Source organism: Pontibacillus marinus BH030004 = DSM 16465 (assembly GCF_000425225.1).
Lineage (GTDB): Bacteria > Bacillota > Bacilli > Bacillales > BH030062 > Pontibacillus > Pontibacillus marinus.
Genome location: NZ_KE384330.1, coordinates 1 through 101,119 on the forward strand (window position 1 = coordinate 1; position 101,119 = coordinate 101,119).

General features: G+C 37.5%; 80 protein-coding genes and 2 riboswitches. Of the genes, 6 read left to right on the forward strand and 74 right to left on the reverse strand.

Annotation, left to right across the window (positions count from 1 at the left end; genetic code table 11):
• Positions 1-53: 53 nt before the first annotated feature.
• From H514_RS23220 to H514_RS0115525, 40 genes are all read right to left on the reverse strand, one after another.
• Positions 54-1,577: an IS1182 family transposase gene (locus tag H514_RS23220; RefSeq protein ID WP_051254966.1), complete on the reverse strand. Its 1,524-nt coding sequence runs from the start codon at positions 1,575-1,577 to the stop codon at positions 54-56.
• Positions 1,578-1,685: 108 nt separating this feature from the next.
• The gene (locus H514_RS0115335) at positions 1,686-2,225 is read right to left on the reverse strand and encodes a PH domain-containing protein (protein WP_027447748.1); all 540 of its coding nucleotides are present in this window, start codon (positions 2,223-2,225) and stop codon (positions 1,686-1,688) included.
• 172 nt (positions 2,226-2,397) lie between these two features.
• Positions 2,398-3,327, reverse strand: a complete 930-nt coding sequence (locus H514_RS0115340) for a hypothetical protein (protein WP_027447749.1) — start codon at positions 3,325-3,327, stop codon at positions 2,398-2,400.
• Between the two features lie 117 nt (positions 3,328-3,444).
• Complete coding sequence (locus H514_RS0115345) at positions 3,445-4,191, reverse strand: CBS domain-containing protein (protein ID WP_036841783.1); 747 nt, start codon at positions 4,189-4,191, stop codon at positions 3,445-3,447.
• 183 nt (positions 4,192-4,374) lie between these two features.
• Positions 4,375-4,581: a hypothetical protein gene (locus H514_RS0115350; protein WP_027447751.1), complete on the reverse strand. Its 207-nt coding sequence runs from the start codon at positions 4,579-4,581 to the stop codon at positions 4,375-4,377.
• A gap of 89 nt (positions 4,582-4,670) precedes the next feature.
• Complete coding sequence (locus tag H514_RS0115355; RefSeq protein ID WP_036841779.1) at positions 4,671-5,270, reverse strand: YczE/YyaS/YitT family protein; 600 nt, start codon at positions 5,268-5,270, stop codon at positions 4,671-4,673.
• Between the two features lie 60 nt (positions 5,271-5,330).
• Positions 5,331-6,050, reverse strand: a complete 720-nt coding sequence (locus tag H514_RS0115360; protein ID WP_027447753.1) for a hypothetical protein — start codon at positions 6,048-6,050, stop codon at positions 5,331-5,333.
• A complete protein-coding gene (locus tag H514_RS0115365; protein ID WP_027447754.1) occupies positions 6,047-6,823 on the reverse strand; it encodes a class I SAM-dependent methyltransferase in 777 nt (258 codons plus the stop codon). Before H514_RS0115365 ends, H514_RS0115360 begins: the two co-directional genes overlap by 4 nt.
• Before the next feature lie 73 nt (positions 6,824-6,896).
• The gene (gene rpiA, locus H514_RS0115370) at positions 6,897-7,595 is read right to left on the reverse strand and encodes a ribose 5-phosphate isomerase A (RefSeq protein ID WP_027447755.1); all 699 of its coding nucleotides are present in this window, start codon (positions 7,593-7,595) and stop codon (positions 6,897-6,899) included.
• 278 nt (positions 7,596-7,873) lie between these two features.
• Positions 7,874-8,326 (reverse strand): VanZ family protein, encoded by a 453-nt coding sequence (locus H514_RS0115375; RefSeq protein WP_027447756.1) that lies wholly within the window; start codon positions 8,324-8,326, stop codon positions 7,874-7,876.
• Between the two features lie 122 nt (positions 8,327-8,448).
• Positions 8,449-8,958: a hypothetical protein gene (locus tag H514_RS0115380; RefSeq protein ID WP_027447757.1), complete on the reverse strand. Its 510-nt coding sequence runs from the start codon at positions 8,956-8,958 to the stop codon at positions 8,449-8,451.
• A 351-nt stretch (positions 8,959-9,309) separates the two neighbouring features.
• The gene (locus H514_RS25440) at positions 9,310-9,450 is read right to left on the reverse strand and encodes a VanZ family protein (protein WP_169449769.1); all 141 of its coding nucleotides are present in this window, start codon (positions 9,448-9,450) and stop codon (positions 9,310-9,312) included.
• 76 nt (positions 9,451-9,526) lie between these two features.
• Positions 9,527-9,808, reverse strand: coding sequence for a DUF4190 domain-containing protein (locus H514_RS0115385; RefSeq protein WP_051255165.1), 282 nt, complete (start codon positions 9,806-9,808; stop codon positions 9,527-9,529).
• A gap of 492 nt (positions 9,809-10,300) precedes the next feature.
• Positions 10,301-12,031 (reverse strand): phospho-sugar mutase, encoded by a 1,731-nt coding sequence (locus H514_RS0115390; protein ID WP_027447759.1) that lies wholly within the window; start codon positions 12,029-12,031, stop codon positions 10,301-10,303.
• Between the two features lie 71 nt (positions 12,032-12,102).
• The gene (locus H514_RS0115395; protein WP_027447760.1) at positions 12,103-13,491 is read right to left on the reverse strand and encodes a sugar phosphate nucleotidyltransferase; all 1,389 of its coding nucleotides are present in this window, start codon (positions 13,489-13,491) and stop codon (positions 12,103-12,105) included.
• A gap of 61 nt (positions 13,492-13,552) precedes the next feature.
• Positions 13,553-14,626 carry a GDP-mannose 4,6-dehydratase gene (locus H514_RS23225; RefSeq protein ID WP_051255166.1) on the reverse strand — a complete coding sequence of 358 codons (1,074 nt, stop codon included), beginning with the start codon at positions 14,624-14,626 and terminating at the stop codon, positions 13,553-13,555.
• Positions 14,601-15,977, reverse strand: coding sequence for a UDP-glucose dehydrogenase family protein (locus tag H514_RS0115405; RefSeq protein ID WP_027447761.1), 1,377 nt, complete (start codon positions 15,975-15,977; stop codon positions 14,601-14,603). The genes H514_RS23225 and H514_RS0115405 overlap by 26 nt, the downstream gene beginning before the upstream one ends.
• Positions 15,978-16,087: 110 nt before the next feature.
• Positions 16,088-17,413 (reverse strand): O-antigen polymerase, encoded by a 1,326-nt coding sequence (locus tag H514_RS0115410; protein ID WP_211226781.1) that lies wholly within the window; start codon positions 17,411-17,413, stop codon positions 16,088-16,090.
• 47 nt (positions 17,414-17,460) lie between these two features.
• Positions 17,461-18,558 carry a glycosyltransferase family 4 protein gene (locus H514_RS0115415; RefSeq protein ID WP_027447763.1) on the reverse strand — a complete coding sequence of 366 codons (1,098 nt, stop codon included), beginning with the start codon at positions 18,556-18,558 and terminating at the stop codon, positions 17,461-17,463.
• 52 nt (positions 18,559-18,610) lie between these two features.
• Positions 18,611-19,756, reverse strand: coding sequence for a glycosyltransferase (locus H514_RS0115420; RefSeq protein ID WP_027447764.1), 1,146 nt, complete (start codon positions 19,754-19,756; stop codon positions 18,611-18,613).
• A gap of 24 nt (positions 19,757-19,780) precedes the next feature.
• Positions 19,781-21,133, reverse strand: coding sequence for a flippase (locus H514_RS0115425; RefSeq protein WP_051255167.1), 1,353 nt, complete (start codon positions 21,131-21,133; stop codon positions 19,781-19,783).
• Between the two features lie 236 nt (positions 21,134-21,369).
• Positions 21,370-22,314: a GDP-L-fucose synthase gene (fcl, locus tag H514_RS0115430; protein ID WP_027447766.1), complete on the reverse strand. Its 945-nt coding sequence runs from the start codon at positions 22,312-22,314 to the stop codon at positions 21,370-21,372.
• Between the two features lie 11 nt (positions 22,315-22,325).
• Positions 22,326-23,411: a GDP-mannose 4,6-dehydratase gene (gmd, locus tag H514_RS0115435; RefSeq protein ID WP_027447767.1), complete on the reverse strand. Its 1,086-nt coding sequence runs from the start codon at positions 23,409-23,411 to the stop codon at positions 22,326-22,328.
• Between the two features lie 39 nt (positions 23,412-23,450).
• Positions 23,451-24,518 (reverse strand): glycosyltransferase family 4 protein, encoded by a 1,068-nt coding sequence (locus tag H514_RS24020; protein WP_027447768.1) that lies wholly within the window; start codon positions 24,516-24,518, stop codon positions 23,451-23,453.
• Positions 24,515-25,234, reverse strand: coding sequence for a glycosyltransferase family 2 protein (locus H514_RS23235; protein WP_051255168.1), 720 nt, complete (start codon positions 25,232-25,234; stop codon positions 24,515-24,517). Before H514_RS23235 ends, H514_RS24020 begins: the two co-directional genes overlap by 4 nt.
• Before the next feature lie 96 nt (positions 25,235-25,330).
• Positions 25,331-25,822, reverse strand: a complete 492-nt coding sequence (locus tag H514_RS23240) for an acyltransferase (protein WP_051255169.1) — start codon at positions 25,820-25,822, stop codon at positions 25,331-25,333.
• 42 nt (positions 25,823-25,864) lie between these two features.
• A complete protein-coding gene (locus H514_RS0115455; RefSeq protein WP_027447769.1) occupies positions 25,865-27,073 on the reverse strand; it encodes a glycosyltransferase family 4 protein in 1,209 nt (402 codons plus the stop codon).
• A 63-nt stretch (positions 27,074-27,136) separates the two neighbouring features.
• Positions 27,137-28,291: a glycosyltransferase family 2 protein gene (locus H514_RS0115460; RefSeq protein WP_027447770.1), complete on the reverse strand. Its 1,155-nt coding sequence runs from the start codon at positions 28,289-28,291 to the stop codon at positions 27,137-27,139.
• Positions 28,292-28,329: 38 nt separating this feature from the next.
• Positions 28,330-28,998, reverse strand: a complete 669-nt coding sequence (locus H514_RS0115465) for an HAD family hydrolase (protein WP_027447771.1) — start codon at positions 28,996-28,998, stop codon at positions 28,330-28,332.
• Entirely contained in the window at positions 28,998-29,975 is a 978-nt protein-coding gene (locus H514_RS0115470) for an ATP-grasp domain-containing protein (protein WP_027447772.1), read from the reverse strand. The genes H514_RS0115465 and H514_RS0115470 overlap by 1 nt, the downstream gene beginning before the upstream one ends.
• Entirely contained in the window at positions 29,968-30,612 is a 645-nt protein-coding gene (locus tag H514_RS0115475) for a sugar transferase (protein ID WP_027447773.1), read from the reverse strand. Before H514_RS0115475 ends, H514_RS0115470 begins: the two co-directional genes overlap by 8 nt.
• Positions 30,612-31,727, reverse strand: coding sequence for a DegT/DnrJ/EryC1/StrS family aminotransferase (locus H514_RS0115480; RefSeq protein ID WP_027447774.1), 1,116 nt, complete (start codon positions 31,725-31,727; stop codon positions 30,612-30,614). Before H514_RS0115480 ends, H514_RS0115475 begins: the two co-directional genes overlap by 1 nt.
• 648 nt (positions 31,728-32,375) lie before the next feature.
• On the reverse strand, positions 32,376-32,603 hold the full coding sequence (locus H514_RS23245) for a type II secretion system protein (RefSeq protein ID WP_036841772.1): 228 nt from the start codon (positions 32,601-32,603) through the stop codon (positions 32,376-32,378).
• Between the two features lie 188 nt (positions 32,604-32,791).
• A complete protein-coding gene (locus H514_RS0115495) occupies positions 32,792-34,648 on the reverse strand; it encodes a polysaccharide biosynthesis protein (protein WP_027447775.1) in 1,857 nt (618 codons plus the stop codon).
• A 111-nt stretch (positions 34,649-34,759) separates the two neighbouring features.
• Complete coding sequence (galU, locus tag H514_RS0115500; RefSeq protein WP_027447776.1) at positions 34,760-35,638, reverse strand: UTP--glucose-1-phosphate uridylyltransferase GalU; 879 nt, start codon at positions 35,636-35,638, stop codon at positions 34,760-34,762.
• Positions 35,639-35,925: 287 nt separating this feature from the next.
• Positions 35,926-36,693 carry a tyrosine-protein phosphatase gene (locus tag H514_RS0115505; RefSeq protein ID WP_027447777.1) on the reverse strand — a complete coding sequence of 256 codons (768 nt, stop codon included), beginning with the start codon at positions 36,691-36,693 and terminating at the stop codon, positions 35,926-35,928.
• A gap of 231 nt (positions 36,694-36,924) precedes the next feature.
• Positions 36,925-37,626 (reverse strand): CpsD/CapB family tyrosine-protein kinase, encoded by a 702-nt coding sequence (locus H514_RS0115510; protein WP_027447778.1) that lies wholly within the window; start codon positions 37,624-37,626, stop codon positions 36,925-36,927.
• Positions 37,616-38,371 (reverse strand): YveK family protein, encoded by a 756-nt coding sequence (locus H514_RS0115515; protein ID WP_027447779.1) that lies wholly within the window; start codon positions 38,369-38,371, stop codon positions 37,616-37,618. Before H514_RS0115515 ends, H514_RS0115510 begins: the two co-directional genes overlap by 11 nt.
• Positions 38,372-38,624: 253 nt before the next feature.
• A complete protein-coding gene (locus tag H514_RS0115520; RefSeq protein ID WP_027447780.1) occupies positions 38,625-42,371 on the reverse strand; it encodes an Ig-like domain-containing protein in 3,747 nt (1,248 codons plus the stop codon).
• Positions 42,372-42,536: 165 nt separating this feature from the next.
• Complete coding sequence (locus tag H514_RS0115525; RefSeq protein WP_027447781.1) at positions 42,537-51,719, reverse strand: hypothetical protein; 9,183 nt, start codon at positions 51,717-51,719, stop codon at positions 42,537-42,539.
• A 257-nt stretch (positions 51,720-51,976) separates the two neighbouring features.
• Here H514_RS0115525 and H514_RS0115530 point away from each other — a divergent pair, with 257 nt between their 5' ends.
• Positions 51,977-55,363 (forward strand): S-layer homology domain-containing protein, encoded by a 3,387-nt coding sequence (locus H514_RS0115530; RefSeq protein ID WP_027447782.1) that lies wholly within the window; start codon positions 51,977-51,979, stop codon positions 55,361-55,363.
• A 39-nt stretch (positions 55,364-55,402) separates the two neighbouring features.
• On the opposite strand, the gene H514_RS0115535 is transcribed toward H514_RS0115530, so the two are convergent.
• From H514_RS0115535 to H514_RS0115590, 10 genes are all read right to left on the reverse strand, one after another.
• Complete coding sequence (locus H514_RS0115535) at positions 55,403-55,660, reverse strand: hypothetical protein (protein ID WP_027447783.1); 258 nt, start codon at positions 55,658-55,660, stop codon at positions 55,403-55,405.
• Between the two features lie 45 nt (positions 55,661-55,705).
• Positions 55,706-56,356 (reverse strand): hypothetical protein, encoded by a 651-nt coding sequence (locus H514_RS0115540; RefSeq protein WP_027447784.1) that lies wholly within the window; start codon positions 56,354-56,356, stop codon positions 55,706-55,708.
• 735 nt (positions 56,357-57,091) lie between these two features.
• A complete protein-coding gene (locus tag H514_RS0115550; protein WP_027447786.1) occupies positions 57,092-57,802 on the reverse strand; it encodes a hypothetical protein in 711 nt (236 codons plus the stop codon).
• 1,680 nt (positions 57,803-59,482) lie between these two features.
• A complete protein-coding gene (locus tag H514_RS0115555) occupies positions 59,483-62,782 on the reverse strand; it encodes an Ig-like domain-containing protein (protein ID WP_027447787.1) in 3,300 nt (1,099 codons plus the stop codon).
• Between the two features lie 50 nt (positions 62,783-62,832).
• Positions 62,833-63,297 (reverse strand): hypothetical protein, encoded by a 465-nt coding sequence (locus tag H514_RS0115560; protein WP_027447788.1) that lies wholly within the window; start codon positions 63,295-63,297, stop codon positions 62,833-62,835.
• 14 nt (positions 63,298-63,311) lie between these two features.
• A complete protein-coding gene (locus H514_RS0115565; protein WP_027447789.1) occupies positions 63,312-64,457 on the reverse strand; it encodes an S-layer homology domain-containing protein in 1,146 nt (381 codons plus the stop codon).
• A gap of 422 nt (positions 64,458-64,879) precedes the next feature.
• Positions 64,880-66,229: an O-antigen ligase family protein gene (locus H514_RS0115570; RefSeq protein WP_027447790.1), complete on the reverse strand. Its 1,350-nt coding sequence runs from the start codon at positions 66,227-66,229 to the stop codon at positions 64,880-64,882.
• A gap of 167 nt (positions 66,230-66,396) precedes the next feature.
• On the reverse strand, positions 66,397-67,494 hold the full coding sequence (locus H514_RS0115575) for a glycosyltransferase family 4 protein (RefSeq protein ID WP_027447791.1): 1,098 nt from the start codon (positions 67,492-67,494) through the stop codon (positions 66,397-66,399).
• Between the two features lie 239 nt (positions 67,495-67,733).
• The gene (locus tag H514_RS0115585) at positions 67,734-68,447 is read right to left on the reverse strand and encodes a WecB/TagA/CpsF family glycosyltransferase (protein ID WP_027447793.1); all 714 of its coding nucleotides are present in this window, start codon (positions 68,445-68,447) and stop codon (positions 67,734-67,736) included.
• Positions 68,448-68,460: 13 nt separating this feature from the next.
• The gene (locus H514_RS0115590; RefSeq protein ID WP_027447794.1) at positions 68,461-69,732 is read right to left on the reverse strand and encodes a nucleotide sugar dehydrogenase; all 1,272 of its coding nucleotides are present in this window, start codon (positions 69,730-69,732) and stop codon (positions 68,461-68,463) included.
• A 217-nt stretch (positions 69,733-69,949) separates the two neighbouring features.
• On the opposite strand from H514_RS0115590, the gene csaB reads away from it, so the two are divergent.
• Positions 69,950-71,056: a polysaccharide pyruvyl transferase CsaB gene (csaB, locus tag H514_RS0115595; protein WP_027447795.1), complete on the forward strand. Its 1,107-nt coding sequence runs from the start codon at positions 69,950-69,952 to the stop codon at positions 71,054-71,056.
• Between the two features lie 211 nt (positions 71,057-71,267).
• On the opposite strand, the gene H514_RS0115600 is transcribed toward csaB, so the two are convergent.
• Positions 71,268-72,248, reverse strand: a complete 981-nt coding sequence (locus tag H514_RS0115600) for a nuclease-related domain-containing protein (RefSeq protein WP_027447796.1) — start codon at positions 72,246-72,248, stop codon at positions 71,268-71,270.
• Positions 72,249-72,671: 423 nt separating this feature from the next.
• Here H514_RS0115600 and H514_RS0115605 point away from each other — a divergent pair, with 423 nt between their 5' ends.
• The 3 genes from H514_RS0115605 to H514_RS0115615 all read left to right on the forward strand — a co-directional run bounded on the left by H514_RS0115605 (position 72,672) and on the right by H514_RS0115615 (position 77,103).
• The gene (locus tag H514_RS0115605; protein WP_027447797.1) at positions 72,672-73,859 is read left to right on the forward strand and encodes a glycosyltransferase family 4 protein; all 1,188 of its coding nucleotides are present in this window, start codon (positions 72,672-72,674) and stop codon (positions 73,857-73,859) included.
• A 35-nt stretch (positions 73,860-73,894) separates the two neighbouring features.
• Positions 73,895-75,421, forward strand: a complete 1,527-nt coding sequence (gene murJ / locus H514_RS0115610; protein ID WP_027447798.1) for a murein biosynthesis integral membrane protein MurJ — start codon at positions 73,895-73,897, stop codon at positions 75,419-75,421.
• 71 nt (positions 75,422-75,492) lie between these two features.
• Positions 75,493-77,103: a hypothetical protein gene (locus tag H514_RS0115615; protein ID WP_027447799.1), complete on the forward strand. Its 1,611-nt coding sequence runs from the start codon at positions 75,493-75,495 to the stop codon at positions 77,101-77,103.
• Between the two features lie 19 nt (positions 77,104-77,122).
• On the opposite strand, the gene H514_RS0115620 is transcribed toward H514_RS0115615, so the two are convergent.
• The 10 genes from H514_RS0115620 to H514_RS24030 form a co-directional block, all read right to left on the reverse strand.
• Positions 77,123-77,656, reverse strand: coding sequence for a hypothetical protein (locus H514_RS0115620; protein WP_027447800.1), 534 nt, complete (start codon positions 77,654-77,656; stop codon positions 77,123-77,125).
• A gap of 153 nt (positions 77,657-77,809) precedes the next feature.
• Positions 77,810-78,502, reverse strand: a complete 693-nt coding sequence (locus tag H514_RS0115625) for an EAL domain-containing protein (protein ID WP_027447801.1) — start codon at positions 78,500-78,502, stop codon at positions 77,810-77,812.
• A gap of 30 nt (positions 78,503-78,532) precedes the next feature.
• Positions 78,533-80,239, reverse strand: coding sequence for a methyl-accepting chemotaxis protein (locus H514_RS0115630; protein ID WP_027447802.1), 1,707 nt, complete (start codon positions 80,237-80,239; stop codon positions 78,533-78,535).
• A gap of 3 nt (positions 80,240-80,242) precedes the next feature.
• Complete coding sequence (locus H514_RS0115635) at positions 80,243-80,710, reverse strand: chemotaxis protein CheW (protein ID WP_027447803.1); 468 nt, start codon at positions 80,708-80,710, stop codon at positions 80,243-80,245.
• A gap of 109 nt (positions 80,711-80,819) precedes the next feature.
• A riboswitch (cyclic di-GMP riboswitch) is annotated at positions 80,820-80,909 on the reverse strand.
• A gap of 129 nt (positions 80,910-81,038) precedes the next feature.
• Entirely contained in the window at positions 81,039-82,124 is a 1,086-nt protein-coding gene (locus tag H514_RS0115640) for a TolC family protein (protein ID WP_027447804.1), read from the reverse strand.
• A gap of 211 nt (positions 82,125-82,335) precedes the next feature.
• Complete coding sequence (locus H514_RS0115645; RefSeq protein ID WP_027447805.1) at positions 82,336-85,428, reverse strand: efflux RND transporter permease subunit; 3,093 nt, start codon at positions 85,426-85,428, stop codon at positions 82,336-82,338.
• A complete protein-coding gene (locus H514_RS0115650; protein ID WP_027447806.1) occupies positions 85,429-86,784 on the reverse strand; it encodes an efflux RND transporter periplasmic adaptor subunit in 1,356 nt (451 codons plus the stop codon). It abuts the gene before it with no gap.
• A gap of 22 nt (positions 86,785-86,806) precedes the next feature.
• Positions 86,807-87,688 carry a TetR/AcrR family transcriptional regulator gene (locus H514_RS0115655; RefSeq protein WP_027447807.1) on the reverse strand — a complete coding sequence of 294 codons (882 nt, stop codon included), beginning with the start codon at positions 87,686-87,688 and terminating at the stop codon, positions 86,807-86,809.
• Positions 87,689-88,111: 423 nt separating this feature from the next.
• Positions 88,112-89,518, reverse strand: coding sequence for an Ig-like domain-containing domain (locus H514_RS24025; protein WP_051255170.1), 1,407 nt, complete (start codon positions 89,516-89,518; stop codon positions 88,112-88,114).
• Positions 89,519-89,546: 28 nt separating this feature from the next.
• Positions 89,547-89,630: riboswitch (cyclic di-GMP riboswitch) on the reverse strand.
• A gap of 71 nt (positions 89,631-89,701) precedes the next feature.
• Positions 89,702-90,208 carry a competence protein ComK gene (locus tag H514_RS24030; protein ID WP_051255171.1) on the reverse strand — a complete coding sequence of 169 codons (507 nt, stop codon included), beginning with the start codon at positions 90,206-90,208 and terminating at the stop codon, positions 89,702-89,704.
• 210 nt (positions 90,209-90,418) lie between these two features.
• Here H514_RS24030 and H514_RS0115675 point away from each other — a divergent pair, with 210 nt between their 5' ends.
• Entirely contained in the window at positions 90,419-90,619 is a 201-nt protein-coding gene (locus H514_RS0115675; protein WP_027447809.1) for a hypothetical protein, read from the forward strand.
• A 35-nt stretch (positions 90,620-90,654) separates the two neighbouring features.
• On the opposite strand, the gene H514_RS0115680 is transcribed toward H514_RS0115675, so the two are convergent.
• The 13 genes from H514_RS0115680 to H514_RS0115740 form a co-directional block, all read right to left on the reverse strand.
• Complete coding sequence (locus H514_RS0115680) at positions 90,655-90,915, reverse strand: hypothetical protein (RefSeq protein ID WP_027447810.1); 261 nt, start codon at positions 90,913-90,915, stop codon at positions 90,655-90,657.
• Positions 90,916-91,747: 832 nt separating this feature from the next.
• Positions 91,748-92,185 (reverse strand): 3-hydroxyacyl-ACP dehydratase FabZ, encoded by a 438-nt coding sequence (gene fabZ / locus H514_RS0115685; protein ID WP_027447811.1) that lies wholly within the window; start codon positions 92,183-92,185, stop codon positions 91,748-91,750.
• A gap of 10 nt (positions 92,186-92,195) precedes the next feature.
• Positions 92,196-92,534: a DNA-directed RNA polymerase subunit beta gene (locus H514_RS0115690; protein ID WP_036841765.1), complete on the reverse strand. Its 339-nt coding sequence runs from the start codon at positions 92,532-92,534 to the stop codon at positions 92,196-92,198.
• Positions 92,535-92,571: 37 nt separating this feature from the next.
• The gene (locus H514_RS0115695) at positions 92,572-93,399 is read right to left on the reverse strand and encodes a flagellar hook-basal body protein (RefSeq protein ID WP_027447813.1); all 828 of its coding nucleotides are present in this window, start codon (positions 93,397-93,399) and stop codon (positions 92,572-92,574) included.
• Between the two features lie 13 nt (positions 93,400-93,412).
• Positions 93,413-94,243, reverse strand: a complete 831-nt coding sequence (locus tag H514_RS0115700) for a flagellar hook-basal body protein (protein ID WP_027447814.1) — start codon at positions 94,241-94,243, stop codon at positions 93,413-93,415.
• A gap of 18 nt (positions 94,244-94,261) precedes the next feature.
• The gene (gene mreB, locus H514_RS0115705) at positions 94,262-95,263 is read right to left on the reverse strand and encodes a rod shape-determining protein (protein WP_027447815.1); all 1,002 of its coding nucleotides are present in this window, start codon (positions 95,261-95,263) and stop codon (positions 94,262-94,264) included.
• A 152-nt stretch (positions 95,264-95,415) separates the two neighbouring features.
• Positions 95,416-95,700 carry a sporulation transcriptional regulator SpoIIID gene (gene spoIIID, locus H514_RS0115710; protein ID WP_027447816.1) on the reverse strand — a complete coding sequence of 95 codons (285 nt, stop codon included), beginning with the start codon at positions 95,698-95,700 and terminating at the stop codon, positions 95,416-95,418.
• Between the two features lie 419 nt (positions 95,701-96,119).
• A complete protein-coding gene (locus H514_RS24740) occupies positions 96,120-96,272 on the reverse strand; it encodes a hypothetical protein (RefSeq protein WP_154657394.1) in 153 nt (50 codons plus the stop codon).
• Positions 96,273-96,298: 26 nt separating this feature from the next.
• Positions 96,299-96,544, reverse strand: coding sequence for a hypothetical protein (locus H514_RS0115720; RefSeq protein WP_027447817.1), 246 nt, complete (start codon positions 96,542-96,544; stop codon positions 96,299-96,301).
• Complete coding sequence (locus tag H514_RS0115725) at positions 96,541-97,566, reverse strand: AimR family lysis-lysogeny pheromone receptor (protein ID WP_027447818.1); 1,026 nt, start codon at positions 97,564-97,566, stop codon at positions 96,541-96,543. Before H514_RS0115725 ends, H514_RS0115720 begins: the two co-directional genes overlap by 4 nt.
• Before the next feature lie 433 nt (positions 97,567-97,999).
• Positions 98,000-98,809 (reverse strand): M23 family metallopeptidase, encoded by an 810-nt coding sequence (locus H514_RS0115730; RefSeq protein WP_027447819.1) that lies wholly within the window; start codon positions 98,807-98,809, stop codon positions 98,000-98,002.
• A 169-nt stretch (positions 98,810-98,978) separates the two neighbouring features.
• On the reverse strand, positions 98,979-100,022 hold the full coding sequence (spoIID, locus tag H514_RS0115735) for a stage II sporulation protein D (RefSeq protein ID WP_027447820.1): 1,044 nt from the start codon (positions 100,020-100,022) through the stop codon (positions 98,979-98,981).
• 131 nt (positions 100,023-100,153) lie between these two features.
• Positions 100,154-100,717 carry a hypothetical protein gene (locus tag H514_RS0115740; protein WP_027447821.1) on the reverse strand — a complete coding sequence of 188 codons (564 nt, stop codon included), beginning with the start codon at positions 100,715-100,717 and terminating at the stop codon, positions 100,154-100,156.
• Between the last annotated feature and the right edge of the window lie 402 nt (positions 100,718-101,119).

Consider the following 101,119-nt stretch of genomic DNA (forward strand, 5'->3'; position numbering starts at 1 on the left):
CGAGATCAGTGAAAAAGTAGGCTTTTTTCGGATGAAATGGTAGGGTGAGAAGTTCAAATTGTTATATATACCATTAAATTTGGATTTGGCATCAAAAAAGAAGGAGTTTTGGAGGATAGTAGGGCTGCTATCCTCTTGAAATTAACCGCTATGGCGGTTAATTTCGCCTGATTGTCCATGCTTAAGAGGCCATACCCCCTAGCTCGGGATAGACCGTGGAATCGTTTGAGCTCCGCATTCTTTCCTTCTATGGAAGCTCGCTTTTTATACTTTTCCTTAAACGCCTCTGTCTTCTGGTATTGGGAAATGCGGTAAAATTCAGGCGTGTTTACCCCTACCGTTAGTATTCTTCTAGCCGATCTCTTGGCACACTGGTCATGGAGGGGACAAGCTTTACACTGATTCATTTCAAAATAATACTTATACCCTTCTCGTTTGCCATCTTTATTATTTGAGGTGTAATACTTCTTCTTGACTGTCGTATTTCCCTGGCTACAGTGCCATTCGTCGGCATCCTTATTGTAAGAGAATTGTTCTTCATCCATTCGGTACACGAGAGGACTCACAGGAATATATGCTTTCGCTCCAAGCGATTTGATGTCATCTAAAATATCTTTTCTGAAATAGGCTTTATCTCCGAACACTTCTTCGACACACAGCCCCGATTTCTTCGTTTCCGTCAACAAATCCTTCGTATCACTACCGTCGATTGCGGCACCATCGGAGGTGCGCACGGAGGTAATGATTCGCTCGTCTGTTGTCATCATAAATTCTGTTTTGTATCCATAAAACGATTGGTTCTTACCTTTTCTTCCTACACGAGCATCCAAATCAACAAGGGAACGAATACCTTTTTGAGCCATAAACTTCGGATCAGCCAGAATGTCCTTAGCCTCTTGAATTGCCTCAGATGTTTGTGGTTCGGTAGATGAACCTTGATTTTCGGCTTCATGAATTACTAATTCTAAATGGTTTTTCATGACGGCTTTAGCTTCTTTGTGATCTTCAATCTCTTGATAATCAGGGGTTTCAGGGATGTTGGTTAACGCCTCTTCCTTTTCTTCTTCAAAGAGCTGTTTAATGTTTCGTGCTAAATGTTTCATCATTCGTTCAGGGGTCTTTTTAATCGTATTCGCTTCGACATGGGTGGCATCAATACTGACGCCAGTTCCCTTGATAATACCTAATTCCACACACTGTTTGGTGATTTCAATCATCATTTCATCTAGTGTGGAATTACCTAGACGATGTCGACGAAATTTGCATAGAAGGCTTTTATCCGGAAGTTCATCTTCAGGATTGACGCCGATAAAATACATATAAGCTAAGTTTAAGTTAGCTTCCCGTATCGTTACTTCATCCGAAAGCTCGTAAAGATGTTGTATAAACAACAACTTACACATCAATTCAGGTTCTTTGGCAGGACGTCCAAAATTTGTACAGTAGGTCTCTTTGAGAAGCTCATTGATAAAACTGAAATCGATATAGGTATCAATCAATTTAAGGATATGATGTTCTGGAATTTTACTATATAATATAGAGTGAAGACTGAGTTGCTTTGGCTCTTGTCGAAGCACAAGAAAAACCCCCTCATGGTTCGGTATTTGGTCGTACTCATTATACCATGTAGGGGGTTTTTATTTTATATTGGTGGACTTTTTCACTGGTCTCGAACCGTCCCCATGTTATCTTTTTGTAAACCAGTTAAATAGTTTGTCGATAACATCGTTTTTTTCATGGGTCATTTCAAACAAGAACCCCCACAGGTCTTTAGCTAAATGCTTATTAGTTTGAATTTTCAAGTCGGATCCTTCTATATTTAAATAAATTTCTGATTCTAATAACTTTTTATTAAAGTCATTTAATCTTAAAGTTTTAATATCATATTTTTCTATATAATTTTGTACATTCAATACTTCATTGACTACATAAATAAAGCGGATATCTGTAATTACAATTGCACCTCCGCCCTTCCCGTTAACACTTCCTTTAGTGATATATAGAATCTTTTCATCGTTTAACATGTTTTTTTCTAAAACCGGTATTTCCTGCTGGAATGACATTTTTTCTTCAAAATTTTTAGTTACTTCTTGAATTTCTCTGATTATCTCTTTTTTATCTTTCTCTAGCTTAGAATAAGAGGAAGTATCTTTAAGACTCCCACCGCAATTCGAACAAAAATTATCAATATTGTTAATTTTCGTGCCACATTTAGAACAATACATAACCCTCTTCCTTTCTCAAGAGTAGCTAACCCAGAAGTTCAATAAAGAAAACTATCAAAATTGAGCGCTTGTTTCGAATAAATAAGATCATAAGGAGAATTCTCACATTTACTATTTATTCGCCAAACAAGAGAACCGTCCCCATGTTACACCCATGTTATGTCCCTCATATTTAATATTGTATTGTATGCGTAAAGTCATATTCTTTATCCTCATGACCTTCCTTTATCTTAAATGGAACAAAATAAAAAGAGGTAGGAGTGATAATTGTTCTTGGGTCCCTTATATCGGTATCACTATTGTCAGGAATACTAAACTCAACAGTTAGGACACCATCTTCTAGTTCAATTAACAAACCAACTAGTACTTCATCAAAATTATATAACTCACTAGCCCTTACTGGTACTTCCAAATAGTAATTTGGCGATAATCTATTTATGTCATAGCTCATTATTTTTATGTTATCTCTCCCCTTAACAAGATTAAATTCGTTATATTCAACAACTTCTCTCTCTTTAACTCCGGTTGTTATATAATGAACTGTTAATTCAAAAGTTTTGATGTTCTCAATATCCAAAGGCGAATGAAACTGTAATCGTTTTAATTGTTTATTTTTCACTGAAATCCTGCCTTGTAAGGACATTGCAAATAAGTCTTTCATACTTATTCCTTTATGTACTGTATTTACGTCTTTAAAAATCTTTGGTTTAGGTAAAGCTCCTATAAAAGATATTTGCGTAAGTAAAATTAGGCATAAGGTAAAAGATAAGATTACAAAAAAGCTAATTATGACGAAAGTTCCATTTAGATAATAAATCCAAGAAACTCCTACAAAAAGTATTGTTAAGATAGCAATCACAATAACTATCATTGTAGGAGCACTCATTGTTACTAGTCTTTTATACTGTTCAATTTTAGATCTGATCTTTTTAGCTGTAAGAATCCTTGTTTGTGGATTATCAATTCGAAATAACTCCAATTCAAGTAGTATATCCCTAGCCTTTTCTATACTATGCTGACTATTAATTGAGATAAATATAGCAATTAGTCCGACTAGAGATAATAAACCACCAGAAATTCCAAATAAAACATCATTCCCCAATATGATCCGCCCTTTTGTCATTAAATAAACACAGGGACGGTTCCTGCATTGTATTTATTTATCAAACAGGAGAACCGTCCCCATGTTTCTTTCCCCCCATGTTTCCCTTGTTTTCCCCTAACCCAATAATGTTACAGTCGTATGGTCAATTTGTACCAAATCCCATGTAGTAATTATACCAAGTGGTTTTTCATTTTCATTACCTGTTTCTGTTATCAACACAGCCTCCAATTTTTGGTTTCTATCGAAATAATCTTCAAAAAGTTCTTCGACATCATAGCTAGTTTTATCTTTTGCTAAAAAAGCAACATTGTGAGGTTTTTCAACTTGTAGAATTTCATTGGCAGTTATATCACCAACTGATATATAATCACCTGTGATTTGCTCAGAAAACCATTTGGCTAACCCGCCCTCTGTTAAAAGCCCTTTGAATTTCCCTTCATTATAAATTGGAAACTGAGAATATCCGTATCTTTCTATTGCTTTTAAAACCTCTTTCAATTCCGATCTATGATTAAAATACAATACATTTTTAGAAGCAATCGTTAAGGCATATGGTGGTTTATGTAATGCTTCACTGATGTCTTCAAGCTTTTTGGTCACTTCTAAATGTGGTTCAGCAATATAGAATCCCTCTTTTATCCGCTCATGTACTAATGCATTTCGTAGCTTTGCATATTGCTTTAACTCCTGGAAGTGGTAACGAATTGTAGTGTGGCGGTCTCTTGCTTTATAAAGCAAGTTCATAAAGTTATGATTAGATTCATTTCTAACAAGTTTTTTTAATTTAGTATGTATTTGATTGAACGCGATCTCAAAACGATCTACTTTTTCTCTTTGTTGTTCTATGTTTATGTCATTCATAAGTCTCACACCTCTAGGATTTTTGGTGAATATCAAGACAATGCTAAAGTTAATGAATGAGCTCCAGCACTGTCATTAATCTTACAAAGGCACGAAGGGACAATCTTATTATCCTTATATTTTAAAATAAGACCACCTAGCGTTTCTTTTACCCTATCTTTTCTAGTAAGATCATCACTTACCTTATTTCCTTGTCCATTTATCCCATAATTCTCTTGCCATCTGATTATTTGTTATAATCAATACCCAGTTGATGCCGCACATTGTTGTTATAGCATAATTGATCGTAGAAAAAGTATATTGATCTAATATAAACAAAAGAGGGATAGCCACCGTCAGACCAATCGTTGTGGCTATGTTGAATATTTCTAAATGCGCTTTAAAGTTCATAAATGTCCCCCTCATAAGGAGTGCTAATACTGAAATACAATTATAATCACAAGTATAAACAACAATAATAGTCAAAATTTGTTCATTAATTATTGGTATCTTTCAAATAACCTTCTTATAAACTTATTTGAAAGTTGAATTATTGGACCTAATGAAAACGATATAATAATTGTCCCTATTCCTATTGGTCCTCCTAAAATAAATCCAATAATTACTGCGAGTACTTCAACTAGTGTTCTAGAAATTCTAACACTTAAGTTACCCTTCTTGTGAATAGCTATCATTAATCCATCTATAGGGGATTTTGGATACCCAGAAATTAAATAAGTACTTATTCCAATACCAAGTAAAATAGTACCTATTACAAAAAATATTATACTCAACATAATTGAATCCAAAAATATCCTATAGAATATTATGTATAGCCAAAAGTCTAAAAATAACCCCCTAAGAAAAATAGTAATGAAGGATGATATATCTGGTTTTTCCTTAATTAGAGCAGAAGTTGTAAGTAGTAGAAGGGCTTGTACTATGTACACCCATGTTCCTACCGTTAAACCAAAGTTTTGATTAAGACCCACAAAAACGGCATCCCATGGCCCCGTACCTATTCCAGACTTTATTATCCAAGTTATACCTAAGGTGGTAATTAACAACCCGCAAATATAAAAAAGTATTCTAGTTAACAAATGAATAACACCTACTTATTTTTAAAAGGAAAATAATTAAACAATAATAAAGTACTTCTTTTACTTTCTATACTCTTCCATCATTGAATCAAATCTAGTTATATAAGTATCTATTATAGTCCTACCTTCATTCAAATCCTTAGAAATGATTATTGGTTTCATTACTGAAACAGAGGCGTCATCATTTTTACTAGGCTTGTATAAACCTAGTATCATATAATCATCATCAAAAACACACTGATACTCTGTTGGTAAAAAGTTATATCTTACGATTTCTAATTCATCTATAAAGCCATCAGTATGAAGTTGGTTCCACCTTTTTATAAACATATTTATTTCTTGTATAACTTCTTCATTTCTAGTTGGATCATTCCACTCAAAATCACGGACCATTATTGAACACTTTTTTATTTTCACATCATCATGAACCAAATTTTCAATTTGTGTATATATTTGGTTGGTAGTTACAGCAAATACACGGAAATGATTTATAACTTTCTTCTTAGAAGTTATTCTAATAAAAGCGTCACCTAATTTTTGAATTGATAACAAATTAACACTATTTAAGGGTGTAATCTTTTTATCTATACCTTTAATTCTGACCATTAAAGTAGATAATGTAACAGACAGAATTCCTACAAAAATTGACAACAACTTATTAATTCCAATATCTAAGAACCCGGATATAAAAGGCCATAATAAGGCAAAAACTGCAAGAGTTACTAATCCTATTAGTTCTATTCCTTCTGGAACAGAAAAATCTTTCCCTTTAATCTTCATATTTCTTTCCCCGCTATATATAATGTCATTTTATAATCTTTAATAACAGTATCCGTTTTCAACACTTCTTTTCTTAACTTATTCAATGATTCATAATATATGCTGTCTGGTATAAGCCTCAATGTTGAATAGCTTCTATTTTCAAAAATATTTAGGTACTCTCTTGAATTTATTTGTTCACTCTCATCAATTTCATATTGTTTTAAGATAAATCCTAGAGATTCTAGAGTTGCCTTTATTTCATATGAACTTTTATGTCTAGTGATATCGATTAATAGCGTTCCGGGGAAATATTTGTACCATTCCCTTTCATAAAGCTGTTTATGAGTTGATGTCCTAATAGCAATTACGCCATCCATAGAGATCAAATTGTTTAATCTTTCAAAAAATTCTTGTGTATCATCAACTAAATGAATCATTTCAGAACTAAATATTAAATCATACTTTTGTTTTGGTTTAAAACTTAAGATATCACTTTCAATTAGTTTTATATTTCTATCATTTCTTGTTAACTCTTCAGCTACCTTTAACATTTCTGGAGAACTATCAACACCGTCAATTTCTACTTCTAGCTCTTTATAATCAAAATAGTTACTAAGTAAACTTGTAAACTGACCAGTGCCACAACCGACATCTAGTATTTTAAAAGTTTTTTTATCTTTCAAATGTTCAATAATTTTTTCCATATAGTCACCAAAAATTTTCTTATTTATTTTTCTGGTAAATGGATAAGAAGAACTATAAACTTTATTAAGAAAAATATCATTAACCATATCTTTAACTCCCCCCTATTATAAAAAACTATACCCCACTTAATGTGAGATATAGTCGTTAATCGTTATTAAATCATGTGGTGAAAATTTCTACTGGATAACCAATAAATAGACCAGATTCTACAATGCCAGGGATCAGTTTTATTTCCTTTTCAAAATTTGAGTGAATTTCTTTAAAATTCACATCTAAAATGACGTTCCCGCTTTCAGTTATAATAGGTCCATCTTTGGATGTAGCTAACCTTAACTTAACTTCTTCTCCCCCCATTTTCATCAGTTCTTCCTCCACCAAATTAACAGCTCTAGGATCAACTTCAATAGGGACTGAAAATTTTTCACCTAAATTATTAACAAATTTTGATTCATCCACTAATATATAATTCTCAGGCGAGCTTTTCATAACCAATTTTTCAGCAAACATCGCCCCGCCTCTACCCTTTATAAGGTTCTTATTAGGGTCAACTTCATCTGCTCCATCAAACGACCAGTCAGGTTTAAGATTTAACAAAGAAGACACTGGAACTCCCAAAATTGAACATGTTAATGAAACTTCTTGAGATGTAGGAATAGCAGTTATATTTATATTTTCTTCTTTTATCTTTTTACTTATTGCTTGAATTGCTAAAAAAGAAGTTGAACCAGACCCTACTCCTATCACATCTCCTTCTTTAACTCTTTCTGCAATTTTATTAGCTACCATCTCTTTTTGTTCTTTGTTTGATATCTCTCTAGACCATTGTAGTGTAGTTGCAATGTTATTCTTCCAGTACATCTTTTAAATCCCTCTTTCCGCTCTTAATATTGATAAAAACGTAATTACAATATTTTTCTTTGGTGTAAATGCTACTATATAGTTTGCTTTCCATTATAATAATATATTCCCTAAGAGTTAGAGAATGGTACATTATAAGAGGTACAAACAGAAGAAAAAATATTTTCTAATCATTAAACATTTTATCACCCTAATAGGAACATGACTAGCTATTCTACACTGAATATGTTCCTTGCATAGCTTTATTATTATCAATTTGTAATTAATTCTATACAGTATCAGCGACTATACTTCGTCTTCACTATACCAGTCACCACATACAATACGATCCCAACTCCAGCACCAGCACTATCAATAAAAACATCGCTCAACTGAGCACCACGACCAGGCACAAAAACTTGATGAAACTCATCACTCAAAGCATAAAAAATACAAAATAAAAAGGCTCCTCCTATCAGAAGCCCTTTACCAGCTCTCCAACTAAATCTCAATGCATTCAAAACTAGCACCCCAAGAACAAAATAAAGAAAAAAGTGCGCATTCTTCCGTACAATATGATGCAAATCACCAACATCTATTTCTTTTTCAGGCGCTACTATCTGAGCTGTTTCCACTACTGACTTAGTCACCTCTGTACTGAATCGCTTCGACTCCGTAGCAGGTTGATGGGAGAAATAAAAGATCAGGAGTAACCAAAGAATTACACTCGTCCAAGATAAGATTTTGTTCATTCACACTTGCCCTTCTTTTTTACAGTATAAACCTACATATTATTCGTTAATAAATGCAATATATCATAAGAACGCCTCTCACGTTTGCGAATCATTACACAAACAGCAGAACCGTCACCATGTTATCCAAAGAAAACTTCAAATGTTTTATGGTTCGGTCTATCATATTTAGAGTTATAAACGCTTTCATATAACTGTACTAAATTATCAAATAAATCTCTTGAATTTAATTTACTGTACACTACACGGTCATGATAAGCATTAGTAGTGTGGTTAACACTCCAAAATTGTTCCTGGTTGTTAACCGAAAACTTTATAGAATATCCATAATGACTAGACCCAAAAATATTTATTGGTTCTTGAGGACCTGACAATAATGGTGCTTTACTCCATATGGCTAAATCATCCATCACTTGACCATCTCTCCCAAAAGTCTCTGTGATATTCTCCATGTGGTAAATCCATGGAGCATTCTCTTTATCAATATATTCAGCTCTAAAGAATGCTCCAATCTTTCCAAGTTCACCTGATAGTACTGCTCGCACTTCATAATGCCCCCCCATTGGCATTCCTTCCTCATAATAAGGTGGGATGAAAGTAAGGGATAAAGTGCTGTTATCGTTATTATTCATTTCGTTTCTCCTTCCTATAATGTATTATTACTAGACACCTAAACAGATTCGAATAAATAAAGATGACTAAAAAAAAAGCCCCTCTCCTCTAATAAACTGTCAAACAGACAATTTAATTATTAGAAGATGGGATCCTATTCAAGATTGATTTTAATTTCTTAAAATACAGCGTTAATATCCTATTTAGTCAAAATAACCATTATTTTATCTAAATAGGATATTTTCACTAAACTATGTATAATATAAAAAAAGCCCATCTATACTGACGGCTTTCTGCATATTAGTTTACAGGCAGTCATTACGTATCAGGAAACTCGATAACATTCGTGGAATGCTACTCACATCAACCATTCAGAATTCTTGAATTCCTTCTTCCCTCCAACTAGATCTCAATGCATTCAAAACTAGCACCCCAAGAACAAAATAAAGAAAAAAGTGCGCATTCTTCCGTACAATATGATGCAAATCACTAACATCCAACATATTATTCATTTAATACTTGCTATATATCATAGGAACGCCTCTCACGTTTGCAAATCATTACACAAACAGCAGAACCGTCACCATATTATGAAATGACGGCCAAGAGAAGTGTAAGAATGAGTGATATTCCATAGAGAACTATAGAAATAATACTGAAGACTGTAGCAGCAGTTGCCATGCCATTACCGCCTTGCCCATATTTTCGGATTTGCTTTTTTGCTTTAGAACTCAATATTAAACTAATGATACCAATAATAAGACCAAAAATAGGTACTAATATCGATATAATACTAAGTATCAGGGCGGTAACAGAAGTTCCATTTGTAATAGGTTGAGAAACAGTGTTTTTTGTATGTGCTTGATCCATATAATATCACCTCTTCATATATATAATAAGTATATAGTACTATAACCGTGCTCGAATAACCATATTAGATTAGAGGTGAATAAGTGGTTTTCCGTTTCCCTCTTCACCTTCATAAACCCACAATAATTTTCGAAAGAATGCCTTTATCCCCGTATTATTACGGGACACAAAAAGACGATAGACCTATCCCTCCGTACCTCTCGTAAGTTACACAATGAAACTAAAACCAGAGGACACTATGAACGCAAAAGGAGGAGAAACCCAATTACTCACCACTTCACAAACAGTAGAACCGTCCCCATATTATCTGCGTTTTATTTCGAGACTAGAAGGGACGATGGACCTGTCCCTGTGTCCCAAACCTAAAATCGAACCTCCCCAAATACGCTCTTTGAAATCAGGAGATAAGAAAAGTGGGGATTGAAACGTCATGTTGCTCACTTCCTTTTCATTAAAAAATTGAGCTCTCCACTATATGGAGAGCTCGAATGGTTATACCGTTTCAAAGGTTAGTTGTGTAACACGTGCCATTACATCTTGCTTGAGCGCCTCTAATCGTTGTTCACTTGTCTGCTTGTTACTTGATCTCATACCAAAATAGAATTTAATCTTTGGTTCGGTACCTGATGGACGTAAGCAGACCCAACAATCATCACTCAAGATAAATTTGATGACATTGGAGGAAGGTAAATCAATCGCTTCAGTCGTACCCTCTTTCATATGTGTTCGAATCCTCGCGGAATAATCTTCTATAGCTAAGACATCTAAACTAGCAGCTTGTCGTAGAGGTTCTTCACGGAAGGAATCCATAATTTCTGTAATTTTCTTAGCACCTTCAATGCCTTTTAATTTCATAGATTCTAAGTCTTCAAGATAATATCCATGTGTTTGATAAAGGATTTCTAGAGCTTCAAAAAGAGTCAGTCCCTTTTCCTTATAATAGGCAGCCATTTCACTAGCGAAAACCGACGATTGAATTGCATCTTTATCACGAGCAAAGTCTCCGATCAGGTATCCATAACTCTCTTCATAACCAAACACAAATTGGTGCTCTCCTAACTGTTCAAATTCACGGATTTTCTCCCCGATAAATTTAAAACCTGTTAGCGTGTCAAGTGTATTTACACCATAATAATTTGCTACCGCACGCCCCATTTCAGACGTAACGATGGTTTTAATCATCATCGCATTTTCAGGGATATCCTGATTGTGTGATAAGAGATAGTCTAGCATTAACACACCAAGTTGGTTGCCTGTTAATACTTTATAATCACCTTCACTATCTTTGGCTGCGACACCTAAGCGATCAGCATCAGGATCTGTTCCAATGAGGATATCAGCCCCAACATTTGACCCTAATTCAATAGCTTTAGTAAATGCTTGATGTTCCTCTGGATTTGGAGATTCAACTGTAGAAAAATTTGGATCCGGATTTGCTTGTTCTTCTACTATATGTATCTGTTCAAATCCACTTTGCTTAAGACCTTTAACCACTAAATCGTACGCGGTTCCATGCAAAGGTGTAAAGACAATGCTTAATTGGCGATTAGCTAGAGTAGCCCTTTCTTGTGTTATACCTTTTAACTGTTCAAGGTACACTTGATCGACTTCTCCCCCAATCCATTGAAGGAGTTCAAGCTCTTCAAGCCTACTCTTTTCAATAACAGGGATTGTTAATTCATTTTCAATCTTATTGACCTTTTCAATAATTTGTTTGGCCTGGTGTGGAGGAATTTGCCCACCATCTTCATTATACACCTTAAAACCGTTATATTCGGGAGGGTTATGACTTGCTGTGATGACAACACCACCCACAGCTTTTAAGTAACGTATAGCAAAAGATAGTTCAGGGGTTGGACGTAGTGCATCAAATAGGAAGGTGGGAATACCATGAGCACCCATTACTTTTGCTGTTTCCATAGCAAATTCAGGCGATTTATGACGCGAATCATAAGCAACAGCAATTCCCTTCTGTTTCTCTTCCCCATATGTATCTTCTATGTAAAGAGCCAATCCTTCAGCTGCTCTCCGAACCGTATAAATGTTCATCCGGTTCGTTCCAGGTGCTAATTCACCACGCATCCCACCTGTTCCAAATTCTAAATGCTTATAAAAAGCATCTTCTAAAGTTTCAGGTTGCGATTTCATAGTTTCCAATATATCTTTTAGATCCTTATCTATATACTCATCATTTTCCCAACGTAATAGATTTTCTTGCAAGATAGCCACTCCTTAAAAATAAAAACTGCGCAACAGTATTTGGACTAAATCAAATACTCTGCGCAGTTTAACAATTATAATATAACCTTAGATTCAGATTGTTGGAATTGCTTTAAAACATCTTCCCAAATAAATAATAAGCGATTAAAATCTTCATTATTTATTCCTAGTCCTGTTTGCACTTCTATAAATTCAAGTTCTGACACAGCTTTTATTCCATGTTTTTTCCCTGCTGGAAGGTGAATAATGTCTCCTGCTTTTACTCTTCTGATTGAGTCATCTAACGCTAATTCACCTTCTCCTCTTACTATAGTCCATACTTCATCTCTATACATATGATAGTGATAACTGGAGTTTCTACCCTCATATATACAAATACGCTTGGTCACCATTTCTTGGTCACTTTCATATTTTGCATAATCCAACGTTCTTGACCAACCCCAGATTCTCTCTTCATACATAGGAGGATGATTAAAGTCGCTTATTAGTTCCTTGATTTTTTGACTAGAGGCTTTATCTGTTACAAGGATTCCGTCTGGACTGGCTGCGATTACTACATCTTTAACCCCAACTGCTGTGACAGGGATGTCTAATTCATTTACTAAATGAGTATTTGAAGAGTCATCAGAAATTACACCTTTACCAATCTGATAAGTTGCCATTTCCTCAGTTAGTGTATTCCAAGTGCCTAAATCTTTCCAACCTCCATCATAAGGTTGAGCTACAATTTTTTGAGCGTTCTCTACAACTTCATAATCAAAGCTGATTTTTGGTAAAGATGAGTAATTATCTAGCAATGTGTGATAATCTAAAGAAAGGTTCTTTGCTGTTAAAATATCTAGTAAATATCCTAATTTAAAAGCAAAAACACCGCAATTCCAAAGGGCATTATGCTTGATTAATGATTGAGCTTTTTCCTCAGATGGTTTCTCGGTAAAATTATTTACGTTAACATAGCTTGATTCTTGATTCTCAGTCTTAGGTACAATATATCCATACTTTGAAGAAGGATAAGTAGGTTTCACTCCAATTAAAGCTAAATCTGCTTGAGAATCTTCAATTACACTTTCAAGTTCCTTCACTTTTTTAAAAAACAAATCATCAACATAAGGATCTACTGGTAATACCACAATTGTCTCATCTCTATTAACCTGTTCATTTGTATATAAATAAGAAGCTGCTAAAGCAATAGCTGGAAACGTATCTCTCCGCTCTGGTTCAATAATTAGGGGCACATCTTCTCCAACTTGACTATGTATCATATCTCTTTGCATTTTAGACGTAGCAATAACGGCTGAATCTGTTAAATTAGTATTCTTTAACTGACCCCAAACGCGTTGAACCATTGATTCTTTACTACCATTAATACCTTCAAGAACCTTTAAAAATTGTTTTGATCGAGTATCATTGGAAAGAGGCCATAACCTCTTCCCAGACCCTCCTGATAATAATACCAGTCTCATAGTATCCTCCCTTTATTTTAACTATTCTTAAATTTTGTAGATGTAAAGCAGATAAATGTAATTACACTTGCCCTGAATCAGATTCTGTCCATTCACGCTTACCCTTCTGCTTAACCCCATAATACCTAACATACCAATCAGCAAACTTTTGCAACCCTTCTTCAATTGGTGTTTGCGGTTTAAATCCAACAGCCTGATTTAGAGCATCTGTAGAAGAATATGTAGCTGGAACATCTCCTGGCTGCATCGGTTCGAATACCTTCTCAAATATCTCATTTTCACCAGTAGCATTACTTAATGCTCTCTCTAGCGTTTCAATAAACACCATTAATTTCTCTGGATTATTGTTTCCAATGTTAAATACCGTATGAGGGACAGCTGAATCAATAGGAGGGTGACCCATCAATCGTACAATGCCCTCAATAATATCATCTATAAAAGTGAAATCTCGATAAAGGTCGTTATCAAAATCACCATTATTGAAAATCTTGATAGGTTCTCCTCCAAAGTGTTTGTTGGCAAAGCCAAAATAAGCCATATCAGGTCTTCCCATTGGTCCATATACCGTAAAGAAACGAAGTCCTGTTGTAGGAATGTTATAAAGGTGACTATACGTATGGGCTATTAGTTCATTAGATTTTTTCGTTGAAGCATAAAGAGATACTGGATTATCGACAAAATCTGTTTCTTCAAATGGTACCTTTTTATTGGCACCATAAACTGAACTGGACGATGCATAGATGAGATGCTCAACTGGATAATGTCTGCACGCTTCAAGAATATTAAAGAACCCAATCATGTTACTTTGAATATAAACATCCGGATTCTCAATGGAATAACGAACACCAGCTTGGGCAGCAAGGTTCACCACAATATCAGGTTTGTACTCTTCAAACGTTTGAGTAATCATTTCCTTGTCAGCTATATTTCCTTTTATGAATGAAAACTTTTCAAAAGGATATAATTCTTCCAAACGTGTATGCTTAAGCTCTACATCATAGTAATCATTTAGGTTATCAACACCAATAACCTGGCATCCTTCTTCTAGTAATCTTTTTGATAAAAAATATCCAATAAACCCAGCTACACCTGTAACAAGGTATATCTTACTAGGATCTAACGGTTTGTAATTCATGGTTCTTTGACTCCTTTATCGCTTCTCTATTTACGGATGCTCTACCAATGGAGTGATATTCGACACCAGCTTCTCTCATATCGTAATTTTCATAAATATTTCGTCCATCATATACTAATGGTGTTCTCATTAATCGTTTATATGCATCTGGAGTGACAGCTTTCACTTCTCCCCATTCGGTAAAAATAAAACAGACATTTGCGTTTGCTAATGCCTGTTCAATGTCATCCACATATGTGATTGTACCTTTATCAAAATCCCCTTCTGGGTAGACCTTAGAAAAGTTAGATGCCCCCACAGGATCATAAGCGTAAATATCAGCACCTTGTTCTAATAACAATGGGACATTTGCTAAAGATGGTGCTTCCCTCAAATCATCCGTTCCTGGTTTGAAAGTTAATCCCAATACCGCTACTTTTAGTCCATTGAACGTAATTAATCGTTTACTAGCTTTCTTATATAAAGAAATTTTTTGGTCTTTGTTCACATCGATTGCTGCTTTAACCGTTCTTAATTCATACCCATTTTCTCTAGAAATATTATCCAAAGCTTTTGTATCTTTCGGGAAGCAAGAACCTCCAAAACCAATCCCAGCATTCAAAAACTTACTACCAATACGCTCATCAAAACTCATTCCCTCTGCAACATCTTGCACATCAGCTCCAACCAGTTCACAAAGGTTGGCAATATCATTCATATAAGAAATCTTAAGTGCAAGAAAATCATTAGAGGCATACTTAATCATTTCTGCAGATCTTCTATTTACAGAAACAATGGGTAAATGGAATGGTTCATAAATCTCCCTCAATCGATCTTCCGCCCATTTACTTTCTGTACCGATAATTATTCGTTCTGCATATAACGTATCATGAACAGCAGAACCTTGTGCTAAGAATTCTGGATTTGAAGCTACCTCTATCCTCACATCATTTACTAAAAAGTCTTTAATAAACTGCTCTACTTTATCATTCGTTCCTACAGGTACGGTAGACTTAACAACAACTAGACAATCATTTTCTACAGATTCAGCAATTTGTCTTGCAACTGTAGAAATGTATGAGAGATTAGCAGACCCATCTGGTTGTTCCGGGGTACCTACACCTATAAAAATCACATCTGCATTTCTGTAAGCAGATTGAAAATTTGTCGTATAATCAATTCTTCCTTCGGCATTGTTCTTTTGCATTAACTCTTCCAACCCTGATTCATAAATAGGTGAAACACCAGATTTCATTAGGTTAACCTTTTTTTCATCAATATCTACACAGGTAACCTGGTGACCAACTTCAGCGAAACAAACACCTGATACTAAGCCTACATATCCTGTACCTGCTATTGCTACTTTAAACAATAGTACACACCTGCCTTTATAATAATAAAAATAATCTTTTCTTTATTAGTTATGTAAATATTTATAGCTAAAAATACCTTTCTTTTTCTTTTACAGAAGTGCTAATCTATCTAACATGAATTAAACAGATTTTTTCCACCCTTAAAATTATTAAGGTTTTTACTTGATTTAAAAAATAACTTTTTATAAATCACTAGTAGAAATAATACTATCCAACTCCATCCAGAAGAAAATTCCCATCTCAATGATCCAAAAATCACCATATGAAGAATATAAATGAAAAGTGTTAATACAAATATATTAGGATTAGTATAGGTCTTTACAAATAGTAAACTAATTGTAATTCCTAAAAAAAATGAAATTAAAAGAGAACCGAAAACATTACCATCAATAAAAAAATTGACAAACATCGTATAAAAAGCATTGTAAGTTTGTGACTCACCTATACTAATTGCATCTGACAGAAATGAAAGTTTATAGTTAGTACTTACAATAGTATCGTTAAATCTCCTTATGATTAATACTATGATATCATCTATTCCACCAAGGGTTGCCCTACCAAATTGAAGTGGTATTTGTGGTTGTATATTATACTGTTCTAAAAAGGTATCAAGTGCAATAAATGGTCCAGTAAAATACACAAGAATTGATTTAAAAACTTGACCTGCCCTTAAATAACTAACAATAAATAATATAATTATCATAAAAGAAAAATAAGTTAGAACTTTTTTAGATATTATATTTATATTTACTTCTAATTTTAAATTTAATTTACGTGCCAAAAAAAAGAAAATAAGAATTAAAATAATGTACCTAAAGATATCAATCCTAGACACCATAAATGCACTTAATAATAAAAGGTTAGCTATACTTATCAAGAATGTTCTATAATATTTTTTTCTTAATAAATATAAAAAAGTACATACCATTGAATTAACTAATATAAATCCTTTTACTATATAATGAATAAAGAGGAAAATGAAATTACTTCCATATAATGGATCGGTGAGATAACCCTTAAAAACATACCCTCTATATTCCTGTGGAGTAATATTCTGTGTTACCATGATTTTTATTCCTTTAATAGCAAAAAAGAGCATTATAAATAAAGTAATTAACTGAACCAAATTAAATAGCTTTAGGTTTTTTAACTCAAAAGCTTTAGAATAACTTTGTTTTGAATTTACAGTTCCCCTACCCAACACTAGTAAATAACCAAGGGTCAAAAATGATATGTTTCCAAGAATGTACAGGTATGTGTTAGTACTTGGTATAAAAAGATGATAAAATCCAAATGAAGATAATAACAACCATCCCCCCCACCAGAGATTAATAAGAGTTATAGGGTTTTTAAATGTATTACTTCTAAAAGCCGATATAATAGTGAGCGATAATAGCACTGTAACAATTATAATTTGAATTAATATTATAACCACCTCTAAAAAATATATTATAATTTTATTCGTCTTAGACCCCTGGTAAATTAACTTAGAAATTGTCTATAAAATTCAAATGTTTCTTTACTACATCTATCCCAAGAATATTTTTTTTCTTGCTTATAACCCTTCAATATTATGTCTTCTCTTAATTGTGTATTTTCTAATGATAAGGTGAGTTTCTCTATAAAATCCTCAGTTTCATACGGGTCAAAATATATACCCGCATCCCCTACAATTTCTGGGATTGAACTTGTGTTGCTTACCAACACCGGACATCCATAATACATAGCCTCTAATGGTGGTATGCCAAACCCCTCATATAGTGATGGGTATACAAATAGTGAAGCGTAATTATATAAGTTTGCTAATACCTGATCTGAACCAGAAAGATGATGCACTTTCCCAGAGGCACTATAGTGATCTATTAAATCTAGTTCCTCTTTCTTAAATTGTCCTCCTCCAAAACATACAATATGAAAATTCTCTTTAACCCACATATTATTTGAATAAGCATCTAACAATAGATGAAAATTTTTATATCCTTTTCTATCTCCAACGTAAAAGATATAAGGCGCATCTATTATCCTTTCATCATTAACTGCTGTTCGTAAAGAATTACCATGATGGATTACTCTAATTTTTGGTTCGGGAACATTATAAATATTAATAAGATCTTTTTTTGTAGATTCAGAAACACATATTATTCCATCAGAATTTTCTACAGACTTCTTTTTTAAGTAAGAAGTAGGGTCGTTTAATGAAAAGTATTGTGGGAATTTTTCATGAATCATATCATGAACTGTTACAATCCTTGCCGATTTACATTTATTAGGTAATTTTGAATAGAATGTTTGATGATAAATATCAAATTTATTTTTCTTTATATAATTAGTAAACATTAATTCATTAACTTTCATAAACAATTTAGATGATTTTGGGATATTAGGGAGTTTAAAACTAACTATATCTTTAAAATTATCTTTGTAATTTTCTAATCCATATTTATTTTTATGAAAACCCATAAATGGCGAAACTTCTAATTCCTCATATTTTGCAATTCGCGTAATTATCTCATAGAAATATCTTGAAATACCGCCATATTGCTGAAATGAGAAAACTTTCGGATCATAAACAATTTTCATTGTAATCTCCTTTTGTATCTGTTATGATATTATTTTATTTAAAATTATTTTTTTATTTTAATAGTTTCAAAAGATATTTACGATATTTTTCAGCAATTACTTTTAAAGAATAATTCCTATTTACATACTCTACTCCACTCATGCTTCTTTGATAATAAAATTCATCATTATATAACAGTTTTTTTATTTCTTTGGTAGTTGATACAACATCACGTTCCTCAACAAGTGAGAAAACATCTTCCCTAGCCAAATGTGTAATCCCACCGCATTTAGTAGTAATAACTGGTAGCCCACAAGCCATCGCTTCAACATGTACAACTCCAAAAAATTCTTCCCAATCAGAAACTGAAACGGGATGACCTATAAATATTCCAGCTTCTTGATATAATTTAGGTAACTCAGAATGAGGAACCGGGTCAATAAATTCAACGTTATTATTTAATCCCTCTTCGTCTATTAACCTTTGTAAAAAACTTTTAGCAGAACCACTACCCACTATCTTCAGTTCTACTTCTTTATCCTCTCTAATAATTGGAACCATGGCCTCAATTATATATTGAATCCCCTTTTCTAATACCAATCTGGCAACGCATATTATTGTTTTACGTTTAGTTTTCACACCTTTTTGAGGTTTAAATATTTCTGTATCTACTGGATGACCTAAAATAACAAATTGAGAAATAATCCTTTCATCAACACAGCCCAAATCTCTAAATCGTTCAGCAGTTTTAGGAGCAGTTACCCAAATAAGACTAGACTTATTTAATGACCAATTAGCAAACCTTTTTTGAAGCTTCCAAAAAAGGCTACGTCCAGCACCCATGATTGTTAACGATGCATCATAAACTAAAGGGGTAGACCATTTTTTAGCTGCATAAGCAGCATGAACACCTTGTGAATAAATTGTAGGGTCACATCCTAAAATTAGGTCATAACCCTTTAAAGTATTAATTACATTTCTTTTAAAACTAATAGGATTTTTTAGTATAGGAGTTATTGAAACAGTTTCCCTTGATTTGTATGGTACAGTAATTATATTTAGTTCTGAGTCTTGAAATAAATCTCTCTCATCCTTAATTATTGTAAATTGCCACCCATATTCACGCTGTAAATACTTATAAATAAGTGCCATTGCCTCAAATGCAGTTCCATTTGCAATAATGCCAGGTCTGTATATAACTATTTTCAAGTCTTCCATACATCCCCCCCCTTTTTTTGAATTCTATCTAATCAATCTCATCTTACGCCATAACCAAATAAAGAAAATTGCTTTAGTTTGATAAATAAATATTAACCTTGTTTTAAAATAAATTATATTTGCTAAGTATGAAGCAAACATTTGTGAAATGAGGGTTGCATATGCCGCACCAATTATTCCATATTTTGGAATAAGCGCTAAATTAAGAAGTATATTGATTATTGCTCCCGTGATATTCGTTGCAAATGAAAACTTCATTAATCCTTCATTTAAGATATACGGATTTCTAGCTACCCCTAAAAAAACAAAAATAGCAGCCCAAATATGAACAGATAGCACATCTCCTGCTAAAACATACTCTTCACCATACAAGAATTGTATAATTGATTTCGAAAGAAATGATATTAGAATCGCAATACCAAGCGCAATACAGGCTACTACATTAAAAAGTTGTTGGACATGATTAGTGTACTCATTTTGCTTTCCATCTTTTTTGGCCTTTGCAATAACTGGTGCTAAGGTTGAGACAATAGCTGAAGGTATAAAATACCATACTTCTGATAACCTAACAGCAGCAGAATAAATTCCTAATTCCATATTTCCTATTAACTCACCAATCATTAATTGGTCAATTTTCATGTAAATGACGATTACCATACTTGAAAAAATTAAAGGCCAACTATCTTTTAATAAATTATATGCTAATGAAAAATTCACTTTCCATTTTAGTATACTAGATACTTTACTTTGATAAATTATAACCATAAAAATAGAGCCTAAGATGATTTCAATTAATCCAGCTATAGCAAATGTTATAAGATTTGCTTCAAATAAAATTAACCCTACTTTTAAAACTGATACTAGTGTAAATGATGTCCCCTTAGCAAATACGGTATACTTTGACTTAATTTCAGACTGAAACCAAAAGTCAATTGTATTAAATGCTTGAAAGATTGTTCCAATTGCAACTATAGTAACTAACCAGGTACTTAGTGGATCATTACCTCGAATTAAAAAGATTATGGTTACTGTTAATATGGTTACAAGAATCCCACCCATTACTTTTAATATGAGTGTGGTTCCTAAAATCTCTTCTTTTCTGTCATTACCCTTAACCAAATTTCTAACCACTATACCATCTAAACCTAGTGTTGATAATGCTGTGAATAAAGCAACAAAAGATTGTGCATAACTTAGCAACCCAAACCTATCTGGGCCTAAAAACCTTGCTACCCAAACACTTACAAATACTCCAATACCCATCCTAAAAATGCGATCAAAAAATAGCCAACTTATATTAGAGATAATTCGTTTGAAGTTTATTCTACTATCTAATCTTTTAATTAATGACTTAGGAGCATATTTTGTTAAAAACATATTTATACCTACCATCTATAATAATAGAAAAAAGCAAATGAAAGGAGGATGTAGCCACGTGGAATACTCATTTATTCATTGTTATAGCACTCTGCATTTATAAGACACAATCATAAAAACTACACATTTAAAAAGAGTGCTAACAGTATCAAACGATACTGTCTACCACACTCTACATCAAATCTTTAAAGCTATTTCTTCCTTAATCATCATTCTTAACCTAAAAAAATTATTTTTTAAAATGAAATTTCCTTACTGTAATTATCAAGATACCATTCATAAACCTTACAAATTCCTTCTTGTAACTTAGTTTTATGCTTCCATCCCGTACTTTCCAAAAGACTAACATCTAATAACTTTCTAGGGGTTCCATCAGGCTTAGATAAATCATTTATAATCTCTCCATTATAACCTACAATATTTTTAATAATTTGAGCTAGTTCACCAATTTCTATATCCTCTCCAGTACCAACATTAACATGCATTTCATCACTATAATTATTTATAAGATGTACACAAGCATCTGCTAAATCATCTACATATAAAAACTCTCTTCTTGGTTTTCCGGTTCCCCAAATAACTACCTCTTTTTGACCTTTCACCTTCGCTTCGTGAAATTTTCTTACTAATGCAGGTAGTACATGAGATGTTTCAAGGTCAAAATTATCGTTTATTCCATATAGGTTTGTAGGCATAGCTGAAATAAAATCACAACCATATTGTTTTCTATAAAACTTACATAACTCTATCCCACTAATTTTTGCAATTGCATAGGCTTCATTTGTTGGTTCTAATGGTCCATTAAGTAAATAATCTTCTTTTATTGGCTGTTTTGCTATTTTAGGATAAATACAAGATGACCCGAGAAACAATAATTTCTTGACATTGTATTTATAAGAACTATGAATTATATTAGCTTCTATCATCATATTATTATATAAAAATTCTGCTGGATAAGTATTATTAGCATATATACCGCCTACCTTAGCTGCTGCCAAAAAAACATACTCTGGTGCTTCCTCTTTAAAGAACTTTTCAACCTCTTCTTGCCTAATAAGATTTACTTCATCAGAAGTCCTTTTGATTATATTTGTAAACCCTTTTTGTTCAAGGTTCCTTACAATTGCAGATCCCACCATACCTCTATGACCAGCAACATAAATCTTAGCATCCTTATTCATCCAAATCACCCCTAATCAAATTCTCTCCTTATTCTTTCTTCACGCTCAACAAGTTTTATATCATTCTTAACCATAATTTTTACCAATTCTTCAAAACTAGTCTTTGTTGGATTCCATCCTAACAGTGTCTTCGCCTTTGTGGGATCTCCTAGTAATTGTTCTACTTCGGCAGGCCTAAAGTATTGCGGATCAACTTCCACTAAAACCTTACCTGTCACTTTGTCTACCCCCTTTTCATCAACACCTTCACCCTGCCATTCTAATTCAATCCCAACTTCTTTAAATGCTAAAGTTGTAAATTCTCTTACAGTATGCATTTCACCCGTTGCTATAACAAAGTCCTCAGGTTTTTCATGTTGTAGCATTAGCCACATACATTCAACATAGTCTTTTGCATAACCCCAATCACGTTTAGCATCTAAATTACCAAGATATAACTTCTCCTGAGTTCCTTTTTTTATTCTAGCAGCAGCCAATGTAATTTTTCTGGTTGCAAACGTCTCACCACGTCTTTCCGACTCATGATTAAATAGAACTCCATTTACAGCAAACATATTATAGGCTTCTCTATAGTTTTTTGTAATCCAATAGCCATAAAGTTTCGCTACACCATATGGACTCCTTGGATAGAATGGTGTTTTTTCAGTTTGGGGCACTTCGACCACTTTTCCATATAATTCAGAAGTAGATGCTTGATAAATCTTTGTTCTATTTTCATAACCTAAGAATCTAACAGCTTCAAGTAATCTTAAAGTTCCGACTCCATCTGTATCCGCAGTATATTCTGGTACTTCAAAAGATACTTTCACATGTGACATTGCAGCTAAATTATAAATTTCATCAGGTTTTATCTCTCTAATTAATCTAATTAAATTAGTTGAATCAGTCATATCGCCATAATGTAATTTAACTTTTCTATTTATGTGCATATCTTTTAATAGTTCATCAATATACAGATGCTCAATTCTACCTGTATTAAATGAAGAACTTCTTCTGATTATCCCATGTACTTCGTATCCCTTGTCCAACAACAATTCTGCTAAAAACGAACCATCTTGACCTGTAATTCCTGTAATTAATGCTATTTTGTTTTTCATAATGTTACCTCTCTTTTTATTCTGGATTTTTAACGTTATTTAGATACCTTTTATTAAATTAAAAAATCGATTTACTGCTGTTCCCCATGAGTATTTCTTTAATAAATGTTTTCTAGAGGTACCCATCGTTTTTGGAGAGCAAAAACCCGAATTATTTACAATATGAACCAACTCTTCACTATCTTTATCATTAAAATAGGTTACAGGATAATCATTACACACCTCTCTTGCATAATCTCTATCCGCAACAATTATTGGTTTTCCATACCACATTGCTTCGATCAACGGTAATCCAAAACCCTCAGAAATAGAAGGGAAAATCAAAGCCTTACATTCTCTGTACTGCTTTTCAAGCTCATTCTCAGACACATACCCTAATAGTTTTATATTTTTATTATATTTGGAGGCTTCTATAACCTTTTCATTTTTACAACATCCACCAATCATATGTAATTGATTCGAATTATTTACTTTTGAAAATACATCAACAAGAAATTCTAAATTTTTGTTTGGTAAATTCGCACCAACATAAATAAATGGACTTTCTTCTTGCATTCCCCCCCCAATTTTTTCTGTACTTTTAAACTTTATACCATTATAAATAGTAGTTATATTATTAGAAGATAAGCCGTAATAGTCTATGAGTTTATTTTTTGTAGTTTCTGAAACTGTTACTATTGCCTTACATTTTTTTAACATCGTTCCGAGGTAGTATTTATAATACTTATGAAGCATTGGCCAATGATTCGAGTATTCAAGTGGCATAATATCATGTATAACCATAATAGATTTTTTGGCACACAAGATGTTAGGAACTAATTGATTCATGCTTAATATGAAAAACTGTTCTTTAGAAAGTAATTTGTAGAGAGAGATCTGTATTTCGTCAAAAAACATTCCCACTAAATGTTTAATCCCTTTACGAGATTTAAACCTTAGTGGGATTGAGTCAAAACCATCTACTTCTATATTTGAGTGAAAAACAACTTTATATCCACAATTTTTGAGAGAATATGCCAAAGGTTTAATACAATTATCCAAATAATTTTCCATACTTGAGTTTGGAGTAACCTTACCTGTTCTAATTAGTATCTTTTTTTTATTCATCTATAAATCACTGCCTTTACCATATCTTTATACGTAATTGGAATATTATATAGGTGTTTTATTGACATTCCTTCCTTCCAAAACTTTTTCCTATTTTCTATAAGCATCGATTTTCCACCTGCTTCATACGAGACTATAGTTTCAGGTACATATTTGTATGTGCAATGATTGCTCTTGCATCTCGCAAAGAATTCATAATCCATTCTTATTTCAAAATTTGTATTAAAACCACCTAATTCTTTAAATACTTCACTATTAATGAATGCTCCTTGATGGGGAACTGTGGCCAAATTCCAGATCTTCTCCACATCATCTTTTAATTCCTTAGCCGGAATAAATACATTTTTAGACACTTGCACTTTATAAAAAAGTACATCAACAGGGTTATATTCCCATTCGCTTGCAACATTTGATATTACATTATCATTCACAAAAACATCTCCGCTATTTAAAAAAAAGACACAGTCACCTGTAACGTGTTTCAATCCTTTATTGAAAGCATCAGCTATTCCTTTATCTTTTTCACTAATCCAAAAGCTAACTTTTTTAGAATAACTTTTTAAAAGGTCATCTGTTCCGTCATTTGAAGCCCCATCAATCAATATAAATTCTATATTTTGATAAGTTTGCTTTAAAACACTTTTAATAGTTCTTTCTAATCCTTTTAAATTATTATAACTTATAGTAATAATTGAAACTTTAGGGGATTTATTCATAAGAAACTTCCTTTCTTACATACCATACAAACAAAAGTAACTAAATAAAAAATCAATAAATAATAACGCATTTTTTATTAGATTTAGTTACTTATTTCAACCTAATTTCTTTATCACTCGAGCAGGGGTACCTCCGACTAATACAAAGTCCTCTTCTATATCTTTATTTAACACTGAACCAGCAGCAACAATTACCCCTTTGCCTGTGATCTTTACACCTGGCAGTATTGTTACCCCTGAACAAATCCATGTACCTTCACCTATTGTTATTTCTTTCGAGATATGTTCTTTTTCCATATATGTCACTTGCCAATTGCTTGTATCAAGACTCGTAGAAATTATTTTAGCATAAGCTGATATTGTTACATTATCAGCAATTTTAATTCCTCCATCTCCATGTAAAAATACATAATCATTTATTGTACAATTATTTCCTATAGTAATATTTTCCGCTTTTTTAACAACTATATTACCATATATTCTAAGTTTATTTTTTTCACCCTTAAATAAAGATTTATAATACAGTGAATAAACTACTACGCTAATTTTCCTTATCAATTCATAAATAACATTAAATATCTTAGCCATTAACTTACCCCATTTGAATAAAATAGAAATAATAAAATCTCTTTAATTGACAATGGCATCCCAAATGGTATATGCCATTTCGTCCCAAGACATTTGTTTTTTTACTTTCTTTATGTTCTCAACATACTCATTTCTGTTCTTTTGAACTAATTGATCTAATGCAAATTGGAAATCAAGGTAATTTGTCGTATCAAAAACCTCACCTACTTTATAGTTTAAAGTAAAATTCCCGATTTCTCCGTATTTAGTGGATAAGACCGGAAGTTCATATCCCATTGCAAGTTTAAGAGGTCCACTCTGACTGTTCATATTTTCTAGATAAGGTAACACCAAATAATCAGCTAATTTATTAAATATTTCAATATCACTATCTGGTATATATGTATTAATCCAATATATATTTTCATAATTATTGATTTCATCATAAATTAGTTCTTCATTAAGATCATAACTTTTTCCCACAATTAACAAGTTGAAATCTTTTACATTCTCTATTTTTTTGAATTCTCTAATAAATCTTAAGATTCCTTTATTAGTCCTAATAACACCAAAAATAAGTAAATTAATTTTATTTGAACTAATATTAAAATTATATTTTTCTTTTAATAAGTTAATTGCTTTCTCTTTATTAATAAAGTCGCTATACTGGTAAATTCCATAATTCGCCACCCTAACTTTCCCTTCTAACTCCCTATGCTCCTCAACTAACGAATTTCTAATATATTCCCCATGAACAATAATTCTCTTGCTGTACTTGAAAGTCTTTTTGTTTAAATACCCACTTATTTTTTTATATAATGATTCAGTAAAGCTATACAAATTTTTACTGAAATCCATAGTATGGAGAGTTATTATAGGATTTTTCCTGAGTAGTCTATTATTTAAAAAAAGTGAAAAATATTCATATTCAACTAGATATATTTTATCGCCATCTCTTATATTCTTTAAAATTAAATTATAAAGGTCACTATAATAGCGGATTCTATCTATTCCATACATAAAGCGCCACATTTTTTTATATTTATTTTTATAAATTTGTTTATCTAATGATATAGATGAACTTCGTTCTTGAAGTGTTATATTATCATCCAGATCTATTTTGGATGATAATTTTGATGTATATAAGTAAATGTTATCAAACCTGTTTTCCTGTTGGTTTAATATGCTTAGTTTGTTTACTACATTCTCCACGTATTCTTTACCATGACCAAAATCTAAAGAAGCACTTGCTGAATAAATGTGTAAGTTCATTTTGATTCTCCTTGGTATATAGGGTTTATCAAAAGTTGAATAGTGGCTATGGATCTCATAATATTACCTCGTACTTTCTGCCTTTTGCCAAAATGGTTTTACATTTCCAGTGATAGCTTTAAAAAATCCTAAAAATGTAGCATATTGAAAAACAAAATAATAATATGGTATATAAACTATTTTCCTTTTTGAATTAGTAACATGCCCTACTATTGCAAGTAGATATATAAACAGGTGAGGGACTAACAACATTAAATATATGTTTTGTTTTGCGAGAAAAATATTCATTACTAAAAGTATAAAGTGTAGTAAACCTGATGCATATCTAAATAATCTATGTGATATCATAAATAAACTATAAGTTAATCCCATTTTAAAAGGACTAAATATATTAAAGTGATTTATTATTTTATGCCAAGCCCTGCTAAACATCCTTACCTTTCTATTAAATTCATCATTAGTGTTTTCACCAGCCTTCTCAAACACCTTTGCTCTTTCATCAAAAATTGACCTTTTCCCTAAAGATACCATTAAATTAGGAAATTCGAAATCGTGACTATATAAAATATCAATCTCTCTAAAATACTCTCTTTTCACTGCATATATGGCTCCGTTTCCTGCGGTAATAGAGTGTATTTTTGACTCTAATTTTCTTAAAAGTAAATCAAATTTCCAATAGAGGCTTTCTGAGTAACTTGTAACATTTTCTACATCATTCACGTACACAAGTTTCCCTGTTACATAGGCTACTGATTTATTTTTAAAATTTGATACAAGGATCCGTAACGCCTTCTCATCCCACATACTATTTGCATCTGAAAAAGCAATAATATCTCCTTTAGAAGTTTTAAAAGCCTCATTTTGCACATTAGCCCTACCTTTTCGCTCCTGAGCTTCATAAAGAATAATCCCTTTGTTAGAATACCTCTTTACTATTTCATTTGTATTATCAGTTGAATTATCGGAAGCAATTATTATCTCTAACTTATCCTTTGGGTAGTCAGATTTAAGAAGATTTCGAATTTTATCTTCTATAACTTTTTCTTCATTATGAGCACAAATAATCATAGATACTCTTGGTAAATCATTATCGTTTTCAATAATATCTTCTTTAACTTGTCTATTTTTCTTTATCTTACTTAATCCAATAAGAAATAACGGATATAATATATACATCCATAGAAAAATAAAAACTATTGACCAAAAAATATATTGCATTTTATCACCCACATAATTTTAATTGATTTGATTTGATTTTATATTATATCTAATATTCCTTTTAAATTTTCAATTGAATATTTCTCCTTAATACCATCAAGATATTTTCTATCTTTATAGATTCCTTCTCGAAGAACCCTAACTGTGTTTATTGGATATATTTTGTAAATATAAAAATCTTTTTCTGGGTTATCTCCAACATAAATCATTTCATTGAATTCTACATTCAGTTTTTCTTTCATTATCTCAAATGATTTAGGATGGGGCTTCCAATAATCTTTCCCCAATTCACTAGTGATAATAATTTCGTCAAAAATATCAAATGCTTTAACTGCATTTAATTTCTGGCGTTGGGAATTTGAGTAGCCATCTGTTATAATACCTATTTTTATATTTTTTTCTCTTAAGAATTCCAGACACCGAGATACATCATCAAAGAACTCTATATCTGGAAAATGATTCCTGTACTCTTCTACAAGTTCCAATATATCACTCTTTGTGTAATGCACCCCCATTATATCCAAAAGTCTATTGAAGACATTCTGAGGGCTTTTTTGAAATAATTCATTTAGTATTCGGTTTAATTTATGTTGATCTTCATCAAGCCTATTACTCAAAAGATGTGATATGTGCATATAACCACTTTCAATATACTTCTTTTCAGAGATTAACGTATCGTCTAAGTCGAATATAATAGCTTTTACCATTACACTAACTCCAGGTTTTCATCTAGGCAAATACTTCTATCAAACCTTAAAAACGTAAGATCATCTTTATATTTTTCGTTATATTCTAGTCTTTCGCCCATAAGTAATCGAAAAAGATTTTCACAAGAGTCAGCACCACTCATAATGCTCATAGGAGCTCCTCCACCAAACCTAGGGTTGATCTCAATATACTCTATGCCCTTACTTGTCTTCATCAGTTGAACAGTTATATGCCCAATTGGCTTTAGTACCTTCATTAATTTTGTAACATCATCAATGATCTCTCTATCTCTTATAATCTTCCCCTTAGAAATCTCACCGCTACGAGTAGCTATCCTTAATCTAGGAACAATTGAAATAATATTACTGTCAAAATCTAAGAAAACATCAACAGTAAACTCTTCACCTTTCATAAACTCTTGAATTATAGGATTGTTAACAATATCTTTATAGATATTTAATTCGCTATTATTTTTTATTTCAAATGTGTTTATACTGGAGCTTCCGGATTTAGGCTTTATAAACAGAGGAAACTTTAGATCACCATTCCTAATTTCTTCGTCTGTATACATCTTAGGAATTCCAAAATTATTCTCTTCTAAAAACTTTTGTGTATTGATTTTATCTCTACAAACTTCAACAACTTTATAATCTGAAATCAACACCTTTGTGTTGGTTTTCTCCTCGATAAAACTTTTATTCTCTGCAAGTAGTAATAAATCTGTATCAATAGTTGGAACTATTAAAGAAATGTTTTCCTGATTACATGCCTCAATAATCGCATCAATATAATTAGGTTCCATAATTCGTGGTAATTTATAAGTTCTGTCTGCAAAATATAAAGCAGGGGCTGTTTCAGAACAGTCTCCAGCTACAATATTACTTTTAACATTTACTTTTTTCGCAGCATTTTGAAAACACTGCACCAGCTCTACACGCCTTCCAGCACTTAAAATTAATATGTTAATGTCATTCATTTTTGTCTCCTACCTCACTACCCTCAAAGTACTCCATTGTTGCCGCAGTCTCTGAGTTAATTCCTTCCCTAACAAAAACCTTCTTTATAGTAGAATAAATAATCTTCCAATCATTAAATAAACTCACAGTATCAACATATTTAACATCTAGCTCAAACTTATCTTCCCAACTAATAGCATTCCTACCACTTACCTGAGCTAATCCAGATAAACCCGGTCTTACCTCATGACGTCGCTTTTGATGCTCATTATAAAGAGGAAGATACTGTACCAATAAAGGCCTTGGCCCAATAATCGCCATATCTCCTTTAAGAATATTAAAAAGTTCTGGGAGTTCATCAAGAGATGTAGAACGCAAGAATCTTCCAAATCTTGTTAACCTAACACTATCAGGAAGTAACTCTCCATTCTCATCCCTTTCATCCGTCATTGTTCTAAATTTATACATCATAAAAATCTTTTCATTAAGCCCAGGTCTTTTTTGTTTAAACAAAAGTGGACTTCCTAACTTAACTCGCGCAAGAATAGCAACTATTAACAGAACCGGGCTAAGTACTATAATAGCGATAAAGGAAAGTATGAAATCCATTGGTCTTTTTAAAAACCTTTTATAAATACTGCCTTTAGTCTCTTTCATTACTTCAACCACAACCCTTTAATTATCTTTACTATTCTTTCCAAATCTTCATCAGTCATCTTAGTATCAGAAGGCAAACAAACACCGTTCTCAAATAACTTTGTAGAAACATCTGTACCAACAAAATCATATTTCTCAAAAAACGGTTGTAAATGCATCGGCTTCCAAATTGGCCTTGATTCAATGTTCTCTTTTTCAAGGGTTTCCATAACATCAACAGGCCTAATCTCCCCCATTAAAGTCATTGAACTCAACCAATAATTTGGTTCATTCCATTCATTAACAGGCATGAATTCAACACCCTCAAGTTCACCAAGTTCTCTCTTATAATATTCAAAAATATATTTCTTCTTTTCTACTCGCTTATCTAATACCTTAAGCTGCCCTCGACCAATTCCAGCAACAACATTACTCATACGGTAATTATAACCTAATTCACTATGTTGATAATGCCTTGCTTGATCTCTGGATTGAGTAGCCCAAAACCTTACTTTTTTAACTTTCTTTTCATTATTAGAAACTAGCATTCCACCACCAGAGGTAGTAATTATCTTGTTACCATTAAAAGAAAAGATGCCATAATGACCTAATGTACCAGTGTGTTGACCTTTGTAATAACCACCTAGTGATTCTGCAGCATCCTCAATAACTACAACGTTATGTTCCTTACAAACCTCCATAATCTTATCCATATCTGCCGAAAGACCGTAAAGGTGAACAGCAATAACCGCTTTTACTTCCGGATACTTCTCAAAAGCTTCGTTCAATGCTTTAGGACACATATTCCAAGTTTCATAATTACTATCTATAAAAACTGGAGTAGCATTTTGATAGATGATAGGGTTAGCTGTTGCCGAGAAAGTAAGGGTAGGACAGAAAACGATATCTCCCTCTCCAACACCAGCTGCTCTTAATGCTAAATGAATTGCCCCAGTACCTGAAGATAAAGCAGCAGCAGCCTTAGACCCAACTTTAGCAGCTAACTCTTTTTCAAATTCATTTACGTTCTCTCCTAGAGGAGCAATCCAGTTTGTATCAAAAGCTTCTTGTACATATTGCATTTCATAACCTTCATCACTCATATGTGGAGATGAAAGAAATATTCTCTCGTTCACCTTTGTTGTCTCCATCTTCAAGTCTTCCTTCCTCTATTAGGTTAATACTTTAGTAGAATAGGACTTACTTGGAATCTTAAAACTATAACTCCAACTAACTTCTAGACCACTAAAATTGTTATCTACTTCCGATAATCATCTCGTAAAAAAATTGCATGTAGCTTAATATTCCTCACTTTTATCATTCCTACCAAACGAGGTTTATTCTACCTTGATTACATAATTCCACCAATCTACTTTTCATACTTACCTCGTAATATCTATTCAATCTACCTAACAAATACAAAATAGATATTCACTTATTTAACACCCTTAACCGAGTTTCTTCCTATATATATACCATTCAATCAATCTATAATTCTCACTAAAAACGCCTCAAACCCTTATCCCCCAAGGTTTCCGACGTTCAATCTAACAACGATAGTCAGTTCCCCACCACCATTCAATCCAACAAAAAAAAGAGCCCTAAATCCGAGCTCCTTATACCCCAGCTAAAATCGGTTACAAAAAAGGCACTCCACCATCACCTGGCTCCTCTTCCTCAGACTCCTGTTCACCCTGCTCCCCATGCAAATCACAAACAACCTCCCCATCCACAAAACCATAGTTTCCACCAATTGGACAGGTGTCACTAAACTGATCGAGAAACTACACAAACAAAACATCTGAATGCTCCAAACCACCTAAAACCAAATAATCATTATAAAACTGACTAACCTCTCCCCTATTAACTTCACAAACATCTGCCTCAGCCTTCTTTATAATCTGCCCAACAGAAGGAACGGCAATTGAAGCCAAAACACCGATAATAACTATTACTGCTAGCACTTCTAATAAAGTAAATCCTGATTCACTTTTGCCAAAAACACTACTCACACTGTCTCCTCCACTCCATAACAACTTGAATAAACCCGAATCACTAAATAGTGACACGGGTCAAAATAATAGAAATGATACCTTTTCACTCCGCACATTTCACATTCACCCAAGTTGTCATATAAAGCAGAAATATTCTATTGTACTCACGAAAACATTGGACGGTCTAAGCAGAAGCCAGCTTCCCTTTACTTAACCACAGCCAACTCCTCATCCTCAAAAACACGCCCATGCGCAATCCCCAAAACTCTCTCCCTAAGCAACGAAGAATCAAAATCCTCTAACTGATCTATACAATCAAGCACTGAATTCACGTTAGGCTCAACTGACTTCCCAACATAAATCTTCGGCCACACCTGCTCCTCATGAACCTCATCCTCACCAAGCAACTCCTCATACATCTTCTCCCCAGGACGTAACCCCGTAAACTCAACCCCAATCTCATCTACCGAGTACCCAGAAAGCTTAATCAAGTTCTCCGCAAGATCCACAATCTTCACAGGCTCACCCATATCCAGCACAAAGATCTCTCCACCTCTCGCAAGAGAACCCGCCTGAATCACTAACCGAGAAGCTTCTGGAATCGTCATGAAATAACGGTTCATTTCCGGATGGGTCACTGTCACAGGTCCACCGTTTTGAATTTGCTTTTTAAATAAAGGAATCACACTTCCACGACTTCCTAAAACATTTCCGAAACGGACCGCCACAAATCGGGTACGACTTTTCGAATCCATATGTTGAACAACCATTTCAGCCATACGTTTCGAAGCACCCATCACACTCGTTGGGTTAACCGCCTTATCCGTAGAAACCATCACAAAGTTCCCAACACCATGGGCATCAGCCGCTTCGGCAACATTTTTAGTACCCATCACGTTATTCTTAATCGCTTCTTGTGGATTACGTTCCATTAACGGAACATGCTTATGCGCCGCAGCATGATACACCACATGAGGTTGATGCTTTTCCATCACATTCATCATACGGTCAGCATCTTGAACATCCGCAATCTCCGTAATGATGTCAAAGTCATCCTGATAGGTCTGGCGTAGCTCCATCTCAATCGTATAAATGCTATTTTCACCATGACCTAATAAAATAAGATGCTTCGGCTTAAACTTCGCCACCTGACGACAAATTTCTGAACCGATCGATCCACCTGCACCTGTAACCAAAATTGTTTGATCCGTAAGCGTATCCGAAATCGAATCCATATCCAGTTCAATTGGATCTCTTCCTAATAAATCTTCAATGGACACATCACGCACTTGATTCACCGATACATTCCCTAACGCAATATCTTCAATCATTGGAAGAATTTGAACGTTTCGACAAACCACCTGTGCCTTTTCAACGATCTCTTTAATACGCTCTCTTTCCGCAGAAGGAACAGCGATTACGATATGGTTCACTTCATACGCTTCCACAACCTGCTCTAAATAATGAATAGACCCCAAAACAGGTAAGCCGGATACTTTTAAATGATGCATTGTAAAATCATCATCCACAAAACCAACCAAATCACAATCTACAGCTTGTGTCTCCTTCATCTGCCTAGCCAGCATACGCCCAGCTGAACCTGCACCGATAATTAACGTACGATTTTCAGGTTCTTCCACCGTGGCAGTCACTTCCCTCTTAGCAGGAAAAAGCCTTATTCCGTAAGTTTTGTAGTATTTCCATGCAAAACGAACCCCACCGATTAAAATAATATGTAACATCCACGTCACCGTGAGAGCTCGTTCAAAAACCGTTTGGAATACAATAGCCTGAACACTTGCAGCTACGACAATTGATAGCGTGACAACAAAAAAGATCCCTCTAAGTTCTTCCATACTGGCATAACGCCAAACCCTTTTATATAAACCAAACACGGATGAAAATAGGTGATGGGTCACCAATAACACGATCGAACTCGTTAGAATCGAAACATCAAATACCTTCACATATGGATTTAAGAAAAAGTGCGACATATAAATTGAAAAAGAGACAATGACCGAATCAATAAACATTAACAATAATAGCCGTTTCTTATACGTCAAGAAAATTGCCCCCTTTCCCATATACGTACACATCCCTTTACACGTTTGTCCACAAAAGAGATATCTACATAGGTTGTTATTTGTTCATACCTCAATACATTCGCCTACCTTTTACTGACTCACAAGATCTTCTTGCAAAACTGACTTCAAAAACCCTTCAAGATCCTCTTTCAAATCAGGATCCTGCAAAGCAACCTCAATCGTCGTTTGAATAAACCCTAACTTCTCACCAACGTCATAACGCTTACCTTCAAAATCATAAGCAAACACACGCTGGATCTCATTTAATCGCTGAATCGCATCCGTCAGTTGAACCTCGCCACCTGCACCAATCTCTTGCTTTTCTAAAAACATCATAATTTCAGGTGTTAGCACATAACGTCCCATAATCGCCAAGTTCGAAGGTGCCTCCCCTTGAGGTTTCTCAACAAAGGAACGAACTTGATAACGTCTCCCTTTTTGCTCACTCGGATCAATAATGCCATAACGATGCGTCTGATCCTCCGGCACCGTTTGGACACCAATCACGGAAGACATCGTTTCCTCATATTGATCAATAAGCTGCTTCAATCCTGGTGTATCAGCCTGAACAATATCATCTCCTAATAACACGGCGAATGGTTCATCTCCAATAAACTTCCGTGCACACCATACGGCATGACCAAGTCCTTTTGGTTCTTTTTGTCTTATGTAATGAATATCAACTTTTGAAGATTGGTTCACCTTATCTAGCAAGCTATACTTCTCTTTCGCAACTAGACTCTGTTCCAACTCAAAGTTATTATCGAAATGATCTTCAATTGCTCGTTTCCCTTTACCGGTAACGATGATGATATCTTCAATCCCTGATTCAATCGCTTCTTCCACAATGTATTGAATCGTTGGTTTATCCACTATTGGTAGCATCTCTTTCGGCATTGCCTTTGTTGCTGGTAAAAATCGAGTACCAAGTCCAGCAGCTGGAATAATCGCTTTTTTGACTTTCTTCATGAAACCCCTCCTTATTTTCATTCCCTGCATAAAATAAATATCTAATGAAAAGGCACCAATATGCACCCTCTCATTAGATATCTATCCCGTGTTTAATATAAAAAATTAAAGGGCATCTAACCCCTCCTCACATCCCACCACCGACGACAGGCGTCTAAGGTGTCCAGCTTTAGCTGCACCCACAGCGGGATCGAGTGCCCCCATTGATAGAGGTTAGGAGACATTACCTGATGATTGTTCTACTCTTCTTAAAACTGATGTTTACATATATGTTTTATTGGGTATTGTTAAAACAAACCGAGAAACTTACGCCTTTTAACCCGAACTGGAATGTCTTTAGCTACGGTTTGCCCTTCTTTTAAGTATTCAGTGTTTTCCATAAAGAAGTAAGTCCAATCGATTCCATACTCTTCTTCGATAACATCGTAAGCCTCTCTCAAATGGAAGCCACGATTTGTCGTGTTATGAGCATCAGAAGCAATGAAGTGAGTTAAATTTGATTCGATGAGTTGACTTGTGAACTTTTGGATTTTCTTACCGAACTTGCCACAAACACTTGCGGCCGTTACTTGTGTTAAAGCTCCATCTTTGACGAACTTATACAACTGATCAGGATTTTGCATCAGTTCCCGATTTCGTTCAGGATGAACAATGATCGCCTGATAGCCCGACACTTGGATATCAAATAGAAGCTGACTTGTATAACGTGGGACATGGTCATGTGGAAGCTCCACGAAAATGTATCCACTTGTTTCATTAAGCGGTAGTAGTTGTCCTTGTTCTAGTTGCTCAATCATATCTCCATTGATTCGTGTTTCTTGACCTGGAAGGATTGTTACTGGAATTTCTGAGGCTTGTAATAAATCATTTAAATACCGTACGCCGTCACGTATCTCTTTACTTGTATTGATATATGTGCCGTTTTGATGATGAGGGGTTGCAATAATTGTTTCGATTCCTTCATCTGCCGCAGCTTTCGCCATGTTTAAGCTATCTTCGGCGTTTTGCGCACCATCATCTACCCCGGGCAAAATATGACAATGTATATCGATCATTCCACCACACCCTGATCTTTTTTTCCTAGGTATTATTCCCTCTTAATATGTATTACGTTCCCTTAATTTTGACTACATTCTATATTCTACCAATGTTAAAGGTCATTTTGAAGGGGTTATTCCCGTCGAATTCTGTCGAAAGTACTAAAAAACGCATCAATAGTATAAAAGACCTATACTTTAAACTAGAATAGAGGGACTGCATCGTATGTTGTGCAGTCCCTTCACTCGTTAACTCGAGTTTCCATAATAATAGTAATAATTACTATTTTTTATTTCCTTACCGTTTAACACCACACCCAGAAGTTTCGCCTGAGCTTTTTCAAGTAATTCCTTCGCTTTTTCTGCCGCTTCATTTTCCGTTTGCTTACTACGTACAACGAGCAAGACACCATCACATGCATTTGCTAGAATTTGAGAATCCGTTACCGCTAAAACAGGTGGCGTATCAAAAATAACAAGATCATAGGATTGCTGCGCTTCTTGAATTAATGTACTCATTGCTTGGGATCCTAATATCTCTGCTGGGTTTGGTGGTATTGGGCCACTTGGCAAAATGTCTAGATTCTCAATATGGCTCTCTGAGACGGTTTCACTCAAGCTTCCTTGTCCGACTAAGTATGTACTTAAGCCTTTCATGTTATCGACTCGAAATGTGTAATGAACAGTAGGTTTTCGAAGGTCAGCATCGATCAGCAACACTCTTTTTCCTTGTTGCGCAAAGACCGTTGCTACATTGGATGCCGTCATGGACTTCCCTTCCGAAGGACCTGCTGATGTAACAAGCATCGTACGTAACTCACTATCAACTGAGGCAAACTGTAAATTCGTACGAATGGTTCGATACTGCTCCGAAATAGGTGATTTTGGATTGGTATTCGTAATAAGGGTACGAGCCTTATTTAATAATGATTTTTTCTTGCTACGCGCCAAGAGACTCACCCCCTGATGTTTGTGTAGTTGTCTTCGATCGTGTAGTTCTATAATCCCCAAGGTCTTGCTCACTAATTTCAGAGATAACCCCTAGGACAGGAACGCCTAGTATTTGTTCAACATCAGATTCATTTTTGATTGTGTTATCCATATATTCTAGTAAAAATGCTAGTCCAACCCCTGCCATAGCACCTACTACAAAAGCAATTGCTATATTTAATATAGGCTGAGGCTTTACAGGTTGTGGATTCGTTCCCACAACAGCTTGAGATAGAATATGTACATTATTTACATTCATAAGTGTCGGAATCTTATTTTGAAAGATTTCTACCGTGGTATTGGCTATTTCTGCTGCCTGATTTGGATCCGGATCTGTAGCTGTTACCATTACAACCTGTGAATTTTGTTCACTTGATACTCTCAGTTTATTTTTAAGTTGCCCATTTGAAAGATCAAGTTCCATTTCTTCAATTACGTCATCTAAAATAGCCGGGCTTTTAATAATAACGTTATACGTGTTGATTAGTTCAACATTGGTCCGAATATCATTTACGTTATAGTTCATGGATTGCTCTTGTTCCTTTTGATTCACAAGAAACTGAGAACTAGATTCATAAATCGGTGTTAAATAGAAATAACTAATCAATCCACTCGTAACTGTTGCAACAACAATTAATGAAATAATTAATAGAATTCGCTTTTTCAAAACTTCAAAGATCTCTTTTAGTGAGATGGTTTCTTCCATGTGTGCTAGACCTCCAAATTATGTATCTATTCGATGCTAATAGTCATATTATAGCACATTTTACCAAGGACTTAAGTAGTTATTTTGTGATAAAAATTAGATATTTTATTAGCAAATTTAACAATAATTACGTTTATTTACATCGGTATAAATTAGAAAAAGTTAAAGCATTGTTACGCAAAAATGATAAAAAAGCTACTCAATTGAGTAGCTTTTTTATCTAATTCATACGTTTTTAACACGATCACCTTTATTATTTTACTTCAAATATCATATGAACTGGTTCGATCATCTGTTTATGAACGAGTGATTTAACATCATTTGTGATGACTAGCTGATACGTTTCACCAGAATGATAGTCTTTTAGTGGTTCAACTTTTATCATATTACCATCGACCAGGCTAACATTTGTTGGTACCTTCTCACCTGTTGAATCCATTACATAAACATAATCTGCCGTAACCGTAGCTGGATGTAATTTCGTATTAAAGTTCACTTCCCAAACTTTATCTTCTTCTACATCAAAACGCGTATTCCACTTAAAGAATTCACGCTCTTGGTCAAGCTCCACAACAGTAAAGGTACTGAATTTCTCAGTATGAACCGTTACACCTGTTGCTTCACCTTCTTCGTTATAGCTGATTTTCCCTGACACAAGTTCTCGATCTCCATCGGAGTGAACAATATAGACACCTAGATTTTTTTGATCTGAGGTAATATCTAAATCACCCAACGGGATCGTCACTTCTGTCTGGCCTTTATAATCCGCTTCAACACGAATCGTTTCTCCGCGTTGTTTTACATTTACTTTTTGGTCGGATTCTAAATCTTGTTCAATTGAAGCTGCTTCTGAAGAGGATACTTCAGAAAGGTTAATGGATATGTCTTCCCCAAATTGATTTAATGTCTTTTCGGACAGCTTGATGCTTCCTTTTTTAGATTGTAGCTGAAGTCCCATCTTTCCATTTGATAGTTTCTCAACTGTATCCTTATTTAAGGAGATAGCAAGTTCATCCGCTTCATTAGATGTGAAATCTAGCTTCAGTTCTTTCTGTTTATTATTCATCGCCTCTTCAATCATATCACTAGCATTGTCATCGATTGTGATAGTGTTACGAACTTTACCATTTGGTAGTTTTTCTTCTTTTACATCAAATTCAACGCTATTGCTATCACTAGTTTCGTCTTCTTCATCACTTCCGCTAGTTGGTGCTGGGGATGGTGATGGTGAAGGACTAGGCGATCCGCTACCAGCATTATTTGTTTCTTCTTCTACATTGTTTACGGTCACATTCACACTTGTTGTTTGGCCATCAAAAGATGCTTCGATTGTGGCTGTTCCGTCTTTCAAAATGGTTACTTGACCATTTTGATTGATGGACACGACATCTGAGCCGCTCGTGATGTTCCATGTGACTTTATTTGTTAGTAAGTCATGTTGATTTACGTCTACCTTAAGTACACCATAAGCTTGCAAGGTAAAACTTAGGTCATCTTCATTCACGATAACATTGCTCGTTTCAGCACTGTCTTTTTTCACGTAAAGTGATTGATATTTGTTGGTAATGTCAATGGTTCCAACAGGTAACGTTAATCCACTATGCGTTCCACTCTTCCATTCAGCAGAGATGTTGTATGTGCCTTTTGACCAACCTGATGGGAGAGAGAATTTAAATTTATTATTGTCTGATGTTGATTGTGCACTTAGGGTATGTTGTTCTGGTCCACTTATAGACAACTCTGGTAGATTCCCTGATAGTGCAAAGTTAATCGATTGTCCTGTAACGATGATATCCTGTGTCGCATAATCAAATTCAAATGCACTTTTTGAAACATCATTAATAGTGCGTTCAGGTTTAACTAAGAAAGATGTTTCATATTGATCTCCACTGCTTTCCTCAATCCGGATGGTATGAGAACCTTCAGATAATGAATCAGATAATGTTAGAGCGAGTTCTGTATCTGTACTTACATTGTATTGAGCGCTATCTACAGTAGTACCATCAATTAAGAGATCTTGAATATTCGTAAACGAGGTTGAATCTCCTGTTAGTGTGATAGATGGTGAACCGGCTAACTCGTCTTGATAGATTTCTGTACGGGACAGTTTGTTAATCCCTTTGTTATCAACGGTTAGAGCTTGTTGCTTTTCAATTGATTGTTGGAACCCTGACTCATTCACATTCACTTTAACATTGTAAAGTCCTGGGTTTGAGATAGAGCTTGGAACAAGATCAAACGTTAAGGTATTGTCATCTGAAGCTGTAACGTTACTAATATTACCTGCCTGATTTCCTGATCCATCTGTTATGAGCACGTTTAAATTTTGCGTGTAAGTGAAGTTCGTGTTCATACCAGTCACTGTCAATGTTACGTTTTGATCAGAAGTATTCACGACAGTACTTGGGCTCACACTGCCAAATGATGGACTTAATACACTTACATCATGTGTTAACTGATCTGTTGTCGTATTCGAATCTCCATCCATATCAATCTCGATTGTATGTGTTCCACTTGGTAATCCAGATTTCAGTGTGAATTCAAGAGACGTTTTATCTTGCACTTTAACTGATTCCGTCTGGCTAGTTTGTCCTTGAACTGATACCGTCGTTGCATCATTAAAATCTGTATGACCTCCTGTTACTTGAACAGTATGATCTACATATCCTTCTGGCAAATCTCCGTTCATGTTTAGACCCGTATTTAAAACAAATTCAGAGATAGAAGGTTCAACTATTGTAAATGATTTTTGTATTTCTTTTGTTCCACTATATACCGAGAACTTATAAGTCCCTGGTGTAATATCTCGAGATAGTGTGAAGGTAATCTCTTGGCCTGTTAATGACTTGTTTGAGATTTTTCCTGTAACCTCATTGTCTGATGAATCCAACACTTTTAAACGATCCAAAGTACTCTGGTCAAAATTTGTCGTTGTGTTTCCGACAATTCTTAGATTGATAGAGCCGTTGGATTGACCGATTTTTGTTACTTGAACATCTTCCTGAGCTTTTTTCAAATCTGCTTGTGCTTGTTTGACTTGAAAACTTGTTGACGCTTCTTCAACGCCTGTTTTTACTAGGAGATCATACGTTCCTGCAGTAAGACCACTATTTACATTTACTTTTAATTTGTTCGTATCTACAATTGTAGGGCTACCATTTATGACTGATTGAACTTCCCCATTTTGAAGAACTGAAACAGTGGTCGTATTGTTAAAGCCTGTATTCTGTCCTGTTACGACAAGTTCTTTCTGGCTATACCCTTCATTTAATGAAAAGTTTGTTGGAAGACTAATAGAAGGAGTGCCACGAACGACAATGGCATTATTCTTTACTATTGTCTTATCCCCTGTTACCACTTCAACATCATACGTACCACTCTCTAGCCCTGTACTAAGGGAGAATGTTAGATCTTTTGTGTACGGATCGATTGTCGAGATGTTCGTAATGTTCGGTGTGTCAACAACCGTATTATTTGCATCTAAGATATTTACTTTTGTTTGTTCAATTGTGAGATTTGCATATTTTGCTGTTAGTGTGATGCTAGGCTTAGAATCATACTTGTTCGGCAAGCTTTGTAAAGGTACTGAACTCGTAATAATTCCGCTTCGAATCTCAATATCCCCAACATCATAATAACTATAACCATCTCCATCTACGGATTGACCATTTGGATCTCCAATTCGAATAGCATATGTACCTTCTGATAGATTAGGTGGAATCGTCATGTTCACCTGTTCATCTGTTGAATCTAGTAAATTGACTTCAATCGCATTCGTCTCATTTGTCCCCTTTTTTATTAGAACTGGGTGACTTGATCCTGGTGTAAATGTACCTGAGGCCGCTTGAACGGAAATCGTCTTTGAAACATCAGTAGGGTTCACATAAGAAGGCGTTACGGTAAAACTAATGTCTGCAGCTTGTACTTGTACATTTGGGATAAAACTTAATAATAAGATCAGGATTGTACTTATATTTAAAAGCTTCTTTGTTCTTTTCATATACTCACTCCCCTATTCGGGTTTATTAGAAAGCAGGAAATTTAAATGTAATCGTAAAATTTCGATGCTCTTCTTTTTTAATATCCTTTTAAACTTCTCCAGTGACGTTGAGGGTAAAAAAGGATGTCCCTGACATGTTCAGCATGTCAGGAACATTGTAATGAATTATTTATTTGGTTGAATATCTAATTGAATGGTTGCTTCATTTTCTTCTGTGATCGTGAAGGTTTGTTCAGTATTCACTGTTTTATATCCTCCACTCTGCTTCATCATACCTGTAATGGTGTACGTCATTCCTTTTCGTAATGGACGAGAGAACGTTCCATTCTGTTCAATATGAATGACTTTGGTTTTATCATTTTCATCCTTGACTTCAAGACTAAAGGCTGTAGTAACATCCTCGCCACCTAGTAGAACTTCTCCTGTCACCATTTGGTTTTGAGATGCAGATCCACCTAGGTCAATGGTAAACTCGCCTGAACCTTGTAGATCAATCTGTTCCTCTATCGGTAAGTTACTTGAACCAATAAAGGACGCAATGTTATAGGTACCATCTTGAAGTGTGCCTTTAAAGGTGTAGGAATTGTCCGTTGCTGACTCGAACTTGAGTTCAACTCCGTAAGTCTCACCATCAATGGAACGCGTAACCATAAGGTAAGGTTGCTCAGACTGGTATTTGCCTGGAACGTTTTTCAGTGTAACCGTTACATTATCAGCAGGCTTTTGAACGGTGATTTGCTGCATCGTTCCATTTTGAATCGTGAATTCTTTATTCGGTAAATACCATGTATCTTCGCCTCCAACTGAGATGACTTTATAGCGCCCATCTTGAAGTACCATATCAAATTGACCTTCATTAATTTCTGTACTTTCTGTATGGTTCCAGAAAACATTAGTATTTGGATCTTTTTGTTCCTCACTGTCTGTAATCTGTGAGCCATCTAGCTTCGTTTGAGTGCCTTGCTCATCAAAACGTGCTACTGTAACCCAGCCATTTTGAATAAGGTTTGTCCCAGTTGAGTCTTTGTAGACCGTTCCCTCTAATGTAGGTTCTAGAGGTGTTACTTGAAGCGTTGTTGTCTCACCTTGTAGTACCTCAAATGGGATGTTGGTTTTATACCATGTGTTTTGACTAGACACTTCAACAACTTTATATTTCCCAGTTGGCAATGTGATTTCAAAACTACCAGCGTCTGCTTTGTACTGAGTCCAACGTACCTGATCCCAGTCATGTGTTCCAGCATCAGCGGGTTTGATGGCAATCCAAGCATTTGTTGTTAATGGATTATCCTGTTTGTCTTCCACTGTACCCGTTACGTTTGGTGCTGGTGGGTAAATGGAGATGCTTCCGTCTTGTTGAGTCATTCCATTTCCAGTACTTTCGATTGTCCCGTTTGTTACTGTGAACGGAATTTGGACTTGCTTCCAAGTATTTTGATTACCAAAGGAAACGATTGTCCAGCTTCCATCTTTTAACTTCGTAGAGAACTCACCATGTTTATTCGTATTAATCGAGAATGTGCTTCCCCAATCTTGATCACTCGAATCTGCTGGCCTTACATTGATCCAACCCCATTCTAGCGCTGTAGATTGATCACTATCTAAATAGGCCGTTCCCTCAAAGTTTGGTTCTTCTTCTGTAACCTGTAAGCGATCAGAGCCAACCAGTTGACCGTCACTTACTTCAAATTGCGTATTCGTACGAATCCAATCGTTATGTGCACCTGCTTCTGTCACCATATAATGGCCATCCTTAAGCATTGCTGCAAATTCGGTTGATGAAGATGCAGTATTTCCCCAATATGGTTCGCCAGATTCAAATTGCTCACATGTCTGGTCTGTGCATTCACGAATGGTAAACCATTTCGTAGAGTTTGTACCAGCGTCCATCTGAATATCGCCATAGATGTTTGGTTCAAGACTGATGTTGGTTCGTTGCTCTCCACTTCGACTCGTTACTTGCTGACCAGAGACTGTGAACTCTTTACGTACTGGTACGAATTTCCCTTCAACCCATTGACTTCCTTGCCATTGTCCTTGGGTATGATAGCCTTCAATTCGGTAGTTTCCATCATCAAGGTTTAGCATGAATGTGCCATTCTGGTTGGTATTCACACCTACATGGTAATTTTGGATGTCATAATCTTTCGTCCATTCGTCCGTCAGCTTAACTACTTGAACGTGTGCGTTCTTCATGGCAGTTCCATTTTCTTGAACGGACCCTGTCACATTTGGAGTATAATCCATAGTGACTTGATATTTCGTTTGGAACTCCCCTTCATTCATCACAACGTTATCTGAAGATCCATCACGATTAATTGTGAATGTTTGATTTACATCAACAAATGATCCATTCACATCCAACCCTCGTAGCTTATAGGTTCCTTCTTCAAGGAATGCATAGAAGTTTGCTTTCGTTGGATCTTGAGCGTCTAGCTTCATATCGGTCCAAACTTCGTATTGCCATGGATTGTCTTTATATTGTTGATAAGCGGCTTCATCATTAAAGTCTTCTTGCGTATAAACCGGACGTATTAGTGCTCCCATACGTTCTTGGTTCTCTGCTGCAAGTTCTCCTAGAGAAATAACACCTTTTACATTTGGCTGTAGTTTTAAGCCTTTTGTATTTTGGCCGATTGTTATTTCTTTGTTCATTTCAAGACGATTATGTTGTTCCTGTTCATTCGTACGGTAATACATATCACGGATGATATAGGTACTGCCTTCTTGAAGGTTTTGTCCAAAGACTCCTCCGTCATGGAGACGTACGGATGTTCCTTCACGATTTTCTTGGTTGTCTGTAACTTTTTCTAGCCACATATCTCCATCAATAATGGATTGGGCATTCTCATACGTATATGCTTCACCGCTAAATGTGAATGTGGATTGCGGTGTAAACTCATAAGCCTCTGTTGTGCTTAACGGAATCGTGATACCAGAATCAAAACGATAGTATTCTTGGTCCGTTGCAATGGCAATCACTTCATATTCTTTTGTACTATCTAGATTTGCTTCAAAATAGCCATCTGCATTTACTTGGATATTCTCTTCATAAAGCCATGGATATTGTTGATAGTTTGCTTCTTTCACACCTTTTTCCTTCAAGATCATTTCAACGTACTGACCTGTGTAAGGCACGCCTTGGCCCGTACTATCATATTTCTGATAAAGGTGACCGAAGAAGTTTGGTTGTACTTCTGTTAGTTCTAATGGTGACGGCAGTGCATTTCCATCTTGGTTTACAAGTTGGATATCACCATTTGTGTTCGTATTTGCTGTGAATGGATATTGAATTTCAATCCATTTTTCTCTTGTTCCTACCCCTTCAATAACGTAATCTCCCGCTTCTTGAATCGAAGCATGAAATTCACCTTCATTTGAGATCTGATAAGAATAAGACTGTTGCGTTGTTTTGTTGCGTACCTGTAACCAAGCATCGGTAATACGCGTTTCTGTATCTGGATCGATTACATACCCATTTAAGTTCGGTGCTGATAAACGAATCGTTGTTCCAGCTCGATCACTTGCAGAGTTGGACGTATCGATCATAAATGTTTGATTTTCTAAACGATTCCACGTGTTTTGGTATTCATATCCCTCAACAGTAATCTGAGTACCATTTTCAGAGATAATATCTTGTGGGACACTTACGAGTAACTTACCATTTTCGTTTGTCGTTCCACTTTCATACCAGCCTTGTTCCTCAGCTCCTACTTCTACATGATAACCAGCTAACCCATTCCCTTGTTCATCAACAAGCTCTACATATGCATTGAAGTTTTCACCAATATTAATGGCTTGGGTTAATGGGGTATCGGCTTGTACTGTAAATGGCTGATTCACATCTTGTTCCATACGATCAAACTGATAATGAGAAACTTTATAATCACCAGCAGGTAGATAAGCTGAGAATTCCCCATTATAAGATGAAGCTCCAAATGAACTTACCGTTGATCCATCGACAACCTCTTCAATTGTAAGAGAAGCGTAATCTGAACTCATTACTTCAGATCCGTTGACTGTGAACTCAAAATCTACATTAGGTTCTGGTAACTGAACTTCTAGCTGCGTATTTGTACTTAAATATTCAATTGGCTTGGAATCCTTTAATGGAAATAGTTGTGATCCCTTCTCATTCTGTACCGTTACATGTCTTACATTATAGGTGCCTTCCTGAGGAAGATATAAACCAACTTTACCTTCTTCATTTGTAACTGGCGCAACCTGAAAACCATTTGGCCCAGAAATCACCACATGTGCGTCACTAACTGGATTCCCTGCAAAATCTTTTAGCACCATAAATGTGCTAGGTTCTGCAATCGTTACATCATTTAAAGTAGCGCCTGGTGCCGTAAATGTTGTTTCTGCTGAAGGGGGCACAATATCTTGCCCTACTTGTTTACCAAGTAACTTATAATTTCCTTCTTCAAGATAGAGATCAAAATGACCATTAACATCTGTAACGGTTGTGACCAAATACAGATCTTCTATTGTCTGAATTTGACCCCAAATCTCATCGCGCTGTTCTTTTGTTAAGCTAGAATCTTTCGCTTGCTTCAACAGAGATTGATACGTATCTACGTAAGATTGTTTCATAAAAGCTAACGTTTCCGTTAACTCATAATCACTGCTGCGTTTTATATTTCCTGTGACATTAGATGCTGGTACAACAATGTCTTTTTGATACACTTGATCGATCGATTGAACCGGAATGGCGAATCCAAAATGTTTAGAAGTAAATTGATCCTCACCAATATTTTTCATACCGATGACCGTATAAGCTCCTGCTTCCAATTGCTGCGAAAGCTTCCCTAAGCTATCTACTTCAAAATGATAGCGATTTACCTCATCCCATTCACCATTTAAGATGTCAGGAATCTCATTATTTCTTACAGCCATTAGTACCTTAGAAGATAAAATGTTTCCTTCTGAATCTACTAATTGGCTATTTACATTCGTGTACATGCGTAACATTTCACGTGTAGGTTCCTTCATTGTAGAACCTAATGTATCTGTAACACCGCTTATTTCCACTTGCATACCTGGTTGATAAGCACTTTTTGAAACGAGTAATTGATAACGATGATATTTATCTGAGGTACGCTCAGGGTTTCCTCGTAACAAATAATCTGTAGATTCCGTTAAAGGGAGTGCTTCTCCAACGTAATTATAGAATGCTAGGTTTTGTGACGTGAAGTTTGCCTCCGCTACTTCTCTACGGTCAAAATCAACTGTGAATGTATAATACGTTTGGTCATTGATTACGGTCTCGCCATCATTATACACATGTGGTCGGAGTGGTTCTGTAACTAGGTTGACAGACCCAACACCTTCTTCAAAGGAGACAGTTGATACAATCTCATTACTGTCGTTTGTGTACTCTTGTTTATACTTCACGTTTGCGACTAATTCTTGGCTGTTTAAAGAAGCAAGATTGTTTAGAGCCGCTTCACTTTGGGTGAATGTTACTTGTGAATAATAACCTGTCCACACAACATTCCCATTTTCATCTGTATCTTCTACTGTCTTCGGCTGCTTATTGATAGCCTGATCGAATTCTGCTACTTTCGTTTTCGTTCCATCACTACCTAATTGATACAATTCCACTATTGCATTGTCCATGGAACCATTGAATCGACGTAAGTCTACAGTGATTTGTTCAGATTGTGGTGTGATCGTTTCTTGAATATTTCCATCTTTAAAGATATCTGGTGAATCAGCTGGGTACCAATCGAACGTTTTCGACACAGTATCGCCTGCTGAATTCGAGTAATTAAACGTAATCGTATTGCGCACTCCTGGATCAACAGGAAGTTCATCGTAACGATTGTCATCTGTTAATGTCGTTGTTTCATAGGTCGCTTTATCAAAGTCGGAAGGCACACCTTTAAATCTTTCGTTGTAGTGCCCTACGATTGAAAAGTCCCCCCTAAAGTTTCCATCTTGATCTCCTCTAGTCAAGGTGAGTAAGAATGGATAAGTTTCTCCACGTGCTGAAGTCGTTTTTCCTTCAACAATGACATGGTCTTTGTTCATGTCGCCTGTATTGATCACCTCTACAGGGAAGGACTTAGAAGATGTATGATCTACATCTACCGATTCGAAACGGCCGATCGCAGGTGTTTTTTGCGAGTAATTAAACTCAAATGCTGGATCGATAACCACTTCTTTTCTTGTTGTTTCAAGCTTTTTATAACCCACTAGTTCATTCGAAGCATTATACCCTAATACATAAAAACTGTTTGCATCAGGATTTTTAATGATTTGATCCACAACTTGCGTGAAATCATTGTTTGTTGCTTGAACTGTTAATACTGAACTAGCACTATTAAAGGCTGTATCTTTCGTAATGTTAATGTTTACAAGATCTTGACTACTTACATTTGTAGTTGTTGTCATTTCATTTTCGTTATAAGTTGAAGTGAATCCGTAGTCTTGCAGGTTTATTTCAGATGATTCAAGTACAACTTTTAACGTTTCAATGTTGCTCATATTATCTGTACTACCAAGGTCCATTTGAACTTGGTTACCTACTAATACTGCTTCATTACTTCCACCAAACTGTTTTAAGGTTGGTGTGCTTGTACTTGTAATATCTGGATTTGAAACATGGATTGTCTGATGAGCAATTTCTGTTTCTTGATCCGTTGTCTGGTTCCAGATGCTTAATTCTGTATTTTCTGCTGCAGCATCAGCATACACATTATTTAAAACGTTAGAGAATATTGAACTTCCAGCTTCAGATTCAAATGTAATCTGGTATGTTGTATTTGCCTGAAGTGTTGCTCCTGTTGCCAAACGTAAGCCTGTGTAAAGGAAGTTCGGGTCTGTACTATCGCTATTATTCTTTATTGAACTGTTTACATGATCCAAGTTTACCGTTGCACCATCGTCTATGTTGTTTAGCGATACTACACTCTTATTAAAGTTATTTTGGACATTGTCTTGAATCACACCAGGCAGTACATTTCCAGACATTTGGAAGTGTAGCTGATTTGCTGTTGAATAATCTTGGTCGCCGGTTGTGAATTCAATATAAGGATTACTTCCCGTTTGTACATTTAAGTTCTGTAAAGCTAATGGATCTTGAGTTGTGTTATCTGATGATGTATCAAGCGTAAATGATGCTGTCGTTTCTGCCCCTGAACTAGGGTCTTGTAGAGAAAGCGTATATTCACCATCATTATAACTACTTATATCAAAAGATCCTTGTAAGAAACCCACATCATCTGTGTTGATTTGTTGACTTTGGAGCTCGACACTGTTTTGTAATAAAGAAACCATAACCTCCTGATTAGCTGGTCCGACACCACCAAACTCAACTGTTGTATCATCGACTAGCTTAACCGACAAGTCCATTGAAGGTTCACTTGTGGTATCCCCTAATGTGAATGGTTCCGTTACCGTTACAGGATTCGTTTGACCTGGAAGTGGGTACGTAAACGTGTAGGTGTAGTCACCAGGTTGTAGATCTCCATTATAGTAGTCGTTTACTAAATAAGTTCTTTCATCGGTAACTGGAGTCATTGCCTCCGCTTGGTCTTCGATCGTTATAGATCCTTTAAGATGCTCATTAGTCGCAGAATTTGCAATGTAATTTAAATAAAAGTCTCCATATTGCAATAAGTGTTCAACTCTAAAGAATGATGAAGAGCTCAAATCCATTTTGACACTCGCTGAACTCATGCTATCTGCAAGTTGGAATTTTATATCTGAGCTAATCTGTTGTTTACTCGTGTGAAAAGTGTAACGATAATCGCCTGTTGTTTTACTTACATCCATTTGATAGGTCCCTGGTGTAACCTTAATCATCGGTTGGTTTAGTACAGTTTGATACGTGAAACTATCCCCAACATTGTCAATTGCACCAATAGAAGTAACAGCTGGATCATCAATTGTAATCGTAAGCAGCGACGTCATTGTATTGGAAAAATCAAGACTTGATGTTGAACTTAGATCTACTTGTTCAACCATGTGGAACAGTTCATCGTTTGTATTTGAACCTTTAAGTTTGACATAAGGTGTTGATACATCAGAGTCATAAAGAATTTGTTCAATTCCTATTGGATCAAAAAAAGTAAAGTTACTCTGGTTAACATTTGGAACATGTACATATTTATCCACCGATACACCCGTTGGTTTATTAATGGACAATTGGTTGTATGCCTGATCCATAGATACTGAAGATAATGCTTTAAACTCAGATCCTGTTAGAGTATCCGTGTACACATATAAGAATACCTCACCATTTTTTTCTAATTGGTAGACAAGATTTAATTGATAGGTAGCTGTATCTTCTAGTGTAAATGATTCAGAAAGGGACAAATCCTTATTAACGTCAGCATCAGGATACACTGCTTCCCCGTTGCTAACATTTGAAATATTCCCATGCATAAAACTTACAACATTAAATCCGTCAATTGTATCTAGAGTCGATGTTGTTGTTGAATCAGTTGTATCGTCAGTAGTTGAATCTTGTGAACTGAAGTCAAGTTGGTAGTCAGAACTTACATTAAGTCCCCCTTTTATAAAAGGTTCCCCATTTTCATTTCCGAACACTGTCAGGTCTGAAGAAGGGGAAACATAAACGGACTTAACCCCTGTTGCGCTTAGTAATCCAGTTGAATAAACTCCCTCATAATTAACCTGAGTTATACCTCTGTCAGTAGTAGAATCAGAAGGAACACTCAATTTCACTACAGAACTGATTTCTTCTGAAAAATCAATGCTTGTAGTTGGGTCATACTTGATCATATTATATTTTTCCCCTGATTCATCTTTAGCAGTGTACATCACCGCTGCTGGCTGAATCGTTGTAACAAGATTTGAAGTACTTGCGTCCATACTCGCTATAATTCCATTTTGATTAAACGCATAATAATAGCGGTTAAATGTAAAACCTTGTGGAGCAGCCGTTATATCATATTCTTGAAGTGCTAATTGACTTAAATCAATATTTGTTTTGGCTAATAATGTACTTCCTGAAAAGTTTTTTTGATCGTATAACTTTTTTTGCTGACCATCTGAGTTTGTCACATATAACTTAGACTCTACTAAATAGTCTTTTCCCGTTTCTACTGCAAACTTTAGATCAGCTAAATTAAATGTAAACTCACCTGAGCTATTTTGTTTGAGTTGTATGTAATCAGACTTACTTTGATCAGCTAGTGGCGTGATAGCCATTCCACCTGGGTTATCTGAGTTAATGGTATATCCTGCTGTTGGTGTAATGGTAATATCCGTTGTTGCTGCCTGAACATTTGTGACAGGAACATAAGGTAAGAACGTGGATATAACTAGAAAGAATATCATGATTAATGCATATGTTCTTGATTTAGCTTTTGTCACTATTTTTACCTCCTAATTCAGAAATTTGGTTTTTTATGTACACATAATCTCTCCTTTTCTATGAATTTTTTAAAACGTTTCTTAGTATAACAAAAGACCTAATCACTTGAGTGTCGTAATTTGTCGAAAACAAAACTTTTTCATCATAAAATGTTACTTTTTATCCTATTTTTATAAATCTATTGTCTTATGTTGTTTTATGGCAGGATTTTATAGTACTCTTAAAATGGAAAAAAATATATTTATAGGAGGATATTATGAATAGGAAAAAGCTGTTTCAAGCAAGTTCTTCTGCGATTTTAGCGGGTAGTGCAATTTCTGCACCGATTGCTGTACAAGCTGCAGATCAAAACCCATTTAGTGACATAAAAGAAGGTCATTCTACATATGAAAGTGTTACGACTTTAGCGAAGGAAGGAATTATTAACGGTTACCCTGATGGGACCTATAGACCTGATGTGAAACTTAGCAAAAAGCAAGCTGCTATTTTATTTTCTAAATCTCTGAAGTTAGAACTTCCGGATGAGGTGGAAGAATCCGATCTTCCTTTCGATTCCGTTAATCCAAACTCACGTGAGGCACCCTATTTAAAGAGTTTGCTAGATAAAGGCATTATTGTTGAGGAGGATCACTTCACACCTAATGCTGAACTAACTCGTGAGGAGATGGCTGAGTGGTTGATGCGTGCTTTTGATCTGAAGGCACTTGATAATCAAACTACTGTTATTCCTGACTTTGGTGAAGTGAATGCTGATTATGAACAGGCCGTTATCTCGCTTTATCACAACAATATTACCAAAGGGATGAAAGATGGGAGCTTTTCTCCTAAAGATACGGTGAATCGTGGACAGTTTGCTATTTTCCTTTTTCGTTCTCTTACGAAGGATGATATTGATCGAGTTCAAGAATTCGATGATCTAAACATCGCTCTTGGGGAAACACCATCTATTCCTAAAGAGGCAAATGTGTTACTAACAGATGGATCCGTTATGAAGAAAGATATTCAGTGGGATCCTTCTACACTCAATTTGAATGAACCAGGTACTTATACTCTTACTGGACTAGTTCAAGGAACACTGGAAAAAGTCACGATTACGATCACGGTGTCACGCTACCAGATAGAGAGTGTTGAGAGTTTAGATCCAATCGAGTACACACTTGGTGAAGAGTTAGAGCTTCCGGAAAAAGTAGATGTTACATTCAAGAACGACAAGACAAAAGCCTTCCCTATTATATGGGATGATAAGGAGTTTAGTAGTAAAGGTAGTTTTGAAGTAGGAGGTGAGATTGAGGGGCTTGAGAAGGATATTTCAGTTATTGTTATTGCTGAGGAGCCTAAAACGGAGATTGAAAGTGTTGAGGCGAATAACCTTAGAGAAGTTACGATTGAACTTAGCCGACTGCCAAAAGACGAATATGTCCTTACAGAAAAATCTTCTTACAAGCTAGAATCGAATGAGGACGTAGGTGTCTCTATTAAGGGTATTCAGGTTGATAAGGAAGCAAAAACTATTACCTTAACAACAAATGAGCGAATTGAAGATGATCGTATTTTATTAACTCTTGATCAGAATATAGTAGAAGAAGAGAACACTAAAGTGGTTCAAGTTGAAGATGATACATCCCCTTCTCTCATAAAGGTGCAGCCAATTGGGCCAAAACAAATCCAAATAACATTCTCTGAACCTATGGATGTCGGCGCTGAGGATGGTGACGAGGTATTGAATCGTTCAATCTTATCTTCCATTCAGGTAGATCAAAATTCTGTACAATCTATTCATAGTTATGATCTAGGAAGAAGGCTTTTAGTTACATTTGAGGATCGTTTACCTGAAGGAAAAGTAGATCTTTCTTTTGATTCTGAACTAAAGGATTATAATGGCAACAGACTAGTAAGCACTTCCTATTCGTTTGATCAAGAACTTAGTAGAGATTTCCCTAAATTATCAGACGTAACCGTTGTGCACCCTCATCTCATCAAGGCAGAATTTGAAAAGCCAGTGGAATTCAGTTATGACGATGCCTTCATGTCAACTTTTATTTATGTTTCTACCAACGATAAAAACATTGAAGCATTACAAGTTAAACATCAAAACCAAAATGAGATTTGGATCTATACAAAACAAGACCATCCTGTTACAGATGAGTCTACATTACGTATTGCACCATCAGCTTTAATAGATTTATGGAATCACACTAATGATGTGATCTCTGAGGATTTAAGTGTAGGAGAAGATACTGTAAAACCAAAGCTTACTGGTGCTTCGTTAATCAATGGTGATGCAAATAATGAGGAAAGTCTACAAATTCATGCAACCTTTTCTGAGCCTGTACAAATGAGTGACCTAGAAAACTCATTTACGTTTGAAGATTCAAATGGTACATCAATTGCCATTACATCAGTTGAGAGGGTTACCGATGAACCATCGACCTATAAGCTTACTTTAGACAAAAAGCCAGGTACGTTAAAAGAAGATCAGTACAACTTAACAGTCACTGACTTTGAAGATATGTCTGGAAATGAAATGCAAGAATCATCTGTTGAATTTGAAGCTAAAAGCGTAAATGCACCTAAGAACTTCCAGGGGTCTGTATTCGCTAACCAAAACAAGATGATCTTCCGTATTTCCTTCCAACAGTCTATGCAAACTAGCGGGGATTTTTCTGTTGAAGATTTAGGACAGTATGAACTTACTATAGAGGATAAACGTATCGTGTTAAATGAGCTTAGGGAAACACAAGGTGTACAAGTTGACTTAGAAACCTATAATAACGGTGAAAATGCTGAGCTTATTATTCAATACTCTGAGGATGCAACAGAATCTTGGAAAGAGAAGTTACAGTACTTAAGCCAATCTATTCAATCTCAAAGTATGGAAGAAATTAGTCTTGTAATTGGTAAAGTAGCTAATAGCCAAGGAGTTCGCACAGATGGATTCTATAACACGATTAACTTAAGTCCTAAAGAAGAATTCAAAGTTGAAAGTGTTGAAGCTGTTAATCCTAGGGAGATTAATATTAAGGTGAATAACGAGGTTTATTATTTAAATCAAGAAGATTTCGTTGCTTTTGCAGATGAGAATGGAAACCAAGAATTAGATCAAGGTGAAAGGATCTACATTGAAGAGTCAGGTTATGCTAACCATGAGGGTTCTAGTACCATTACATTAAAACTTACAGAATTACTAGAGAGTGATGCTCGTTTTGATGGAGAACCTGTTTATATTACTACGAGCAATGTAATGAAAACGAAGAACTTATTCCAACAAACAATAGAGCCCATTATGGAACGTGCGGAAGATGGCATTGCTGCTAGTATTCAACATAATGATCGTGGTGAAAAAATGGTTAGCGTTCATGAGGACCGATTTGATGAAGGTGTAGCTTACATTCAGGTGCCACTTACAGAGGATATTGATGAAACAACCGTAAACCGTCTTACTTTTGCTAATGATTCCTATCCAGTGGAACAAACTTTTGTAGAAGATGGTTCACTCTATTTACAAGTTTCCTCTAGTAACATTGAGGACCTTGTGGGACAAGCATTCATTCAAGAATCTCCACTCAGTGATCAGGCCAATAACATTGTTGATAACCTATCATTCCAGGTACTTGAAACTGGAGACGAAATTTCACCAGAATAATAAGGAAGCCAGCCCATATTTTGAAGGGCTGGCTTCTTTTTATTTTTGGTTGATTTTAATAGAACCTTCTAGGATTTGTTCATCTGGAAGGTTATATGGTAATTGTGGGTTAAAATAAGCATTCTGTTCTTTTACGTATTCAAGAGCGTAATATTGCTTGTCTTCACCATTTTCTACTTCTAATAGTAGATCATTACGAACACCTAAGTTTAATTTTTCAGCGTCAATAGAAACTGCTTTTGCAATCCCATCTAGATCAACTACTTTTGCATTAAGTTCTTTTGTTAATTTTGTCATGATGTATTCCCCCTATTTATTGTCTTTTCTAATATTATGAAGGTTTTATCCTGTAATCACAATTCCTTTTTTCAATGTTTTTAGATCATTATCGTCAATGTAAAGGTTTGCGAACGCATTGATATCTTTTTCATACTTGAGTTCATATGTTTTGTCACCAGCTTTAAACGTGAGCTTGGTTTCTTTAGATACATTTTTCAGCTGATCTTTTGGAACACTTACTGCATAGACGCCTTTGATGACTTCTACTGCAGTTCCTTTAAGTTCACTTAACTTATGGCTTTCTTCGCTACTTGCTGTATTGTTAGATGATTGACCTGTGGTGTTACCTGAATCATTCGTTTGTTTGTCATCTTGTTTTTGATCTGATGTATTATTTTCGTTTTTATCAGCAGAGGAGCCCCCTCCACTTTTCGTTTTTCCTTCAGATTCCGAGGAGCTACTTTGTTGGTCTTTCTCTTCACTACTGTTTGTTGATTCTTCCGGTGATCCGCTACCTCCTGAATCACTGCCTCCAGACCCACTACTGCTAGTTTGATTTCCTTTTTCTTCAGCGGATTCCTTCTTATTTGACTGATCTTTTTCAGATTCTTGACTTACATCAAGCTCCTCAATGTCTTGAGACTCATTATTTGAACATGCACCAAGTACCAACATAGCACCTAAAGCAACTAGTAAAAGTTTAATAGATTTCAACTTGTTCCCTCCAATAGATGTAGATATAAACTTACTTATTATTACAATAAGCCATAAACCGCGTCATTTCAATGATTCTTATGTAGGGTTTTGGTTCTATTGAATAATGTTTACAGTTAGGTTTTTCCTTTTATTAGAGGGGGTTAAACGCTTTTTTGTTCCTATTTCTTTAATTTCTTAGGTTAGGCCTAGTACTAATACTCACATACTCAATGCAAAAGAAGACAGGTTATTTAAATAAACAAACGATTGAAATCAATAACTAATGAATATAAGAATAGTAAATCATATACACCAATAATTATAGTTTGTAATGTGATTACTACCTTTAATAGTTTGATACTCTTTCTTGCACTTATCCTAGTTAGATATATCATTAGAATGGATAGTATGACGCCAATTGCTAAAGAGAGCCATATAGCTACTTGGGCATTACTCATTCTATAAATAGGAGCTATGAACAAATCAGATCCAATTAAAATATATACAAAAAATGCATTTATGTAGAATAGCTTCAATGCTAGTTTCTTGCTTAAAACAAAATTCTTTTTGAACAAGTTCTTTATCAATCTTAGCGTGTATATCAGAAATAGTGTTACAAATATTATAAATGCCCCTACTGAAAATATTGTTAAATACATATACTCACCTCTTTCTACAACCACAAATTGATGGCACTCGGGCTAAAATAAAGAAGGACGAAGCAACCAATAAATTGCCTCGTCCACTCTTTCTTTAGTCACCAACTTCAACATTTAGATAATTCTCAGAGATTGAAAAACCCCAGTAAGCATGGTCAACAGCTAATACAAATACCTCATAATTTCCTTGTGTAATGTTTACTTCATTGAATGTTGTTAGATTGGATGGTAATGCAGCTATAACTCCATCATCACCTGACGTTGCAGGAATTTCTTTCAAACGGTTTTGTGATACTAACTGGTCTAAGGCTGCTAGATAATCTTCAGCAGCACCAGAATTATAAAGACTACTCATATTATCAGAGATTTGATGTGCGGCATTTTCATATGTTGTACCATCAGCAAAAACTGCAACATAGTAATTAAGAACACGGTGTGGTGATTGTGTCTCATCCACACTTCCCGCAATATCATCAAAAGCGATTTTAATGTCTGTAGCATCACTTCCACCAGATGTTGCATCAGTATAGGTAACATTAGTTACCGTTTCAGTCCACCCATCATAAATGTACTCCCCAGTAACAGAAAAGTCATTTCCAGATAGATCTTCAAGTTCACCAGAGGAAATTGCTAAATCACCTGTTTCATAGTCATGAGGCAAGACATGACTAGGATCTAGCGTAATAGTTACTTTGTTATCTGTAATGCTTGCTGACGCATTTGTAAGGTCTAATATACTAGCACTTACTGCATTTAAGAAGCTAGATTCATCATTCGTAAACCTTATGGGTTCATCAAACCACATATTAATCTGATTGACATCGGTACTTGTTCCAAATGTTCTAGCATGATTTAATGTCGGTGCTGTTACATCGCTATTCTCGTCTTATACCATTTTCTCTTTTTATCATGGCTTTCGAGCGAGCCTTCACCGCACAGGCGGCTTTCACCGCATACGGCGATCCGTCAGTAGATTATCCCCAATAATCAGCTGATACAATATTATTATCGGTTACCATATATTTTACTTTTAGAATAAAATTTTAACAATTATGTTTTAATAAAGAAAACCTCTCAAAATAATTCTGAGAGGTTATCATCATAGTTTGTCCTTCTGAACTTAAATTACGCTTCTGAGACACTTTGTGTAACAAGTGTTGTCATATTACTAACTGCATTAATAGTTACACTGATCGTAATATTACTGTTATCATTTAAGGTAAAATTAGAAACTGTTATTGAATATGATGCACTTCCGTCAGCTGTCACGTATTTAGTGTACATTACCTGAGTTATCTGTAATAGTGACTTCATATCTATCAATTTCACTTGGCGTTTTTCAAAGTTGATTGTACCAGCAAATTGATTTTGAGTAGTATCTGTATCAAACGAATGGTACATTTTGGGCCTGATTTGTAGGTTCGTTGTTGCCTAATATTTTCGTTTCTGTGTTTACAGAATCTGATGAATTAGATTCCGCGTAACCGTTACAGGGATGGTAATACTATTATCAGAAATAGCATTACCCGAACTAATAGTATATTCGATTACTTAGGTATTACCTCCATTATCCGTAACATTACGTTGGCACTGCAGTTACAGAATCGACACTAACACCTGATGTTGTGGGATTGCTTCTAGCTTAACCATTTAGTTTTCGGTGGACCCTACACCATACGTGCGGCTTTCACAGCATACGCGTTTTATAAAAATATTCCCCCACCTTCATATAAAAGCTAAGTATGAATCATACCTTAAAATTAAACAAAAAATATGGTGGGATAAGTCCTTTTAAAAACTTATCCCACCAAAAATAATAAACTTTTTCATGAGAAAATATTGGGGATATTTCTTTTATTACTGACTAAGCCCCTTCACTCCTGCAAGTTTTATCCTCTTCGCCTGTGTTACCACTACGAGTTCAAACGGCATGCTATCAACACTACTACGGACTTGCTGCCATCTTCCTAGCCTCTTCAGTGCTAACTCACCTCTTCTAGTAAGACTTCAAACGTTCCATCATTTGTATCCATTATTTTGATGACCTTAGCCTTCCACTATTCAGTTTGAGAAGGATTGGTTTAACAGCTAAAATTATTCCAATCCCTTTTTGTTATTTCAAACAAAAAGATAGATACTAAACTACTAGCTATTCATAATATCTATTAGCTCAAACTGGATCAACATGGATTCGTTAACTAGTCATAGCCACCTTTTAAAGAGCCCCGCCTCACTACTGAGTACGACTTCACCTGACTTTATCCTTTCAGCTAGTTAGAGCATTCTAGGATACAGGAGTATTAGGCACATGATTGATAAGCTGTTACCATGTTTAGGAATTACACCTAAATATTCCAAATGATAGTTAAAGAAAAACCCCATGAAAATGGTACCATTAAGAAAAGAATGGAAAAAACCATTTCATAGGGAATCTCTTTACTTCTTTCGTTCAAATAAAGAACTTATGAAGTAACGTTTCGACTAATTAGTTAGTAGTAACATCTTTCTTTACAACGTTAGTACTAAGGTTTGTACCATTAGTATCTTCTGCTACAAAATATACATCATAAGCAGTAGTAGCTGTTAAAGTTTCAGAACCAGTTGCTTGAGTTCCAGGTGTTGTTACTGATAAAGATCCTGATGCTTGTACAGTAACACCGCTATAATTTGCACCTGCTTTAATTTCAGCAGCAGTTGGCGCATTTGCACCATCAGCAACCACTACATAGTATGCAGTTCCTGCAACATCTAAATCAGCAGTAAGGTCAATAGCTGGTGAAGTACCTGCAGTAGCTGTAGGTTCACCACTTGTAAAGTATGCAGTTACACCATCTACTTCAGAACCAGTTGCAACAGTAGCTAATTCATTACCAGCTAGGTCTGTAATTGCACCAGCAGAAGTAGTTGTAAATTGTGGAGTAGAATCTGAGTCTACAGAACCACTTTCATCAAATGTAATGGTAATAGTATTATCATTTGATGTAGAGCCAGTATTAAATGCTAGGTTTGAGTAGCTATTTACATCAAACTTAGAAATATCTACTGAACTATCTTTAACAGCTTCATCAAATACTACAGTATATCCATCGATCTGACCATCATCATCAGCGTCTACTGTAGTTGCTGATGATACTGTAGGTAATGAATCGTCAACGATTTCAGTTGATAGACCAGTTAATACATTACCATTAACATCTTTAAGAGATGCTTGTTGAGTGATAGCTGTTCCAATTTCTGGAGCCTCATAGTTACCTGAGTTATCAAGTACTAATGTAATAACATCGCTATCTGAAGTTTGAACAATAGAATCAACAGTGTATCCATCTACATCGAATGTAGAAGCTGATACTGTGTCAATATCAATATCTTCTGAGAATGTAATATCAATTTTGTTTTCAGTAGAAGATTTAGATTGAAGTACCACATCTTGAGCATTTGCACCCGCAACAGTAGTTACATCTAGTACTGGAGTAGCTTTGTCAGTAACTGCTACATCATCATCTGCAGCAAGCTTCTGACCATAGATATTCTTAGATGTTAAACCAGATGCTACAGTTGTAACACGTAGGTCATTTGTTTGATAAGTGTTATAAGCATCTTCATTAACTTTGCTGTTTAGCGTATATACAGCAACAGTGTTTCCTTTAGCATTTAGTGATGTGGAAACTCTAGATACAGATAATTTCTCACTTGAACCATCGTAATCATTATTTGTAGCAGCATCTCCACCTAGCTCGTCTGCATAAATCATTAGGTCATCTGCATCAAAGTCAACAAGTTCTGCGTCAAATGTAACTCTAACTTCTTCATCAGAAATTAGTTCAGCAGAATAACCAATAGTAGATGCATCACCATTAGTTAGGTTCTTAGTTGCGGAAAGTTGATCTGTGTAATTACCTGCAGCATCTGCAACACGTGCAAGTTCAATTTGGTTAGAACCAGAAACTAGGTCAACACCATCATTTGCATCATTAGGTACTTCTATTTCTATAGATTTACCACTGTTAACAACTGTAAAGTCAACACTGTAATTAGAAAGCGGGTTACCATTTACAATATATTTTGATGCATCAAGAACGGAATATTGTCCATCTGTCGCCATCTCTTCACCAAAGTCAACACGTACTACTTGGTCAGTTGTACCTGCACCATAAAGTGTAACATCAAAGTCAGAGAATTTAGGTGCTGTTAAGTCGTCAACATTAAATCCTTTAGTTGTTTTATCAATCTCATTACCAGAGATATCTTCAATACCTTCAAATACTAGACCATGATCTCCACTTAGCTTATTCTCGAAGTTAACAGTTACAACATTATCAGTTACTGATACTGAGTCAATAGCATCTTCAACTTCATCGCCAGCATTATCTAATAGAGTGAAGTCAGAAGCTTCAACATCGGCTACATCCTCAGAGAAAGTTAGTTCAACTTTGCTTTCAGATTTTACTTCGAAATCATCAAGTGTAGGAGCTTTTTCATCCACTTCAACTTCTACTTTGTGCATGATCTGGTTATTTTCGTTATCCCAAAGGTCATTTAGACTCTCTTTTAGGATGTAAATATAAGCAGTACCTTCAGGTAGGTTGTTGGTAGTAAAGTCTAATGTTAACTCATTGCCATCAATATCAGAAGCAGTGATATTGTTATCAACTGGGTTATTTGAGTTAGTGTGATAGAAGTTTGCAGCCGTTCCATCAGCAAGCTCAATGTCTTCGTTAAATACTAATGTTACGCCATTTGGTGTAGCGTCTTTGTAACCTACTACCTGTGGTGCTTCGTCATCAACTGTAACTTCTGCAGTTAAATCAGTAGCATCTACAGTAAATCCAGCTTGATCATCTACACCATCAACGGAAACATCTACATCGCCTTCTTCAAGGTCAGAGTATAGTACAATATTTGCTTCACGACCGTTGTTGATAGAGTTAACTTCCTTGATATAAAGGTCTCCACCATTTACTTCATAGTTTCCTTTAGTTTCAAGGGATGCAACATCCATAGGCTCACTAAAGTGAACTTTGATAGTGTCGTTCCCAACTACTTCTGCACTATCAGCTGTAGGAACAACCTGGTCTAAGAATTTCACGTCTTCAACTGTTGTATCTTCGATTACAGCACCTTCAGTGTTTTCTACATTTTCAACTGTAACTGAAACTTTCTCCTGCTGAGCTGCTTCGTTACCATCTACAACTGTTACTAGTACTGTTTTACCGTCTGCTTGAAGTTCGAAAGAAGCATTTGTAAGGTCTAGAGAACCATCAGTATCAACACTATAATTCTCTGCCTTAGTAGCAGATGCTTCACTTACTTCTGTGTTAAATTCTACAGTGAACTGAGAAAGGTTATTCGCACTTACAGATTCAACTGCTGGAGCTACATCTTCACCTAAATCTTCATAAGCAGTGTAATCTGTAACTTCTTCTTCAGCTACTAGATTTTCTGCATCTTCGTCAAGCTCGTCTAATAGAGTTGTAGTGTCTTTGTCACTATCCATGATTTTAGCTTTAGCTAGAGCTGAGATTGTAACAAATTTGCCTTCAGCAACGCTTACTGCTACTACGCTGTTACCTTCAGCATTAACAAATTCACCAAGTTCACCAGAACCGAATGTTTTTGCTTTTGCGTAGTCCATGAAAGGTACAGTTACTACAGAACCGTCTGCTGTTTCAATTGCTACGTGTTGAATTGAAGTTTCCTCTGCCGCAACTGGTGTTGCTGCTAGTGTAGGTACTGCAACTGTTGCAGCTAGTGCTGCCGTCGTCATCACTTTAAATGGTGATTTCATAATAATTGAATCCTCCCTAATATCTTTAAATGTTTTTTAAAACTAGATAACTAGTCTATAGAAATGACTTCTGGAGTAACTGCTTCTTCAAAAACAGGTTCTCCGTCTGAGTTGTATCCGTTAATAGTCTGATAAGATGCGATAGTATTATCAGATACATGGATATCAGTTACATCTGGTAGATCATTCAGTACATCTTGTACCGTTTCTGTAGATTCCTTAAAAGTGACTCTTTTCGCATATTCACGGAAATCGATATAATCACCCGTGCTTAATCCAACAGCATTTATAGTTGGGTCATCATTTTTAAAGAAATCGTAAAAGTCACCAGACTTTAACGTCACTTGTTTAGCAAAATCTGTTAAAGGTACTGTGAATTCAGTGCCCTCATGTTCAAAAACTACAGTTTCAATCGTTACTTCTGAAGCAGCTTCTACCGGTTGTACGAAACTAGAAGTAGCCAAAGTTGCTAAAAGAATTGCAGTTCCTGAACTTAGTAAAAAATTCTTTTTCAAAAGAATCACCCTTATTAGTTAGCTGAAACAGATCCGGAAAGGACAGCTTCTTCAGAGTCAGCGTTAACGTCTGTGAAGTAAACATCTTCCTCAGCAAGATATTCTAGTTCTTTAGTCTTTCCATCGATCGTAACAGATAGAGTTGCATCATCAGCCACATCTACATTTTCAGCTGGAATAGATAAAGTGTAAACGCCTGGTACTAGTTTCAATGCTTCGCCACCAAGGTCTTCAGCAGTGCCTAGATCAGAAGGCTCAGAAGGTTCTTCTGTGTCATCTTCAACATCATAAATAACTTCTGCATCTTTTAGTTCTGCTTCTGTATAACCTTGAACATTGCCATTATAGAACGCTTCTTCATCAGCAAGATATTCAAGTGTAACTGTTTCTCCATCAACATCTAATGTTACTTCGGAGTCAGTTGTAGCACCATCAAGATTCTCAAGTGGTAGAGATACTGAGTACACCCCTGTTACTAGATTCGTAACTGTACCCACTTCGTTTACCGTTACTGAACTGTTTTCTTCATTCCAAAGCTTCCATGCATTGTGAAGCATTTTAGAGAAGTCTTTACGAAGGATGGAATCATGAACACCAAATGAACCATCTGTATAACCGTCAGCGATACCTAATTGAGCTACTACATCAACATATGTGTTAAGTGAAGTTTCACCACGATCACTGAAATCAGACTCTTCAACTTCACCTTCAGGCATTAGATCAAAAGCTTCAACGACAACTTTTGCCATTTGTGAACGTGTAAGTTCTACATCAGCATTGAACTCACCTTCTGCGTTACCTTCGAAGATTCCATGCTCTTCAAGCTCTGCAACGATACCGTCGATTCGATCTGGTACACCTGTTAGTGTAAGTTCGTAATCTGCGTCTACGTTAAATCCGCGAGCAGTAAAGATCATTTCAGCTGCTTCACTACGCTTTAGGTTGTTGTCAGGACCGAATGTTCCATCAGTGTAACCTGATACAACTCCCATGTCGTAAAGAGCATTAATGTGTTCGTAATGACGTGTGTCCTCAGTTACATCTGAAAAATCCTCAGCTGCAGTTGCTGCTGAAACTGCTGGAGCTACAGCGCTACCTACTAATGCTGCGGAAGCAGATGCAACCATAAATTTGCGATAAGACTTTGGTTGAAATGCCATTAATCTTTTTCCTCCCTTAAATATGTACTTTAGTACATTTATATTTATATATAAGGTTCTAGAGGAGCGATAAACCCTCTAAATAATGAACCTTAAATCACACTTTCATTCCAACCCTCTCCTATAATTCATAGGATTTCCTATAAAGATAATGAATGGGGTGGTTGGAAAATCTCGCAATTTAATTCTACCAAATCTAGCAGTGAGGTCAACTAATATGTGCAGATTTTGTCTGTTTTTTTACATAGATCGGTAGATCATTGATATATTCTGTAACATCCCTGAAATTTTCACGAGAGTTCGGAAAATTTCAATTAAAAAAATATTACAACTTTTCAATCAATGATAGTTACTAGCATAACATGGTTATGCTAGTAACACAATATCAGTTTTTCAATATATTGACAGACACCTTACTATGTCTATGCATCATCAGATAATGTATGCACATAATTAAAGATTAATCCTGATATTAACCAGAATAGTACATTTAATTGTGGAATGAATATTAGGTTATTCGCTAGATTTTGCCCAGCATAGGTACCACTTCCGACAAACAATCCGATAAGCAATAACTTCTTGGTAAGATCTCTACGATGTAATATGAATTGTTTGCCAAGGAAAAAGTAGTAATAGACGTAAATTGCTAGAAAACTCACTAACCCTATTGTACCCGTTTCTGCTCCTACCTTTAAATAGGAGTTATGGACGGAATACTCATCATGACCAACGTATAATTCTGGATATTTTGTCACATATTCTTTGTAGCGTTCGCCATAATTCCCGATACCAAGTCCTAGTACAGGGTTCTCCTTGTACATGACCCAGCCGGTTTTCCAGAGGGTTGTACGAGAAACCACTGCTTTGTTCGTAAAGGATTTGTTTTTCTCCTCATCCTCTGACAATTCCCCGTCACCATTAGCATTTTGTGTATCCTCTGGTAGGAAAGATTGTACAACGAACATTGCGGATCTGGTACGTTCTTGAACATCTGGTAGGTTATAGACAATTATACCCAGTAGTAACGTTGCCCCGATTAAATGGATGGTAAACAACTTTTTATAGAATTGTTTCGGAATCAACAATGATGTAAGGATGATTGCTAATGCCATAATCAACCATGCCGAGCGTGTGTAAGTGAAAATTTGGTTAATTACATAGATCCCAAATACGGCAAACATAAGTAATTGCCATTTTCGTTCTTTAAAACGCACAACAGCGAATAAGAGTAACATTGGAATAATGAAGTTCACAAAGCCAGCCCAATAGTTCGGGTTTGTCATCGTTGCATGAACACGCCCGTAAGCTTCTTCGAGTGCGTAAACTCCTGCTTTGTTCAGGTTGAGGTCAAATACATAGGATGTAATCCCCCATAAACCTGCTGCAGCAATTGTTGCTACGAAGGTAAAAGCGAATACATGATACTCCTGTTTTGAGAATTTCACTTTCGTTACAATGAAGAATAGGAATACATAGGATAAATAGCGGACCATTTCTTTAATTCCAGGTATGATTGAAACAGCCTGGCTTAATGAAATGATTTGAACAAGAAAGAATAAACCAAATAAGGTCATAAACATCTTGATTGGTAAGGTGTTAAACTCAACACGCTTCCTCATGTATTCGTATGCCACTGCTAGCGTGAGTAATGGTATCAGAACGACCTGTGCTGACACAGGGATTGGACCTACATATACTTTTGCTGGCACTAACGGAATGATTATGATGTGTAAAAGAATTAAGTAATACGTCAGTGAATGTTTACCTGCCATATGATGTTACACTCCTCTATTTTTCGGGTTGCGATTTTTTTGAGTAAGAAATCAGAGAAAAAGAGCTCTTGCCACTCTTTTTCTCTTTTAATTTGAGCAATTTTTCTTCTACAGGAAAAATTAAGAGGAGTTTCATACAGATTAGACGAAACTCCTCTTTAAAAGTTTCATGATTTTTTAATTTTTTTATACATTTTTTTCGTAGCCTCAGCAAGTTGCTCAAGAGAGAAGTTTTGACTTGCGTGATTGTGGAAGTCTTCTCCTCTTTTTGTGAGCGTTCTTTCTTCTTTTTCTTGGATGGCTTCTTGTAGTGCGTTGGTTATTGCTTGGGAATCTTTTGGTTCTATGATCCAACCAGTGTCTTCGAGCATGTGCGGGATGCCGCCTACGTTTGTTGCGATGACTGGTGTCTTTTCCCGTGCTGCTTCTAACAGTGCTAATGGGAAACTTTCGCTGTAGGAAGCGAGTAAGCCGATGTCACTGATTTGGTATATGTCTGGTACATCGTCTCGGAAACCGAGGAAGTGTACCTGGTTTTGGATGTTCAGTTCTTTGGCTTTCTTTTGTAGATCCTCGCGTTCTGGTCCGTCTCCTATTAGAAGGAGTTGGACGTTTGGGTCGCTTAGGTTTTGCATCGCTTCGAAGACTTCATGGTGACCTTTGATTGGATGAAGACGTGCAACCATCGCAATGACGAAATTTTCTTGTTTTAGTTGCAGGTCTTCTCTAGATAGGTTCGTTTTTGCATAGGATTTGGAAAAATCTATGCCATTATATATAGTAGAAACTCGATCACCAGGAATGCCAATGTCCATTAAATCTTGTTTGAATCGCTCGGAAACGGCGAAGAAATGATCGATTCTTTTGATGGACCAAAGATTGATTTTGGTGAAGATCTTGCCTTTGAGTCCGCCTTTTAGGAAATCAAGCTTTGGATCACTATGAATGGTGGTGACCCATGGGATGTTGAGTTTCTTTATGATTAAGGCTCCATAGAGATTGGCTCGTGGACCATGTGTGTGAAGGAGGTCGTAGCCATTCTCTTTTATGAAGTTTTTTAGTTTTGTAAGGACCTTAAGATCGTATCGTGAGCTTTGATCGAGCAACTGCACATCGATGCCTTGCTCTTTGGCTTGCTCGTACAATTCTCCTTTTTGCATCGCGATTAGGGTGACTTCTACTTTTGGAAAGCTCGCGAGTAGGCTAAGGAGATGATTTTTTGACCCGCCGGTTTCTCCGCCTGAAATGAGGTGAGCTATTTTCATGGGCATCCCCCCTCCTTTTATTCGAAAAGTGTATAGCTCAGTGATGTCTAGCTCCAGCGCCCAGCAACGAATGGACTTCCCTCGCCTCCGTGCGATAAGTCAACATCGATTCGCTAAAGCCCATCGTGTTTCCTTTATCGCACTACGGGCTCAGTCCAGTCCCTTCGCTGCTAAACGGGCGCTTGCGCTTTTCTTTTAACGTGGAAAAGAGGCTTGTCCCTATGAGGCAAGCCTCTCCTTTATTTTTTGGTGATTACGCGCCATAGGAATTTGGGTAAAGCGAGTTGTCTCTTGAATCGCTTTGGGTCTGTTGCTAGGCGGTAAAACCATTCCATTCCTACTTTGCGGAACGGGGCTGGTGCGCGTTTTACGTGGCCAGCAAAGACGTCGAAGCTGCCTCCAACTCCCTGGAACACTTTTACGGGAAGACGCTCTTTGTTTTCACGAATCCATAGTTCTTGCTTCGGGCTTCCTAAGGCTACGAACATCACGTCGGCGTTTGAATCTTGAATTTTTTGAATGAGTGCTTCTTGATCTTGGGCATAGCCGTTTTCGTAGCCTGCCACTTGGATTGCCGGGTATTTTTGTTGGATGTTTTCAATCGCTTTGGTTACAACTTCTTCTTTTGCGCCATAGAAAAAGACCCTGTAGCCTTCGTCCGCTGATAATTGAAGGAGTCTATCCATCATATCCACACCTGTAACGCGGGAATTGATGTCGCCTCCTTTTAATCGTGAAGCGAGTAACACACCGACACCGTCTGGGATTTGGAATGTGGATCCGTTAATCAGGTCCCTAAGCGTTTCGTCGGTTTGGCTCTTCATGATTTTTTCGGGATTCACGGCAATGATGGTGGATTGCTCCCCTTGTGCTACGCGTTGTTTTAGTTGTTGGGTGATTTCTTCATAGGATAAGGGGGAGACTTGCACCCCCATGTATTCTTCTTTGGTCATGTTGAACTCCCTCTTACTCGATCGGTTTTAGTCCGGTTAAGTGGCCGATTTGGTAAAGCGTGATATCGTCGTGCTTTTGGATACAGTTGCGTGTGTCGAGCACAACTGGTGTTTTCATATGTTGTTGGAACAAGCTTGGATCCATTTCTTTGAACTGATTGTGGTCGGCTAGCACAATCGCTGCGTCAGCATCTTTTAGTGCATCTTCAACGCTGTGAAGCTCGATGTCTGTTTGTTCTTGTCTTACGAATGGGTCGTGAGCAGCAACGTTGTAGCCTTCTTTTTGCAGCTTACGTAGTACTGTGATCGCTGGGCTTTCACGGATGTCGTCTACGTTCGCTTTATATGTTAGACCAAATACAGCTAGTTTTGGTTTTTGTAAGTTTTCGGTTAACTCTTTAACCTGGCCTACGACAAAGTCGGGCATAGAGTCATTAATTTGACGAGCCGTTTGCATTAAAGGTGTCACTTCTTTTGCTTTTTCTATGATGAAGTATGGGTCAACTGCAATACAATGACCACCAACACCTGGTCCTGGTTGCATGATGTTAACGCGTGGGTGCATGTTTGCAAGGTTGATTACTTCGTGTGCGTTCACGTCGAGTTTATCTGATACTTTTGCTAGTTCGTTTGCGATTGCAATGTTAATGTCACGGTACGTGTTCTCCATCAGTTTTGCCATTTCCGCTTCAACGGATGTTGTTTCGTGGATCTCACCTTTTACGACTGAGCGATAAACGTCTGCTGCTTTGGATGCCGCTTCAGGAGAAAGACCTCCTACGATTCGTGTATTGTGGATGAGCTCTTCCATGATTTTACCCGGGATTACGCGCTCTGGGCAATGGGAAACATATAGGTCGTTTGCTGGTAAATCCCACCCTGCTTCAGTCAGGATTGGTGCAACGACGTCGTCAGTGGTGCGTGGAGGGATTGTGGATTCCACAATAATCGTGTTGCCCTTCTTTAAGTATGGAAGAATGCTTTCAGTTGCTTTTGCAACGTAGTCCGTGTTGGCTGATTTGTCTTCGTGTACAGGCGTTGGTACTGCAATAATGAAGACATCTGCTTCTTCCGGTGTGGTTGATGCTTTTAGTTTGCCGGAATCAACCGCTTCTTTTACAGCCTCAGGCAGACCTGGTTCTTCGATATGGATGTTTCCTTCATTTAACGTGTTTACAACGTTTTCGTTTACGTCGACTCCAACGATGTTGTATCCTGCTCGAGCAAAGATTGCTGAGGTTGGAAGTCCGATATATCCTAGTCCGATGACACAGATTTTGTTCATTATAGATCGCTTCTTTCTTTTAGGTTTAGTTAATTATCTATTAAAGGTATATATTATAATTAGTTCATGTGATTTGAGTATAGCAAACAACAATGGTCGGTGCGACTACTTCTCTATTTCAAATTGATAACATTTTGTTTACACTTAACATTAAGTTATCATTATGATTTTATAATCAATCCGTGCAAAGTTTTTATATAAAGGATGAAGATGTCTTATGAAAATTGTTATTTCCGGCTTTTACGGATTGGGAAATACAGGTGATGAGGCGATTCTTGATGCGATGATCGACAACTTGCGTGAATCGCTTGATGATCCGGACATCACTGTTTTTTCCCTTTCCCCCGAGCAAACAGCTTCTAAACATAATGTTAAAAGTATATATCGCGGCTGGCGCCATGATCTTTGGGGCAAAATCAAAGCCCTATTGAAGGCTGACCTTCTATTAAGTGGTGGCGGAGGATTGCTCCAAGATACAACACCTACTCGTATTATTGGCGGTCCGCTTCCATATTATTTACTTATTGTCTTTTTAGCTAAACTTTGTGGCACGAAGGTCATGTTTTTCTCTCAGGGCATTGGTCCTGTTAAGACACCTTATGGAAAGCGTCTGATGAAAATTTTCGGGAACATGGCGGATTTTATTACGGTTCGCGATGCACATTCCAAGGATTCCCTTAAGAAATTAGGCGTAAAGCGTCCTGATTCTGTGGTCACGAGTGATATTGTTTTTGCTTATCAAGGGCGTGAGGATACGGTTGCTTATGATTCACTTGGGCTTTCTGGCGATGAGCATTTGGTTGGTGTGAGTGTGCGTCCTTGGCTTGGGCAGACTTCTTATCAGCGTGAGATGGCTAAGTTGTTGGATCGGCTTGTTGAGGAGAAAGGTATTACGCCTGTTTTTGTGCCGATGGAAGGGGAGCATGATGCTGAGGTTTCGCGTGAGATTATCAGTCGCATGGCCTTCGGAGAAAAGACGCTGTTACTTAATTCGGATTATTCGCCAAATCAGTATTTACAGTTTATTGGTGAGTGCGACATGTTGATTGGTATGAGACTGCATTCATTGATCTTTGCTGTTTTGGCTGGCGTTCCTTTTGTTGGAGTTAGTTATGATAAGAAGGTTGAAAGCCTGGCTAAGCGTGTGGAGATGTGGGATTACTCTTGTAAGCTGGAGCAGTTCTCTGCTGTTGAGATGTATGAGAGTGTTGTTCAGGTTTATGATGAGCGTGATCAGCTGCGTGAGGTTGTAGAGCGTAAGCGTGTGAAGCTGCGTCGTAAGGCATTGGAGAATATTGAGTTGATGAAGGATCGTTTCGTCTGAGGGCGGGGCGGTCTATTTTTGTTTAGGCTCTGGCTGAAAATGAACCGCGGGATGTGGTTCAGGCGGTCTGGGAGTGTTTTCGGGCGATCGAAGATCGGGTTCAGGCGGTTTTCTGAGATATTCAGGCGGAATTTGAATAGGTTCAGGCGATAGTGTTGATTTTGCAGGCGATCAGGACTAATATTCAGGCGGTTTGGCAAATGATACTTACTCAAGACCTGAAGAATGAGTTGTCACGTGGATAATATCTAGTATTTTTTCCTTTTCCAATCACCTTTAAGTCCATATTCGATAATAATCGCTTCACTACGTCTGGAGATTGGATGCATAACCAATCTCTACATTCCTTATTGGAGATGGGATTATTAAATATGAGAAAGTATTCCTTTATTGCCTGACGAGGGAGCCCCGAAGATGTGGTACCACACAATGTACATCCCCACTTTTTCTTCCCCTTTTTAACTGAAAGCTTATTACAGTGCGGGCACATGATGCCTTTTAGGACTTCTTGTTGTAGAATGTTATATATTTTTAAGGGTGTGCTATCTAATTCAGTGTTTTTCTTCTTTAGGAGGTTGGCTAGCTGGTGGATCATATTAGGAGAAAGAACAGTTTGTGAGTAAGATGAGATAAGCTCTTGGAACTTGTGAGGGAATCGTTCTTCAGCAAAGAATTTTTCTACATATTCACTCTTGGGATCTACTACTCTTATGATGCCTGATGGATGAGTGTTAACGATGAGGTATTCGATAGGGATATGGTGCGGAAAATTTTTTTGGAGCCATCTGATTAATTGAAGTCTGTGTTGCTTCACTTGTGTGAGAGGGTCTTTGATTCTCCTTTCTTTTCCATTTTCATCTGTTTGGATACATTGTTGCAGTGGGTCTCCTACGGTTATGGTTCCTGATAAATATTTAACTTCAAGAATGATGAGCACCTTTTGTGTGATGAGGAGGTAATCCATTTGGAAAGCTGTGTTATATCCAGGGAGTCTTATGGAGTGTAGAACTTGAAGGTTATGTTCATTCAATAAATTAATGTAGTATCTTATTCTTTTTTCCCCTTTATGTCCAGCTCTGTTCTGGCCTAAGCAATCTTCGATGAAATCTCTTTTAGGATGTCGAGTTTCTATCCTATCTAATAATGCCTCGTCCTTTATAATGTTGAGTGGAATTTGAATATCATTGATCAATTATATATTCCCCTTTCTTTTGGTTTAGGGTATTAATTCTTTATGTAATTGGGATTATCCTTCTTGGATTCGGGCGATTTTGTTAGAGTTTCAGGCGATATTTTTTAGCATTAAGGCGATGGTTTGTTATGTACAGGCGATTACAACTTATATTCAAGCGCTCGCTTTTAATTTCCAGGCGCATTGCACTGATTTCCAGGCGATCCGCCGCCCCAAAGGCTACCACTCAAATTCCCAACAATTTCTCCCCCTATCCATAAAAGGTTTTACCCACCAAAGGAAAGGCTAAGGAAAGAAGGACAATTAAGGCATTTTCAAATCTTGGATTTCCAAGTATACTGGTAATGATATGTTTTTGTCGTATTTGTAAGAAATTTGTCTTTATACATAAATCTTTTCTTTATCAATCACCGGAGGAACTTTATGAGAATTTTATTGGCAACGGTTTTCAATTATCCCCATACTGGGGGGTTATCCACTCATATGACAACGCTTAAGGCGGGGTTGGAGGCGTTAGGGCACGAGGTTGATACGCTTTCGTTTAGTGACCTTCCTTATTACAAGCAGCAGTTTTTCGCCAAGGGGCCGAGTATGTTCATGAATCGTATGGCGCCTGGGAAAGGGATTTTGCTTGGGCATAAGTTGCGTGCGGGTATGCTGAAGGATTTGATCAAAAAGCATAATGCGGAGAAAGAGTATGATTTGATTAATGCTCAGGATATTTACGCTACGTTTGCTGGTCTTGATACGGGCATTCGTACTGTAACGACTGTTCATGGGTATATGACCTATGAGGCGATTAGTCGTGGTTCGATTCGAGCTGAGAGTCCAGAAGCGCATCTTTTGCAGGAGAAAGAGAAGGAAGCTTACCAGCGGACAAGCCAAGTCATCACCGTGGATTTCCGTATTAAAAATTACATAGAACAGCTGGCTGGTGTGACTGGTGTTCGTGTTCACAATTTTATTGATGTAGATCAATTTGAACCTCAAACGGAACGACGTAATGAGCTTCGTAAAAAGTTCGGTTTTTCTACAGAGGATAAGTTTATTTTCATTCCAAGGCGGTTAACGAAGAAAAATGGTGTTATCTATCCTGCCATGGCTCTTCCGCATATTCAAAAAACGTGCCCGAATGCGAAGGTTATTTATGCTGGGAGTGGTGAGGATGAAGCGTCCGTTCGCCAGATTTGTCAGGAGAAAGGCGTCACAGATAGCGTGCACTTTCTTGGCGATATCCCTCATGAGGTCATGAAGGATTACTACGCGATGAGTGATATCACAATGATTCCTTCGGTGCATTCGGAAGGTGTTGAAGAAGCAACTTCCATATCAGCACTTGAGGCGATGGGCAGTGGTGTTCCAGTTATTGCGTCCATGGTTGGTGGGTTGAAAGAGATCGTCAACCATCGCACGAATGGATTGCTCGTCGAAGAGCGTGATGTTCAAGGGATTTCAGATGCTGTTGTTGAGCTCCTTGAAAAACCAACATTCGGCCGTGAGTTAGCCTGGAATGCGCGTAAGAAGATCGAGGAAGAATATTCCCATATCTCTGCAGCCACAAAATATGCTAGCATTTACGAATCAGTTTTAAATAAGGCTGTAACGTATTAAGTCCTGATTATTACTTTAAAAGAAGGTTTTCATATATGAGTAAATTAAAACAAACCGCCTTGTGGATCACTCTCTTGGCGTTTTTCCTTAAGATAATGGGGTTCTTCCGGGAAAGCATGATCGCCAAAGAATTCGGTGCCAGCGATTTAACCGACGGCTTCTTGCTTTCCTTTGGTTTTGTCACACTCGTTTTAGCCATGATTTCAAATGGCTTTAACTCGGTATTTCTCCCCCATTACGTGAAGCATCGACAACAAAATCTAGAGCGTGCCGAGCGCAATGCGAGCGGAGTGCTGAACTTCGTTATTGTGTTTTTTATTCTCGCGAGTGCTGCTACATATTTTCTGGTTCCTTATTTAGTTGATTTCATTTTCAATCCAGAAAGTGCGGTGACCGAGCGGGTTACGACGGAAATGACGCAGATCTTCTTCCTGTTCATGGTGATTATCGCGTTGAGTGGTGTGCTCGAGTCTTATCTTCAAGCTCGACATAGTTATGTGCCAACGCAAATCTCCAAAATTATGGGGACGATCATGGCGACACTCTTCATTGTGTTCTTTGCTGATCTGTGGGGCATCTACAGTGTGGCATACGGATTTTTATTCGGAACGTTTTTAGGGGTTTGTATTCAATTTTTCTACCTATTTAAGAATGGGTTCAAGTGGCGATTTGAATTCAACCTGGATAAAGAGTTCGGGAAGGCGTTTTTGGTTCTTTTGATCCCTGCCCTCCTCCACTCTTCAGTTGGACATATTAATCTGTTCGTTGATAAATCGTTCGCCGCTGGTACGGCAGGCGGACCTGTTACGTATTTGAATAACGCATCGTTATTGATGAGTATTCCGCCGATTATATTCCAAACAACGATTTTGGCGATTGTATTTACATTATTATCTGAGCACGCAGAGTCAAAAGAAAAATTCTCACAGACGCTTTTCACAGGATATCAAATTGCTATCATGACGTTGCTGCCGATCGCAGTTGGCATGTACATCGTCGGTGAAGCTGCGATTTCCTTCATTTATGAGCGTCAGGAATTCACGCCGCAGGATACGGCGAATACAGTTGCTGCTTTAAAGATGTACATTCCGTTTATTTTGACCCAAGGGTTGCTGGTGACAGCCGTTAAGGGGATGTACGCTAAAGGTGAAGCGAAGCGAATTGTGAAGATTAGTTCGACCACAATTTTGTTAAACATTGCATTGAACTATGTGTTAGAGCGTTGGCTTGGATATCCAGGGATTGCGCTTTCGACATCACTTGTGAACATTTATTACTCTACAATTATGACGTTGGCTGTTTACAAGGGGCTCGGGAATGGTGAATTACGCCGTTTGGTTACCATGTTTGGACGTGTGATTTTGCCAACGATCGTTATGGCGATTCCTTTGGTGTTGCTGCAGCAATTCACCGGTATCGATGAAATGTACTCACTGTATGAGTTATTGATACTTGTTCCGATTGGAATCGTGTTCTATCTTGCAGGAATGTTTGTATTCTACCGTGAAGGATTTAATCAGATTATGCGCTTAGTAAGAGAGCGTAAGAATATGCAAGCTTAAAAAATTGCTCCAGCGCCCAGATAACAACGCTGGAAGCTGGAGCTTTACATTTTATAAAAGGAGGTGGTTGAATGAAGCGTAAAAACTTAATTGTCGCCTCGGGTGTTTTTGTGATCGGACTATTGCTGTTCCTTGTATTGGTTCCTCGTATAATGACTATTGGCGTTTCAGGTGAAGAGCTTGTCACGATCCCTGGCGGCAGTGTTGATGAGCCGACGATAGAAGTTCACGATCGTTCGCTTCGTTTTAGTTTGAAAAAGCAAACTGAGAAGCAGTGGTCGTCAGCTAAGGATGAACGTTTTATCTATGATGTTCATAAAGGGCGCAAAAATGTGGCTGATTTAACCGTAACGAGGCGCACGCTCTCAAATGGTGATGTTCTTTATTTTACAAAGCTCGAGAACCATCAAGAAGAGCCGCTTCAGCTCAACCTCTCTCTTTTATTTGAAGATGAATCAAATTTAACTATGCAGGCTTTTTCTACTGAGGGAATTGATCATTCGCATGACTCTACATATGGTGTAGATCCGACGACGATTCCTACTGGGTTATTGAATGTTGGAGAGAAGCGTTCTCTCTACCTTGGGAAGAATTACGAGTCTAAGGTTTTGCTGCATGAGTATGAGAACGGAGATACTAGTAAGGTTCGGGAACTGGTTGAGGAAAGGGATCCTTACCGTGTAGATGAGTCAAAGCTTCATGTTCGAGTAACTTCTTCCGAGAAAGGGGTTACGGAGAATTGGATGCTTTGGTCAGATCATTCTCTCTTTAAAAGTAAGCAGGCATTAGAATCTTGGAAGCAATATAATCAGACTTATTTTAAATCTGTTCAAAAGTGGCTGACCCCGACTGGTGCTTTAATTAAGCTCCCTTGGTCAATTGAGCCTGTTACAAAGCTTGGTTATGGACGTAATATTGGTTCGTTATCTGCTGAGGAGATGCTTGAGCGTTATCAGGATTCAGGAGAACGTTTTTTTGAAAGTATGACGTTGAATACACTTACTTCGGTTGAGGCTTATCGAGCGGATAAAGGGACGAAGCTTTGGAAGACGGAATACACGAGTACGTGGGTGAAAAAGTCTTATGGGGTTCATGCTCCATATACGGATACGCGTCACAACGAGAAGTTAGCACTGTTTTTAATTGAAGCAGCCGAAACCTTTGACTTACCTCACTTAAAACAAGAAGGCTTACTGTATGCCGATTACTTGGTGAAACAAGCCGAACAAGGCAATACCATTTCTTTTGAAAAGGATGCCTTTTTAATTGCTGATTATGATGGTCCTGGAATGATGACCACTCCACATGCTTCATTGAACCACGCGCTTGGGGAAGCTTACTACCTACTTCAAGCTTATGAGATTTCAGGTAATGAAGCTTATCTTGAATTAGCCTACTCCATGCGCAAAGGGATTGAGGCTATTGGGCAAGATTGGATTCGTCAGGAAGGTTCTCATCGTGAGGATATGTGGTACCAGGTAAATGCGAATCATACGTTTAGTGGTAATGACTATCAGTTATTAACGTTGATTGACCTTCACAAAAATCAGGATGCCTGGGCTGAGACGAAGTATGGTAAGAGTGAAGTTTTTGCTAGGTTGATAGCTTCGAAGACTTCTTATTTAGAGCGTACTGGGCTTGATGTTGAGAAGGCTGTTCAAGAGAAAATGGATATAAAGTAAGAGGATGAATCTAAAAGATTCATCCTCTTACTTTATTCTTGTGATTTTTACTTCTTTTATATTGGATAGATTTTCTTAAATATTTCCTCTTAATATTGTGAGTGCTTAAATCAGTATTTAATGAGAAATAAATATCTTCTCTATTTTCAAATTCATTCGCTATTTGTTTCGGTGTCATTCCAATATATAAACCTATAGAAAGATAATGTTTAATGATACGTTCAAAAAATTCTTGTTCGTCTTCATCTGGAGTTTCATAAGATTCTCTATATAATTGAGCTATACTATAACAAATATCTTGGCTGAAAAAATTTGGTGTTAGATTTACTCTAACATTCCATGGTCTTACCCTTAACTTTTTTCCCATAAACACTAAATAAGGAAGAGTACTCAAGTAAACGTTTTGTAATTTTTTAGATGAATATTCATTATTCCAAAGACACACTTCATGTAAGTGTAAAAGACGTTTTTGTATCATTTTTGTAATAGTATCTTTCTTGATGGTGCGTGTGTCTTCAGCTTTTATATATTTAAATAGATTCTTTAAATCCATAGATGAAACCCTCTCTAGCGTGATAGATAATGTTGTAAAATCACACCAACTGTTGTTTGAGTAATAAACCGCTACTGCGATTGAAAAAGTAGATTCATTTAATAATTTATCATACTTTTCTGGTGTAAAGTTGAAAAGTACTGCAAAATCTATTTAAGCAGATTCTTTAATAGGTTTCGGGATATCTAAATAAAAGCCCTGCATATATGAAATACCTAACTTTTTGGCTGTTTCATAATCTTCTTCAGTTTCTATTCCCTCTAAAATTAGCTTTATATTTGAATTAGCTGATACTTCCGCAAATGCTGATAAGATATCTTTCTTTTCAACTGAATCAGATATATTAAATCCGTAAAATTTGTCCAACTTTATATAGTCTGGATTTATATTTCTTATATTTTTTAAATTTGATTGACCTTTTCCTACATCATCTATGGCTATTTCAATACCTAATTGACGGAACATTTGAATATTATTTATAAATTCATATGAATCCCAAACATATTGATCATCATTACTCTCGTTTAGTTCAAAAACGATATTTTTGACTTGTTCCTCCTGGATCCATGAGAAAAACTCATGAATCACTGAAGATACAAGGGTGCTTGGGAAAATATTAAAGAATATTTTATGATTATGGTTAATGGGACTGTTCTTTTGTAAGAATTTCTTTATTGAAAACAAATCTAATTCTACCAAAGTCCCTTGTTTTCTTGCTTTTTTAAACAATGTTTCTGGATTCGTTAATGATTGATGACGTAGTAAAACCTCAAAGCCTAAAGAACTTTCTGTTGAGACATCAAAGATATGTTGTACGACATGATAATACTCATCTCTATCTAACATTTCTTTCTCCTTTTCGTAGCACCTTGCTATTTATAACTTGAACTTTCGCACCTGCTCATTTAGTTGTTCTGCAAGTTGAGCTAACTCATTTGAACTAGCAGACACTTCTTCCATTGAACTGCTTGATTGCTGGGCACTTGTGGCCGCTTCCTCTACTCCTGCTGCAGATTCCTCTGATACAGAGGCAATTTCTTGAATAGAAGCATTCATATCATTGCTTTCATTTGATATTTCATTTAAGTTTCCAGAGATCTGTTGGACTTTTGAAGCCATATCTGTAACGGATTGTTGGATACTTTCAAATGTTTCACCGGTCACTTGAATTTGTTTGGATCCTTCATCTACTTGTTCATATCCATTTTGCAAGGACTGAACTACTGAGTCTGTTTCATTTTGAATGTTCGTTACAATCTTCGTAATATCTCCAACAGAGTGTGAAACTTGTTCTGCAAGCTTACGAACCTCATCGGCCACAACAGCAAATCCTTTTCCATGTTCTCCAGCCCTTGCTGCTTCAATAGCTGCATTGAGAGATAATAGATTGGTTTGTTCTGCAATATCGTTTATAACCTGTATCAATTTAGAAATTTCTTTTGATTGTTCATCTAAGCCCTGAACTTTTGAAACAGAATCCTTTACGAGTTGATCGATATTACTCATTTGCTCTACTGATTGATTCATTAACGTACTGCCTTCACCTGTCATGTTGAGAACTTCGTTGGAAGTTTGAGCAACTTGATCACCATTTTGCTGGGCATGTTGAATTTTTTGAACAAAACCATCCATTATTTCAGAAAGGTTTGTTGAGCTATTTGCTTGAGTCTCTGAACCTGAAGAAAGTTCCTGCATGGTTGAAGCAATTTGCTCACTACCTTCTTTTACTTCGTTAGCAGATTGTGTTAATTCTTCACTTTGACTAGACACCATCTCCGTAGCTGTGGAAACATCCTTAATAAGCCTCTTCAGGCTATCTTTCATTTCATTTATTGCTGAAGCGAGCTTTCCTATTTCATCGTTTCCATTATATTCAATCTCTTCTGTCTGAAGGTTACCATTTGAAATCTCACTTGCCACATGCACTACCTTATTTAGATTCGTTTGAACCAAGCGATTCACAATACTGATTAGAACAATACCTACAACTGCTGAAGCAATAATAGAAGACACTAGTACTATTATCGTTTGTTTTAGACTATCTTTCACTTCCGTAATCGCTTGTTCCCTATCCTCATTAACAATTGCTCTTAATTCCTTTAATTTATCAACCGTTTCTGCACGTAGATTGCTAATTTCTTGTCTTGTTTGGCGAGCTCTTATATCATTATTTTGATCTACGGCTGGTACAAGCTTATTTAAAAACATCTCATTCATCTTTTTATCATTTGATGCAATTTGATTAAATAAGTCTTGCTGCTTCTTTGTATCCATTTTTCCTCTAACGTCTTCCTCAAATGTATTAAACTTTTCTCTTCTACTCTGGAATTCATTAATTAACATTTCGTCTTTAAAATGAATATAATCAGATGCTCTTACATCTTTTGTACGAATTAACGATCCCATTTCCGTAATAGCTATTGATCTATCTCCACGTCTTTCTAGAGCTGCTAGGTCTTCTTGAATATTATCTACTTGAGTGAAAATTATGTAACCTGCGACAATAAATAAAAGAATACTTACTGTAAATGCTACAACATACTTAGTTCCAAGCTTTAAGTTTCTCCACTTAAATTTATTCATAGCTTATGCCTCCTCAGTCTCTGCAGTTTCAGACATTTCGTTTTCTATGTAATCAAAAGTTTCGGAATTTATTAACTCACGAGGGTCAGTAATTAATATCAAACGTCCATTTTCTAGATTAGCAATTTTGTATTGAATACCACCTTGATTTACTTGTTGTATATTTTCTTCATTAATATCAATTATTTCTCTAGCTTCTTCTACTAAGAACCCTATTTCTTCTTGTTTTACCTTTACTCCAATAACCCGAGCCAAGTTCCATTCACTTAGATTAATCCCTTTATCAAAAAGGGTTATATTCAAATCGATGATTGGCACAACATTCCCTCGAATTGTACTAATCCCAATCACTGATGCTGGTGATTTCGGGATCTGTGTCACCTTCGATGGGAGTTCAATATAATTGACGTAATCAATTGGCATTCCAAATTCTTCATTATGAGCAATAAACGTTACATACTTCCTAGACAAGTTTTGCCTCCTCATGAAATTTTGCTAAAAATCCGACATTTTTTTAGTTATCTCGACAAAAATTCCTCATAAAAAAAATCCACTTCTATAAGACTGTGGACGTGTAATTGTAAGCAGCACGGATACCATGGCAAGTTGTTAATACGTTTGGTTGATTGCTTTGAGTACTTATCTTTCGACAAGTTTGCCATGTAATTTTAAATATATATTCCATATATTTATTAACTAAAAATAACTATAGATCATTTTTACTATATGGTATATAGGTATTTATACCTATTTTTTGAATAAATATGTAAAAAGCCTCTGCAGTGCAGAGGCTCCTTTGTTATCTAGGCATATATCCATTCAAGAAGAGATGGAATTCCTTTTTGGCTACGGCATAATCTTTTTTCGCTTGGTTCAATTGCATGGTTTGGTTCATAATGTTAAGTCGGGATTGAGTATGCTGCTGTTGATTGCTCATGCCGTTTTCAATAAGAGCTTTAGTGTTTTCATACATATCTTTTGCTTTTCTAATGTTTGAGCGATAGCTTTCGATTTTTAGATGAAGGGTTTTGAGTTCATCTAGTTTTTGATGTAGTAAAAGTTGTAGCGCGTCTTTTTGTTCCTCGAGTTGGACTTTAGCTACTTCTAATTCATGCTTGTAATACTCTTCTAGTTCGTCTTCTGCGTCATCGCGATCATCTTGTGCCTCACGAATTTTTCTTGGGTCCGTTACGATGACATCTAATGAATCACTTTCGTCCACGATTTCCTCATAGACTTCTACACTTTTCTCTGGTGTGTCTAAGGCTGCGTGCTCAGCTAAATCTTCTGACCACATTTCTGGATTGTAAAATGAGTCTGGCATTAGGCCGACATCTGGAGATTCTTCTAAAGGCCACTCTGCGTCGATTGGCTTGTCTAGTTTTTGATTTGCTTGGTATTTCGCCATTTTGAAACGTTGTTCTGCTTCTTCTAATGATACTTCAGCGTTTGTCAGGTTCATTTCAGACTGCAGGACGTCCATCTCGGATGCTTCGCCGTTTTCTTTTTCTACACGAATCATGGCCAGTTCCTCTTGGGCTTTTTCTAGGTTCGCTTGACTAACATCAACGCTTTGACCTGCGATCCAGTAATTGTACATTGTTTCATAAGCTGTCATTTCAGATTGGAATATGTTTTGAGCATCTTGATAGTTATCTTGGGTTTCTTGAATTCGGTCTAGCTCATCAGAAAATTCACCTTGGTATGGCTGTGAATCCTCGGAGATTTCTGGTTTTGATGCATTGATGATTTTATTTGGGTCATTCTTTTTGATTTGATTCACCGCATCTTTGAAATTTAGCGAATCTAACTGCGCCCCTGCAACCATTCCAATCGGGAGCGTCAGGACAGCAGCTGTTATAATCGCAATGCGTTTCCCCTTCACATTGATTCCTCCCCCATTATGTATGGGGGCCTGCCTCTCCCGCAGACCCCTCTTTTCGTGTCTAGCTCCAGCGCCCAGCAACGATGGGACTTCCCTCGTCTCCGTACGATAAGTCAACATCGATTCGCCTAGGCTCATCGTGTTTCCTTTATCTTAACTACGGACTCAGTCCAGTCCCATAGTTGCTAAACGGGCGCATGCGCTTTTCTTTTTATTCTGTCACGCTTTCTTCTTTTTTCTTCGATCTCTTTTGAAAGAACCCTACAACTTTTCCAGATAGGTCATCCAAGTATGTGTACACAACTGGGATCAGGAGTAGTGTAAAGAAGCTGGATACCGTTAGACCGAAGATGATGGTTACGGCCATTGGTTGTTGCGCTTCTGCTCCTTGGCCTAGTCCTAGTGCCAGTGGGATCATGCCGAGTACGGTTGTCAGTGTTGTCATCAGGATTGGGCGCATACGGCTTGGTCCTGCTTCTAAAATGGCTTCGAAGCGATCGACGCCACGTCTGCGGACAATATTGATATAATCCACGAGTACGATCGCGTTGTTGACGACGATACCGGCGAGCATGATGACTCCGATGACGGCTGGGATACTTAGTGGTAATCCTGTGATGAATAGGCCACCGAGTACACCGACCACGGTTGCTGGCATGGAGAACATGATGACGAATGGATATAGGAAGTTCTCAAATTGGATTGCCATTACTGCGTACACAAGGAAGATTGAGAACACGAGTGCAAGTGCTAAGTCACCGAAGGATTCAGCCATATCTTCTGCCTGGCCTCCGATTTTGTACGAATAGCCTTCTGGGAAGTTCATCGTACTTAGCTCTTCGCGAATGTCCGCTGTGATGCTTCCTAGGTCGCGATCGACGATGTCACTTGTTACGTTCACCTGGCGTTGCTGATTTTCACGTAAAAGTGTGACTGGTCCCTGTACTTGTTTCAGTTCAGCAACGGTTGCAAGTGGGATCATCGTGCCATCTTGCGTTTGGATTTTTAGTGTTTCTAAGTCACTGATTGTTTGGCGCTCTTCCTCTGGTAGCATTAAGCGAACGTCAATTTCATCTCCACTTTCACGGAAACGAGTTGCGACCTGGCCGCTAAAGCCCATTTGAACCTGCGTCATAACTTGTTGGTAGGTTAAGCCGTATTGAGCTGCTTTATCTCGATCGACTTCTACTTGTATTTCTGGTCGTCCTTCTGATGCGGATGATTCAGGGTTGTGTACGCCTTCTACATCAGAAATAACCCAGGTCACTTGTTGTGCAAGTTCTTTTAAAACGTCATAGTCGTCACCATTAATTTGGATGGAGACTGGTGAGCCACCGCCTATACCGGCAGCCATTTCACTAACGGTAATCTCTGCTCCTACGATATTTTGTAGATCTGTATCGATCGACTGCATCACTTCAGCAGTTGTGCGTTCGCGATCATCAGGTGAGATAAGCTGAATTGTATAGGTAGCCTCGTTGGATGTAGAAGAGAATCCTTCAAAACCTCCGCCACCAATGCTGAGATAATTTGATTCGATAATCTCTTCATACGGCTGTAATTTTTCATCGATTTGGTTCGTGATGTCCTCTGTGCCTTGTAGCGATGTACCGCTTGGCGCTTCGACTGTGATTTCAATTTGTCCCTGGTCGGATTGCGGAATAAATTCCGTTCCGAGTAATGGCGTGATCGCTAAGCTCGCTACCACAGCCAGGAGTGTTCCAAATACAGTCGTTTTACGATGGTTTAGTACCCAGCGTAGCGTTGAGCGATATCCGCCATTCACGCGATCCATAAATCGATCAAACCAGTAACGTCGGCCGTTATCTTGCATGGCTTTTGTTAGTAGTTTAGAAGATAGCATCGGGATGAGCGTGATGGACACGATCAGGGATGCGACTAAAGCAAACGATACGGTCAACGCAAGTGGCGTGAACAATTCGGATGCGATTCCTTCTACGAATACAATCGGTAAAAAGACCACGAGTGTTGTAGTCGTTGATGCGATAACGGCTGGCGCAAGCTCGGAAGCACCTTGTTTTGCCGCTTCTTTTAACGTGTATCCATGCTGTCGATATGAAACGATATTTTCTAAAATGACGATGGAGCTGTCTACCATCATACCGATACCTAGGGCCAATCCACCCATGGTTAGTACGTTTAGGGTGTTGCCTGTAAAGTACATGAGCGTGAATGTTGAGATAATCGCAATTGGAATCGAGATCCCGATAACGATCGTTGCTCGGATACTTTTTAGGAACAAAAGTAATATAAGAACGGAGAAAATGCCTCCGAGAATAATATTTTGTACGACGGAATCAATGGACTGCTTGATGAACGTGGAGGTATCAAACACGATGTCGAGATTGACGTCGTCTGGTAGATCCTCTTTCATATCCTCCATTGCAGCGTACATGTTATCTGCTACTTCTACTGTGTTTCCATCTGTCTTTTTAAGGACGGATAGGACAACGGATGATTTTCCGTTTACGGTTGTTATGGATGTTACGTCTTTGAATGTGTCTTCGATATTCGCAACATCTTGAAGTTCGAGTTGTGCTCCTGTAGGTGTCGTAATGATGGTGTCACGCACATCCTTAACGGATTCGAATTCACCCTCGATTCGAACTTGTAGGTCCTGGTCGCCTTTTTCAATCACACCAGCTGATGTGGATTGGTTGGCGGCGTTAATGGCCTGAACAAGAGTTTGCGATGTTAGTCCGAACTTGGCGAGCTGAGAACGTTTCAGCTCGACTTGAACCTCACGTGTTTTTCCACCTTCAATGCTGACTGAGCCTACTCCGCCTTGACGTTCAAAATAAGGGACGAGGCGATCTTCTGCTAGTGTTTGAAGTTTTGCTTTGTCCTGACCTGTAAGACCTAACCACATAACTGGGATCTGCTGCGGGTCAAAACGAAGTACGCTCGGTTCATTCGCTCCTTCTGGCAGCATTCCTTTTACTTGGTCGACTTTTTCCCGGACGTCCAGGAGTGCGTTATCGAGATCAACACCGTTATTGAACATCATGATCACCATGGATGTTCCTGGTTGAGATTGCGATTGCACGGTGTCCATTCCTTCAATCGAGCTAACCGCTGATTCGATCGGTCGACTGACAAGTTTTTCGACTTCTTGTGGTGCTGCGTCTTCATAGCTTGTTGAAACGACCGCAATTGGGAGATCGATCTCTGGGTATAGGTCGATCGTTAGGTCTCTCAGTGAAACGAAACCAAGAGCTAAGATCGCAACAACGATCATAAACACCCCAACTGGGCGTTTGACGGAGGTATCGACAAGTTTCACTTATTCGTCCTCCTTCATAATGCTGACTTTGTTACCATCTGCAAGGGTTAGCTGTCCTTTGATCACGACCTGGTCGCCTTCAGAAAGCTCTCCTTTCACGGCAGTAATATCGGATTGCGTACGTACGATGGTGACAGGTGTTTTCTTCGCACGTTCTTCTTCAATAATATAGACAAAAGCTTCATCATTTTCTTCAATGACTGCTGAGGTTGGAACTAGGATGCTGTTTTCCACAGTGATTTCTGGCAGTTGAAGCGTGACCATCATGCCTGGTTTGATTTGGCTGTTTGAATTGGCGATGACCGCTTCAATTGGGTAGAGTCCACTATCGTTTGTAACAGGTGAAATGTAAGAAACGTTTGCCTGCTCCTCTAATTCGATCGGGTTGATATATGCCGGAATATCTTTACCTTTTTTAAAAAGCGGAAGTTCTTCAGCTGCAACGGTTGCATCTACTTTGATTGGGTTCAGGTTTACGACTGTTGCGATTGGCTGTTGATTCGATACCATATCGCCCACTTCAGCGTTCACTTGCACGACTTCGCCTGTTGCTGTCGCTGTGATCGATGTGTCTGCTGCCTGATTACGTGCCTGGCGCAGTTGAACTTGGGCCTGCTCAACCTGTAGCTGAGCTTGCTCCACGCTTATTTGTGCGTTGTCGAGTTGTTGCTGTGCTTGCGTTACACCAATTTTCGCTTGCTGCAAGGATGATTGGCCTGATGAGTTGCCGGTTTGCAGGCTTTTTCGTGCTTGTTCTAATTGGTTTTCAGCTTGTTGAGCTTGCACTTGTGCTTGCTCATATTTTTGCAAGGAAACAGCGCCTTCTTCGTATAGTTCTTTCATGCGTTGTTCATTACGTTGGGCGTCTTGGAACTGGATAAGAGCATTATCTACGCCTACGGATGAGCTCGTATCATTGTTTTCATTTTGGATTTTGGCTTGTTTTAGACGCTCTTGAGCATCCTGAAGACCTTGTTGGGCTTGATCTTTTTGATTTTGTGCAGATTTTAACTGGGAACGTGCTTGACGTAGAGCGATTTCTTGAAGCTCTACATTTTCTTGAGCGTTTCCAGCATCTACACGGCCGATGACTTGGCCTTTTTCAACTGTATCGCCACGCGCTACGTTTAGTTGGATTAGTTCGCCATTAGCTTTCGGTACTATGCCGATGTTGGTGTCTGGCATGGCGCGGCCGATGACTTCTTTTTCTACTTGAAGATTCCCTTTAGAGACAAGTGCCGTTTCTACTGGGGTGATTCTCTCTTCTTTTTCTTCGCCTGATTGGGTTTCTTGTGAGCATGCGCTGATAATGAGCATCACCAGCAGCATGAGACCCATGATGAGATTTTTCTTCACTTTCCGTACTCCCCTTCTCTGTTTAAATGAGCTTAATGCCGAGTTTTTCAGCTATTTTCTCGCAGTAACGTTGCAATTCTGGGATGTTTTTAAAATGGGCAAGCATCCCCTGAAAAACAATCGGTTGTGGATTCTCTTTTTCTAACTCTTCATGTAATACGCCTAACACGTTTTCAAGTTCATCTTGTTTTTCTTTTGTTAGGTCTATGTTTTGTAGCTGCGTTCGGATATGAATCAATTGATCGCGTATTTGTTGATCAGTGTCTTTACGTTCATCAGTAGGAAAATGTTCCAAAACTTTTTCTAGCGGAATTTGCGGATCTTCGTTTTCGCTTAGAATTCCCTGAATGACATCATCCATTCGACGCACAAGAAAGTTCGATAGCGAAACGTGATCCAAGTCTACTTCGTCGATAATCATCCATTTGAAGTAGCTTTGGAGCATGCCTTCTAGCAGGATAGATGCGTCTACGATGTGAGGTTTGAGTTCGTCACCATATATTTGGAGAAGGTTTTCACTCGTCCAGCGGAAACTTTGTTTTCGCATATCTTGGATGAATTGCTTGCTATCTGGTGTGAGATTGACGTTGTCACGCATGTGCATGATGATGAAGTCTTTGTTTTTCATAAAGTCTTTGAGAAGGACTTGTAGTTGTTGAGCGAGTGATTCTTTTGGTGTCAGATCCTCGCGCTGTTTGACTGCCCAAACTTTTTCCATCATGCCTTTGTAATAGTAGTCATGGATGTTAAGTGTTAGATCTTCTTTGGATTGAAAGTGAAGATAAAACGCCCCTTTGGATACGCCGCTTTTATCGGCGATTTCTTGGATCGAAGTGGCATGGAAGCCTTTTTGGGCGAAGAGCTTCATTCCTGTCTCGAGTAGTTTTTTCTTTTTTTCGTTCATATGTAGCTTCCTTTCTTTGGGAAGGGTTTTGTTGGTTGGGTATTACGTCTTGATTCGAATGGTTTGTAGGTGACCGTTCAGGTTTTGTTCTGACCAGTCAGTCACAATCATTACTATACTATTTTTGGGTGGGTTTGGCAATGTTTGTTGGGGGTGGGGATTGGTAAGGTTTTGTGAAGATTTTGGTGGGATGGGGGTTACGCGGGCTGGCGGGGCGGGGGTTCAGGCGGTTTGGTGCTGGATGCAGGCGGTCTTCTTGGGGATTCAGGCGCAAAGTGAGTGGGTTCAGGCGGTCTTCAATTGTTTTCAGGCTATCTTTGAGAAATGCAGGCGCTCTTGCTCTATATTCAGGCGATTCAGGCGCCCCCATCCCTAACCAAACAAAAACCCGTTGCCTCGGCAACGGGTTTCCATCTTTAGTAATTATTCAATAGTAAAGTCCATCTGAACAGCGTTTTTCAGGGAAAGGCCGCTTTCGTCTTGGACGTCTTTTGCGATGAATAGTGTGTACGTTTTGCCTGATTCGTAACTCTTCTCAGGTGTGATGGATACAGATGTGTTTTCTGCATCGTATTCAGCCGTAACTGGTACCACATTCATGTCCTGGTCGAATACAAGGAAGTTCATGGAGTCTACAGCTTCTTGGGAAAGCTCTTTGTTGAAGTTAACGCTCCAAACCTTGTCTTGCTCAACTTGTTCGCGTTCTTCAAGCTCCTCTTTATCTTCCTCTTGGTCTACTTTTTCTTTCATTTCTTTTTGCCATTCTGCAAGACGCTCTTTAGAAGCTTCTACCTCACTGCGTAGTTCGTCGATACGTTCTTGCACCTCAGTAACAGCATCAAGTTCTAGGTCTTTTCCAGCTTTGCGCTCAGCCCACTGATCCAGTTTGTCAAAGTAATTGTCCATGGCATCCAGTTTATGTAACTGGGCATCAAGTTTACCTGAGAAACTATGAGCACGTTCGTCGTAGCCTTCTAGTTCTTCCTCTTCTTCTTTCTCTTCATCTTCGTCTACGACTTCTTCCTCGTCATCAGATTCAGATTCTTCTTCGTCTTCATCAGATTCTTCATCTGAATCGGACTCTTCTTCATCTTCTGTGGAGTCTTCTTCAGAATCTGTTTCTTCTCCATCTTCTGTGGAGCCCTCTTCAGAATCTGTTTCCTCTCCGTCCTCTGTGGAGTCTTCCTCAGAATCTGTTTCTTCTCCGTCTTCTGTGGAGTCGTCTTCAGAATCTGTTTCTTCTCCGTCTTCTGTAGAGTCTGCTTCAGAGTCTGTTTCTTCTCCGTCTTCTGTAGAGTCGTCTTCAGAGTCTGTTTCTTCCCCATCTTCTGTGGAGTCGTCTTCAGAGTCTGTTTCTTCTCCATCTTCTGTGGAACCTTCATCGGTACCATCTTGAGTGTTTTCGTCGGATTCTTCTTCGGAGTCTTCTTCGTCATCCAGCTCTTTTTCGAAGTATTCTTCCATTACGTCATTTATTTTTTCGATATGTTCTTCGATTTTATCTAATCGTTTATTTAGTAGGTCAAAGCGTTTTTCGACAGCTTTTGCGTGTTTTTCTTCTAGCTTTTCACGGATTTCTTTTTTCTTTTCTTCTAATTTTTCTCGTACTTCTTCTAATTTCTCTTGAGCTCGTTCTTTTTCTTTTTCCCATTTGTCATCGCGCTTCATTTCATCAGCCCATTTTTTGAGCTCCTTTTCTTTCTGCTCCCACTTTTGCTTTCCTTCCTGATCTTTAAGATCGTCAGTGTCTGCTAAAGTGACAGTTGGTGCGGATAAGACAATTAAAGATGATGCCAATACGGAAAAAATTTTGTTCGAATGCTTTTTCATTACCGTTCCTCCCTTAAAATATTGTGGCAATGGCAGCTGGCAGGCATAGGTTGTCCCCTTAGCCCCTATAGCTTTGTGACAACAGATTTCTCCGTTTGTACCATTCCCATTGTAACACTAGGGGGTATGGCATGAATAGTAATTATAAGCAAAATACACCAATTGTTCTAATAGTGTGACAATTTATGGTATAAATCGATCTCTATCTGTTCTTCTTCCACAAATTTCATTTTTATAGAACGTTGCAATGGCCAAGCCTGTTAGTTGCATTTGTCTGCGGACTGAGAAGCCTGAGGTTGGAATGTGAAGTTCTGTGTCATCGCTGAAGTAAACGGTGCTACCTTTTGTTCCTTTCATTTCGTGGAATTGCTTTACATGAAAGAATGATATCCATTCGCAGTAGACGCTTCGTGGGGATCGTGTTGGAAATAAAAAAATGCCTTCGTTCGGCTTCACTGGAATTGGGAGCTTTGATTTTGTATGTAACATCTTTTCCATAGCAAGTCGCCTACCTCGGAGTGTTGAACCTCCTAGTAAACATGATTGGTTGACGATCTCTTTTGGAGTTTGTTTACATAGCAAAACCTGATGGTCCTCCAAAATTTTTGTTGGATACATTGGATCTGGATTTATTAAAATTGCTTTTGTCCTTTCATTCACCACATAACTTTTCTTCAATACCTCTGCCACCCATATTCCTCCCAAATTACTAAAATTTTCTAAGTAGTGATGCGATTTTACTAGATATTATTTTAGAAAGTTGTCGTAATTTGTCATTATGAGAAAAATTTTTGTTCCGAATCCGACCATTTGACCAATTGGTAATATATTGGAATAACTTGTGTAACCAATTTTTAAATTTTGGTATAATTAGGATATGGATTGAGGGGGAGGGATAATGTGAATATCCCAAGCAATCAGAAGGGGTTTGGCCAGAATCAACTTAACCACAATACGCAATTATCTTCAATGGATAAAGCTATTCGCAAAGAAAAAGTAAACGGAGATGGACTTATACATATCATTAATGACTCACCATCTAATGCAGAAGCAGAAAAGGGACACCCTACTTTAGGGAACGTGGTTGATCGGAAGGCCTAAAAAAACAACGCCAGGGTTGGCGTTGTTTTTTTACTTTATTCTTCTTCTTCTGTCATAGTATCTTCATTACCTTGGTTTTCTTCAGTTGTACCGCCGTCTTCGCCGTTCATTCCATCTTCTTTATTCTTATCTTCACCATTTTCACCGTTACCCATGTCACCATTCTCGCCACCATTTTGTTCTTCTTGTTGCTGATCTTCTTCTGGTGGTGGGTTCTGCTCATCTGTTCCACAAGCTGCGATTAGAGATAGTGCTAAAGCTGATGTACCTAGTTTTGCAATCCAATTCTTTTTCATAATAATATCCTCCTTGTTGTCTGTACCTTTATGTTTCGCTTTTCTATTTGGCATTAGGGGAGCATCTTATTTGGAATTTTTTCCTCTAAGATGTTTGTGGTAGTGTTATTCCACATGGTTCAACTTTTAAACAAGTTAGCATGAATTCAGGACTTTAGATGTGCAACCTCCCCTTATTTTAGGAAGTTGTTCATATTACGTGCCAATAGAAGAGCTTTTCTCTAGAGTTTGCTTATTCTGAGGAATTATTCATGGTTTTCGAAAAGTTTTATATACAAAAGGGGAGTGGGATAAGTAAGTGAGGCGATCATCTTGAAAAGAGCTAACTATATTTCATTAGAGGTGTATATTCACTTGCGTATGTTTTTGCTCGTGCGCGTTAGTTCTTCTCTTCGAGCGTGGGATTCTCCTACTCGGGCGTGCGATTCTCTTTTCCTCGCGTGGGATTCTCCTACTCGGGCGTGCGATTCTCTTTTCCGCGCGTGGGATTCTCCTCCTCGGGCGTGCGATTCTCTTTTCCGCGCGTGGGATCCTCCTACTCGGGCGTGCGATTCTCTTTTCCGCGCGTGGGATCCTCCTCCTCGGGCGTGCGATTCTCTTTTCCGCGCGTGGGATTCTCCTCCTCGGGCGTGCGATTCTCTTTTCCGCGCGTGGGATCCTCCTACTCGGGCGTGCGATTCTCTTTTCCGCGCGTGGGATTCTCCTCCTCGGGCGTACGATTCTCTTTTCCGCGCGTGGGATTCTCCCCCTCGGGCGTGCGATTCTTCCCTTCATATTAAAAAGTAAAAAACCAAAAAAGCCTGTCCATTCCCGGACAGGCTTTCTTCATCATTTATTCTTCTTCTTTTTCCCCTAGAGCAAACATGATTTCCGCTTCGCATACAAGTTCGCCGTCTACTGTGGCTTTGGCTTTTCCTTTGCCGATGCTTGCTTTTGCTCGGACGATCTCTACTTCTAAAGTAAGGGTGTCACCTGGGACGACTTGGCGTTTGAAACGGCATTTGTCGATGCCTGTAAAGAACGCTAAGCGGCCTCGGTTCTCTTCTTTCTTTAGCATCGCTACTGCTCCTACTTGAGCTAGTGCTTCTACTACAAGAACGCCTGGCATTACTGCGTAGCTTGGGAAGTGGCCTTGGAAAAATGGTTCGTTGATGGTTACGTTTTTCTTACCTACAGCGCGTTGGCCTTCTTCTAATTCAGTTACTTGATCCACTAAAAGAAACGGATATCGGTGTGGGATAATCTCTTGAATGTCTTGGATATCGAGCATGATGATCCTCCTATTCGGTTTTGGTTACGATATCAATGATATGTTGCCACGTGTCAATTTTCAAGGCGTCAGTTGGATTTCCGTCTCCAATAATACCATAACCAATCATTAAACCAGTCAATAAAGCAAGCGCGCAGATGACAAAAACAATAATGATGCGTAGCCAAATGGGTAAGATACGACGGCGATACTTTTTCGGTTTCTCGTCGTTTTGCTTTTCTTTTTGCTTCTTGGCTTCTTCTTTTTGTTTTTTCTTTTGTTCTTTTTCCTGTTGGCGCTCTTTCTTTTGGTTTTCTTTATTCAGTTCGCGTCGTTCACTACGACTGATTGGCTCTTTTTTGTCAGGCATTGTACAGACTCCTTATCGTTCATTTCATCTATGTGGATTAACGTAATTGATTGATTAGGCCCATCATTTGGTCACCCATAGCGATCGAGCGACTGTTGAATTGATAAGCGCGTTGTGTCGAAAGCATGTCTGTTACTTGTTTTCCCATATCCACATTGGACGATTCTAATGCACCTTGCTGCAAGCGTACATCATTGGCTCCAACCGCTTCAATGATTTCTTGCTGATTGTATCCTAATTCCTCTAAATCCGGTAAACGGAAAAGGTTTTGACCTGCTGCTTCAAGTAATCGCGGTCGTGAAGCATTGACTACATTTAGTCTTGCCTCAACTGCCGTTTCTCCATTACGTTCTACAGCAATTTCTCCATTTTCTCGGATCGTAAAGGACTCAAAATTGTTTTGTAATCGAATCGGTCCATCTTCACCTAGAACAGGGTTGCCATTCGATGTAACAAGCATCACTTCATTCTCATTAATCGGTTGAAAGGAGAATGATCCATCTCTAGTGTACATTGTGGTGGCTTGTCCATTTTCAGTGCGTTGAACCTGAAACATATGATTTTCATTCATGATCGCAACATCAAGAGGGCGGCCTGTTTGCTTAATGGATCCTTGCTTCATATCCAGATCTGTACTGGCTAAATAAGCACCTGATCCAATTCGGATGCCATCTGGTGTGGTGCGATTTGCGTTTTCTCCCTCGTCATCAAGGTTGTCCATTTGTTGAATCAAGAGGGATGAAAAATCTGCTTGGCGGCTTTTATAGCCGGGTGTATTCATATTGGATAAATTGTTTCCGATTAAATCCAGTTTATTTTGCAGCTGGCCCATCGTTACGGCCGCTTGCATAGAAGAACGTAACATTTAGGAACCCTCCCTATCTGACTCGACCAATTTCGTTTACAGCCTTGTCCATGCTTTGGTCATAGGCTTTTAATACTTTTTGGTTCGTCTCGAATAAACGATATGAACTCATCATTTCAGTCATCGTGCGAGCTGGATCTACATTGGATCCTTCGAGGGCATTTTGTTTCACTCCGAATGTCACGCCTTCAGCTGTTCTTGCGTTGACAGGGGCTTGTCCTTCCCCTTCTTCATTATATCGGAATAGATCATTTCCCTCTTTGACAAGCTGATAAACATCATTTGTATAAGAAATTCCAAGTTGTGTTTCGCCACCCTCAATTTGCAGAACGCCTTCAGGTGATACCGTAAATTCTTGTCCGCCTGTTTGAACGCGATTGCCTTGTTGATCTAAGACATAAGCGCCGCTCTGTGAAACAAGAAAACCTTGTCCATCTACCGTGAAGTTTCCACTACGTGTGTAGCGTGGCTCTCCATCCTGACCTCTTACCGTGAAAAACACAGACCCATTTTCATCTGGAAAGTTCCCGTTCATTAAGGCCATGTCAGTCGAAACACCTGTATTTCGAAGATCACCTTGTGTGAAGTCAGGAGCTGTCTCTTGTAAGTACGTACCGGTACTCAAAGGACCCACTTCGCTTCGCATAGGTAGATTTATAGTTTTGGATGTTGGTAGTGATTTACTTTCCATACGTTCGATCAGCATCTCTGGAAAAGCACGTACAGAACCCTGATCTGCTTTGTATCCAGGTGTTGTAACGTTCGATAGGTTATTGGATAGGGTTTCTTGACGCCTTTGCTGTGTGAGCATTCCGGATGCTGCTGTATAAAATCCTCTTAGCAACGTACTTCCCCCCTGTTTTTAAACAATGCTATCTTTTGGTAGTTTATCAATGTTTTCGAGCATGATGCCTGTCCCTTTTGCAACACAGTTCATTGGCTCTTCGGCAACTAAAACAGGGACCTTAAGCTCTTCTGATAGCAATTGATCAAGACCATGTAACAGCGCACCACCGCCAGTTAAAATTACACCGCGGTCAATGATGTCAGCAGATAATTCAGGTGGTGTACGTTCAAGAACCTGCTTAGAATTTTGAACAATTAAAGAAACGGATTCTTGTAGAGCTTGTTCAATTTCTTCCGAGTAAACGGTGATCGTGCGAGGTAATCCAGAAACCATGTCACGACCTCGAATATCAATTTGCTCGTGGCGTGAACCTTTGAATACCGTTGCTACGTTCACCTTAATATCTTCAGCCGTACGCTCTCCGATCAGAAGTTTGTACTCTTTCTTAATGTATTGAAGAATTTCATTATCAAATTTATCTCCGGCCATCTTAATCGATGAGGCGGTGACAATATCGCCCATGGAAAGAACCGCAATATCCGTGGTACCACCGCCGATATCAATTACCATGTTACCGCTTGGTTGGAAAATATCCATACCTGCTCCAATAGCAGCTACTTTCGGTTCTTCTTCTAAGTAAACTTTCTTTCCGCCGCTTTTCTCAGCCGCTTCTTTGATCGCTTTTTGCTCAACTTTCGTTATGTTTGTTGGGCAGCAGATCAGCATACGGGGCTTGGATAAAAAGCCTCGTACATTTATTTTATTAATAAAGTGCTTAAGCATTGCTTCTGTTACATCAAAATCTGCAATAACGCCATCTTTTAGTGGACGAATCGCTTCAATATTGCCTGGTGTACGTCCCACCATACGACGGGCTTCATCACCGACCTCCAGAACTTTCCCTGAATTACGATCCATAGCCACTACAGATGGCTCATTCAAGACAATACCTTTTCCTTTAACATGAATTAATACATTCGCTGTACCTAGGTCAATCCCGATATCCCTTGCAAACATGTGACGTTGATCCTCCCTGCTTAAATACTATTCCTTCCGAGAACATTAATCTTCTAATACTTTATTTTATCACACATTTCAGCAAAATTTGTCATTAGAAGATAAAAAAGTTTCTGTTTCAAAAGAATTAGGTATTTGGGAGGATCACAAGGTTATCCTGCAGTATTGGCGGGCTCTTCTTCAGGTAACTTATCTTTGTTGTATTTGTTTTTTGTTGCTTCCCCGCCTCGCAGATGTCGAATTGCTTTATGATAGTCCAAAATCTCCTTCACTTCATTAGCTAACTCGGGATTAATGTCCGGCAACCGCTCTGTTAAATCCTTATGAACCGTGCTCTTTGAGACTCCAAATTCCTTCGCAATCACTCGAACGGTTTTTCTCGTCTCCACGATATATTTCCCGATCTTGATCGTTCGCTCTTTGATGTAATCGTGCACACCACTCGCCTCCTGATAGTTGGATGTCAAAGGTGTGAAATGAGACAAGGTTGAATATAGATATATGTAATGCCTGCCAGTTCTAAGATGGATGTGTTTCTAGGTATCTTGAGGTAATCCTTTTCCCTCTCACCTCAAACCTTCCCTAATTGAGGGATCCAAAAGGGATAGTTTTGTCCTCCCTTTTGAACCCTCCATTACTGGGTTTGTATCAGATTATGTGAGGGTTGAGCGGTTTATGATTAAAAAGTCTTGTGGGACAAGGGGTACAGGCTGTTGTTTTTTACGAGGGAATTAAATTCACAGAAAAAGAGACCTTCCCAGGTAAGTTCTAAAGCCTGGAAAAGTCCTTTTGATTTTCGATTTATAATTACTTTATGCAATGCTTTCCGTTACTTTCATAAACTTTATTTCGATTTCTATCCCATACCACCTGTGTCAGGATCTTTCATGATTTGAATAGGGCCAATATCAAAAGACTGATTCATCTTTTCTACGGTTACATTAGAATAAGAACCAATACCAACAAGTATCACTGCCATAATAAAACATTTGATTATTATGTTCTTCATAATACTCTCTCCCTTTTAAGATTATCCTATTTGATCGGTGGTTCTACTGGATCATTTTGCATAATCACCTTAATTGGAGGTTCTACCGGATCATATTGCATAATTACCTTGATTGGAGGTTCTACCGGATCAGAATACACCTTGATCGGAGGCTCGACTGGATCTTGGAACTGAGGACCTTCTTCTGCTTGCACATCCATTACATTAAAACCTCCTATTAGTAATACTAGTGCCATCAGTGACGTCATTCCCATTACCATTAACTTCTTCATCTAATTCCTCCTATGTTCATGTGGTTTAACGCTTGTAACGGAAGTCTTGCATAAAAGTAATGACTCTCTTCATTTACAAAACTGTTATAGGATTGGACTAATAACTGCTTGTCCATTTTTGCTAGACCAAGGTAATACTTTTGGAAAGGCGTTAGGGTTTCAAAAGAGCTCAGGATTTTGATAGCTTTTTCTCTGTCCCCTCTAGCGATTGCTAAATGGGCCTGTTCAGGTAAACTATCGGTTTCAATCCCTTCCGGAACGCCATGGTAGGCTGATACAAAAGGTAGATTATGTTGTTTCACTAGCTGTTCAATCTTAGGTAATTCAAATTTCTTCGCTAGCTTTAATGCTTCATTTAAGTGATAAACACTCTGATCATATCCTTCAAACACATATGATAGAGCTAATATAATGTGCACTCGTGACATGCGTGTCGGAGATATTTGTCTATGATTGATAATTTCAAATCCATATTTTCGCGCAATAATAAGTTCATTTTTTCTCCAATGATAACGAAATAGAATTTCTTTACTTCTCATTTGATAAAATTCCAACAAAAGAGAAGGTTGCAATTGGCTTAAACCCTCTGAAAGTTTCTCATTCAAAAAGGCCCACACACCATAGCGACGCATCTCATAATTACTATAAATTTTTAAGAAGGTATGAAAGCATTCTTGTTCTTCATTTAAGGGAGCTATTTTCTTTAACTCCATTAACATATCTGAATCGGATAGTGTGTGCCTCAAATTTCTATAATGTAGTTCATATAACTTTCCCCATACACGATCTTCCTCGAAGATGGACTTCTTGTTGATATTCAAAAGGGTTTCGAACTCCTCATAATATCCATTCATCAATAAAAGTTCTAAACCGTGATGCCTTGCCTCTGGTGTGGTTGATTCTAAGCAGTAGTCTTTCAATAGAATCATGGCAGTTTTTTCATCGTGCATCTTCACTAAGATCTTTTTCACTGCATATAACGACATTTTGCTATCTCTAAAATCTTTTAATACTGCACTCATCTCGACCCACCTTGTCTTTAGCGTATATATACAAATTCAGACATCTTTTTTCTTTGTTAGGATAAAATTACCAGACTCTTCAGAAGGAAAAAACACTTTAGACAAAAGAAGTGTGTAGTCGACAAAACCTTTCAAGACTTTCTGCAGTAATCGACGGCATCCTGGGGAGCATCATCCAGCTCCATCGTCCAGTGACTAGTGTGCTTGGGCCCACACGATGTGGGTCAGGTCGACGTTGTCACAGGATGTGAAGGTTTTAGTCGATCATTCTTCCTCCTTGCGTTAAGTCAACATCGAATCGCCAGGGCTCTTCGTGTTTCCTTTAACTCATACGGCTCAGTCCAGCCCATACGTCACTACCCGGACGATTCCGCTTTAGAAGTCATAAAAAAATCCTACCTGTAACAGGTAGGATTTTGGCGAAAGCCGAGGCTTACGTATTTGTCATTGAAATGGATGATTCGCTATCTTCGTTTGGTTCTTTCTTGTCTTCTGGTTGCTTATCTTCTTCAGGTTGATCCTTTTGCTCAGACTTCTCATCTTCTACTGAGATGTTGCTTAGCGGTTGGTTGAAGTACGTTTCAGGATTCACTTTGTTTCCATCTTTTACGACTTCAAAATGTACGTGTACGCCGCTTGCTTGTCCCATTAAACTCTGTCCAGCTGTTCCAATTGCATCGTCCTGATTTACTTCAGCACCTGTTTCAACAAGAACGTCACCTAAGCTCATATAGCGAGTTGTAAGACCATCTTGGTGTGTAATTTCAACTACATTACCCAGTAGTGGATCTTCTTTGACTTCCGTTACTGTACCTGTAGCAGATGCTAGAACATCGAAAGATTCGCCATCTTCACGTGCGATGTCTACACCTTCGCTTTGATAGTAATGGTTGTCGTAAAGAATAAGGGCTTTTTCACGGTCTTCTGCACTTGCGCTATAATCGAAAAACTTGGTTTTGATAACAGCTTGGTCACGGTTATGAAGTGGCATGTTTAAGTTTTCATTCAGCTCCATAACAGGTGTTGCAGGCTGGTTATCATAGTCGATTTGGTCTGTTTCATTTTGAAGGTTGTCTTGATCATCAGCAAGATCTTCAACATTGGTTAAAGAACTCTGATACCAAAGAACTCCTGTCAAAATCAAAGCTGCTGCTACTAAATAAACACTAGGGAAAAACCATTTCTTACGCAAAATCCGTTTCCAGTTGTTTTTTGAAACGTTTTTGTTTTCTTCCTCTCTCATTTCATCATCACCTCAGCAACCATTCTGATCAGAAAGAGGAAGAACTATACATCTTTTTGAAAAAAATTTTTTATAATTAGTTTTCGACAAAAGACTTAGGTTATGCATATTAATTTAAAGAAAAGCTCCAGTACCCTGACGGATCGCTGGAGCTAAACATCTATAAGCATTATCTGGATGCAATCTGTGGCAGGAATGTATCGATCTCTGTGATGGCTACATCATTGTAATAATGAACCACAATATCCTTATACCCTTTTCCTTCTTGAGCCATTCCGTTTGCTCCATATTGGCTCATACCAACGCCGTGACCGTAGCCTTTTGTTTTGAAGATAATATATTGATCTTTTTGTTGAACGGTAAAGTCGGATGATTTTAGATTCAATTGTTCACGAATTTCTCGTCCTGTAAACGTTTTGTCGCCTACTTTTGCTGTATTAATTCGTTTGCTTTCGGTTTTGGTAATGTTTGTTATGATCGGATGATCTTCTTTAAGTTGTACGCCTAGTTTTTGTTCAATCTCACTCATTGTAAATACCTTTTGATCTAGATACTTCGGTGAGTCTGTGTCCCACGGGCTTTCTACGCTTCTCAGGTAAGGAAATTCGTGCTCCCAGTAATCTTCTGAGTTTTCCGTGTAGCCGTTTGATGTTGAAAAGAACGAAGCTGTGATAGGAGATCCGTCATACGTCAGGATTTCTCCCTTTGTCTCTGCAACAGCCTGCTTAATCTTGTTCATCTTCCAAATATAATCCGGCCCCCATGCTTTTATCAACTCATCGTTGTTCTTATACACCTGATGCTGGATTGTATCGGTTACATGAGCGTTCCCCGGAATGTCTTCTTCAGATTTAATAAGATGCTGAACGATGTATGTGCGTGCGGCTAGCGATTGTGCTTTAAGTGCCTCTAATTCAAAATCAGCCGGCATTTCAGATGCGACAACGCGGGACACATACAGTTCTAGGGGCACCTGTTCAACTTGTTCTGCCTTCGTCCTGTACACATTCACACTGAAGGATGAAAGATCATCTAAATTGAAGTCCTTCAAGGTTTCGACAGGTTTGGTTGGTGTTGTTGAATCCTCTGTTGCTACTTCTTGGATCGGATCAGATGGTTGAATAAATGGAAGCACAATTAATGTTGGAACGACAAGAATGATAAGCACTAATGTGCCGATTAGAAGAAGTCCTGGCCCCTTCCATGCTTTCATATGGAAGCCCCCTTTTCTAGTTACTCTACTAATAAATCTATACACGAGTTGGGAATAGTAGAACTAGAAATTTTGATTGGGGGGAAGGCTTGTTGGCTTGGAAGCTCCCGGGACTTGGAGGGGCGGACATGTTAGCGTATTACTTCTATGACAAGGTCGCCTAGCTTTTCTTCGTTTTGGTAAATGGCGATTTCCCATATGCCCCAGTATGGGAAGGCTAATTGGGTTTGTATGGCTGTGTTGGCGCCTAGTTTTTGTTTTAGTTCTGCTGCTCCATTTGGGAGGTCTTTTGCTTTTGGGATCTGCAGTTGAACTTTATCGCCAGAGAACCTCTCTTCGGCTTTTAGCGTTAGATTTTGAGGCTTAATGTCTTCTTCGTTCCATAGAAAGAATGTGGCTTCATATGCTTTATTTTGCTTAATGGGTTGTTTTTTAACCATCATGAGGTCTTGCTTCTCGCCTTGTAGTTTAACCTGCTGTTCTTCTGTTATAGGGCTGACTTGGAAGCGTTGCTCGTGGTGCCAGTTGTTGTAGACTTGGTATCCTGCGTAGGCAGCTAGTAAGACCAGTACCGTTGTGATTATGGCGTATCCCTTTGGGTTGAGGTCCACGCCTGTGCCTGAGGATGGTTTGAACCAGTATATGAATGAGATTAGAGCTATTAGGAGAAGTACGCTTATTAAGAAAATGATCATTTTGGATGCTCCTTTTTGGGGTGTTGGTTGTATTACGGTTGGGTGCTGGGTGTGGTTTCGGGGATTGGGGGGATCGGGACTTTTGGCTGGGGGTTGGAGAGGCGTGGGGCGTTTGTGAGTGGGTGCTGGGTTTTGTGAGCGGGTTGATGGTTATATGAGCTTCTTGCTGGATTTGTGAGTAGGTTGAACACTATATGAGCGGCTACAGGGATTTATGAGCGGGTTGACCACTTTATGAGCATTTACCGGGATTTATGAGCGGGTTGAACACTTTATGAGCGGCTACTGGGATTTATGAGCGGGTTGAACACTTTATGAGCAGTTACCGGGATTTATGAGCGGGTTGAACACTTTATGAGCAGCTACCGGGATTTATGAGCGGGTTGACCACTTTATGAGCAG

Bases quoted from the DNA above. Each gene is read 5' to 3' on its own strand.
- H514_RS0115515 (WP_027447779.1), bottom strand. From the start codon at position 38,371: ATGGAAGAAACCATCTCACTAAAAGAGATCTTTGAAGTTTTGAAAAAG.
- H514_RS0115690 (WP_036841765.1), bottom strand. From the start codon at position 92,534: ATGCCTGACAAAAAAGAGCCAATCAGTCGTAGTGAACGACGCGAACTG.
- csaB (WP_027447795.1), top strand. From the start codon at position 69,950: ATGAAAATTGTTATTTCCGGCTTTTACGGATTGGGAAATACAGGTGAT.
- H514_RS0115555 (WP_027447787.1), bottom strand. From the start codon at position 62,782: ATGAAATCACCATTTAAAGTGATGACGACGGCAGCACTAGCTGCAACA.
- H514_RS23240 (WP_051255169.1), bottom strand. From the start codon at position 25,822: ATGGCTAAGATATTTAATGTTATTTATGAATTGATAAGGAAAATTAGC.
- H514_RS0115620 (WP_027447800.1), bottom strand. From the start codon at position 77,656: ATGGATTTAAAGAATCTATTTAAATATATAAAAGCTGAAGACACACGC.
- H514_RS0115415 (WP_027447763.1), bottom strand. From the start codon at position 18,558: ATGAAAATTGTTTATGATCCGAAAGTTTTCTCATTTCAGCAATATGGC.
- H514_RS0115455 (WP_027447769.1), bottom strand. From the start codon at position 27,073: ATGAACTTACACATTTATTCAGCAAGTGCTTCTTTAGATTTTGGTCAT.
- H514_RS0115625 (WP_027447801.1), bottom strand. From the start codon at position 78,502: ATGTTAGATAGAGATGAGTATTATCATGTCGTACAACATATCTTTGAT.
- H514_RS0115615 (WP_027447799.1), top strand. From the start codon at position 75,493: ATGAAGCGTAAAAACTTAATTGTCGCCTCGGGTGTTTTTGTGATCGGA.
- H514_RS0115725 (WP_027447818.1), bottom strand. From the start codon at position 97,566: ATGAGTGCAGTATTAAAAGATTTTAGAGATAGCAAAATGTCGTTATAT.
- H514_RS0115385 (WP_051255165.1), bottom strand. From the start codon at position 9,808: ATGGATCAAGCACATACAAAAAACACTGTTTCTCAACCTATTACAAAT.
- H514_RS0115695 (WP_027447813.1), bottom strand. From the start codon at position 93,399: ATGTTACGTTCTTCTATGCAAGCGGCCGTAACGATGGGCCAGCTGCAA.
- fabZ (WP_027447811.1), bottom strand. From the start codon at position 92,185: ATGCTCGATATCCAAGACATTCAAGAGATTATCCCACACCGATATCCG.
- H514_RS23235 (WP_051255168.1), bottom strand. From the start codon at position 25,234: ATGAATAAATCCCCTAAAGTTTCAATTATTACTATAAGTTATAATAAT.
- galU (WP_027447776.1), bottom strand. From the start codon at position 35,638: ATGAAGAAAGTCAAAAAAGCGATTATTCCAGCTGCTGGACTTGGTACT.
- H514_RS0115740 (WP_027447821.1), bottom strand. From the start codon at position 100,717: ATGATCATTTTCTTAATAAGCGTACTTCTCCTAATAGCTCTAATCTCA.
- fcl (WP_027447766.1), bottom strand. From the start codon at position 22,314: ATGAATAAGGATGCTAAGATTTATGTTGCTGGTCATAGAGGTATGGTG.
- H514_RS0115395 (WP_027447760.1), bottom strand. From the start codon at position 13,491: ATGAGACTGGTATTATTATCAGGAGGGTCTGGGAAGAGGTTATGGCCT.
- H514_RS0115470 (WP_027447772.1), bottom strand. From the start codon at position 29,975: ATGAATGACATTAACATATTAATTTTAAGTGCTGGAAGGCGTGTAGAG.
- H514_RS0115680 (WP_027447810.1), bottom strand. From the start codon at position 90,915: ATGAAAAAGAATTGGATTGCAAAACTAGGTACATCAGCTTTAGCACTA.
- H514_RS0115570 (WP_027447790.1), bottom strand. From the start codon at position 66,229: ATGGCAGGTAAACATTCACTGACGTATTACTTAATTCTTTTACACATC.
- H514_RS24020 (WP_027447768.1), bottom strand. From the start codon at position 24,518: ATGAATAAAAAAAAGATACTAATTAGAACAGGTAAGGTTACTCCAAAC.
- H514_RS0115590 (WP_027447794.1), bottom strand. From the start codon at position 69,732: ATGAACAAAATCTGTGTCATCGGACTAGGATATATCGGACTTCCAACC.
- H514_RS0115565 (WP_027447789.1), bottom strand. From the start codon at position 64,457: ATGGCATTTCAACCAAAGTCTTATCGCAAATTTATGGTTGCATCTGCT.
- H514_RS0115505 (WP_027447777.1), bottom strand. From the start codon at position 36,693: ATGATCGATATACATTGTCATATTTTGCCCGGGGTAGATGATGGTGCG.
- H514_RS0115350 (WP_027447751.1), bottom strand. From the start codon at position 4,581: ATGAACTTTAAAGCGCATTTAGAAATATTCAACATAGCCACAACGATT.
- H514_RS0115360 (WP_027447753.1), bottom strand. From the start codon at position 6,050: ATGAAGATTAAAGGGAAAGATTTTTCTGTTCCAGAAGGAATAGAACTA.
- H514_RS0115605 (WP_027447797.1), top strand. From the start codon at position 72,672: ATGAGAATTTTATTGGCAACGGTTTTCAATTATCCCCATACTGGGGGG.
- H514_RS0115655 (WP_027447807.1), bottom strand. From the start codon at position 87,688: ATGAACGAAAAAAAGAAAAAACTACTCGAGACAGGAATGAAGCTCTTC.
- mreB (WP_027447815.1), bottom strand. From the start codon at position 95,263: ATGTTTGCAAGGGATATCGGGATTGACCTAGGTACAGCGAATGTATTA.
- H514_RS0115465 (WP_027447771.1), bottom strand. From the start codon at position 28,998: ATGGTAAAAGCTATTATATTCGACTTAGACGATACGTTAATCTCTGAA.
- H514_RS0115425 (WP_051255167.1), bottom strand. From the start codon at position 21,133: ATGTTTTTAACAAAATATGCTCCTAAGTCATTAATTAAAAGATTAGAT.
- H514_RS0115375 (WP_027447756.1), bottom strand. From the start codon at position 8,326: ATGAACAAAATCTTATCTTGGACGAGTGTAATTCTTTGGTTACTCCTG.
- spoIID (WP_027447820.1), bottom strand. From the start codon at position 100,022: ATGAAAGCATGGAAGGGGCCAGGACTTCTTCTAATCGGCACATTAGTG.
- H514_RS24025 (WP_051255170.1), bottom strand. From the start codon at position 89,518: ATGAAAAAGCATTCGAACAAAATTTTTTCCGTATTGGCATCATCTTTA.
- H514_RS0115380 (WP_027447757.1), bottom strand. From the start codon at position 8,958: ATGAATAATAACGATAACAGCACTTTATCCCTTACTTTCATCCCACCT.
- H514_RS0115550 (WP_027447786.1), bottom strand. From the start codon at position 57,802: ATGTGGTTTGATGAACCCATAAGGTTTACGAATGATGAATCTAGCTTC.
- H514_RS0115475 (WP_027447773.1), bottom strand. From the start codon at position 30,612: ATGAAAGAGACTAAAGGCAGTATTTATAAAAGGTTTTTAAAAAGACCA.
- H514_RS23225 (WP_051255166.1), bottom strand. From the start codon at position 14,626: ATGAATTACAAACCGTTAGATCCTAGTAAGATATACCTTGTTACAGGT.
- gmd (WP_027447767.1), bottom strand. From the start codon at position 23,411: ATGAAAAACAAAATAGCATTAATTACAGGAATTACAGGTCAAGATGGT.
- H514_RS0115720 (WP_027447817.1), bottom strand. From the start codon at position 96,544: ATGAAGAAGTTAATGGTAATGGGAATGACGTCACTGATGGCACTAGTA.
- H514_RS0115585 (WP_027447793.1), bottom strand. From the start codon at position 68,447: ATGACCAAAGAAGAATACATGGGGGTGCAAGTCTCCCCCTTATCCTAT.
- H514_RS0115365 (WP_027447754.1), bottom strand. From the start codon at position 6,823: ATGGTTAATGATATTTTTCTTAATAAAGTTTATAGTTCTTCTTATCCA.
- H514_RS24740 (WP_154657394.1), bottom strand. From the start codon at position 96,272: ATGAAGAACATAATAATCAAATGTTTTATTATGGCAGTGATACTTGTT.
- H514_RS0115420 (WP_027447764.1), bottom strand. From the start codon at position 19,756: ATGGAAGACTTGAAAATAGTTATATACAGACCTGGCATTATTGCAAAT.
- H514_RS0115575 (WP_027447791.1), bottom strand. From the start codon at position 67,494: ATGAAAATAGCTCACCTCATTTCAGGCGGAGAAACCGGCGGGTCAAAA.
- H514_RS0115335 (WP_027447748.1), bottom strand. From the start codon at position 2,225: ATGTATTGTTCTAAATGTGGCACGAAAATTAACAATATTGATAATTTT.
- H514_RS0115630 (WP_027447802.1), bottom strand. From the start codon at position 80,239: ATGAATAAATTTAAGTGGAGAAACTTAAAGCTTGGAACTAAGTATGTT.
- rpiA (WP_027447755.1), bottom strand. From the start codon at position 7,595: ATGTACTGGAAGAATAACATTGCAACTACACTACAATGGTCTAGAGAG.
- murJ (WP_027447798.1), top strand. From the start codon at position 73,895: ATGAGTAAATTAAAACAAACCGCCTTGTGGATCACTCTCTTGGCGTTT.
- H514_RS0115530 (WP_027447782.1), top strand. From the start codon at position 51,977: ATGAATAGGAAAAAGCTGTTTCAAGCAAGTTCTTCTGCGATTTTAGCG.
- H514_RS0115460 (WP_027447770.1), bottom strand. From the start codon at position 28,291: ATGCAATATATTTTTTGGTCAATAGTTTTTATTTTTCTATGGATGTAT.
- H514_RS0115345 (WP_036841783.1), bottom strand. From the start codon at position 4,191: ATGAATGACATAAACATAGAACAACAAAGAGAAAAAGTAGATCGTTTT.
- H514_RS0115535 (WP_027447783.1), bottom strand. From the start codon at position 55,660: ATGACAAAATTAACAAAAGAACTTAATGCAAAAGTAGTTGATCTAGAT.
- H514_RS0115520 (WP_027447780.1), bottom strand. From the start codon at position 42,371: ATGAAAAGAACAAAGAAGCTTTTAAATATAAGTACAATCCTGATCTTA.
- H514_RS0115730 (WP_027447819.1), bottom strand. From the start codon at position 98,809: ATGAGAGAGGAAGAAAACAAAAACGTTTCAAAAAACAACTGGAAACGG.
- H514_RS25440 (WP_169449769.1), bottom strand. From the start codon at position 9,450: ATGAATAATATGTTGGATGTTAGTGATTTGCATCATATTGTACGGAAG.